General features: G+C 72.4%; 99 protein-coding genes (2 of these 99 only partly in view). 56 read left to right on the top strand and 43 right to left on the bottom strand.

What is annotated here, in order from left to right:
• The 3 genes from ABD331_RS10755 to ABD331_RS10745 form a co-directional block, all read left to right on the top strand.
• Positions 1–68 carry the end of an ABC transporter ATP-binding protein gene (locus ABD331_RS10755; protein ID WP_344473200.1) on the top strand. 775 nt of this gene lie to the left of the window's left edge, so 68 of the gene's 843 nt are visible here — the last part of the coding sequence; its start codon lies off the left edge, out of view; it ends in the stop codon at positions 66–68.
• 5 nt (positions 69–73) lie between these two features.
• Positions 74–1063 (top strand): aliphatic sulfonate ABC transporter substrate-binding protein, encoded by a 990-nt coding sequence (locus ABD331_RS10750; RefSeq protein WP_344473199.1) that lies wholly within the window; start codon positions 74–76, stop codon positions 1061–1063.
• Between the two features lie 371 nt (positions 1064–1434).
• On the top strand, positions 1435–2223 hold the full coding sequence (locus tag ABD331_RS10745; RefSeq protein ID WP_344473197.1) for an ABC transporter permease: 789 nt from the start codon (positions 1435–1437) through the stop codon (positions 2221–2223).
• Positions 2224–2499: 276 nt separating this feature from the next.
• Here ABD331_RS10745 and ssuE read toward each other — a convergent pair whose 3' ends face one another.
• The 4 genes from ssuE to ABD331_RS10725 all read right to left on the bottom strand — a co-directional run bounded on the left by ssuE (position 2500) and on the right by ABD331_RS10725 (position 6787).
• Positions 2500–3009 (bottom strand): NADPH-dependent FMN reductase, encoded by a 510-nt coding sequence (gene ssuE, locus ABD331_RS10740; protein ID WP_344473195.1) that lies wholly within the window; start codon positions 3007–3009, stop codon positions 2500–2502.
• Positions 3010–3025: 16 nt separating this feature from the next.
• Positions 3026–4240, bottom strand: a complete 1215-nt coding sequence (locus tag ABD331_RS10735; RefSeq protein ID WP_344473192.1) for an acyl-CoA dehydrogenase family protein — start codon at positions 4238–4240, stop codon at positions 3026–3028.
• A gap of 197 nt (positions 4241–4437) precedes the next feature.
• Positions 4438–5592, bottom strand: coding sequence for an LLM class flavin-dependent oxidoreductase (locus tag ABD331_RS10730; RefSeq protein ID WP_344473190.1), 1155 nt, complete (start codon positions 5590–5592; stop codon positions 4438–4440).
• Between the two features lie 16 nt (positions 5593–5608).
• The gene (locus ABD331_RS10725; protein ID WP_344473188.1) at positions 5609–6787 is read right to left on the bottom strand and encodes an SfnB family sulfur acquisition oxidoreductase; all 1179 of its coding nucleotides are present in this window, start codon (positions 6785–6787) and stop codon (positions 5609–5611) included.
• Between the two features lie 84 nt (positions 6788–6871).
• Between ABD331_RS10725 and ABD331_RS10720 the strand changes: the two genes are divergently transcribed.
• Genes ABD331_RS10720 through ABD331_RS10690 form a run of 7 tightly spaced genes read left to right on the top strand, consistent with a single transcriptional unit; the run spans position 6872 to position 16087 of the window.
• Entirely contained in the window at positions 6872–8485 is a 1614-nt protein-coding gene (locus ABD331_RS10720) for an ABC transporter substrate-binding protein (protein ID WP_344473186.1), read from the top strand.
• Positions 8486–8488: 3 nt separating this feature from the next.
• Positions 8489–10108: an ABC transporter substrate-binding protein gene (locus ABD331_RS10715; protein ID WP_344473184.1), complete on the top strand. Its 1620-nt coding sequence runs from the start codon at positions 8489–8491 to the stop codon at positions 10106–10108.
• Complete coding sequence (locus ABD331_RS10710; protein ID WP_344473182.1) at positions 10105–11037, top strand: ABC transporter permease; 933 nt, start codon at positions 10105–10107, stop codon at positions 11035–11037. The genes ABD331_RS10715 and ABD331_RS10710 overlap by 4 nt, the downstream gene beginning before the upstream one ends.
• Positions 11034–11837 carry an ABC transporter permease gene (locus ABD331_RS10705; RefSeq protein WP_344473180.1) on the top strand — a complete coding sequence of 268 codons (804 nt, stop codon included), beginning with the start codon at positions 11034–11036 and terminating at the stop codon, positions 11835–11837. Before ABD331_RS10710 ends, ABD331_RS10705 begins: the two co-directional genes overlap by 4 nt.
• Positions 11834–13513, top strand: a complete 1680-nt coding sequence (locus ABD331_RS10700; RefSeq protein ID WP_344473178.1) for a dipeptide ABC transporter ATP-binding protein — start codon at positions 11834–11836, stop codon at positions 13511–13513. Before ABD331_RS10705 ends, ABD331_RS10700 begins: the two co-directional genes overlap by 4 nt.
• 1 nt (position 13514) lies before the next feature.
• On the top strand, positions 13515–14693 hold the full coding sequence (locus ABD331_RS10695; RefSeq protein WP_344473176.1) for an SfnB family sulfur acquisition oxidoreductase: 1179 nt from the start codon (positions 13515–13517) through the stop codon (positions 14691–14693).
• Positions 14690–16087 carry an LLM class flavin-dependent oxidoreductase gene (locus tag ABD331_RS10690; protein WP_344473174.1) on the top strand — a complete coding sequence of 466 codons (1398 nt, stop codon included), beginning with the start codon at positions 14690–14692 and terminating at the stop codon, positions 16085–16087. The genes ABD331_RS10695 and ABD331_RS10690 overlap by 4 nt, the downstream gene beginning before the upstream one ends.
• Here ABD331_RS10690 and ABD331_RS10685 read toward each other — a convergent pair.
• From ABD331_RS10685 to metX, 3 genes are read right to left on the bottom strand one after another with little or no spacing between them, the layout of a single operon-like run.
• Complete coding sequence (locus ABD331_RS10685; RefSeq protein WP_344473171.1) at positions 16059–16541, bottom strand: CoA-binding protein; 483 nt, start codon at positions 16539–16541, stop codon at positions 16059–16061. The genes ABD331_RS10690 and ABD331_RS10685 overlap by 29 nt on opposite strands.
• The gene (locus tag ABD331_RS10680) at positions 16538–17860 is read right to left on the bottom strand and encodes an O-acetylhomoserine aminocarboxypropyltransferase/cysteine synthase family protein (RefSeq protein WP_344473169.1); all 1323 of its coding nucleotides are present in this window, start codon (positions 17858–17860) and stop codon (positions 16538–16540) included. The genes ABD331_RS10685 and ABD331_RS10680 overlap by 4 nt, the downstream gene beginning before the upstream one ends.
• On the bottom strand, positions 17857–19053 hold the full coding sequence (metX, locus tag ABD331_RS10675; RefSeq protein WP_344473167.1) for a homoserine O-acetyltransferase MetX: 1197 nt from the start codon (positions 19051–19053) through the stop codon (positions 17857–17859). Before metX ends, ABD331_RS10680 begins: the two co-directional genes overlap by 4 nt.
• Before the next feature lie 73 nt (positions 19054–19126).
• Between metX and ABD331_RS10670 the strand changes: the two genes are divergently transcribed.
• A complete protein-coding gene (locus ABD331_RS10670; RefSeq protein WP_344473165.1) occupies positions 19127–19675 on the top strand; it encodes an OsmC family protein in 549 nt (182 codons plus the stop codon).
• Positions 19676–19751: 76 nt separating this feature from the next.
• On the top strand, positions 19752–21041 hold the full coding sequence (locus ABD331_RS10665; RefSeq protein WP_344473404.1) for an NAD(P)-binding domain-containing protein: 1290 nt from the start codon (positions 19752–19754) through the stop codon (positions 21039–21041).
• Between the two features lie 6 nt (positions 21042–21047).
• Here the strand turns inward: ABD331_RS10665 and ABD331_RS10660 are convergent, their stop codons facing one another.
• The 4 genes from ABD331_RS10660 to ABD331_RS10645 all read right to left on the bottom strand — a co-directional run bounded on the left by ABD331_RS10660 (position 21048) and on the right by ABD331_RS10645 (position 27635).
• On the bottom strand, positions 21048–24230 hold the full coding sequence (locus tag ABD331_RS10660) for a DUF7824 domain-containing protein (RefSeq protein WP_344473163.1): 3183 nt from the start codon (positions 24228–24230) through the stop codon (positions 21048–21050).
• Positions 24227–25558, bottom strand: a complete 1332-nt coding sequence (locus tag ABD331_RS10655; protein ID WP_344473161.1) for an SWIM zinc finger family protein — start codon at positions 25556–25558, stop codon at positions 24227–24229. Before ABD331_RS10655 ends, ABD331_RS10660 begins: the two co-directional genes overlap by 4 nt.
• Before the next feature lie 39 nt (positions 25559–25597).
• Complete coding sequence (locus tag ABD331_RS10650; protein WP_344473159.1) at positions 25598–26485, bottom strand: alpha/beta fold hydrolase; 888 nt, start codon at positions 26483–26485, stop codon at positions 25598–25600.
• 130 nt (positions 26486–26615) lie between these two features.
• Positions 26616–27635, bottom strand: a complete 1020-nt coding sequence (locus ABD331_RS10645) for an NADP-dependent oxidoreductase (RefSeq protein WP_344473157.1) — start codon at positions 27633–27635, stop codon at positions 26616–26618.
• 99 nt (positions 27636–27734) lie between these two features.
• Here ABD331_RS10645 and ABD331_RS10640 point away from each other — a divergent pair, with 99 nt between their 5' ends.
• Positions 27735–28295 (top strand): TetR/AcrR family transcriptional regulator, encoded by a 561-nt coding sequence (locus ABD331_RS10640; protein ID WP_344473155.1) that lies wholly within the window; start codon positions 27735–27737, stop codon positions 28293–28295.
• Between the two features lie 58 nt (positions 28296–28353).
• Here the strand turns inward: ABD331_RS10640 and lanL are convergent, their stop codons facing one another.
• Both lanL and ABD331_RS10630 read right to left on the bottom strand, forming a co-directional pair.
• Positions 28354–31005 (bottom strand): class IV lanthionine synthetase LanL, encoded by a 2652-nt coding sequence (gene lanL, locus ABD331_RS10635; RefSeq protein WP_344473153.1) that lies wholly within the window; start codon positions 31003–31005, stop codon positions 28354–28356.
• A gap of 101 nt (positions 31006–31106) precedes the next feature.
• Positions 31107–31277: a hypothetical protein gene (locus tag ABD331_RS10630; protein WP_187414257.1), complete on the bottom strand. Its 171-nt coding sequence runs from the start codon at positions 31275–31277 to the stop codon at positions 31107–31109.
• A gap of 268 nt (positions 31278–31545) precedes the next feature.
• Between ABD331_RS10630 and ABD331_RS10625 the strand changes: the two genes are divergently transcribed.
• Both ABD331_RS10625 and ABD331_RS10620 read left to right on the top strand, forming a co-directional pair.
• A complete protein-coding gene (locus tag ABD331_RS10625; protein ID WP_344473150.1) occupies positions 31546–33471 on the top strand; it encodes an ABC transporter ATP-binding protein in 1926 nt (641 codons plus the stop codon).
• Positions 33468–34568, top strand: a complete 1101-nt coding sequence (locus ABD331_RS10620; protein ID WP_344473147.1) for a MauE/DoxX family redox-associated membrane protein — start codon at positions 33468–33470, stop codon at positions 34566–34568. Before ABD331_RS10625 ends, ABD331_RS10620 begins: the two co-directional genes overlap by 4 nt.
• On the opposite strand, the gene ABD331_RS10615 is transcribed toward ABD331_RS10620, so the two are convergent.
• Positions 34549–35196, bottom strand: a complete 648-nt coding sequence (locus ABD331_RS10615; RefSeq protein ID WP_344473144.1) for a dihydrofolate reductase family protein — start codon at positions 35194–35196, stop codon at positions 34549–34551. The two genes, ABD331_RS10620 and ABD331_RS10615, sit on opposite strands and share 20 nt — an antisense overlap.
• A gap of 105 nt (positions 35197–35301) precedes the next feature.
• On the opposite strand from ABD331_RS10615, the gene ABD331_RS10610 reads away from it, so the two are divergent.
• The 4 genes from ABD331_RS10610 (at position 35302) to ABD331_RS10595 (ending at position 39565) form a co-directional block, all read left to right on the top strand.
• Positions 35302–36210 carry a LysR family transcriptional regulator gene (locus ABD331_RS10610; protein WP_344473141.1) on the top strand — a complete coding sequence of 303 codons (909 nt, stop codon included), beginning with the start codon at positions 35302–35304 and terminating at the stop codon, positions 36208–36210.
• A gap of 65 nt (positions 36211–36275) precedes the next feature.
• Complete coding sequence (locus ABD331_RS10605; protein WP_344473139.1) at positions 36276–37169, top strand: Gfo/Idh/MocA family protein; 894 nt, start codon at positions 36276–36278, stop codon at positions 37167–37169.
• Positions 37170–37408: 239 nt separating this feature from the next.
• Positions 37409–38416, top strand: a complete 1008-nt coding sequence (locus ABD331_RS10600) for an NAD-dependent epimerase/dehydratase family protein (protein WP_344473137.1) — start codon at positions 37409–37411, stop codon at positions 38414–38416.
• A 93-nt stretch (positions 38417–38509) separates the two neighbouring features.
• On the top strand, positions 38510–39565 hold the full coding sequence (locus ABD331_RS10595) for a dihydrodipicolinate synthase family protein (protein WP_344473135.1): 1056 nt from the start codon (positions 38510–38512) through the stop codon (positions 39563–39565).
• Between the two features lie 217 nt (positions 39566–39782).
• On the opposite strand, the gene ABD331_RS10590 is transcribed toward ABD331_RS10595, so the two are convergent.
• Positions 39783–40988, bottom strand: coding sequence for a hypothetical protein (locus ABD331_RS10590; RefSeq protein WP_344473132.1), 1206 nt, complete (start codon positions 40986–40988; stop codon positions 39783–39785).
• Positions 40989–41056: 68 nt separating this feature from the next.
• Between ABD331_RS10590 and ABD331_RS10585 the strand changes: the two genes are divergently transcribed.
• From ABD331_RS10585 to ABD331_RS10565, 5 genes are all read left to right on the top strand, one after another.
• On the top strand, positions 41057–42277 hold the full coding sequence (locus tag ABD331_RS10585; RefSeq protein ID WP_344473130.1) for a DegT/DnrJ/EryC1/StrS family aminotransferase: 1221 nt from the start codon (positions 41057–41059) through the stop codon (positions 42275–42277).
• Between the two features lie 86 nt (positions 42278–42363).
• Complete coding sequence (locus ABD331_RS10580; protein ID WP_344473128.1) at positions 42364–43611, top strand: ABC transporter substrate-binding protein; 1248 nt, start codon at positions 42364–42366, stop codon at positions 43609–43611.
• Between the two features lie 56 nt (positions 43612–43667).
• On the top strand, positions 43668–44534 hold the full coding sequence (locus tag ABD331_RS10575; protein ID WP_344473125.1) for a carbohydrate ABC transporter permease: 867 nt from the start codon (positions 43668–43670) through the stop codon (positions 44532–44534).
• On the top strand, positions 44531–45394 hold the full coding sequence (locus tag ABD331_RS10570) for a carbohydrate ABC transporter permease (RefSeq protein ID WP_344473123.1): 864 nt from the start codon (positions 44531–44533) through the stop codon (positions 45392–45394). Before ABD331_RS10575 ends, ABD331_RS10570 begins: the two co-directional genes overlap by 4 nt.
• A gap of 102 nt (positions 45395–45496) precedes the next feature.
• Positions 45497–46390 (top strand): dihydrodipicolinate synthase family protein, encoded by an 894-nt coding sequence (locus tag ABD331_RS10565; protein ID WP_344473121.1) that lies wholly within the window; start codon positions 45497–45499, stop codon positions 46388–46390.
• A gap of 3 nt (positions 46391–46393) precedes the next feature.
• Here ABD331_RS10565 and ABD331_RS10560 read toward each other — a convergent pair whose 3' ends face one another.
• Genes ABD331_RS10560 through ABD331_RS10550 form a run of 3 tightly spaced genes read right to left on the bottom strand, consistent with a single transcriptional unit; the run spans position 46394 to position 49861 of the window.
• Positions 46394–48364 (bottom strand): ligand-binding sensor domain-containing protein, encoded by a 1971-nt coding sequence (locus tag ABD331_RS10560; protein ID WP_344473118.1) that lies wholly within the window; start codon positions 48362–48364, stop codon positions 46394–46396.
• A 46-nt stretch (positions 48365–48410) separates the two neighbouring features.
• On the bottom strand, positions 48411–49139 hold the full coding sequence (locus ABD331_RS10555) for an amidohydrolase family protein (RefSeq protein WP_344473115.1): 729 nt from the start codon (positions 49137–49139) through the stop codon (positions 48411–48413).
• Positions 49136–49861 (bottom strand): amidohydrolase family protein, encoded by a 726-nt coding sequence (locus tag ABD331_RS10550; RefSeq protein WP_344473112.1) that lies wholly within the window; start codon positions 49859–49861, stop codon positions 49136–49138. The genes ABD331_RS10555 and ABD331_RS10550 overlap by 4 nt, the downstream gene beginning before the upstream one ends.
• 82 nt (positions 49862–49943) lie before the next feature.
• Here ABD331_RS10550 and ABD331_RS10545 point away from each other — a divergent pair, with 82 nt between their 5' ends.
• Genes ABD331_RS10545 through ABD331_RS10530 form a run of 4 tightly spaced genes read left to right on the top strand, consistent with a single transcriptional unit; the run spans position 49944 to position 54545 of the window.
• A complete protein-coding gene (locus ABD331_RS10545; RefSeq protein ID WP_344473109.1) occupies positions 49944–51956 on the top strand; it encodes an outer membrane protein assembly factor BamB family protein in 2013 nt (670 codons plus the stop codon).
• Entirely contained in the window at positions 51956–52624 is a 669-nt protein-coding gene (locus tag ABD331_RS10540) for an amidohydrolase family protein (protein WP_344473106.1), read from the top strand. Before ABD331_RS10545 ends, ABD331_RS10540 begins: the two co-directional genes overlap by 1 nt.
• A complete protein-coding gene (locus ABD331_RS10535) occupies positions 52621–53379 on the top strand; it encodes an amidohydrolase family protein (RefSeq protein ID WP_344473103.1) in 759 nt (252 codons plus the stop codon). Before ABD331_RS10540 ends, ABD331_RS10535 begins: the two co-directional genes overlap by 4 nt.
• Positions 53376–54545, top strand: a complete 1170-nt coding sequence (locus tag ABD331_RS10530) for a DegT/DnrJ/EryC1/StrS family aminotransferase (protein WP_344473100.1) — start codon at positions 53376–53378, stop codon at positions 54543–54545. Before ABD331_RS10535 ends, ABD331_RS10530 begins: the two co-directional genes overlap by 4 nt.
• Here ABD331_RS10530 and ABD331_RS10525 read toward each other — a convergent pair whose 3' ends face one another.
• Positions 54546–54923: a YbaB/EbfC family nucleoid-associated protein gene (locus ABD331_RS10525; RefSeq protein WP_344473097.1), complete on the bottom strand. Its 378-nt coding sequence runs from the start codon at positions 54921–54923 to the stop codon at positions 54546–54548.
• 14 nt (positions 54924–54937) lie between these two features.
• Entirely contained in the window at positions 54938–55327 is a 390-nt protein-coding gene (locus ABD331_RS10520) for a YbaB/EbfC family nucleoid-associated protein (protein ID WP_344473094.1), read from the bottom strand.
• Positions 55328–55465: 138 nt separating this feature from the next.
• On the opposite strand from ABD331_RS10520, the gene ABD331_RS10515 reads away from it, so the two are divergent.
• Genes ABD331_RS10515 through ABD331_RS10505 form a run of 3 tightly spaced genes read left to right on the top strand, consistent with a single transcriptional unit; the run spans position 55466 to position 57590 of the window.
• The gene (locus tag ABD331_RS10515) at positions 55466–55783 is read left to right on the top strand and encodes a hypothetical protein (protein WP_344473091.1); all 318 of its coding nucleotides are present in this window, start codon (positions 55466–55468) and stop codon (positions 55781–55783) included.
• Positions 55774–56898, top strand: a complete 1125-nt coding sequence (locus tag ABD331_RS10510; protein WP_344473089.1) for a WXG100-like domain-containing protein — start codon at positions 55774–55776, stop codon at positions 56896–56898. The genes ABD331_RS10515 and ABD331_RS10510 overlap by 10 nt, the downstream gene beginning before the upstream one ends.
• 5 nt (positions 56899–56903) lie before the next feature.
• Complete coding sequence (locus ABD331_RS10505; protein ID WP_344473087.1) at positions 56904–57590, top strand: hypothetical protein; 687 nt, start codon at positions 56904–56906, stop codon at positions 57588–57590.
• A gap of 66 nt (positions 57591–57656) precedes the next feature.
• Here the strand turns inward: ABD331_RS10505 and ABD331_RS10500 are convergent, their stop codons facing one another.
• The 6 genes from ABD331_RS10500 to ABD331_RS10475 all read right to left on the bottom strand — a co-directional run bounded on the left by ABD331_RS10500 (position 57657) and on the right by ABD331_RS10475 (position 65840).
• Positions 57657–59963, bottom strand: a complete 2307-nt coding sequence (locus tag ABD331_RS10500; RefSeq protein ID WP_344473085.1) for a polysaccharide lyase 8 family protein — start codon at positions 59961–59963, stop codon at positions 57657–57659.
• Positions 59964–59968: 5 nt separating this feature from the next.
• Positions 59969–61780, bottom strand: coding sequence for an asparagine synthase (glutamine-hydrolyzing) (asnB, locus tag ABD331_RS10495; RefSeq protein ID WP_344473083.1), 1812 nt, complete (start codon positions 61778–61780; stop codon positions 59969–59971).
• Positions 61777–62976, bottom strand: coding sequence for an aminotransferase class I/II-fold pyridoxal phosphate-dependent enzyme (locus ABD331_RS10490; RefSeq protein ID WP_344473081.1), 1200 nt, complete (start codon positions 62974–62976; stop codon positions 61777–61779). The genes asnB and ABD331_RS10490 overlap by 4 nt, the downstream gene beginning before the upstream one ends.
• Before the next feature lie 84 nt (positions 62977–63060).
• On the bottom strand, positions 63061–63879 hold the full coding sequence (locus ABD331_RS10485) for a 2,3,4,5-tetrahydropyridine-2,6-dicarboxylate N-succinyltransferase (RefSeq protein ID WP_344473079.1): 819 nt from the start codon (positions 63877–63879) through the stop codon (positions 63061–63063).
• Positions 63880–63881: 2 nt separating this feature from the next.
• Positions 63882–65123: a diaminopimelate decarboxylase gene (locus ABD331_RS10480; RefSeq protein WP_344473078.1), complete on the bottom strand. Its 1242-nt coding sequence runs from the start codon at positions 65121–65123 to the stop codon at positions 63882–63884.
• Positions 65124–65144: 21 nt separating this feature from the next.
• A complete protein-coding gene (locus tag ABD331_RS10475) occupies positions 65145–65840 on the bottom strand; it encodes a class I SAM-dependent methyltransferase (protein ID WP_344473077.1) in 696 nt (231 codons plus the stop codon).
• 363 nt (positions 65841–66203) lie between these two features.
• Here ABD331_RS10475 and ABD331_RS10470 point away from each other — a divergent pair, with 363 nt between their 5' ends.
• The 14 genes from ABD331_RS10470 to ABD331_RS10405 are packed head-to-tail and all read left to right on the top strand — an operon-like array spanning position 66204 to position 79225.
• Positions 66204–67040, top strand: a complete 837-nt coding sequence (locus tag ABD331_RS10470; RefSeq protein ID WP_344473075.1) for a TauD/TfdA dioxygenase family protein — start codon at positions 66204–66206, stop codon at positions 67038–67040.
• Position 67041: 1 nt separating this feature from the next.
• Entirely contained in the window at positions 67042–68640 is a 1599-nt protein-coding gene (locus ABD331_RS10465) for a GMC family oxidoreductase (RefSeq protein ID WP_344473073.1), read from the top strand.
• On the top strand, positions 68637–70007 hold the full coding sequence (locus ABD331_RS10460) for a hypothetical protein (protein WP_344473071.1): 1371 nt from the start codon (positions 68637–68639) through the stop codon (positions 70005–70007). Before ABD331_RS10465 ends, ABD331_RS10460 begins: the two co-directional genes overlap by 4 nt.
• Complete coding sequence (locus ABD331_RS10455; RefSeq protein ID WP_344473069.1) at positions 69997–71499, top strand: AMP-binding protein; 1503 nt, start codon at positions 69997–69999, stop codon at positions 71497–71499. Before ABD331_RS10460 ends, ABD331_RS10455 begins: the two co-directional genes overlap by 11 nt.
• Positions 71496–71726 carry an acyl carrier protein gene (locus ABD331_RS10450; protein ID WP_187414249.1) on the top strand — a complete coding sequence of 77 codons (231 nt, stop codon included), beginning with the start codon at positions 71496–71498 and terminating at the stop codon, positions 71724–71726. Before ABD331_RS10455 ends, ABD331_RS10450 begins: the two co-directional genes overlap by 4 nt.
• Positions 71723–72646, top strand: coding sequence for an amidohydrolase family protein (locus ABD331_RS10445; protein ID WP_344473066.1), 924 nt, complete (start codon positions 71723–71725; stop codon positions 72644–72646). The genes ABD331_RS10450 and ABD331_RS10445 overlap by 4 nt, the downstream gene beginning before the upstream one ends.
• The gene (locus tag ABD331_RS10440) at positions 72643–73554 is read left to right on the top strand and encodes a chlorinating enzyme (RefSeq protein WP_344473064.1); all 912 of its coding nucleotides are present in this window, start codon (positions 72643–72645) and stop codon (positions 73552–73554) included. Before ABD331_RS10445 ends, ABD331_RS10440 begins: the two co-directional genes overlap by 4 nt.
• Positions 73547–73825, top strand: a complete 279-nt coding sequence (locus ABD331_RS10435) for a hypothetical protein (protein ID WP_344473062.1) — start codon at positions 73547–73549, stop codon at positions 73823–73825. The genes ABD331_RS10440 and ABD331_RS10435 overlap by 8 nt, the downstream gene beginning before the upstream one ends.
• Entirely contained in the window at positions 73826–74731 is a 906-nt protein-coding gene (locus tag ABD331_RS10430) for a beta-ketoacyl-[acyl-carrier-protein] synthase family protein (RefSeq protein ID WP_344473060.1), read from the top strand.
• Positions 74728–75183 carry a GNAT family N-acetyltransferase gene (locus ABD331_RS10425; RefSeq protein ID WP_344473059.1) on the top strand — a complete coding sequence of 152 codons (456 nt, stop codon included), beginning with the start codon at positions 74728–74730 and terminating at the stop codon, positions 75181–75183. The genes ABD331_RS10430 and ABD331_RS10425 overlap by 4 nt, the downstream gene beginning before the upstream one ends.
• Positions 75184–75187: 4 nt before the next feature.
• Entirely contained in the window at positions 75188–76126 is a 939-nt protein-coding gene (locus tag ABD331_RS10420) for a hypothetical protein (protein ID WP_344473057.1), read from the top strand.
• Positions 76126–76677, top strand: coding sequence for a cupin domain-containing protein (locus ABD331_RS10415; protein ID WP_344473055.1), 552 nt, complete (start codon positions 76126–76128; stop codon positions 76675–76677). The genes ABD331_RS10420 and ABD331_RS10415 overlap by 1 nt, the downstream gene beginning before the upstream one ends.
• Positions 76674–77945 (top strand): ATP-grasp domain-containing protein, encoded by a 1272-nt coding sequence (locus ABD331_RS10410; RefSeq protein ID WP_344473053.1) that lies wholly within the window; start codon positions 76674–76676, stop codon positions 77943–77945. The genes ABD331_RS10415 and ABD331_RS10410 overlap by 4 nt, the downstream gene beginning before the upstream one ends.
• Positions 77942–79225, top strand: coding sequence for an MFS transporter (locus tag ABD331_RS10405; protein WP_344473051.1), 1284 nt, complete (start codon positions 77942–77944; stop codon positions 79223–79225). The genes ABD331_RS10410 and ABD331_RS10405 overlap by 4 nt, the downstream gene beginning before the upstream one ends.
• 9 nt (positions 79226–79234) lie before the next feature.
• Here ABD331_RS10405 and ABD331_RS10400 read toward each other — a convergent pair whose 3' ends face one another.
• From ABD331_RS10400 to ABD331_RS10385, 4 genes are all read right to left on the bottom strand, one after another.
• A complete protein-coding gene (locus tag ABD331_RS10400; protein WP_344473049.1) occupies positions 79235–81880 on the bottom strand; it encodes a hypothetical protein in 2646 nt (881 codons plus the stop codon).
• A gap of 120 nt (positions 81881–82000) precedes the next feature.
• Positions 82001–83716 carry an ABC transporter ATP-binding protein gene (locus ABD331_RS10395; protein WP_344473047.1) on the bottom strand — a complete coding sequence of 572 codons (1716 nt, stop codon included), beginning with the start codon at positions 83714–83716 and terminating at the stop codon, positions 82001–82003.
• Complete coding sequence (locus tag ABD331_RS10390) at positions 83713–85419, bottom strand: ABC transporter ATP-binding protein (protein ID WP_344473045.1); 1707 nt, start codon at positions 85417–85419, stop codon at positions 83713–83715. The genes ABD331_RS10395 and ABD331_RS10390 overlap by 4 nt, the downstream gene beginning before the upstream one ends.
• Before the next feature lie 94 nt (positions 85420–85513).
• Positions 85514–86455 (bottom strand): alpha/beta hydrolase, encoded by a 942-nt coding sequence (locus ABD331_RS10385; protein ID WP_344473043.1) that lies wholly within the window; start codon positions 86453–86455, stop codon positions 85514–85516.
• A 72-nt stretch (positions 86456–86527) separates the two neighbouring features.
• On the opposite strand from ABD331_RS10385, the gene ABD331_RS10380 reads away from it, so the two are divergent.
• Positions 86528–87088: a TetR/AcrR family transcriptional regulator gene (locus ABD331_RS10380; protein WP_344473041.1), complete on the top strand. Its 561-nt coding sequence runs from the start codon at positions 86528–86530 to the stop codon at positions 87086–87088.
• Positions 87089–87154: 66 nt separating this feature from the next.
• On the opposite strand, the gene ABD331_RS10375 is transcribed toward ABD331_RS10380, so the two are convergent.
• Together ABD331_RS10375 and ABD331_RS10370 are read right to left on the bottom strand one after the other, a co-directional pair.
• The gene (locus ABD331_RS10375; protein WP_344473039.1) at positions 87155–87931 is read right to left on the bottom strand and encodes an NAD(P)-binding domain-containing protein; all 777 of its coding nucleotides are present in this window, start codon (positions 87929–87931) and stop codon (positions 87155–87157) included.
• 79 nt (positions 87932–88010) lie between these two features.
• Positions 88011–89537: an MFS transporter gene (locus ABD331_RS10370; RefSeq protein ID WP_344473037.1), complete on the bottom strand. Its 1527-nt coding sequence runs from the start codon at positions 89535–89537 to the stop codon at positions 88011–88013.
• A gap of 63 nt (positions 89538–89600) precedes the next feature.
• Here ABD331_RS10370 and ABD331_RS10365 point away from each other — a divergent pair, with 63 nt between their 5' ends.
• Complete coding sequence (locus ABD331_RS10365; protein WP_344473035.1) at positions 89601–90218, top strand: TetR/AcrR family transcriptional regulator; 618 nt, start codon at positions 89601–89603, stop codon at positions 90216–90218.
• On the opposite strand, the gene ABD331_RS10360 is transcribed toward ABD331_RS10365, so the two are convergent.
• Positions 90205–91917 carry a CocE/NonD family hydrolase gene (locus ABD331_RS10360; protein WP_344473033.1) on the bottom strand — a complete coding sequence of 571 codons (1713 nt, stop codon included), beginning with the start codon at positions 91915–91917 and terminating at the stop codon, positions 90205–90207. The two genes, ABD331_RS10365 and ABD331_RS10360, sit on opposite strands and share 14 nt — an antisense overlap.
• A gap of 67 nt (positions 91918–91984) precedes the next feature.
• Here ABD331_RS10360 and ABD331_RS10355 point away from each other — a divergent pair, with 67 nt between their 5' ends.
• Entirely contained in the window at positions 91985–92926 is a 942-nt protein-coding gene (locus ABD331_RS10355) for an MBL fold metallo-hydrolase (RefSeq protein ID WP_344473031.1), read from the top strand.
• Here ABD331_RS10355 and ABD331_RS10350 read toward each other — a convergent pair.
• The 7 genes from ABD331_RS10350 to ABD331_RS10320 all read right to left on the bottom strand — a co-directional run bounded on the left by ABD331_RS10350 (position 92880) and on the right by ABD331_RS10320 (position 98824).
• Entirely contained in the window at positions 92880–93281 is a 402-nt protein-coding gene (locus ABD331_RS10350) for an MFS transporter (RefSeq protein WP_344473029.1), read from the bottom strand. The genes ABD331_RS10355 and ABD331_RS10350 overlap by 47 nt on opposite strands.
• A gap of 51 nt (positions 93282–93332) precedes the next feature.
• On the bottom strand, positions 93333–93923 hold the full coding sequence (locus ABD331_RS10345; protein WP_344473027.1) for an MFS transporter: 591 nt from the start codon (positions 93921–93923) through the stop codon (positions 93333–93335).
• Positions 93924–93964: 41 nt separating this feature from the next.
• Positions 93965–94876: an alpha/beta hydrolase gene (locus tag ABD331_RS10340; protein ID WP_344473025.1), complete on the bottom strand. Its 912-nt coding sequence runs from the start codon at positions 94874–94876 to the stop codon at positions 93965–93967.
• An 11-nt stretch (positions 94877–94887) separates the two neighbouring features.
• A complete protein-coding gene (locus tag ABD331_RS10335; RefSeq protein ID WP_344473023.1) occupies positions 94888–96000 on the bottom strand; it encodes an FAD-dependent oxidoreductase in 1113 nt (370 codons plus the stop codon).
• A 31-nt stretch (positions 96001–96031) separates the two neighbouring features.
• Complete coding sequence (locus tag ABD331_RS10330) at positions 96032–96985, bottom strand: phosphotriesterase family protein (protein ID WP_344473021.1); 954 nt, start codon at positions 96983–96985, stop codon at positions 96032–96034.
• Positions 96986–96990: 5 nt separating this feature from the next.
• Positions 96991–97980, bottom strand: coding sequence for a phosphotriesterase family protein (locus ABD331_RS10325; protein ID WP_344473019.1), 990 nt, complete (start codon positions 97978–97980; stop codon positions 96991–96993).
• Positions 97981–98080: 100 nt separating this feature from the next.
• Positions 98081–98824, bottom strand: a complete 744-nt coding sequence (locus tag ABD331_RS10320) for a GntR family transcriptional regulator (protein WP_344473018.1) — start codon at positions 98822–98824, stop codon at positions 98081–98083.
• Between the two features lie 214 nt (positions 98825–99038).
• On the opposite strand from ABD331_RS10320, the gene ABD331_RS10315 reads away from it, so the two are divergent.
• From ABD331_RS10315 to ABD331_RS10285, 7 genes are all read left to right on the top strand, one after another.
• On the top strand, positions 99039–102341 hold the full coding sequence (locus tag ABD331_RS10315; protein ID WP_344473016.1) for a DUF4132 domain-containing protein: 3303 nt from the start codon (positions 99039–99041) through the stop codon (positions 102339–102341).
• Positions 102338–103417 (top strand): ATP-binding protein, encoded by a 1080-nt coding sequence (locus ABD331_RS10310; RefSeq protein ID WP_344473014.1) that lies wholly within the window; start codon positions 102338–102340, stop codon positions 103415–103417. Before ABD331_RS10315 ends, ABD331_RS10310 begins: the two co-directional genes overlap by 4 nt.
• A 3-nt stretch (positions 103418–103420) precedes the next feature.
• Positions 103421–105958, top strand: coding sequence for a DUF5682 family protein (locus ABD331_RS10305; protein WP_344473012.1), 2538 nt, complete (start codon positions 103421–103423; stop codon positions 105956–105958).
• Positions 105955–107073, top strand: a complete 1119-nt coding sequence (locus ABD331_RS10300; protein WP_344473010.1) for a VWA domain-containing protein — start codon at positions 105955–105957, stop codon at positions 107071–107073. The genes ABD331_RS10305 and ABD331_RS10300 overlap by 4 nt, the downstream gene beginning before the upstream one ends.
• Complete coding sequence (locus ABD331_RS10295) at positions 107070–109223, top strand: SWIM zinc finger family protein (RefSeq protein ID WP_344473009.1); 2154 nt, start codon at positions 107070–107072, stop codon at positions 109221–109223. Before ABD331_RS10300 ends, ABD331_RS10295 begins: the two co-directional genes overlap by 4 nt.
• Positions 109224–109347: 124 nt before the next feature.
• Positions 109348–109725, top strand: coding sequence for a hypothetical protein (locus ABD331_RS10290; RefSeq protein ID WP_344473007.1), 378 nt, complete (start codon positions 109348–109350; stop codon positions 109723–109725).
• Positions 109726–109769: 44 nt separating this feature from the next.
• Positions 109770–110942 (top strand): serine hydrolase domain-containing protein, encoded by a 1173-nt coding sequence (locus tag ABD331_RS10285; RefSeq protein ID WP_344473005.1) that lies wholly within the window; start codon positions 109770–109772, stop codon positions 110940–110942.
• A gap of 26 nt (positions 110943–110968) precedes the next feature.
• Here ABD331_RS10285 and ABD331_RS10280 read toward each other — a convergent pair whose 3' ends face one another.
• Positions 110969–111685, bottom strand: a complete 717-nt coding sequence (locus ABD331_RS10280) for a YqjF family protein (RefSeq protein ID WP_344473003.1) — start codon at positions 111683–111685, stop codon at positions 110969–110971.
• An 83-nt stretch (positions 111686–111768) separates the two neighbouring features.
• Between ABD331_RS10280 and ABD331_RS10275 the strand changes: the two genes are divergently transcribed.
• Positions 111769–113241, top strand: a complete 1473-nt coding sequence (locus tag ABD331_RS10275) for an aminotransferase class I/II-fold pyridoxal phosphate-dependent enzyme (protein WP_344473000.1) — start codon at positions 111769–111771, stop codon at positions 113239–113241.
• Here the strand turns inward: ABD331_RS10275 and ABD331_RS10270 are convergent.
• Both ABD331_RS10270 and clpX read right to left on the bottom strand, forming a co-directional pair.
• Positions 113238–114254 (bottom strand): Ppx/GppA phosphatase family protein, encoded by a 1017-nt coding sequence (locus ABD331_RS10270; RefSeq protein ID WP_344472998.1) that lies wholly within the window; start codon positions 114252–114254, stop codon positions 113238–113240. The two genes, ABD331_RS10275 and ABD331_RS10270, sit on opposite strands and share 4 nt — an antisense overlap.
• Positions 114251–115343, bottom strand: the 3' portion of a protein-coding gene (gene clpX / locus ABD331_RS10265; RefSeq protein ID WP_344472997.1) for an ATP-dependent Clp protease ATP-binding subunit ClpX. The gene runs 197 nt beyond the window's last position; only the last 1093 of its 1290 coding nucleotides appear in the window; the start codon falls outside the window, past its right edge; the stop codon is at positions 114251–114253. The genes ABD331_RS10270 and clpX overlap by 4 nt, the downstream gene beginning before the upstream one ends.

Here is a 115343-nt window from a genome sequence, read left to right as displayed (position 1 = left end):
TCCGCGCCGACCTGCTGGAGCGACTCGGCGTACCCAGGCCCGTCCCCGCACAAGAGGCAGCACCGTGACCAACATGACCCGCCGTCGTCTCCTGCTCACCACCGCCCTGGTCGCCACCCTGGCCACCGGCTGCGTACAGGGAGAAAGCGGCACCGCCACGCCCGCACCAGGGCAGTTGCGGCTCGACTACGCCTACTACAACCCGCTCAGCCTGGTCATCCGCAAACAGCACTGGCTGGAGGACGAGCTCAAGGACACCAAGGTCACCTGGGTCCTGTCCGCGGGCAGCAACAAGGCCAACGAGAACCTGCGCGCCGAGACCATCGACGTCGGCTCCACCGCCGGCGCCGCCGCACTCCAGGCCCGCGCCAACGGCACCCCCATCAAGACGGTCGGCATCTACACCAGACCCGAGTGGACGGCGCTCGTCGTCGCCAAGGGCTCGCCCGTCACCGAGGTCAAGCAGCTCAAGGGCAGGAAGGTCGCCGCGACCAAGGGCACCGACCCGTACTTCTTCCTGCTCCAGGCGCTGAAGGAGGCGGGGCTCAGCGGCTCGGACGTCGAGGTCGTCAACCTGCAGCACGCCGACGGCAGGACCGCCCTCGAACGCGGCGACGTCGACGCCTGGGCCGGGCTCGACCCGTTGATGGCGCAGAGCGAGGTGGACGCCGGGTCGAAGCTCGTCTACCGGAACCCGGCGTTCAACTCCTACGGCTTCCTCAACGCCCGCGAGGCCTTCCTCACCGAGCACCCGGACCTCGCACAGAAGGTGATCGACGCCTACGAGCGGGCCCGCGCCTGGGTCGCCGCCAACCCCGACGAGGCCGTGCAACTGCTGGCCGCCGAGGCCAAGCTCACGCCCGAGGTCGCCTCGGTGGTGCTGAAGGAGCGGACGGAGGCGAAGATCAGCCCGGTACCTGGGGCCGAGCAGCGTGCCGTGCTGGAGCGGATCCTGCCGACCCTCGTGGCGGAGAGCCAGGTGCGGTCGGAGGCGGAGGCGCGTACCGCGCTGGACACGCTGTTCGAGCCCCGCTTCGCGGAGAAGGCACAGGCGTCTTCGTGACCGAACACGCCGACCCCGGGCGGTCACGTGCGAGCGGGCGCCGGTCCTCGCGGCCGGGTGACGCCGAACGGCTTGGCGATGCTGAGCGGCCGGGCACCGGCGGGCGTTCGTCCATGCGTTCAGATGACGCCGGACGGCCGGGCGCCGACGGGCGTTCGTCTACGCGGCCAGGCGACGCCGGACGGCCGGGTGGCGGCGGGCGTTCGTCCACGCGGCCAGGCGACGCCGGACGGCCGGACACGGGCGGGCATTCGTCGTCGCGGCCGGGTGATATCGGGCGGCCGGGCACAGGTGGGCGTTCGTCGTCGCGGCCGGGCGATGCCGGACGGCCCGGTGCGGGACGGCCCGGCGCTGAGCGGGCTGGTGCTGGGGTGGCTGGTGTCGGTGGGCGGTGGGCGTCGCGGCCGGGGCGGGTCGCGGCTGGGCTGGTGGTGCCGCTGGTCGTGCTGGCCGCGTGGCAGGCCGCCGCCACCGCCGGTGTGTTCACCCCGGCGCAGCTTCCCGCGCCCTCGGCGGTCCTGGCGGCGGTGGCCGAGCTGGCGCGGCGCGGCGAGCTGTGGCAGCACGTCGCGATCAGCGGCCAGCGCGTCCTGCTGGGCTTCGCCGCCGGCGCGTCGGCGGGCGTGCTGCTGGGCGCGGCCGTCGGCCTGTATCCGCCGGTCAGGGCGTTGCTCGCGCCGAGCGTCGCCGCTCTGCGCGCGGTGCCGTCCCTGGCGTGGGTGCCGCTGCTGGTTCTCTGGCTGGGCATCGCCGAAGCCCCCAAGATCGTGCTGGTGGCGATCGGCGCGTTCTTCCCCGTCTACACCACGGTCGCCACCGCGCTCGCCCACGTGGACCAGCACCTGGTGGAGGCCGGTCGCGCGTACGGGCTGCGCGGCGTGGCCCTGCTCACCCGCATCCAGCTCCCGTACGCGGCGCCCGCCGTCCTGGCAGGGTTGCGGCTCGGCCTCGCCCAGGGCTGGCTGTTCCTGGTCGCGGCCGAGCTGATCGCCTCGTCCATGGGGCTGGGCTTCCTGCTGATCGACAGCCAGAACACCGGCAGGACGGACATCCTGCTGCTGTCGATCCTGCTGCTCGCCCTGCTGGGCAAGGCGGCGGACGCGCTGCTCGGCCTGCTGGCGAGAAACCTGTCCGGCCCCCTCGCCCACGACCCCGACTGACCGGCGTCCTGGCGGCCCGACTGCCCCACGGCCCGACTGACTCGCGTCCGGACAGCCCGGCTCTCCGACGCGGCCCGACTGCCGAGCGGCCCGGCAGTCTGACTGACGGGCGGCCAGACTGACGGGCGGCCTGAGTGAGGGGCGGCCTGGGCAATGGACGGCCTGAGTGACGGACAGCCTGGGCGATGGGCGGCCTGGGTGACGGGCGGCTCGACTGAAAGGCCGCCCAGCCGATCGGCGACCTGGCTGACGGCGGTTCGGCGGACGGTGGGGGTGTCAGGCGGCGGCGGTCAGGGGGACGGCGTTCACCTCGTCGGCCAGTGCGCGAAGCCGGGGCCGCAGTTCCTCGGCCAGCGGCGTGATCTGGGTGTCCAGCACGAACAACCCCCGGGTCACGTGCCGCGCGCCCAGCACGCTGAGCACCGGTCGCAACGCGTAGTCCACCGCGAGCAGGTGCGCCTGCGTGCCTCCGGTGGCGATGGGCACCACGGTCTTGCCGGCGAACGCCTTCTGCGGCAGCCCGTCGAGGAAGGCCTTGACCAGCCCTGTGTAGGCGGCCTTGTAGATGGGCGTGGCCAGGACGATCACGTCGGCCTCGGCCACGGAGCGTTCCGCGGCCACCAGGTCGGGATGGTCGACGTGGCCGAGCAGGAGCGGCTCGGCGGGCAGGTCGCGGAGGTGGAGGAGGGAGACGTCGCCGTCGAGGAGTTCGGCCACGTGGCCGAGGAGCCGTCCGGTGCGGGAGGTGGAGGAGGGGCTGCCCGAAATCAGGAGAACGCGGGTCATGACGGAGGATTTCCCTTCAGAACAGGCCGTTCAGCGGTGGCTGAGCGCCGGTGAGGCGGTAGGCGCCGACCACGGCGGCCTTCCAGGCGCGGGGGTTGTGGTTGGCGACGGTCCTGGCGTTGCGCCAGTGCCGGTCGAGGTTGTGGCGGCGCGACACCGCCGAGCCGCCGCCCACGTCGAACAGCAGCTCGGACGCCTTCAGCGCCGACTCGGCGGCGACGAACTGCGCCTGGGCCACCTCGACGGCCGCCTCCGTGAGTAGCTGTTGCTGTGGTCTCACCTCGTCGGCCGCGCCCGTGAGCAGGCCGGGCTCCAGGCCGGGCTCCAGACCGGGCTCCAGACCGGGCTCCAGGTCGGGCTCCGGAGCGGGCTCTGGGGCGCCGGCCCAGGCGCGGTCGATGGCGGCGGCGGCGTGCAGGACCGCGGACTCGGCCGCGTAGGCGCGGGCGGAGATCTCGCCGACGGCGTGCCGCACGTACGGGTCGTCCACGGACCGGGTGGCGTCGCTGTGCTGGATCGGGCGGGCACGCTCGCGGGTGAAGCGGACGGCGTCCGTGAGGGCGCTCCGCGCGATGCCGGCCAGTACGGCGGCCAGGTAGAGCTGCATGAACGCGCTGACGGGGGAGCGGTCGCCGATCCCCGAGCGATCGGCGACCTCCTCCGGCAGCACCTTGACGCCGTTCAGCCGGGTCGTGCCGCTGGCCGTGAGCCGCTGCCCGATGCCGTCGAAGTCGTCGAGCAGTTCCAGGCCCTCGCGGTCGCGCGGCAGGGTGAAGAACACCCGCTCGCCGGCGTCGTCCACGGCCGACGCGCTGACCCAGTCGGCGTACAGCGCGCCTGTGCTGTAGTACTTGCTGCCGTTCACGACGCCGTCGCGGTCGATGCGGGTGCGCACCTCGCCGTTGGCCGCGCCGATCTCCCAGCCGGCGTTGCCGAACACGTCCCCGGCCAGGAAGCGCGGGTACCAGCGTTCGCGGTCCTGCTCGGAGGCGGTGAGCAGGTGTTCGACCCGGCCGAAGCTGGGGCGGACGGCCTGGGCGATGTTGGAGTCGGCGGCGGCCAGGTCGATGAGGAAGCGGAACACGTCCGTCACGCTGGAGCCGCCTCCGCCGTGGGAGGCGGGGATGCGGAAGGTGAACAGGCCTGCGGTGGCCAGGGCGCGGATCTCGGCGTGCGGGAGCTCGCGGGCCAGCTCCCGTTCCCCGGCCCCGGCCGCCAGTTCGGGCAGCAACTTGGCGGCCCGCCGCCGCAGCTCCGCCAGCGTGCTCCCCGGACTCGCCTCGCTCCCCGGCCGCGGCGCACGGACTACACCACCTGTGCTGGTGGTGCTAGACGGGCTGCTGGCGCTGGTGCTGGCGATGCCGAAGGTAGTGCTGGGGGTGTTGAGAGGGCTGGCGGCGCTGGCTGGGCTCGCAGGGCGGGTGGTGCTCACTGCGCTCCCGCCGTGGCGAACGGAATCGAAGCGGGCTCAGGGGAAGCGGGCTCGGCGGGATGCCGCCACAACCCCCGCTCCCGAAGCAGCGGCAGCACCCCTTCCCCGAACCAGTACGCCTCCTCCAGATGCGGATACCCCGACAACACGAACTCGGTGAGCCCCAGCCGGTGGTACTCCTCGATGCGATCGGCGACCTCGGCGTGGCTGCCGACCAGCGCCGTGCCCGCCCCGCCGCGCACCAGCCCGACGCCCGCCCACAGGTTCGGGTAGATCTCCAGGTCGTCGCGCTTGCCGCCGTGCAGGGCGAGCATGCGCTTCTGTCCTTCGGACTCGCTGCGGTGCAGCCCGGCCTGGACCTTCTGCACGGTGGCCGGGTCGATGCCGTCGAGCAGCCGGTCGGCCTGCGCCCACGCCTGTGAGCTGGTGTCGCGGGTGATGACGTGCAGTCGGATGCCGTGCCTGAGGGTGCGGCCTTCGGCGGCGGCGAGCTCGTTGATCCAGGCGATCTTCCTGGCCACCGCGTCCGGCGGCTCGCCCCAGGTGAGGTAGGCGTCCACGTGCCGGGCGGCGACGCGGCCGGCGGCGGGGGAGGAGCCGCCGAAGTACACGTCGGGCACCGGGTCGGGCAGCCGGTTGAGGTGGGCGCCCTCGACCTGGAGGTGCTCGCCGTCCAGGGTGACGGTCTCGCCTCGCCACAGCGCCCGCACCACTTGCAGGAACTCGTCGGTACGCGCGTAGCGGGCGTCCTTGTCGAGGAAGTCGCCGTACGCGCGCTGCTCGTGGCTCTCGCCGCCGGTCACCACGTTCAGCAGCAGCCGCCCGCGCGAGTGCCACTGGAAGGTGGCGGCCATCTGCGCGGCCAGCGTGGGGGAGACCAGGCCGGGGCGGAAGGCGACGAGGAACTTGAGCCGTTCGGTGGTGTCGGCCAGCATCGCGGTGGTGAGCCAGGCGTCCTCGCACCAGGCGCCGGTGGGGGTGAGCGCGCCGACGAAGCCGACCTGTTCGGCGGCGTGCACGATCTGGCGCAGGTAGGGCAGGGTCGCGGGGCGGGCTCCTGAGGCCGCGCCCGCCGGGAGCCCGTGGCCGCCGCCCACGACGTCGCGGCTGTCGCCGTACGTGGGCAGGAACCAGTGGAACGTCAAGGTCATCGTCTCTCCCAGGAACTTAGAGCAGGCCGTGTCGCGGCGGGAAGCGGCCGTCGAGTACGTAGCGGCCGATGTGCTGGATCTTCCAGCGGGCCGGGTCGTGCAGGGTGTGGGTGCGGGCGTTGCGCCAGTGGCGGTGCAGGTTGAGCCCGTTGAGGCTGGATCGGGTGCCGCCCAGCTCGAAGATGGCGTTGCCCAGCTCCACGGCCACCGGGTCGGCGAAGGCCTTGGCGGCGGCCACGGCGATGGAGGCGGCGGCGGCCGTCTCGTCGGTGAGGTCGTGCCGGGCGGCGTCCACGGCGTGGGCGGCCCGGTCGAGCAGCGCTTCGGCGGCGCGCACCTGGACGGCCAGCTCGCCGGCCCGCTGGATGACGAGCGGGTCGTCGGCGGCGCGCTCCTGCCCGCTCTCGAACCACGGCCTGGCCTTGGTCCTGACGAACCGCAGCGCCTCCTCCAGCGCGCCGCCGGCGATGCCGACGTCGATGGCGGCGTGCAGGAGCTGGGCCCAGGCGCCGTGGAGCTGCGGCCCGGTGAAGGTGAGGTGGTGGGGGACGATCCGGTCCTCGGGGACGAACACGTTCTCCAGCGTCACGGTGCCGCTGGCGGTGGTGCGCTGGCCCATGCCGTCCCAGTCGTCGGTCACGGTCAGGCCGGGGGCGTCGCGGGGTACGTACGCGACGTGCAGCGTCCCGTCCTCGCGCCGGGCCAGCACCGGGATCCAGTGCGCGAACAGCGCGCCCGTGCTGTAGTGCTTGACGCCGTTCAGTTGGAAGCCGCCGTCGCAGGCGGTGAGTGAGGTCCGGTAGTCCTGGACGTGCCTGGTGCCCGCCTCGGACTGCGCGTTGCCGAAGCGCCTGCCGTCCAGCACCTCGCCGAAGAAGAACTTGCGCTGCACGTCCGTGCCCTGGCTGCGCAGGACGTTGACGTAGACGAAGTGGCTGTGCGGGATCTGCGCGAGGTTGGGGTCGGCCGCGGCCAGCAGCCGGAACACCTCGGCGAGGGTGGGTGCGCTCACGTCGGCGCCGCCGTACGCGCGTGGCACGGTGATGGCGAGCAGACCGCTGGCCGACAGCCGGTCGAGCTCGGGCTCCGGGAGGCGGCGGGCGGCGTCGCGGGCCGCCGCCTCGGCCGCGAACCCGGCGGCCAGCTCGCGCGCCGCCGCGAGCGCCTCGGCGTCGTCGGCGATCACGTAAGTCATGTTGTTTCGTCCGTTCTGCGTGTTACGTTATGGTTCACCGTAATCCCTGCAATGCAGGTAGGCAATACCTGTTTAAGGACCCCCATGCTCACCCGCTTCACCATGCTGCTCGTCACGGCCCTGCTGCTGGCCGGTTGCGGCGCCGACGCCGGGCCGGTAACGGCCGCCGGCGACACCGGCCCGAAGTCCGGAGGCACGCTCGTGCTCGGGGAGAACGCCGACGAGCCCACCTGCCTCGACCCCCACCAGCTCTCCACCACGAACACCACGGTCGTGGGCCGCCCGCTCTTCGACTCACTGCTGTGGCAGGACGCCGAGGGCGAGCTGAAGCCCTGGCTGGCCACCGCCTGGAAGGTCTCCGACGACGGCCTGACCTACACCTTCACCCTCCGCGACGGCGTGAAGTTCCACGACGGGTCGGTCTGGAACGCCGAGGCGCTGAAGCTCAACCTGGAGCACATGCGCGACCCGGCGACCAAGTCGCCGCTGGCCGCCTCGTACATCGCGCCGTACAAGGACGCGAAGGTCGTGGACGAGCGCACCCTCGAAGTGCGGCTGAGCTCGCCCTACTCGGCGTTCCTGAACGTGCTCGCGCAGTCGTACCTGGCCATGATCTCGCCCAAGCAGCTCAAGGACGACCCGGCGAGCACCTGTGAGCACCCGGTCGGCTCCGGCCCGTTCGTCCTCGACAAGTGGACCAAGGGCCAGAGCATCACCTACCGCAAGAACCCCGCCTACACGTGGGCGCCGACCGGCCGCTCAGGCCCCGCGTACCTGGACGGGCTGGAGATCCGCTTCCTGGCCGAGGACGCGACCCGCTACAACGCGCTGCTCGCCGGCGAGGTCAACGTGATCGACAACACCCCGCCGGCCAGCGTCGAGGACGTCAAGGCCAACCCCGACCTCGCCTTCACCACCATCGACCGGCCAGGACACCCGTTCTCGGTCTGGCTCAACACCGGCCGCGCCCCGTTCGGCGACCAGAAGGTGCGCCAGGCGCTCACCCTGGCCGTGGACCGCAAGGCGATCATCGACAGCGTCTCGTTCGGCCAGTGGGGCGTGGCCACGGGCTTCCTCACCCCCTCCACCCCCGACCACGCCGAGGGCGGCCAGATCTCCTACGACCCGGCCAGGGCGAACGCGCTGCTGGACGAGGCGGGCTGGACGCAGAAGGACAAGGATGGCATCCGGCTCAAGGACGGCAAGCGGCTGACCGCCGTCGCCCTCGACACGGGCGTCAACCCGCAGAACACGCAGATCCTGGTCCAGACCCAGGCCGCCGCCGCCAAGGCGGGCATCGAAATCAAGATCGAGAACGTGACGGCACAGGACTCCCAAGACCGCACCGGCAAGGGCGACTTCGACGTCTCCGTCGGCATCTGGACGACGAACACCGCCGACGTGCTCTGGATCCAGTACTCCTCGAAGAACATCACCACCCCCGAGCGGCGCGGCCAGAACACCACCAGGCTCGCCGACGACGACCTCGACAAGCTGCTCGAAGAGGCCAGGGCCAGCACGGACGCCGCCGAGCGGGCCGGCGTCTACGGCAAGGCGCAGGCCAGGCTGCTCGAACTCGCGCCCGCCGTCCCGTTCTACAACAGGCCCAGCCTGGTCTCCTCACAGAAGCGGGTGCACGGCCTGACCTGGGACTACGCCTACGGCGCGATCACCTTCCACGACGCATGGGTGAGCTGACACATGACCAAGACCCCCCTCGCCGTCCTCACGCTCGCGCTGCTGCTCACCGGCTGCGGCAGCGCGGCCGGAACCTCAGGCGGCACCACGAACACCCCGAAGTCCGGCGGCACCCTCATCCTGGGCGAGAACGGGCAGGAGCCGCCCTGCCTCGACCCGCACGGCAACGCCAGCTCCGACGGCCCGGTCAGCACCGTGCCGGTGGCCGACTCGCTGGTGTGGTTCGACGCGGACGGCAAGATCCAGCCGTGGCTCGCCGAGAGCTGGGAGATCTCCGGCGACGGCCTGACCTACACCTTCAAGCTCCGCCAGGGCGTGAAATTTCATGACGGGGCGGCCTGGAACGCCGAAGCCCTCAAGACCAACTTCGAGCACATGCGCGACCCGGCGACCAAGTCGCCGCTGGCCGCCTCGTACATCGCGCCCTACAAGGACGCGAAGATCATCGACGACCACACCCTTGAGGTGCACCTCAGCTCGCCGTACCGGCCCTTCCTCGCCATCCTCGCCCAGGGCTACCTCGGCATGATCTCGCCCAAGCAGATCAAGGAGTCGCCGCAGAGCATCTGCGAGCACCCGATCGGCTCGGGCCCGTTCGTCTTCGACAAGTGGACCAAAGGCCAGAGCATCACCTACCACCGCAACCCCGACTACAACTGGGGCCCGAAGAGCGCCAAGCACACCGGCCCCGCCTACCTGGAGAAGCTGGAGATCCGCTTCCTCGCCGAGGACGCGACCCGCTACAACGCGCTGGCCGCCGGCGAGGTGCACGCCATCGACTTCACCCCGCCGCAGAACGTCGAGGACGTCAAGGCCAACCCCGGCCTCGGCTTCCTCAGCGCGATCAGGCCGGGGCACCCGATGGCGTTCTGGCTGAACACCTCGCGGCCCCCGTTCGACGACGTCCGCGTACGCCGGGCGCTCTTGGCCGCCGTGGACCGTGACTCGATCATCAAGGGCATCTCCTTCGGCCAGTACCAGGTGGCGCAGGGCTTCGTCACCTCCTCCACGCCCGGCTACGCCCAGGGGCTGAGCGGCACCATCAAGCACGACGAGGCGCTGGCGAACAAGCTGCTGGACGAGGCGGGCTGGACGCAGAAGGACAAGGACGGCATCCGGCTCAAGGACGGCAAGCGGCTGACCGCGTACTTCCCGATCGCCGCGAACTTCCCCGCCCAGCGCATGCAGATCGCCGTCCAGACGCAGGCCGCCGCCAAGAAGATCGGCCTGGACATCCAGCTCCAGACGCCGCCCGAGCAGGAGCTCACCGACCGCTCCGTCAAGGGCGACTACGACCTCAGCTCCGGCCTGTGGGCCACCAACACGGCCGACGTGCTGTGGATCCAGTACTCCTCCAAGAACATCACCACCGCCGAGCGGCGCGGCCAGAACGTCGCCCGGCTGAAGGACGACCAGCTCGACGACCTCCTCGACGAGGCCAGGCGCACCGAGGACCCGGCGGAGCTGTACAACCAGGCGCAGGCCAGGCTGCTCGAACTCGTCCCCGCCATCCCCTTCTACGACGACCCGCGCCCGGTCGCCTACCAGAAGAAGGTCCGCGACCTGTCCTTCACGCCCGCCTACCCGTCGCCGTACTTCTACGACACCTGGCTGGACGAATGAAGACCCTGAGGTTCATCGGATGGCGCCTGCTGGCCGGGGTCGGCGTGCTGTGGGGTGCGGCGACCCTGACCTTCCTGGTGGTGCACTTCACCCCCGGCGACCCGGCCGAGGCCGTCGTCGGGGGTGAGGGCGCCGCCCCGACCCCGGAGGTGCTCGCCCAGGTCAGAGCCGAGTACGGGCTCGACCGCCCCTGGTACGAGCAGTACGCCGCCCACCTGTGGCGCATCGCGCACGGCGACTTCGGCACCTCCTACCGCCTGCACACCCCGGTCACCCGGGCCATCGGCGAGCAGGCCGCCGCCACCGTGGAGCTGGCCGTGGCCGCCGCCGTCACCGGGCTGGTGCTGGCGATCGCGGTCGCCCTGCTCACCGCCGGCCGCCGCTGGCGCGGCCTGGCCTCGGCGGTGGAGCTGGTCGCGGCCTCGACGCCGACGTTCTGGCTGGGCATCGTGCTGCTCACGGTCTTCTCCTTCGGCCTGCGGCTGTTCCCCTCCACCGGCGGGCAGGGCGTGGCGTCGCTGGTGCTGCCCGCGCTGTGCCTGGCGCTGCCGATCGCGGGCGTGCTCGGCCACGTGCTGCGCGAGGCGCTGGAGGAGGTGCTGGACGAGCCGTTCATCGTCAGCGCCCGCGCCCGCGGCCTGGGCGACACCGCGGTACGGCTGCGCCACGCGCTCAGGCACGCGCTGACCCCGCTGGTCACGATGACCGGCTTCTGGGTGGGCGCGCTGCTCGGCGGCGCCGTCGTCACCGAGACGCTCTTCACCCGCCAGGGCATCGGCCGGCTGCTCGTCTCGGCCGTCAACGCCAAGGACCTGCCGCTCGTGCTGGGCGTCGTGCTGCTGTCCGCCCTGGTCTACGTCCTGGTCAACCTGGTCGTGGACCTGCTCTACCTGGTCATCGACCCCCGTCTGAAGGAGGGCGCCGCGTGAACAGGATCGGCGTGTGGCTCGCCGCGGCCGTCCTGGCCGTGCTGGTCCTGGCCGCGCTGGCGCCGGGCCTGTTCACCGGCCAGGACCCGCTCGCCGTGGACAGCGGCGCCACCCTCCAGGCCCCCAGCGCCGCGCACCTGCTCGGCACCGACGAGAACGGCCGCGACGTGCTGGCCCGCGTCGTGCACGGCACGCGCGCCTCGCTGCTGCTCGGCTTCGGCGCGATCGCCGTCGCCCTGGTCGTCGGCGGGCTGCTCGGCCTGGCCGCCGGGCTGGGCAACCGGCTCGTCGAGAACGTCATCATGCGCCTGTCGGACGTCGGCATGGCCTTCCCCGAGCTGCTGCTGGCCCTGGTGGTGATCACCGTGGCGGGCGGCGGCACCGCCAACGCCATCCTGGCCATCGGCGTGGCCAACATCCCCTCCTACGCCCGCCTCGTCCGCGCCCAGACGCTGGCGATCCGCCGGTCGAGCTACGTCGAGGCGGCGTACGCGCTGGGGCTGCCGGGGGCGCGCGTGATCCTGCGCCACGTGCTGCCGAACGCCGTCAAACCGGTGCTCATCCTGGCCACCATCGGCGTCGGCACCGCCCTGGTGGCCGGCTCCGCGCTGAGCTTCCTCGGGCTCGGCACGCCGCCGCCGGAGCCCGAGTGGGGCTCCATGCTCTCCACCGCCCGCAACTTCATCTCGCGGGCCTGGTGGTACGGCGTCTTCCCCGGCCTGGCGATCACGCTGACGGTGATCAGCGTGACCGTGGTCGGCCGGGCGCTCAGATTGCGATCGGAAGGGAGGACCGGGTGAGCCTGGTCAAGGTGGACGACCTGCGTGTCGCCTTCGGCGCGACACCCGTCGTGCACGGAGTGTCGTTCGAGCTCGGAGCCGGGGAGTGCCTGGCCCTGGTGGGCGAGTCCGGCTCGGGCAAGAGCGTCACCGCCCGTACGCTGGTCGGCCTCACCGGCGGCGGCGCCCGCGTCGCCGCCGCCGAGCTGAGCTTCGACGGACAGGACCTGACCCGCCTGCGCGAGCGCGGCTGGCGGCGGCTGCGCGGCGGCCGGATCGGCTTCGTGCTCCAGGACGCCCTGGTCTCGCTGGACCCGCTGCGCAAGGTCGGCAAGGAGATCGAGGAGGTGCTGGCCGCCCACACCGGCCTGTCCGGCCCGGCCAGGAGGGCGCGAGTGGTGGAGCTGCTGGCGTCCGTGGGCGTGCCCGAGCCTGAGCTGCGCGCTGGGCAGCTTCCGCACGAGCTGTCGGGCGGGCTGCGGCAGCGCGCGTTGATCGCCGCCGCGCTGGCCGCCGGCCCTGAGCTGATCATCGCGGACGAGCCGACCACCGCGCTGGACGTCACCATTCAGGCGCAGGTGCTGGATCTGCTGGCCGGGATCAAGGCCGAGGGCAGGTCGCTGCTGGTGATCAGCCACGATCTGGCCGTGGTGGCGCGGCTGGCCGATCGGGTGGCGGTGATGAAGGACGGCGTGATCGTCGAGCAGGGGCCGACCGGGGAGGTGCTGACCCGCCCGGCGCACGAGTACACGCGGCGCCTGCTGCGGGCCATCCCGGCCGAGCACACCAAGGGCACCCGCCTGTCGGACACCCCCGAGCGCCGCCCCTCGGGCGACGCCGAGGCGCGGGCCGGGGCGCGGGTCTGGGCGAGCGGCGGGGCGCGGGCCGGGGCGAGCGGCGGGGCGCAGGCTGCATCGGGCGGCGGGGCGCGGGCCGGGGCGGGTGGCGAGGGGCAGGTCGTGTTGCGGGCCAGGGACGTCGGCAAGTCCTTCGGCGGCCGGGCCGCCGTGCAGGACGTCTCGTTCGAGCTGCGCGCCGCCGAGACGCTCGGCATCGTCGGCGAGTCCGGCTCGGGCAAGACCACCACGGCCAGGATCGCGCTCGGCCTCACCCCGCCCGACACCGGCGCCGTCGAGGTGCACGGCCGGCCATGGACGCGCGGCGACCGCGCGCAGCGCCGCGACGTGCAGGTCGTCTACCAGGACACCCTGGCCGCCTTCGACCCCCGCCACACCGTGGCGAAGGTGCTGGCCGAGGCGCTGGCCGTGGCCGGGGTGCCGCGCGAGCGCCGCCGCGACCGCTCCGTCGAGCTGCTCGAACTCGTCGGGCTGGGCTCCGAGCACCTGGCGCGCAGGCCGCTGAAGCTGTCGGGCGGGCAGCGGCAGCGGGTGGCGATCGCCCGCGCCCTCGCCCCCGAGCCGTCGGTGATCGTGTGCGACGAGCCGGTCTCGGCGCTCGACGTGTCGGTGCAGGCGCAGGTCCTCGACCTGCTGCAGGACGTGCAGCGGGAGACGGGCGTGGCCTATCTGTTCATCTCCCACGACCTGGGCGTGGTCCACCACCTGTGCGACCGGGTGCTGGTCATGAAGGACGGCAGCGTGGTCGAGGAGGGGCCGGTCGGGACGGTCTTCCGGGAGCCCGCGCACCCGTACACGAAGGAACTGGTGGCGGCGATCCCGAGACTGGCGGCGGCGTGACATGGCACATGTGATCAAGACCGACGACGAGGCGCTCGCGGTCGCCCGCGAGCTGGCCGCGGGCTTCGCGGCAGGGGCGGCCGGGCGCGACGCCGGGCGCGTGCTGCCGGTGGCGGAGATCGAGGCACTGGCGGACAGCGGGCTGCTCGGCATCACCGTCCCCGCCGGGCACGGCGGCGCCGGCGTGCGCACCGCCACGCTCGGCGCCGTCATCAGGGAGCTGTCGGCCGCCGACGGCAGCATCGGGCAGATCCCGCAGAACCACTTCTGGTACCTCGACTCGCTGCGCGAGCACGGCACCCCCGACCAGCAGGCGTTCTTCTACGCGGAGGCGCTCGCCGGGCGGCACCTCGGCAACGCCGCCGTGGACGGCCGCGGCCCCGGCGGCGAGCGGGAACGCGCCACCCTGCGCCCGCACGACGGCGGCTACCTCATCTCCGGCCGCAAGATCTACTCGACGGGGGCGCTGTTCGCCCACTGGATCCCGGTGACGGCCCTCGACGAGGAGTCGCACAGCGTCGCCTTCGTGCCGCGCGACGCGCCCGGCCTGACCGTCGTGGACGACTGGGACGGCTTCGGCCAGCGCACCACGGCCAGCGGCACCGTCCTGCTGGAGGACGTGTTCGTGCCCGCCGGCCGGGTCATGCCGGTCGGCCGCGCGGAGGTCAGCACGTTCCGCAGCTTCGGCCTGCTCATCCACGCCGCCATCGACACCGGCATCGCCGAGGGGGCGCTCGCCGACGCCGCCGCGTTCCTGCGCGGCTACACCAAGGGCGGCTGGCCGGGCGCCCAGGCGGAGAAGGTGGTCGAGGACCCGGTCGTCGTGCAGCACTTCGGCGAGCTGGCCGTGCTGACCAGGGCCGCCCGCGCCCTGCTGGAGAGCGCGGGCGACGCCGTGGACCGGGCCAGGTCGGCGCCGCCCGAGGAGTTCGCCGCGCTCGCGGCGGAGGCCGCCGTCGCGATGGCCGCCGCCCGCGCGCAGGCCGACCGGGCCGCCAACCGGGTCAGCGCCGAATGGTTCGAGCTGGCCGGGGCCTCCGCCGTACGCGAGCCGCTCGGCCTGGACCGGCACTGGCGCAACGCCCGCACCCACACCGTCCACGACCCGCGGCGCGCCAAGGTGCACGACGTCGGCAACTACCACCTCAACGGCATCGCCCCCAGGAGCTACCCGCGATGAGCAGCAGCGTCATCCACTTCAACCTGTTCGAGATGAACTGCGTGGGCCACATTCAGCACGGCCTGTGGACCCACCCGGCCAACAACCGCCACCGCTACACCGACCTGGAGTACTGGACGGACCTGGCCAGGCTGCTGGAGCGCGGCCTGTTCGACGCCGTCTTCCTGGCCGACGTCGTCGGCGCCTACGACCGCTACCGGGGCGGGCCCGACACGGCGATTCGCGAGGCCGTGCAGATCCCCGCCAACGACCCGCTGCTCGTGGTGCCCGCCATGGCCGCCGTGACGGAGCACCTGGGGTTCGCGGTGACGTTCTCGACCACGTACGAGCCGCCGTTCGCGCACGCCCGCCGCATGTCCACCCTCGACCACCTCACCAAGGGCCGCGTCGCCTGGAACGTCGTCACGTCCTACCTGCGCAGCGCCGCCCGCAACTTCGGCCTGGACGACGAGATCGAGCACGACCTGCGCTACGAGATCGCCGAGGAGTACCTGGAGGTGCTCTACAAGCTGTGGGAGGGGAGCTGGGAGGACGACGCCGTGGTCCGCGACCGCGAGCGGCACGTCTACACCGACCCGGCCAAGGTGCACGCCATCGACCACGTCGGCAAGCACTTCCGGGTGGCGGGCCCGCACCTGTCGGAGCCGTCGCCGCAGCGCACGCCGGTGCTCTACCAGGCGGGCAACTCCGACAGGGGCAAGGAGTTCGCGGCCAGGCACGCCGAGGCCGTCTTCACCGGGGCCGCCTCGCTGGAGGCGTTGCGCGACGACATCGCCGACACCCGCCGCCGCGCCGCCGCCTACGGCCGCGACCCCGCCCACATCACGTTCTTCCCGAGCGCGTCGGTGATCGTCGCGCGCACGCAGGAGGAGGCGGACGCCAAGGTCGCCGACCTGCAGCGGCACATCCGCCCCGAAGGCTTCCTGGCCCAGCGCGGCAGCGGCATCGACCTGGCCGCCTACGACCGCGCCGAGCTGATCGACGACCTCGTGGCCAGGGGCGGCGACTTCACCGAGCGCGCCGTGCGCCCGCTGGTCGGCCGCGGCCTGCGGGTGGGCGACGTGCTCGACTCCGTCGGCCGCATCGGGCAGGGCGGCCCGTTCTTCGTCGCCGGCACGCCAGGCCGGGTCGCGGACGAGATCGAGCGCTGGGCCGACGAGACCGGCGCGACCGGGTTCAACCTCATGCAGTACCTGTCGCCGGGCACCGCCGAGGACTTCATCGAGCTGGTCGTGCCCGAGCTGCAGCGCAGGGGCCGCTACCGCACCTCCTACGAGGAGACGACGCTGCGCGAGCGCCTTCTCGGGCCGGGCGTGCACCGGCTGCCCGGCAGCCATCCCGGCGCGGCGTACCGCCGGTTCCCGGCTACTGGAGCCCGGCGCGGACCGACGTGATGCGCCGGGTGTTGAAGCCGAGCCAGTGCATCCGGCCCACGTAACGCGCGTGCTCGACCTTGAGACAGCGGTCCATGACCACGGTCACGCCGCCGTCCTCGGCGATGCGCGCGCCCTCCTCGTTGATCACGCCGAACTGGCACCAGAGGGCTCCCGCGCCGATCGCGACCGCCTCCCGGGCGATCTCCGGCAGCGCGTCCGGCGCGCGGAAGACGTTCACCAGGTCCACCGGCTCGGGAATGTCGGCCAGGCTCGGGTAGCTGGTCTCCCCGAGGATCTCCTTCTCGCGGGGGTTCACGGGGATGACCCGGTAGCCGTGCCGCTTGAGGTAGTAGCCGACGAAGTGGCTGGCCCGCAGCTCGTTGCCGGACAGCCCCACGATCGCGATCGTCCTGGTGGAGTGGAGGACGCGCTGGATCGTCAGCGCGTCCTGGTAGCGGTCGAGTGCGGTCATGCCTTGGCCACCTCTCCGACGCGGGCGAAAGCCTGCTCCAGGTCCCAGATCAGATCCTCGACGGACTCGGTGCCGACCGACAGCCGCACCGTGCCGGGCGCGACTCCTGCCGCCGCCAGCTCGTCGTCGCCGAGCTGGCGGTGCGTCGTGCTGGCGGGGTGGATGACCAGGCTCTTGGCGTCACCGACGTTCGCCAGGTGGGACCAGAGCGTCAGCCCGCCGATCAGGCCCTGCCCGCCCTCCCGGCCGCCGGCGCAGTCGAAGGAGAACACCGCGCCGGCGCCGCGCGGCAGGTACTTGTCCACCAGCGGCCGGTAGCGGCTGTCCGCCAGGCCCGGGTAGGTCACGTGGGAGGCCAGCTCGTGCGACCGGAGGAACTCCGCGACCGCCAGCGCGTTGCCGACGTGCCGGTCCATGCGCAGCGACAGCGTCTCCAGCCCTTGCAGGAACAGGAACGCGTTGAACGGCGACAGCGCCGCGCCGAGGTCGCGCAGCGTCTCCGCGCGCAGCTTCATCAGGTAGCCGTACTCGCCGAACGTCTCGTGGAAGCGCAGCCCGTGGTAGGCGGGAGACGGGTCGGCGACCACCGGGAAACGCCCGTTCGACCAGTCGAACGTGCCCGCCTCCACCACGACGCCGCCGATGCTCGTGCCGTGGCCGCCGATGAACTTGGTCGCCGAGTGGACCACGATGTCGGCGCCCCACTCGATCGGGCGGCACAGGTACGGCGTCGCGAACGTGTTGTCCACGACCAGCGGGAGCCCGTGCTCGTGCGCGATGCCCGCCACGGTCTCGATGTCGAGCACGTTCCCCGCCGGGTTGCCGATCGTCTCGCCGAAGAACGCCTTCGTCTCCGGCCGCACCGCCTTGCGCCAGGCGTCCGGATCGTCGGGATCGACCCAGCTCAGCTCCACGTTCATCTTGCGCAGCAGGTGCTTGAGCTGGTTCACCGTGCCGCCGTACAGCGCCGAGGACGACACGACGTGGTCGCCCGGCTGCAGCAGCGTGAACAGCGCCGCCGCCTGCGCGGCGATGCCGCTGGCGAACGCCACCCCGCCCGCGCCGCCCTCCAGGTTCGCCACCCGCTCCTCGAACACCGCGACGGTCGGGTTCATGATGCGCGAGTACGTGTTGCCGTACTCCTGGAGGTTGAAGTACGCCGCCGCGGACTCCGGATCCTCGAAGACGTAGCTGGTCGTCTGGAAGATCGGCACCGCGCGGGCGCCCGTGTTCGGGTCGGGCCGTTGCCCGGCGTGCAGTTGCCGGGTCTCGAACCCGAACTCGCGGGCCTGTTCTGCACGGGGGAGCTGGTCGGTCACAAAAGCCTCTCTCTCAGGAACCGGCGGATGATCGGCGTCTGCCGCGCCTCTTCCAGCAGGAAACAGTCGTGGCCGTACGGCGCCTCGATCACCTGCAGCTCGACCGGCTTGCCCAGGCCGCGCAGCGCCTGCTCGATCTCCTGCGACGCCGACGGCGGATACAGCCAGTCGGAGCTGAACGCGATCAGCAGCGTGCGCGCCGAGACGCGGTCGAGCGCCCGCGCGAGCGACCCGCCGCCGTGCTGCCTGGCCAGGTCGAAGTACGTCAGCGCGCGCGAGGTGTAGAGGTAGGTGTTGGCGTCGAAGCGCTTGACGAAGGAGTCGGCCTGGTGGCGCAGGTAGCTCTCCACCTCGAACTCCGGCTCGGTGATCGTGTAGCGCAGGTCGTCGGAGAACTGCAGCCGCCGGCCGAACTTGTCCTCCAGCGCGGGCGCGGACAGGTAGGTGATGTGGCCGACCATCCGCCCGACGCCCATGCCGGCGTCGGGCGCGCGGCCCGTGCCGTAGTAGCGGCCGCCCTGCCAGTCCGGGTCGCGCAGGATCGAGTCGCGGGCGATCGCGTTCCAGGCCACGCCCTGCGGGTGCAGGGCGTGCGTGCTGGCGATCACCACGATGGAGTCGACCTGGTCGGGGAACAGGACCGCCCACTGCAGCGCCTGCATGCCGCCGAGCGAGCCGCCCGCCACCGCGGCGAGCCGGTCGACGCCCAGGACGTCGAGGAAGGCGCGCTGTGTGCGCACCATGTCGGCGACCGTGATCACGGGGAAGTCCGGCCCGTACGGCTCGCCCGTCGCGGGGTCGATCGACGAGGGGCCCGTCGTGCCCCGGCAGCCGCCGAGCAGGTTGGTGGAGACGACGAAGAAGCGGTCGGTGTCGAACGCCTTGCCGGGGCCGATCATCCCGTCCCACCAGCCGAGGTCTTTGCCGTGCCCTTCGGCCCCGAACCCGTCGCGGGTGCTCTCGCCCGAGGGTGTCTTGGACCGGCCGGCCGCGTGGGCGTCGCCGCTGAGCGCGTGGCACACCAGGATGACGTTGTCGCGCCGGGGCGACAGGGTGCCGTAGGTCTCGTACGCCACCCGGACGGGGTGCAGCTCCCGGCCGCAGTCGAGACGCACCGGCTCGGGCAGATCGAGATACCGGGTCTCAACTGTGCCGACACTGCTGGCCGCGACTTCGGTGGCTGGCTGCGACATAGGACTTATGGTAGCGGCCACGGAAGGTATATGGTCAAATACCTACCGGAAATGCAGGAGATGGGATCGCAGCATGACCACAGTCGCGAACGGTGTGAACGTACAGGCGCTGCTGGACGCGCGCGAGGTGCTGAAGGGCGCACCCGAGGCCGCCCAGTTCGTCTGGCGGGCCTCCTCCACCTGGCGCAACGGCGTGCACAGCACCACGACCGTCAAGGAGTTCTTCGGCCTCGGCGAGGAGCGCAGCCACAAGAGCGAGGCGGTGTTCGACGCCGACCACCCCGAGGTGTTCGCGGCCGAGGACAACGGGATCACGCCCATCGAGTACCTGCTCGTCGGCCTGGCGAGCTGCCTGACGGCCGGGGTGGCGTCCGTCGCGCAGAACCGCGGCATCCAGCTCCGCTCGGTCGAGGCGACCCTGGAGGGCAAGCACGACATCCGCGGCATCCTCGGCGCCGACGCCGACGTGCGCAACGGCTTCGAGGACATCAAGGTCACCTTCCACATCGACGCGGACGCCTCCAGGCAGGACATCGAGGCGCTGGTGGCACAGTCGCAGAAGCGCTCGGCCGTGTTCGACGCGCTGACGAACCCGACGAACGTCACCGTCGCCGTCGCCTGAGCCCGCAAGCCGGCCCGCAAGCCGAGTCCCCGAGCCGAGCCCCCGAGCCGAGCCCGGAGAAGCCGGGCCCCTCGACCTGAGCCTGGGAGGCCGAGTCATCACCGAGCACGTCACGACCGTCGTCATCGGCGCCGGGCACGCCGGTCTCGCCGCGAGCCACTTCCTGCGCGAATGCTCCATCGACCACGTCGTGATCGAGCGCGGCGAGGTGGCGAACTCCTGGCGCCGCGAGCGCTGGGACTCCTTCCGCCTGCTCACCCCCAACTGGCAGAGCCGCCTGCCGGGCCTGCCCTACACAGGCCCCGACCCCGACGGCTACATGACCGCGAAGGAAGTGACGCAGCTCATCGAGGGCTTCGCCACGCTCTCGCGGGCGCCCGTCAGGACCGGCACGGACGTCACCTCCGTACGAACCGCGGGCGACGGCTACCAGGTGACGACGAGCCGCGGCGAGATCCGCTGCCGGGCGGTGGTCATCGCGAGCGGCGCCTGCAACCGCCCGGTGGTGCCGCCGTTTAGCGAGGCGGTGCCGCCGTCCGTGGAGCAACTGACGCCGTTCGACTACCGCGAGCCCGGCAGGCTCCCCGACGGCGGCGTGCTGGTGGTGGGCGCGTCGGCGACCGGCGTGCAACTAGCGGCCGAGCTGCGCAGGTCGGGGCGGCCGGTCGTGCTGTCGGTGGGCGAGCACGTGCGGCTGCCCCGCACCTACCGCGGGCGTGACGTGCTGTGGTGGATGGACGCCTCCGGGGTGTGGGACCAGCGCCACGACGAGGTGGACGACCTCGCGCGGGCCCGGCGGCTGCCCTCGCCCCAGCTCGTCGGCACCCCCGAGCGCGCGACGCTCGACCTGAACGCGCTCACCGCGATGGGCGTCGAACCGGTGGGCCGGCTCGCGGCCGTGCGCGACGGGCGGGCCCTGTTCTCCGGCGGCCTGCGGAACGTGTTCTCGCTCGCGGACCTCAAGCTGGAACGCCTGCTGGACACCTTCGACGCCTGGGCGAGCACCCGCGACCTCGACGTCAGCTTCGGCCCCGACACCGGCACCGGCCCCGACCTTGGCCCGCCCGAACGCCTCGCGCCGACCCGGGTGCCCGAGTCGGCGCGGCTGCAGCTCGACCTGCGCGGCGGCGAGATCCGCACGATCGTGTGGGCCACCGGTTTCCGCCCCGACTACGGCTGGCTGCACGTGCCCGTGCTCGACGAGAAGGGACGGCTGCGCCACGACGGCGGCGTCGCGGACAGCCCCGGCCTGTACGCGCTGGGGCTGCCCCTGCTGCGGCGGCGCAGGTCCACGTTCATCCACGGCATCGAGCCGGACGCGCGCGAGGTGATCGACCACCTCGCCGGGTACCTGTCCGGACGATAACGCGGGTCAGGTCGCGGCCCCGGCGAGCTGGGCGTGCAGGCGCCCGCACTCGTGGACGAAGCGGTTCTTCCTGGTGCCGCGCGCGAACTCGGCGACGACCGGGAGCTCCCCGCGAGCGCCGGCCCAGCGCGCCACGTCGGCGGCGAAGGCGACGAGCGCGGTGTGGGTCACGGTGACGCGCTGCCCCTCGCCCGGCAACATCTCGGGCAGCAGGGCGCGCAGGATGCGCCACACCTCGCGGTGCCCGCCCGCGTCGGCCAGCTCGGTCAGCGCCTCGATGGCGGGGCGGGTCTCCTTCCAGGTGCGGCGCAGCACCAGCGCGAGCTGGCGGCCGATCGCCTCGGCGGGCAGGTCGCCCCGCGCCGCCATGTTCAGGATCAGCGGGACCATGCCGGGCACGCGGCCGGCCAGGAGGAAGGCGAGGATCACCCCGGTGGACTCGCCCATCGGGCCCTGGGCGATCTCCAGGCCGGTGAGCTCCGCCGGAGCCGACCAGGTGCCCCAGTGGTGGCGCAGCAGGAAGGGCAGGAAGTTGACGGCCACGACCTCGCGGTGCGAGGGCAGCATGGCGGGCCAGGCCCGCTGCGTGCCGCCGTACTCGTCGACCGTCCAGTCGAACGGCTCGCGCAGCAGCACCTCGTCGATCAGCCGGTGCCCGGTCGGGGCCGTCACCCGCAGCACGGGCTTCAGCCTGACCTCGGTGAAGTGCTCCGGCTCCGTGTCGCCGAACTCGACCATGGACGCGTTCACCATGTGACGCCACACCAGGCCGCACTCGGGGTCGGCCATGCCGCCGTCGGCCAGCCAGCGGGCGGCCGAGCGCGCCGCCTCCGAGTCGATCTTGGCGGCCCGGCCGGCCGCGTCCTCGTGACGGCCACGGGGCAGCCGCAGCAGCGCCTGCGCCAGGTCGGCGGGGAGCGGCTCCACGCCGGCGGCGGCGCAGGTCTCCAGCCGGTCGATCAGCACGTCCGGGTCGAGGTGGCCGCTCATCCAGGTCGGCGTGGCCAGCAGCACCGGCGGCAGCGTGTCGCCGCGCAGCGCCCCGGCCAGCTCCGCGTAGCGGTGCAGCAGGAAGTCGGTGGGCGGGGAGACGCTGTTGGGGTGCGGCATCCGGTTGCGCCGCCGCCACTCGTCGTGCTCCGGCAGCTCCTCGGGCAGGTAGGAACGCAGCCGGGCCGGGACGAACATGACGGTCACCTCCACCAGCGGCTCGTCAGGGCCCGGCGGGGGCACCGGCTGCCCCGCCCGCATCGCCGCGATCCTGACGGGGTCCACGCCCAGCTCCGCCAGGCGGTCCCAGGCGAGGTCGAGGACCAGGTCGGGCATGGCCTCTTCGGAGTCGTCGTACACGACGCCGGGCTTCGAACGCACCCGGGGCGGCTCGGGGGCGTCCCACATCTCCCTTTCCCGCGTCGGCGGCTCGAAGTCGTCAGGGGAGCCGTTCAGGTGGATCCGGCCGTGGGCGAAGGGGATCCGCTGGTCGCCATCGCGCGCCACCGCGCCCTGCGGTCCGTCGTCGGTGTTCCAGGTGATGAAGAAGACGCGCAGCGGGGTGTCGTCGTCCAGGTAGCGGCCGGGCCGGTAGGCGCCGCCGATCATGATCCGCCGCGGCGACCGCTCCGCGTCGGGCTCCTCGCCGCGGGTGAGGGGGCGCACCCGCACGGAGTGGCTCGCGTTGTCCCAGAACTTCTGCGGCCCCATCGGCGGCAGCTCCGGCACGGTGCCGGGGGTGACCAGCTCGGCGGCCAGCACCGACTGCCAATCGTCGGGCGAGGTGTGCGTCTCGCTGGAGCGCCAGTAACCCTGGTCTTGTTCGACGTGCGGCTTGAGCTTGCGGCGCAGCTTCGTCCGGTCCTCGGCGATCCCGGCGACGAACGCGGCCAGCCAGCGCTCCTGGCCGATCCAGCGCTCGTGGTAGTCGGGGAAGATCGACGGCTCGGGGAAGCGCCGCGGCTCCGGCAGCTCGGGCAGCGGCGGGAACTCCTTGTCCGCCGGCGCCTCCTCCACCGGGATCTCCCCGCCGAACCGCCCGGCCAGCTTCGCGCCCAGATCGGCGGGCAGGTGGGGGACGCCGTCGCGGATGGCCTCGGCGTGGCCGGCGAACAGGCCCGAGTGCTTCATGGTCAGCTCGACCGCGCGGTTGCGCACGTCGAAGGACTTGTGCGCGTACGCGGTGGTCAGCGCGGCCACGAAGTCGCCGGCCGCCTCGGGCGTGGCCCGGATCGCCTGGTCGAGCCAGCGCAGGCCGGTGGCGGCGAGCTTGGCCTCGTCGCGGAAGGTGAGCGCGTCCACCGCTTCGACCAGGTCGGCGTGGTCGAGCGGCATCGCCTCGCGCACCTGCGCCGCCGCGAGCTCGGCGACCGTGCCCGGCGCCGACGGCAGCAACCGCAGGTAGTCACGCAGGCGGGGAGCGGACTCGGCGGGCGTGGGGTCGAGCAGCGTGTGCAGCCGGACGAAGAAGCGCAGGTCCTGCGGCTCACCGCCACGCAGGAAACGGCTCACGCACCCGTCGAGCACCTGCTCTCTCGGCAGCGCGCGGGCGGCGGCGGCCAGCCAGCGGGTCGGCCGGGGCTCCAGCCGCTCCTCACGCAGGGCGCGGCCGGCGCCGTCAGCGGTGAAGATCCGGGGCAGCAGGACGGGGGTCAGCGGGTCGCCGGGCACCGTCGGCGCGGTCAGCCAGGCGGCCACCAGCGGGTCGTGGTCAGGAGGCGCGGCGCCGGACTCGCGCAGCAGCGCCACGGCCAGCGGCGCGATGCGGTCGGCCGGCCGGCGCACCCGCTGCGCCAGCCGCACCGCGACCTCGCGGCGCCACTCCAAGGGGCGGGAAGCCGCCACCTTGCACACCCGGGCGACGTCCGGGTCCCTGGCCCAGCGGCGGTTGACGTCGCGGCTGGTCATCCAGCTCACGGCCGCCGCAGGGCCGGAGACGACCCCGACGCCGGTCAGCAGCAGCGCGCCGGCCACCTCGTCGAGCAGCTCGCCGACCTCCCAGGAGGCCAGCTCCTCGAAGTCGTCGGGATGCTCGGCGCGCACCTGCTCGGTGCGGGCCCTGCGCAGCTCCTTGACCAGGCCGGGCAGCCGCTCGCCCAGCTCGGCGCGCTCCTCGTCGGTGAGCGCGGTCAGCCGGTCGGCCAGACGGTGGACCTGGTTGCGGACGATCAGGTCGCGGATCTCCGTCCAGGCGGTCATCGGGAGACCTCCACGGCGGCGCGGGCGACGATCCGGGCGGCCAGCACGTGCTTGCACGGCCCCCGGGAGCCGCGATGGTCCCACCACCACTCGCAGGTGCAGGACCCGTCGGCCAGCGAGACCCGGCGCGCGCCGCCCGAGGTGCGGACGGTGGCGGCGTCCTCGCCGTCGAGCTGGACGGCGCCCGCCTCGACGAGCTTGCGCGCCTTGGCCAGCCGCGGGTTGAGCAGCACCACGTTGTCCTTGTCGTAGGGCAGCTCGCGGTGGAAGTGGGCGGCCTCCGACAGGTCGTAGCCGACCCGGCCGGCGACGCCGAGCTGCGTCAGCGCGGCCCGCACCCGGTCGGCGGGGATGCCCGCGCGGTCGGCCAGCAAGCCGATCTCGATCTCGGGCTCGAAGTTGAGCAGCATGCCCACCACGTCGGCGTCGTTCTCGGCCTCGTCGGTGGACAGGTCGTCGAGCACCGCGCCCTCGCCGGAGAAGCCGCGCCAGCGTTCGGGCGAGAGGGTGAGCGTGTAACGCATGCCGGGCAGCTCCAGCTCCCACGCGCTGGAGGCGGCGTCGGCGGGGCCGTACATCCTGAGGGACTTCGCGAAGCGCAGCAGCGGCAGGAGCGTGCCGAGCCGGTTGGGGCCGGCGAGCTGGACCGCGCCCGGCACCCGCCGGTCGTGGACCTTCAGCTCACGGCCCGACTGCGCCACGTACACCGTGCCCTTCCTGGGCAGCCCGCGCAGGAACCGCACCGCCGCCATGCCGGTCAGCTCGCCGCGCTGGTCCATGCCGGAGGCGATGACCTGCACCTCGGCGAAGCCGCGTAACCAGCGCTCGGGCAGCGGCACCTTCTTCTCCACCACCGCGCCGTCCATCGTGGTGACGACCAGCTCGTCGAGGCCCACCCCCAGGTGCAGCGGGTCGCGCGGGCCGATGCGCGCCAGCGCCTCCCTGAGCGGGGCGTTCACGTCGACGTTGGTGGTGCCCCGGTCGAACACCTCGCCGTCGAGCGCGCCGCCGAGCAGGTCGAGCCGGGCGTACACGCCGCCGCAGGCCGAGAACGACTCGAACCGCAGCCGGTCTCCGTTGCACGTCACGACCGGGTCGCGTACCCAGCCGGGCCTTGCCTGCGGCTGGTGGTAGCGGGCCAGCGCCACGTCGGCGACGCCGAGCAGGCTGGCCGCGGCGGGGGCCGCCTGCGTCACCACGCCGCTGAAGAACCGGGGGGCCAGAGCGGGGCCGGACAGGGCACGGCCGCCGGAGGTCGCCAGGCCGAGGCGACCGTCCACGAGGGAGGAGGGCGCGGCGTACGTGTACGCCTGCGTCGCTGAAGTCATGGCCGGGACGATAGATCTCTCCACCGACAATCCGGGGGGTCACGCTGGGCGGGCGGCCTCCGCGGCGACGCGTTCGACGGCCTTGACGACGACCTCGGGCTGGTCGAGGTAGATGTAGTGCTCGCTGCCCGCGGCCGTGCTCAGCTTGCTGCGGCCGGACAGCGCCAGCCAGTCGCGCTGGCCCGCCGACCACGCCTTCTCCAGGAGCGGCCCGTACTCGGGCAGGGCCGCGAGGTACTGCTTGCCGTGCTGCAGCACCTCCACAGGGATCTGCCCGGCCGAGCGGACCTCGCCGTCGGTGATGACCAGCTTCTCCGGGTTCTGACCCTGGAAGACGGCCAGGTTCTGGGCGCGCAGCTCGGCCGCCGGGCCCTTGGCGGACTCGGGGATCGCCTTCTTGATGTCGGCGACCATCGTGGACGGGGTGGCGTCCATCAGCACCAGCCCCTTGACGCGGTCCTGATGGCCGGGGGCGTACCTGGCGGCGATCAGGCCGCCCAGCGAGTGACCGGCCAGGACGACCGGGGCGTCACCGGCGACCCGGTCGAGCACCCCGGTCAGGATCTTCCCGGTACTGGCGAAGTCCTGCGGGCCTTCCGGCTGGTCGCTGGCGCCCGCGCCGAGCCGGTCGTAGGAGCAGACCCGGTGCTCGGCGCTCAGCGTCTTCTGCAGGGCGGCCAGCTTGTCCAGCCCGTCGCCGCCGCCGTGCATCAGGACGACGACCGGCTCGCCCTCCTGCTGCTCGCCCGCGCAGGACACGTTCACCGACCGGCCCGCGACCTCGATCTTCTCGGTGCCGGAGATGGGGGTCGTGGTGGGGAAGGGGTCCCAGCTCTCCATCGCGTCGCCGTCGCAGCCGGTGACGGCCGCGCCGAGCACGGTGCAGCACAGAGCGGTCACGACGGACGTCTTGAAGGTGCGGAGCATGGGGTCCTCCAGTGAGGGGATTCGGGCGCCAGGGGGGTTCCGTGGTCGCGTCGTAACGCTACGGATCGGGCGGTCCGAGATCGTCCCCGTACGGTGGACATTCGGCGGTAGCTCCTGCGAGGGACAGACGTCAGCTCCCGAGGACTCCTGGTCCCCGGCCGGCCGTGAGCACGATCTTGCCCTGGAGGTGGCCGCGAGCGGCCCGTTCGTGCGCCTGCCGGGCCCGCGCGAGCGGGAACGTGCTGTCGATGGCGACCCGGACCGTGCCCGCGTCGAGCAGCCGTCCGAGCTGCGCGAGCTGCGGGCCGTTCGAGCGCACCTGCGTGGCCGAGGTCGTGACGCCCAGCTTCGCGACCTCCTCGGGGTCGAACTCGGCCAGGAACACCGGGTACAGCGCGCCGCCGCGCCTGAGCGTGCGCAGGAAACGGCTGCTGCCGGGGCCGCCGACGGTGTCGAGGACGAGATCGACGTCGTGCGCCAGCTCCTCGGGGGCGCTCGTGGTGTAGTCGATGAACTCGTCGGCGCCCAGCTCACGCAGGAACGACTCGTGCCCGCCCGACGCCACGGCGATGACGTGCGCGCCCTTCCACTTCGCCAGTTGCAGCCCGAGATGCCCCACGCCGCCCGCCGCGCCGTTGACCAGCACCGTCATCCCGGCGGTCAGCGGCATCGGGCGATGCCGCGTCTCCTGGAACGGGGACGGGTGGTCGTGCCCCAGCTCGATCAGGAACTGCCACGCGGTCAGCCCCGCCATGGCGGACGCCGCGGCGTGCACGTGATCGAGGGCGGCGGGCTTGTGGGCGAGGTCGGACGCGGGCGCGGTGACGTACTCGGCGTAGGCGCTGCCCGCCAGGCCGGGGAAGCGGAGCAGGCCGAACACCTCGTCGCCGGGGCGGAACCCGGTCACGTCGGGGGCGACGGCCTCGACGACGCCCGACACGTCCGTGCCAGGGATCAGGGGCAGGCTCAGTGGCGGCCTCAGGTGGGGAGGGACGCCGGGCAGGCCCTCGCGCACGTACCAGTCGGGGGGATTGACGCCGACAGCGTGGACGCGGACGAGCACCTCGCCCGGCTTCGGCTCCGGGACCGGCACCTCCTCGTGACGCAGCACTTCAGGGCCGCCGAACTCGTGCAGCCTGATCGCCTTCATGGCAGTTCCCCGTTCGGGTCGATGGGGTGGGATATGCTTAAGCGAAGCAGTGCTCCGATTATGTGGAGCACTGCTCCGGATGTCAAGGCAGGTATCTCCATGCGGGCTGACGCCAAGAAGAACTATGACCAGCTACTCGTGGTCGCCGCCGCCGTCGTGACCGAGCAGGGCGCCGACGCTTCGCTACGCGACATCGCCCGCCGGGCCGGCGTCGGGCTCGCCACGCTGTACCGGCACTTCCCGACGCGCGAAGCCCTGCTGGAGACGCTGCTGCGGGCCGGGTTCGACGAGCTGACAGCGAAGGCGGCCGAGCTGGAGACGTCCAGCTCGGCCGAGGACGCCCTCGTCACCTGGCTGCGGGACTGCGTCGGCTGCGCGCACTCGTACCGGGGCGTCACCGAGCACATGATGGCCGCCATCGACGACCCCGAGTCGGCGCTGCACGCCTCGTGCGTCACCATGCGGGCGGCCGGGACGCGGCTGCTCAGGCGGGCTCAGGACGCGGGGGTGGCGCGTGGCGACATCGACGGAGGGGATCTGTTCGCGCTGGTGGGGGCGCTCGCCTGGCTCAACGACCAGCCTTCGCTGGCGCCGCGCGCGGATCACCTCTTCGGGGTGATCGCCGGGACGATACTGAACGGCCGAGCGGGCGGCGCCTGAGCGAGCGGCGCCTGAGCGAGCGGCGCGTGAGCGAGCAGCGCGTCTGGAGGAGCGGCGTTCAGACGAGGGGGGTAGCCGTCCACAGGCGCGGGCCGGTGCGGCGGTCGAGGCGGCGCAGGAACGACAGCACGCCCGCCGCACCCGTGCCCCACGTGTAACCGGCCTTGTCCAGGTCGTTCCCCGGAAAGACGGGGCTCTCGAACGCGCCGCCCGCCCGCAGCAGCGTCAGCTCGGCGATCTCCTCCGCACCCCGCCAGTAGGCGGCGTCGCCGGTCATCAGGGCCAGGTCCACGAGCGATTCGCCGATCCCCGCCAGCCCGCAGCACTGCGAGACCACCCAGGCGCCAGGCGCGAGCGCCAGGCAGGCGCGCGCGCCCCGCTCGGCCAGATCCAGGTGACGGTCCTCGCCGAAGACCTGGGCGGCGTGGGCGAGCGTCGTCACGATGCCCGCCATGCCCTGGCACCAGGACGCCCCCATCGGGCGCGCGTCGGGCCCGGCCAGCTCGCCCAGCAGCGACTCCGCCGTCACGGCCAGCGCGGCGACCTCCCGCGCGGCTGCCTCCCGGGCCGGGCCGTCGCCGGTGGCCTCGTGGTAGGAGAGCAGGAAGTCGGCGCAACCGGCCGCGCCGTGCGCGTAGGCGGCGTCCACGGCCACGCCGGTGCCGGGCTGGGCGGGGGCGATCGCGTCCTCGGACGTGGTGACCTCGCCGGCGATCAGCCTCCTGGCGCACTCGGCGGCGACGGCGAGGTGGCGGGGGTCCTGGTCGAGCACCGCGAGCGCCAGATGCCCACTGCCGATCCCGGCGACACCGTGTGCCTGGTCGGCGCGCTGGTCACCGCTCAGCTCGAAGGGCGCCGGCTCCGGCAGCCCGGACAGGGCGGTGGCCAGGAACACATCCGTGCCGGTGCGGCCGAAGTAGAGGCCGGGTGGCAGGACTGCGGTCGGCATGACGCGGGCCGTCCAGCGGGCCAGGTCGAGGGCGACGTCCCTGCTCTCGGGGTGGTGCAGCAGCTCCATGCCCAGACCGGCCGACCCGGCGTAGACGTTGGTCACCGGCGGGCCGGTGCGGCGGGCGTCGTCAGGGACCTGCATGAGGCTCTCGGCGAAGCGCGTGCACTCCCGTACGGTGTGCCGCATCACCCGCGACAACAGCTCACCGGTGTACCGGACGGACACCGCCGACGACCGGGAACGGCCGGTGGGCCGGTCGGCGTTCGGGCCGGCGAGATGCCCGGCGCGCAGGTCGGGGGCGGTGGCCGGGCGGCTGGCGAGGCGTCCGGCGCCCAGGTCGGCGGTGGCCGGGTGGCTGGTGAGGTGCCCGGCGCGCAGGTCGGCGGCTGCGGTGGTGCGCGTGGCAGGGTCCAGGCTCATCAGCCGTGGAACCAGCCCCACGACCCCCGTTGTGACGCCGGGGAAGAGGCGGTCGAGGATCAGGAGGGTGCGTTCGGCGTTGGCGGCCGGGTCCGGGTCGATCATGAGGGGGTTCATGCCGGCGCAGGCGAAGAAGAGCGTGGCACCCAGCGAGAAGTAGTCGTCGGCGGGCTCGGAGTCGCGGCCGGTGTGCTGGTCGGGGACGCTGTAGCCGCGGGTCCAGCCCGGGAGTTGCAGGCCGTCGTACCTGCTGTTGCCGAAGTCGATCAGGGTGCAGGAGCCGTCGTCGCCGAGGACGACGTTCTTGGGGGAGAGGTCGCGGACCACGACGCCGCGCTCGTGCACCGCGTCCAGCACCGACAGCAGCCGGGCGGCGAGCGCGCCGAGGTCGCGGGCGCCGCCGCCGTCGGTGAACAGGCCGTTCTCGCCGACGTAGCGGTTGAGGTCGAGGCTGCCCGCGTCCGTCATGACGAGGAACTCGTCCTCGCCGTGGCGGAAGTGGTCGAGCGGTGCAGGGACGCCTGCCAGGCCGCGTAGTGCGCCGAGTACGCGCAGCTCGTTGCGCAGGTACATGCGCAGGTCCCAGCCCTCGGTGTTCTCGCCGACGTAGGCGCGGGCCTCCTTGACGATGACGGGGCGGCCGTCGGGGGCGGTGGCGCGGTAGACGTTGCCGCGCGGGCCGCGCACGACTCCCGAGGTGACCTGGTAGCGGTTGCCGATCAGCCGGGCAGGCCGATCACCGGTGACTTCCCCACTGAGGACTTCCACGGGTGGGCGGAACGGGTCGGTGGCCCAGGGCGGGCAGGAGAACTCCGGGCCTGCGGCGCCGGGCAGGCGTTCCCCGTCAGGCCCCACCACGACCAGCTCGAAGTCCCCGTTCTCATCCACGCGATACTGCGGCGCGAACGGCGCGTACCTGTAGTAGACGGGAGCATCGGAACGCACCCGCCGATCACTGACGATGCGCGGCGCCGCCATCCCGGCCAGCGCGTCCGCGAGGGCCTGCCCGAGCGCGACCACCCGATCCTGGGCCGGGTACGCGGTGATGGCCTTGCCGACCGCCCCCGCGTCGAGGTCACCGGAGTTCAGCTCCCTGAGCGTCTCGGGCGACCGCGCGACCTTGAAGTCGCAGCCGTGCTCCAGCAGCACCGGCAGCGCGCGGGCGAGCGTCTCCGCGAGCGTGCCGGGACGCGCCGACACGTGGATCTTCCACCCCTGCGCGGGTGTGCCGCCGGCGGGGTCGTGCACGCTGATCCAGGTCTCGTCCTGGTGAACGTCGCGGCCGTGCGCGGCGGCGAATTCGGCCAGGACGTCCGGCACATTGACAACGGCGGACACGCTCATAATTCCTCACCCCGGATGCATGAAATACGGCCATTTTTCGACATGGCGAACGTGCGGTTCCGCATTACGCGGATCCGCACGCCGTTACCGAGGGATCACACGATGGACGGGCAGCAGGGGAAGCTGCTGCACACCGTCCGCTTGCAGGTGTTGACGCAGGCCTGAGGCCCGTGCAGGAGCTTGGTCAGCTCACCGTCGAAGTCGACGTCGAGGTCCTCGAACTCCAGCACACCGGCGTCGCGGGGCTCCAGAGCCAGTACCGACATGAGGTCTCCTTCCCTGACCGCTGTGAGCGGTCGTCGATGGATACGGGCCCGGCACGCGCACCTGGTAGGTGCCGTTACCAGTGCCCTGACCGTCACCCACAATGAGAGTTACGGCCAAACGGAGGCATTATGAGCATGGCTGCGCTGATATGTCCATAAGCATGCAGCAATGAATGATCACGGTCCGAATTGTGTTTGCGGCGGACCTTTACAGCCCTGGAAGGCTGACCTAGATTGACAGGATGATCTGCCCTAATTCGTATGCGGCATGAGATTTTGGGGAAAACCGCGCCGTAAATCCAGCGGCTCGCCGATCGGGGATCGGTCGGGGCTGGCGGCGGCGTACTGGGAGAGCCGGGACGAGGAGCTGCTGACCGCGAGCCTCGGCAAGATCGCCCGCCGCCTGCCGTTCCTGATCGCCTCCGCGCTGCGGCTGGCGTGGCAGGCCGCCCCCTTCGACACGGCGGTCGCGCTGGCGGGCAACGTCCTGGCGGGCGTGTTCACCGTCTACGGGCTGGTGGCGACCTCGGACGTGCTCGCCTCGCTGTTCGCCGGCGGCCCCACGCCCGAGCGGGTGCGCGCCGCGCTGCCGTCCCTGGCGCTCGTGGCCGTCGCGACGGGGCTGCGCGGCGCGCTGCTCGCCGCCGCCGGTTGGGCGCAGGCCCGGCTCAAACCGCAGGTCGAACGGCTCGCGGAGACCCGGCTGTTCGAGCTGACCACGCAGGTGGAGCTGGCTGCCTTCGACGACGACGACTTCCACAACGCGATGCTGCGCGCCCGCGACAGCGGGGTGCCCGACACGGCGACGGTCGTGGAGACCACCATCTCCGCGCTGACCGGAGCGGTCGGCGTGGTCGCGGCGACGGCCGCGCTGGGGTTCCTGCATCCGGTGCTCATGCCGCTGCTGCTGGTCACCGCCGTGCCCGCGGGCTGGGCGGCGATCCGTACCGCGAGGCTCGGCTATCAGGCCTTCTACCGGCTGTCGGCCGCGCGGCGGCGCAAGTTCATGCTCTCCGACCTGATGGCCGAGCGGCAGCCCGCCGCCGAGGTGCGCACGTTCGCGCTGCGCGACTTCCTGCTCGGCGAGTACGCCAAGGTGGCGGACCTGGAGCAGGACGTCCAGCTCGACGTCGCGCGCCGCCGTACCGTGGTGAAGGCCGGCGGCGACGCGCTGACCGGCGCGGCCACCCTCGCCGTCTACGGCGCGCTGGCCGCGCTGCTGGCCGCCGGCGTCATCCCGCTCGCCGTCGCCGGCACCGCCGTCCTCGCGCTCAGAACCGGGCAGTCCTCGCTCGCCGGGCTCGTCCAGACCCTCAACCGCCTGTACGAGGCGGGCCTGTACTTCGGCGACTACCTGGCCTTCCGTGAGCACGCCGAGACCCGCACGCCGCCCGCGCCCGCCCTCACCCCCTCGGGCCTCGCCCTTCTGGCCGCCGACGGGGTGAGCTTCGCCTACCCCGGCGCCGACCGGCCCGCGCTGCGCGACGTGAGCGTGACCGTCGCGCGCGGCGAGGTCATCGCGCTGGTCGGCGAGAACGGCTCCGGCAAGACCACGCTGGCCAAGCTGCTGGCGGGGCTGTACCGGCCGCAGTCCGGCACGATCCGCTGGGACGGCCGCGAACTGGCCGACCTCGACCTGCGCCGGATGGTCTCGGTGATCGCCCAGGACCACACCCGCTGGCCGCTGACCGTCCGTGAGAACATCCTCATGGGACGCCCCCTGGAAGAGGAGCGGCTGGCCGAGGCCGCCGCCGCGGCGGGCACGGACGAGGTCGTCTCCACACTTCCGCTCGGCTACGACGCGCTGCTCGACCGCCGGTTCCGGGGCGGCCACGACCTGTCCGGCGGGCAGTGGCAGCGGGTCGCGGTGGCGCGGGGCTTCTACCACGACGCCGAGCTGGTGATCTTCGACGAGCCGACCTCCGCCCTGGACGCCCGCGCCGAGCACGCCCTGTTCGAGCGCATCCGGCGGCACGCCGACGGGCGGGCCGTGGTGCTGATCACGCATCGGCTCGCCAGCGTGCGTTACGCCGATCGGATCTACGTGCTGGATCGGGGGCGGGTGGCTGAGCAGGGGACGCACGCGGAGCTGATGGCGCGTGACGGGCTTTATGCCGACTTGTACGGGCTGCAGGCCGCCGCCTACCAGTACGACGGCGGGACGGTGGCCCGGGCCGAGGAGGCGGTGCGGTGAGCGCGGACGGGATGGCGACCGTCTGCGCTGGTGTGGTGACTGCGGATGGGGTGGCGGCCGTCTGCGCTGGTGCGGTGAGTGCGGACGGCGTGGCGACGGTCTGCGCCGCCGCGTCCCTGGGGCTGGTCGCGGTGCTGCTCGCCGCCGCGCTCAGCAAGGTCAGGGACGTGCGCGCCTTCGCCCGCGACATCGCCGGATACCGCCTGCTGCCCGGCCGCCTCACCACGGCCGCCGCCCCTGCCGTGATCGCGGCGGAGGTCGTCGCGGCCGTGCTGCTCGCCGTCCCGGGAACGCGGCGGTGGGGCGGGGTGCTGGCCGCGCTGCTGTTCGTCGCGTTCCTGACCGCGATCGGCTCGGCGCTCGCCCGCCGCCTCGACGTTCCGTGCGGCTGTTTCGGTGGTGCGGCGGATCGGGTGAGCGTGCGCACGCTGGCTCGCACGGGGCTGCTGCTGGTTCTCGCCGTCATGGCGGTGGTCGCGGGGGGCGTGCCGTTCGAGCCCGTGCAGCTGCTGCCGGCGCCGCTGCTCGTGGCGGTGGCGTTGCTGGCGCCTGCGCTCCTGCCCGCCAGGTCCTCTGCTGTGGACGTTCCGCCGGGGCCGCGTGCGGGCGATCACTTCATCCTGTCCGGCCGCCCCGCCGCGGCCCGCCCGGCGTCGGCCGCATCCGGCCATCCCGCCGAAATCCGCCCGGCGTCGGCCGCATCCGGCCATCCCGCCGAAATCCGCCCGGCATCGGCCGCATCCGGCCGTCCCGACGAGCGCGGCCCAGAGCCGGTTCTGTACGCGCTGATCTCGCCCGCCTGCCGGTTGTGCACCGGCGTACTCCCGGCCCTGGTCGAGGCCGCGCGGCAGGTGAATGTGGTGCTCGTGACCGCCGCCGACGCGGAGGAGGCCCGCCGCTACCTGGCCGGGCACGGGGTGAAGCTGCCGCTCGTCGTCGCCCCGGACGTCTTCGAGGCCAACGACATCCCGTGGCCGCCCTACGCGGTGGTCGTCGGGCGGGACGGGCGCGTCCTGGCGGCGGGCGGCGTTCCCACTCCCGCCGACGTGGCCTCCCTGGTCACGCGTGCGCGTGCGATCACCGGCGCTTCGCCGTGAACGTCAGGTGCGTGACGCCGGAGGGCGTCGAGACCGCCTCGATGTCGTACGCCTCCTCCAGCGACTCCAGCCCGTCCCACAACCGGACACCCCGCCCCAGCAGGATCGGGACCTGCACCACGTGCATGTGATCGACGAGCCCTTCGGCGAGGAAGTCGCGGATCATCGAGGGGCCGCCGCCCAGCCGCACGTCCTGGCCGCCGGCCGCCTTGCGGGCCGCTTCGAGCGCCTCGGTGGGGGTGGCGTTCAGGAAGTGGAACGTGGTGCCGCCCTCCATCTCGATCGACGGCCGGGGCCGGTGGGTGAGCACGAAGACGGGGGTGTGGAACGGCGGGTTGGCGCCCCACGCGCCCTTGTAGTCGAGGTCGTCCTGCCAGCCGGGAGGCCCGAACTTGCCCGCGCCCATGATCTCGGCGCCGATCCCGGGGCCGTGCATGGCGGCGAACGTGTGGTCGGCGCCGCCGCTGCCGCCACGGCGGCCACCCATCTCGTACCAGAACCGGGTGGCGAACATCCATTCGTGCAGGCGTTCTCCTGCGTGGCCGAACGGGGCGTCGGCGGCCTGGCCGGCGCCGGTGGCGAAGCCGTCGAGGGAGATCGAGAAGTTGTGCACGCGTACATCGGACATCGGGGTGCTCCTTGTCAGGTGGGCTTTCCGCACCCCAGCATCGACCCAGCGCATATATGACGTCTAATGCCGAAATTTCGGCAGTGGCATCGATATCGTCGATGAATGCTGAACCTGGTTCATCTCAAGGTTCTGGCCGCCGTGGCGCGGCACGGGTCCGTCACCGAAGCGGCGAAAGAGCTGCACTACTCGCAGTCGTCCGTCAGCCACCACCTCGCCCGTCTGGAGGCGGCCACGGGCGCCAGGCTCGTGCAGCGCGTCGGGCGCGGGATCCGGCTGACCCCGGAGGGGCGGCTGCTGTCCCTGCGGGCCACCGAGATCATGGGGCGGGTGGACGCGGCCACCAACGAACTGGCGGCACAGGTCGGCCTGCGGACCGGGCGGGTGCGGCTGGCGGCCAACGCGTCGGTGCTGAGCACGATCGTGCCCGAGGCGGCCGTGGCGCTGGCCCGTACCAACCCCGGGCTGGAACTGGTCCTGATCGACCGGCACCCCGCCGAGGCGCTGCAGATGCTGCGGGACGGAGAGATCGACGTCGCGCTCGTCTTCCAGCACGCCGACACGCCGTTCGAGGGGGAGGAGGGGTTCCGCCTCGTGCACCTGCGCGACGACCCGATCCACCTCGTGAGCCAGAGGGCCGGTGACAGCCTCGCCGGGCATCGCGACTCCCCCTGGATCGGTGGTTGCCGGCGGTGCCAGGAGGAGCTGATCACCGTGTGCGGGCGGGCGGGCTTCACCCCGCGCATCGCGTCGCTCAGCGATGACATGGTGGTCGTGCAGGCGCTCGTCGCCGCGGGCAAGGGCGTCACCACGCTGCCGGGGCTGGCGCTCCAGGCGCACCGCCGTCCCGACGTCCACACCACCGAGCTCGTCGGCTTCTCCCGCCGGATCCACGCCGCCACCTACGGCGAGCCACCCGACCCGCCCGCCGTCGCCGCCGTCCTGACCGCCCTCGTCGAAACGGCCGCACTCCGAGGCGCCGCCGCCGCTCGTCGGGACGGCAAGACGCGTTGAGGACGGCGCCGGTCCATGATGGCTACGCTTCGGCGCAGTCATTGCCGGACTCGGAAGGACAATCCGTGCGCATCGCACTCGCAGGGCTCGCCACCAGCCACCCCTACACCGACGCCCGCACCCTGTCCCGCCACGCCGAGCTCGTGGTGTGGGAGCAGGACCAGGAACGGCTCGCCCGCTTCACCGCCGAGCACCCCCAGGCGAAGGTGGCGGCCGGCCTGGCGGAGGTGCTGGCGGGGCAGCTCGACGGGGTGGTGCTGACCGTCCCCAACCCGCAGGTCCCGCAGGCGCTGGCCGAGGTGCTGAAGACCGGGCTGCCCTGTTTCGTGAACAAGCCCGCCGCCGCCAGCCGGGCGCAGCTCGACCAGCTCGACCGGCTGCCGATCCACGACCGCGTCCTGTCCGGCTCGGTGCTGAGGTTCGCTCCCTCCTTCGCCGGTACGCGGGTCGAGCGGGACGAGGTGCTGGCGGTGCGGGCGACCGTCCGGCACGACGTGGGCCTGTGGGCGGACGGCTACAACGCCTGGCAGGACACGCCGGGGGAGGGCGGCGGCACGATGGTCACCATGGGCATCCACGGTGTGGAGCTGCTGGTGGCGCTGCTCGGGCCGGACGTGCGGCTGGTGGGCGCGGCGGGGGCGCGGCGGCACTACACGACGCTCCGCTCTGAGGACACCGGCGTCATGGCGTTGCGCTGGGACGACGGCATCACCGGCAGCGTCGAGATCCTCGGCGTGTCCGAGTCGGAGTCGTACAGCGTGACGCTGCACAAGCGGGACGGCAGCGAGACGATCGTGATCGAGGGCGGGGACGATCCGGTCCGGGGGCTCGGGTACGAGGGGACGATCGAGGCGTTCCTCGCGATGGTCGGCGGGGCGCCCAGCCCGGTGCCGTGGGCCGAGACCAGGGCCGTCCTCGACGTGCTGGTCCGCGCACGCGAGGACTTCCCGACGACCTGAGAACCGGGCGCGCGGCTCGCCCGCCCGAGCGCCCGCGCGGCTCGCCCGCCCGCCCGGCCGCGCGGCTCGCGCGTCTGAGGTCCCGCGCGGGTTGTGCGCCTGGGCTCCCGCGCGGCTTGCGCCTGAGGAGCAGCGTGGTTCGCGCGCCTGAGGACCAGCACCCCGGCATACCGGCCGTTGACAGCCGGAGCTTCGCGCGGTTACGGTCTGGACCGTAAATCGAATGTGGAGGAGACCGCGTGCGGACGACAGCGGAACTCGAGGAGCGGCTGGCACGGCCGACCCCCGGGCTCGTCGACGATCTGGGCAAGCTCGACGGCGACATCATGATCCTGGGCGCCGGCGGCAAGCTCGGCCCGAGCCTCGTACGCCTGGCGCTGAACGCCACCGCCGGCGACAGGCGGATCATCGCGGTGTCCCGCTTCTCCGAGCCGGGCCTGGCCCAGGCGCTCCAGGACGAGGGCGCCACGGTGGTCGCGGCCGACGTCGCCGACGAGCAGGCCCTGCGCGAGCTGCCGGACGCGCCCAACGTGGTGTTCCTGGTCGGCGCCAAGTTCGGCACCAGCGGGCGGGCGCACGCCGCCTGGTTCACCAACACCTACCTGCCGGGACGCGTCGCAGAACGGTTCGCGGGAAGCAGGATCGCCGCGCTGTCCACCGGGAACGTCTACCCCCTGGTCCCCGTCACCAGCGGCGGCAGCACCGAGGGCTCGCCCACCGGGCCCGTCGGCGACTACGCGATGAGCTGCCTCGGCAGGGAGCGCGTGCTGACGTACTTCGCCGAGCGGAACGACACCCCCGTCTCGCTGCTCCGCCTCAACTACGCGGTCGAGCTGCGTTACGGCGTGCTGGTCGACCTCGCCCAGAAGGTGCTCGCGGCCGAGCCGATCGACCTGGCGACGGGCCAGGTGAACGTGGTCTGGCAGGGGTACGCCAACGAGGTCGCGCTGCGGTCGCTGCTGCTCGCCGACGTGCCGCCGTACGTGCTCAACGTCACCGGGCCCGAGCTGATCTCGGTGCGGCAGGCGGCGCTGGCGCTCGGCGAGGCGCTTGGAAAGGAGCCGGTGTTCACCGGCGAGGAGGCGCCGACGGCGCTGCTGTCGAACGCCTCCCGCTGCCACCGCCTGTTCGGCTATCCCGAGCTGACCCCCGCCGAGCTGATCGAGCACACGGCGCGGTGGGTCGCGGACGGGGGGCCGCTGCTGGGCAAGCCCACCAAGTTCGAACGCCGCGACGGGCGTTTCTGACGCACGTGCCCGCTCTCACACGACACGCACGCACGTGTCCACGGCACATGGCAGGCGTGCATGCTCACTTCACATGGCAAAGGGGGACCTCACGTGCTCGGCACGGCTTCTGAGGCGCAGACGTCCGTACGTGACCTGTTCAGGCGAGGTCTGGTGATCCCGGCGCACCCGCTGGCCCTGACCGAGGACAGGAAGCTGGACGAGCGCCGCCAGCGCGCACTGACGCGCTACTACGTCGAGGCCGGCGCCGGCGGGCTGGCGGTGGGCGTGCACACCACGCAGTTCGCCATCCACGGCACCGGCCTGCTCGCGCCCGTGCTGGAGCTGGCGGCGGGCACGGCCAGGGAGTCCGACCGCGAGGTGGTGCTGGTGGCCGGCGCGACCGGGCCGACCGAGCAGGCGGTCGCGGAGGCGGAGCTGGCGCGGTCGCTCGGGTATCACATGGTGCTGCTCAGCCCGTACCGGGAGTTCGGCGAGGACGAGCTGATCGCGCGGGCCAGGGCCGTGGGGGAGGTGCTGCCCGTGATCGGGTTCTACCTGCAGCCCGCGGTGGGCGGGCGGCCCTTGTCGCGTGACTTCTGGACGCGGCTGGCGAGCATCGAGTCCGTGGTGGGCGTCAAGGTGGCGCCGTTCGACCGGTATCGCACGCTGGACGTGCTGCACGGCGTCGTACGGGCGGGGCGGGCCGGCGAGATCGCGCTCTACACCGGCAACGACGATCACATCCTGGCCGATCTCGTCACCTCGCACCGGGTGGTCGTGGACGGGCGGCAGGTGGAGGTGGAGTTCGTGGGCGGGCTGCTCGGCCAGTGGGCGGTCTGGGTGCGGCGGGCGGTGGAGCTGCTGGAGGAGGCCACGCTGGCGCGGTCGGGCGACGACGCCGCCGTACGCCGGCTGCTGGGGCTGGACGGGCACCTCACCGACGCCAACGCGGCCATCTTCGACTCGGCGAACGGCTTTCGCGGGTGCATCCCCGGCATCCACGAGGTGCTGCGCCGCCAGGGGCTGCTCGCGGGGCGCTGGTGCCTGGACCCGGAGGAGGACCTGTCGCCGGGGCAGCTCGCCGAGATCGACCGCGTCTGGGCCGCCTACCCGTGGCTGCGCGACGACGACTTCGTCGCACAGGGCCTGGACCGATGGCTCGCCTGAACACGGCGCCCCACGCCGCCGTCTGCGGCCCTGGGTCGCGGACCGGCCCGGGTGTGGAGCGGCGCGGGCGGCGGTTGGCTGCTTCGGGCGTGAAGTCGCGCGGGTGGCGGTTGCCTGGTGCGGGTGTGAAGTGGCGCGGGCGGCGGGTGGCCGGTGCGGGTGTGAAGTGGCGCCGGTGGCGGTTGGCTGGTGTGGACGTGGGGTGGCAGGCCGCCCGTTACAGGGTGAGGCGGTAGAGGGTGAGGGGACGGCCGCTGGATCCGCTGGTCAGGTTGCCGGTGCGTTCGGCCAGCCCGGCCAGCTCCAGCCGGTGCAGCATGCGCCGGGCGGTGCGCTGCTGGACGGCGAGCCGCTCGGCGATCTCGCGGGTGGTGAGCGCCTCGCCGCCGGCCGCGTCCCGGGCCTCGAGCAGCTTCTCCAGGGTCGGGACCGACAACCCGACGCGGCGCGCGATGAGCGGCAGGTTCTGCTCGCCGGACGGTGCGCTGATTACCGACTCCAGCACGATGTCGGTGTCGGCGCGCAGTGACAGGACGGCGGCCACGTTCCCGATGCGCCTGGCCCTGGCCAGGGCGCGGCGGGCCAGGCTCTCGGCTTCGGCGGCGCTGCGCCCGAGCCCGAAGCCCACCCGCGCCACGCTGCTGTGATTGGCCAGCCGCGCCAGCATGGGCAGCCCCGTGAAGCCGCCGGTGGCCTCGTAGAGCGGGCCGCGGGTGGTCACCAGCAGGTGCTTGCCGCCGCGGAACCCGGCGAGCGTGCCCGCCAGCGCGCCGGCCTCGCGCAGCAGGCCCTCCTCGCTGTCCACCTCGACCAGGCCGAGCGCGATCTGGGCGTCCTCCTGGGCCTGGCCCTCGGCGGTGAGCAGGAGCTGGCGCAGCGCCGCGCGCACCGAGTGCTCGGACGGCGCCAGCCGCAGCACCTGCATCTCGCCGCGCAGCGCCTCGTGCACGGAGCTGAGGCAGGTGATCACGGGGTGGTCGGAGGAGCGGCGGTGAAAGGCGATGATCTTCTTGGACGTGGTCTCCGGCCGGTAGCCGAGCGTGCGCAGCTCGCCGGTGGGCAGCCCGGCCTCGTCGAAGGTGGCGGTGACGTCGGCGGGCGAGATGGTGTCGATGGACAGGCGCGTGATGTCCTGGCCTTCGTGCTGGAGCCGCACCAGGGCGCTCAGCAGCGTCGCGCCGGAGTAGTCGACGAACACGGCGGGGCGGGTGAGCACGTCGGCGCCGCGTGCCAGCATGTACGGCACGATGCCGGTGAACAGCCAGCCCTCGACGGACCCTGCGTGGGCCTCGACGACGGCGGGCGCCTGCGACTCGTGGTCGTAGTCGAGCCGCAGCGCGCTCACGCCGGGCTGCTCCTCGCAGGTGGCGGCGACGTCGTCGACCAGGTCGTGCGGGCCGATGACTCCGATGACGAACCCCACCCGCGTCTCCTTCCCCTTCTTTACGGTCTAGACCGAAAGGCTATCCGGTGACCCTGCACTTTCCCAACATGGCCGAACCCGCGGGCCGCACCCTCGGCGACGAGGAGGTGGCCGCGCTGGAGCGGGTCATCCGCTCCGGCATGCTCAACTCCGTGTGGGGGGCCGAGGCGCGGGCGCTGGAACGCGAGGTGGCGGAGCTGTACGGCTCCCGCCACGCGATCGCGTGCGCGTCCGGCACGGCGGCCCTCCACCTGTCGGTCGTGGCGGCGGCGCCGGATCCCGGTGACGAGATCATCACGACGCCGATCACGGACTTCGGGACCGTGGCCCCCATCTTGGCGCAGAACGCGGTTCCTGTCTTCGCCGACGTGGACCCGTCCGACGGCAACCTCGACCCGGACGCCGTGGCCGCGCTCATCGGGCCGCGCACCCGCGCGATCATGGTCGTGCATCTGTTCGGCGCGCCCGCCAAGGTCGGCGAGCTGCGCCGGCTGGCCGACCGGCACGGGCTGGCGCTCATCGAGGACTGCGCGCAGGCGTGGCTGACCGAGCTGCCGGACGGCCGGTACGCGGGCACGGCCGGGCACGTCGGCACCCTGAGCCTGCAGCAGTGGAAGCACATCACGTGCGGTGACGGCGGGCTGGCGCTCACCGATGACGACGAGCTGGCCAGGCGGATGCGGCTGTTCGCGGACAAGGGGTGGGACCGGGCGGCGGGGCGTTCGCACGAGAGCCTGGGGCTGAACTACCGGATGACCGAGTTGCAGGCGGCGGTGGCGCGCGCCCAGCTCGCGAAGCTGCCGGAGGTCGTCGCGTCGAGGCGTCGAACGGCGGGCCAGCTCATCGAGGGCTTGCGAGGGCTGGGGCTGGGCGACGCCGAGACCGAACCCAAGACGGGCGGCCCCAAGATGGGTGGGCTCCAGGCGTGCGAGCTGGAGGCGGGCGGGGTCAGGATCGGGTTGCCGCGGCCTGACGGGCACGCCTGGTGGCTGTTCCCGCTCGTCCTGCCCGAAGGCGACGCCCCTGGGCTGGCCGCCCACCTGTCCGCCGCCGGAATTCCGGCAAGGGCCGGTTATCTCAAGGAGCCCCTCAACCAGGCCCCCCTCTGGGACGCCCCCGTCTACGGCTCCTCCCGCTACCCCCTGGAGGACTACCGCCCCGCCCCATGCCCGGAGGCCGAACGCCTGGTCGCCACCACGCTCCTGACCATCGACTGGAACGAGCACTACACGTCCGAGCACGTCAAGGTCATCACGGAGGCGGTCGCCGGCTACCTCGGCCGACCGTAGTTACGTTCATGTATCAAGCATTGACCGGACCACCCTCGATCACTAGGTTTCGGTCAGGACCGGTATTCAGGAAAGGAACGCCGCCGATGAGAAACATTGCGGCAGCCGGCATCGCGGTCGCCCTCAGCGTCGCGGTCGGCGGGTGCGGTTCCGGTGGCTCGGGCTCGGACAAGAGCGCGGTGACTCTCTGGATGTACCCCGTGATCTCGGACCAGGCCAAGAACAAGGCCTTCTGGGACAAGGTCGAGAAGGACTTCGAGGCCAAGAACCCGGCGATCGACGTCACGGTCGACCAGCAGCCCTGGGAGGGCCGCCAGGAGAAGATCACCACGGCGCTGGCGTCCAGGAAGGGCTTCGACCTGGTCGTACTCGGCCCGGACCAGATCCCCCAGTACGCCGAGCAGGGCACGCTGGAGGCCGTGGACGACGTGATCGCGGCCGACAAGGCCGGCTACCTGCCCAACGCCCTCACCGCACTGACCGTGAACGGCAAGCTCTACGGCGTGCCGATCTACCAGACGATCACCGCCCCCATCTACAACAAGAAGCTCTTCGCCGACGCGGGCGTCACCAAGGTGCCCGAGACGCTGGCCGAGCTGAAGGAGGCGGCACCCAAGCTGGCCGCCAAGAAGGTCGCGGTGCTCGACTACCCCGGCAAGCCGGAGGTCTCGCTCAACCAGAGCTTCTACCCCATCCTGTGGGCCAACGGCGGCTCGGTGTTCTCGCCCGACGGCAAGAGCGTGACGATCAACAGCCAGGAGGGCATCGCCAGCCTGCAGTTCCTGCTGGACCTCAAGGCGGTCGGCGGCCTGCCGGAGAACGCCGCCAGCAAGGGCAACGACATCGAGGGCGGCCCGCTGGCCGGCGGCAAGACCGCCATGTACCACGCGGCCACCGCGCTGAACGCCGACCAGCTCGGCGCCGCCATCGGCGCGGAGAACGTCGGCGTCGGCCTGCCGCTGGAGGGCGCCAAGCGGGTCGCGTTCGGCATCCCCGGCGGCCTGGTCATGGCCAAGCACTCGGAGAACAAGGACGCGGCCAGGAAGCTCGCCGCCTACATCGCCTCGCCGGAGGTCGCCGGGACGCTGGCCAAGGAGTCCGGCTTCTTCTCCGCGCGCACCGACGTGACGATCCCCGAGCAGTCGGCCACGTCCAAGGAGTTCGCCAAGTCGCTGCAGTACGCCTTCCCCGGCGACACCCACCCCAAGGCCCGCCAGGTCATGGCGATGGTCGCGGCCCACGTCCAGGCGGCGCTGATCGGCGAGGAGGACGCCAAGACTGCACTCGACGCCGCCGCCAAGGAGGGCAACGACCTGCTGGCCAGCGGTGGCTGACCCGACCCGGGCCTCCTCCCGGGGAGGCCCGTCCTCTTCGAAAGGTGTGAGAGCCGGTGCGCCAACGGCTGCGTGATCCGGTCACGGGACTGCTGTTCGTCCTCCCGGTGCTGGTGCTGTTCCTGATCTTCAAGATCTTCCCCACGCTCGGGGCGGCGGGCATGAGCCTGACGAACTGGAACATCGGCGGCGAGTGGAGCTTCATCGGCGCCGACAACTACGCGCGGCTCGTGAACGACCCGAACTTCTGGTCCAGCCTGCGAGCCACGCTGGCCTACACCGTCATCTACGTGCCGCTCGTGATGGCCGTCTCGCTCGGCACCGCCCTGCTCCTCAACTCGATCGTGTTCATGCGCGGGCTGTTCCGCGGCATCCTCTTCCTGCCGTACGTGACCAGCTTCGTGTTCGCCGGCCTCATCTGGCGCTGGATCTACGAGTTCGACGGCCTGATCAACGGCGTGCTGGCCAAGCTGGACCTGGGGCCCGTCGGCTTCATGGAACGGGCGGAGCTGGTGCTGCCCGCGCTGGCCGTCGTCTCCTGCTGGAAGGGCTTCGGCTACTCCATGCTGATCCTGCTGGCGGGGCTGAAGGCCATCCCCGGCTCCTACCTGGAGGCGGCCAGGGTGGACGGGGCCGGCCCGTGGCAGCGCTTCCGCAGCATCACCCTGCCGCTGCTCAAGCCGGCCATCTTCTTCGTGCTGGTGATCGAGACGATCGCCTCGTTCCAGGTCTTCGACACCATCTACGTGATGACCGGCGGCGGCCCCGCCAAGGCCAGCTACACCCTCATCTACGGCATCTTCGAACGCGGCTTCCGCTTCTGGGAGTTCGGCTACGCGGCGACCTGGGGGATGGTGCTGTTCGCCATCGTGCTGGTCGTCTCGCTGATCCAACGCCGGTTCGTCGGCAAGGAGAACACATGACGTTGACGGCCACGCGCCCCGCCGCCGTCCGCGACCGGCAGGCCGCCCCGCCGCGCCGCCGCGGCCGGCGGTGGCCGCTCTACACGCTGCTCACGGTCATGTCGCTGCTGACGCTCGGGCCGTTCGCCGCGATGGTCGTGGTGGCGCTGTCGCCGCGCGGCGAGCCGACCGTGCCGGCGCAGTGGCCCGGCTCGCTCACCTTCGACAACATCATGCAGGTGCTGAGAGCGTCGGGGTTCGCCGAGTGGACGCTCAACTCGCTGATCTACTCGGTCGTCTCCGTGGTGATCATCCTGCTCACCGCGTCGATGGCCGGCTACGCGTTCGCCAAGAAGCGCTTCCCCGGGCGCGACGCCATGTTGTGGACGTTCCTGGCCACCATGATGGTGCCGTTCCAGGCCACGCTCATCCCGCTGTACGTGCTCGTCTCCGACCTCGACGGCGTGGACACGTTCTGGGGCCTGATCGTGCCGACGCTGGCGAACTCGCAGGCGGTCTTCCTGATGCGCCAGTTCATCCTGGGGCTGCCGGACGAGCTGTTCGACGCCGCCAAGGTGGACGGGGCCTCCGAGCTGCGCGTCTACTGGACGATCGTGGTGCCGCTGACCAAGCCGATCCTGGCCACGCTCGGCGTGTTCGTCTTCCTGTGGCACTGGAACGACTTCCTGTGGCCGCTGGTGATCTCGCAGAGCGACGCCACGCGGACGCTGACCGTCGGGCTCACCGTGCTGAAGACGGAGGAACTGCAGTGGTCGATGCTGATGTCGTCGGCGGCCGTGTCGGCGGTGCCGTGCCTGGTGGTGTTCTTCGTGTTGCAGCGGTACCTGGTCAACAGCATCGCGATGACCGGCCTGAAGTGACCGGCTGACCTGGACGGCCCTACGCTTGTCGCCCGGAAGTCCGGTGAAGGGCCGGTGAAGGGCCGGTGAGGGGCCGGTGAGGGGCCGGTGAGGGGAGCGATGATGAGCACGCCGATCGACGCGCGGGCCGCCGGGTTGCGTGATCGCCTGCGCGGGAGCCTGGCCGCCGCCGCGCTGACGCCGATGGGCCCGGACGGGGCAGTGGATCTGGACGTCGCGGAGTCGTACTTCCGGCGGCTGGTCGCCTCGGGCGCGGACGCGCTGGCCGTCCTCGCGCACACCGGGCGCGGGCCCTTCCTGTCCGCGCAGGTGCGGGCGGGGGTGATCACCCGCGCCCGCCGCGCGGGCGTCCCGGTCATCGTGGGCGTCGGCGGCGCCCGTCCCGAGCAGGGGTCCAACGCGGTCGAGGACGCGCGGACGGCGGCCGAGCTGGGTGCCGACGCGGTGCTGGTGTTCCCCGAGCCGGGCGACCGCGTGGCGCTGCACGAGGCGGTGTGGTCGGCCGCCGGCCTGCCGATGATCGCGTTCGATCTCTACACGAACCCCTGCCCACCCGACACCCTCCACAGAATCCTGAGCCTGCCCGGCGTGGCCGGGCTCAAGACGGCGCTGCTGTCGGACGCGATGGCCTGCCAGGAGACGATCGCCCTGACCCGCGACGCGGACAGGCTGGCCATCACCGGCGAGGACCGCATGTTCGCCGCCTCGCTCCTGTGGGGCGCGCAGGCGGCGCTGGTGGGCGTGGCGGCGGCGTCGGTGGGGACGACGGCGGCCGTGATGCGCGCCTACGAGGGCGACGACCTGCGTGGTTTCGAGAAGGCCGCCGCCCGCCTGGACCGGCTGGCGGCGGCCACGTTCACCGCTCCGATGGAGGGCTACGTCCAGCGCATGGCCTGGCTCGCCGCCGCGGAGGGGCTTGTCCCCGAGGAGCACGCCCACGACCCCTACGGCCCCGCACTGCCGGACGGCGAGCGCGCCAGGGTGCTGGCCGCGTAGCCGTCAGAGGGCCACGCGGATCAGGTTGCGTCCCTTGAGCGCGTAGAGCGCCCTGCGGGACGGGTCGATGTTGATCCGGGAGCCGCCGCCGAACCAGTCGCTGGCCAGCCCCGTCACGAGCTTGGTCGCGGTGAGCTTGACCAGGTCGATCTCGTAGACGGCGTCCTCGTCGCCGGTGTAGGCGTGGCGTCCGGCGAGCACCAGGTCGCCGCCCCGGTCGCAGACCTTCAGCGTGCGCGTGACCTTGCGCCGCGGCAGGTCGTACTCGAACAGCACGCCCGCGTCGGTGATCCCGTACAGGGCGAGCGCGGTGTGCTTGAGGCTCGTGACGGCCTTCGCGCCGGCGACCGGCTCGATCTCCCACTTCACCGTACGGGTGCGCAGGTCGAACGCCGCCAGCCGGGCCGTGGACGTCACCGGCGGCGCCCCGAGGCCCTCCTGCGTGCTGGTGCCCAGGTAGACGGTGCCCAGCCGGGCGGTCAGCGAGAACACCGTCTGGCGTTCGACGACCGGCCGGTAGGTGTCCACCCGGCCGGTCCTCGGGTCGTAGACGTCGAGCGCGCCGTTCTGGTGCCCCGGCTCCGGCTGGGTGGACATCACGATCAGCCCGGTCAGCTTGTCGTGGACCAGGTCCTTGGGCCGGTCCTGGCTGTGGCCGGTGCGGAAGAGCAGCTTCGCCTCGGGGTCGCCGGCGCGGTGCGAGTAGAGGGCGGCCTGGGTGTAGACGCCGAGGTAGGTGGTGCCTCCGGCGGTCATGATGGTCTTGGGCTCGCCAGGGATGGGCAGCCGGGTGACCTCGCCGGTGGCCAGGTCGTGCAGGTCGCAGCCGCCCTTGCCGCCGACGTAGACGCGCTCGCCGTCGCAGTGCACGGACATGGGCTCCTCGGGGGCCGCTCTGAACCCCTTCTGGACGTGGCTGACGTAGCCGAGGTCGCCGGTGGCCGGGTCGTAGACGAAGATGCCCGGCTCCTGAACCCCGTAGACCCGGCCGCCGTGCTCCAGGATGCGGACGGTCTGCGCCTCCGGGAACGGCACCCCGAGCACCTCGTACGCGCCGGTCGCGATCTGATAGCGGTAGAGGGTGCCGGAGGGACGCCCGGCGAAGTAGACCCAGCCGTCGTGAATCAGCACCGAGACGATGTACTTCTCGCCCGGGGCGGTGGCCTTGACCACCTTGTACGCGGCCGGGTCCGCCTTGTCCAGCACGAGCAGCTCCGCCAGCGAGTTCATGCCGCCCGCCACGTGCGTGTCGCTGATCGACATGCTCGACACCCAGTCGCGGTCGGCCACCTCGGCGGGCAGCAGGTCGCGCTTCTCGCCGGTCCGCCGGTCGATGGCGACGAGGTGGGCGTTGGTGCCGACGCCCGCGTAGACGTGGGTGTCGTCGGCCTGGATGCTGCGCACGTACGCCTCGCCGGGGGCGGGCTCGCCCAGATCGCGGGTGGCGCCGGTGGCGGGGTCGTACTCCAGGACGCGGCCGGGCTGGGAGGTGCCCAGGTAGACCTTGCCGTCGGGGGAGGCGGCCATGGTCCAGATGTAGTCGTCGGAGTACTGGGCGAGCAGGGTGGTGGCGCCGGTGAGGGTGTCGATCTTGTAGAGGTCGGAGCGGGTGTGGGTGCCGACGTAGACGTCGGTGCCGACCTTGCACATCGCCCAGATGCCCACGCCGGTGGGGATGTCGAAGTGCGCCGTGACCTTGTCCTGGGCCAGGTCCCAGGCGCCCACGACGTTGGGTGACAGGCCGCGCGAGCCGAGGTAGAGCACGTCGCCGACGAACTCGGCGTTGCCCAGGGGGCTGGCCACGCTGGCCGGGCCGAGGTCGGTGATCGTGCCTTTCGGCTCCCTGCCAGTCGTGAGCGCGGAGGCGGCCTGTGCGGTGGTGACCTGTGCGGTGGCGGCTTGTGCGGAGGTGGCCGGGAGGGTGACGGTTCCTGCGGAGATGGCTGCGGCTTGGAGGAAACTGCGGCGGTTCATAAGGCTGTGATCACTCCTCGGGAAGGTGGCCGCACGCTATAACGGACTAGGCCGTAATGTCCAGATCGAAAAGCCGCACCGCGTTCCGCCACGCGACCAGTTCGGCCGTCTCCTCGTCCAGGCCCGCCGCCGCCACCGCGCCGAACGCCGAGGCCGGATCGATCAGCGTCGAGTCGGTCCCGAACAGCAGCCGCGTGCGGTCCACTCCCGCCGCCACCTGCGCGATCCGGCCGGCGGGCGCGTGCGAGTAGCACGGTTCGAGGTAGAGGCGGTCGCACGCGCCGGCCGCCTCGATCGCGTGGGCGTGGCCGTCGGCGCCCATGTGCCCGGCGATGACCCGCAGGCCCGGCGTGTCCAGGCAGACCTGGGCCAGGTCCAGCACCGTGGCGCCCCACGTGTGGACGAGCGCGGGCACCCCGGCCGCCGCGACCATGGCCAGCGCCTCGCGCGTCTGAGGCGAGGAGACGGGCGAGCGGGTGTAGTCGGTGTGGATCTTGACGCCGACGAACCTGCCGGTGGGCAGGTACGCGCGCAGGTCCCGTTCGGCCTCCGCCTGCCTGCGGGGGTTGACGGTGACGTAGCCGAGGTGGCGGTCCTGCCGCTCCAGCCAGGCGGCCAGGGCCCGGTTGCCCGCCGGGGCGTCGTAGATCACCGCCTCGGTGGCGGAGACGATCGCCAGGTCGATGCCGAACCTGTCCATGGTGCTCACGTTCGCCCTGGCCACGTCCATGGTGAAGAACCACGGGCCCCAGTGCGCGTGCACGTCGATGATCATCCGAGCAGCCTCCTCGCGTTGCCGCCCGCCACGGCGGCGATCTCCTCGGGCTTCAGTCCGCTGGTCGCCAGCCGCAGCAGCGGGACGACCGGCTCGTAGTGGGGGGTGCGGGAGCCGTACAGGAGCCGGTCTGCAGGTACGGTCTCCAGCGCGTCGGGGGAGTTCAGCAGGCGGGTCGAGGTGTGGAAGCCGGGCTCGTCGGCGGCCACCACGAGGAAGTCGCCCAGGTGGTAGAAGTGCGTGTCGAGGAAGACCACCGTGGCGTCCAGGCCGGAGAACGGCTGCCAGAAGCGCCGCACGTCACCGCCGGTCAGCACGACGAGGCCGAGCCGCGCCGCCGCCCTGGCTACGTGGCGGACCGACGGGAAGCCCGCCTCCACGCCCTGCTCGTCCGGGAAGAGCCTGACCGCCCTGACGCCCAGCCCGGCCAGCCGGTCCAGCTCGCGTACGGCGCCGATGGGGTCGCGCAGGTCCACGGCCCCGACCGGGACCGCCGGCGGCTCCAGCGCCAGGATCTCGTCGTTCCCTGAGCGCACGTCGAACAGCGCGGCACGCAGGGACGCGACCGCGCCCGCCCTGATGCCGTGCGCGGCCAGCGTGCCCAGCACCGAGCGGGGCGTGCCGGGCGGGCCGTCCCGGTCGGGGTAGGCGCCGACCAGGACGTCCACGTCGAGGCTCACCTCAAGGTCACCGATCAGTCTGTTCGCGTCGAACGCCGTCACAACCGCCTCCATTGACTTATCAAGCTCAGCACATTACGGTCTGGGCCAAAATTGGGCAACACGCTCACGTGGAGGTGCGGCTGTGCCGCGTAGATCCCTCGCAGTCCTCGCGGCCCTGACCGCCGGGCTGCTCCTGCCGCTGACACCGGCCCAGGCAGCCACCCCCGGCCAGGCGGCTGCCCCGAACAGTGCGGCCTCGTGTGCCGAGCCACGGGTGGAGACGTTCGGAGAGGCGTCGATGACCGGCGCCATCGTGGGCGCCACCGTCCACGAGGGCAAGGCGTACGTCGTCACGCGCGGCCAGAAACCGCCCGTCCTGGCCGAGATCGACCTGAGCACCCGCAAGGTCGTCAGGAGCGTGCGGCTGCCCGACGGCCCCGCCACCGGCGAGCCGGAGGGCGGCTGGGCCACGGCGGTGTCGGGCGGCAAGATCTACGTCGGCACCTACCCCGTCCCCGACCTCTACCGCTTCGACCCGGCCACCGGCGAGGTGGCGCACCTGGCCTCGTTCGGCAAGAACGGCGGCTACATCTGGACGCTGGCCGCCGCCCCCGACGGCACGCTCTACGCGGGCACCTACCCCGACGGCCGGGTCAGGGAGTACGACCCCGGCACCGGCGCGGTGCGCGACTTCGGCGTGCTGGCCGCCGGCGAGCGGTACGTCAGGGCGGTCGCAGCCGACGACGTGAACGTCTACGCGGGCCTGCTCGACAAGGGCAAGCTCGTCGCGATCAACCGGGCGACCGGCGCCGTCACCGAGCTGGCCCAGGGCGCGACCGGCATCGGCGTGGTCGCCGAGCACGGCGACCGGGTGTTCGCGACGAGCGGCGCGACCCTCATCGACGTGCGCAAGGACGGCACCGACGACCGGCGCGTCCCGCTCGGCGGCAGCAGCTTCGACGCGCTGACCGTGGCCGCAGACGGCACCCTCTACGCCACCTCGCGCCCCGACGGCGCCGTCTACCGCTACCGCACCGGCGACAGCGCGCCCGCCAAGGTCGCCGAGCCGCCGTCGCCGGACGACGAGACCCGCCGCATCGCGCTGACCGGCGACGGCACGCTGGCCGGCTTCTCCGGCAGCGGCGGCATGTGGTCGCTGGACCTCGGCACCGGGCAGTCGCAGTTCACCGACCTGATCGAGGCAGGGCTGCCGGCCGGCGCGGAACGCCCTCAGAGCATGTTGCTGGTGCCCGGCCGCGCCGTCTACGTGGGCGGCCACTTCTTCATGGACGTGCGCGACCTGCGCACCGGCGAGCAGCGCCGCTTCCGCGTCCCCGGCGAGCCCAAGGACCTCGTACGGCGCGGGAACAAGATCTACGCCGCCATCTACCCCAGCGGGAACATCATCTCCATCGACCTGCGCACCGACGAGGTCCGCAGCCTCGGCTACCTCGGCCAGGGCCAGCAGCGCCCCTGGGACCTCGAGTACGACCCGGTGCGCGACAAGCTGCTGGTCGCCTCCGCCCCGCTCGGCGCCGAGCTGGAGGGCGCCCTGTCGATCGTGGACCCCGACACCGGCCGGATCGACGTCTACAAGGGCGTCATCCCCGGGCAGAGCCTGATGAGCCTGTCGCTGGACGCCCGCAAGGGCGTCGTCTACCTCGGCGGCGACGTGCTCGGCGGCGGCGGCACCCCGCCGGTGCACGCCTCGGCGTCCGTCGCGGCGTTCGACCTGCGCAGCCGTACGGTGCTGTGGCAGGTGGACCCGGTGGCCGGTCACCGCACCTTCCAGGACATCAAGGTGCACGGCGGCCTGCTGTACGGCGTCTACAAGCGCAACTCCGGCGCCTGGATCGCCCTCGACCTGGCCACCAGAACCGTCAAGTACCAGGGCACCCTGTCCGGGTACGGCGAGCTGACCACGCACCGGGGCAGGGTGTTCGTCAGCACGTTCTTCGGCGGCGGCAACGCCTACGAGCTGAGCGACCACACCACGCACCTGGCCACCGGCCTGGGCGACGACTGGTACACCAACCCGCAGCTCCACTTCGAGCCCGGCTCGTGGAAGGCGTGGGCGCTGAGCGGCAGGCACCTGGCCAGGATCGACCTCGATCCGCGCTGCCCGCTGCTGACCGTCACCCCGCCGCAGGCCTGATGCCGTACACCGTCGTGGACGCCCACCGGCTCATCGGCCCCGTGCCCTTCGACGCCCTGCCGGAGGACCCGAGGCCGGACATGGACCGGCTGGGCGTCCAGCGCGCCTACGTCACCCACACCCTCAGCCTCTACTCCGACGTCCGCGCCGGGAACGAGGCGCTGCTCGAACTCGGCGACCCCCGGCTCGTCCCGGTGCCCGTGCTGCTGCCCGAGACGTTCGAGCCCGTCCCGGACTGGGACGTGCCCATGGTCAGGCTCTGCCCGGACAGGCACCGCTTCGAGCTGACCGGGCCGACCGCCCTGCGCTGGCTGGAGGCGCTCGGCCGGATCGTGGCCGTCGACCTCGACGAGACCTCACCCGCCCAGCTGCTCGCCCTCGCCCGCGAGCTGCCCGAGCAGCGCGTCCTGCTGCTCAACCCCGGCTACCGGCGGCTGCGCGCCATCGCCGAGCTGATGGCCGCCATGCCGAACCTGTGGCTGGAGATCGGCACCGTCAACACCCAGCGCGGCGTCGAGTGGCTGGCCGGGCACTTCGGGGCCGGGCGGCTGGTGTTCGGCACCGGCGCGCCCGTCATGGACGACTGCGGGCCCCGCTTCCTGCTCGACCACCTCGACCTGCCGGAGGACGACATCGCCCTGATCGCCTCGGGAGGCGGCCTGCTGTGATCCTCGACGCGCACGGCCACCTCGGGCCGTGGCCCGGCTTCCTCATCCCCGACCAGTCGGCCGACGGCATGGTCACCCTCATGGACCGCATCGGCGTTGACGCCATCGGCATCAGCCACCTGCTCGCCGTCGGCCCGAGCGCCGAGGAGGGCAACCGGCTCGCCTTCGCCGCCGCCGAGCGGCACCCCGGCAGGTTCGGGGTGTGGCAGGTCTACAACCCGCACCAGCGCAACCGGCTCACCCGCGAGGGCGTCTGGGGCGTCAAGCTCCACCCGGACGTGCACCAGTGCGCGCTCGACGACCGCCGCTACGACCCCGTCTGGGAGCTGGGGCTGCCCGTGCTCGCCCACGGCCAGACGGACTCGCCGTGGAGCGACCCCGCGCGGTTCGTCACCGTGGCCCGCCGTCATCCGCGCGTGCCGCTGCTGCTCGGGCACGCCGGACTCTGGCCGTACGGGTTCGCGCGCGCCGCCGAGCTCGTACGGGAGCATCCGAGCGTGTACCTGGAGATCTGCGGGTCCAAGATGACCGGGCGGTGGATCGCCAGGCTGGCCGGGCTGGCCGGCGCCGACCGGGTGGTCTACGGCTCCGACGCCTGCTTCCTCGACCTGCGGGTAGGCTTCGGGCGCGTCGCCCTCGCCCCGCTCTCCGACGCCGACCGGGCCCTCATCCAGGGCGGCAACCTCGCCCGCATCCTCGGCGCGGCCCGTTCCTCGCCTCCGGAAGGACCTCTGCTGGAAGGACCCGTCCCATGACGCTCGCCATCGACGGCGGCAGCCCCGTGCGCACCGCCCCCTGGCCGTCGTGGCCGCCCCCGCTGGACGACGCCCAGCGCGAACTCGTCACCGCCGTCCTGGAGAGCGGCCGATGGGGCGCCACCCAGGGCGGCTCGGCCTGCGCGGACCTGGTCGCCGCGTTCGCCCGCCGCTCCGGCGTCGAGCACGGCGTCGCCGTCGGCAACGCCACCCTCGGGCTGTTCGCCGCGCTGCGCGGCCTCGGCGTCGGTCCGGGCGACGAGGTGATCGTCCCGGCGTACACGTTCGTCGCCACCGCCACCGCCGTCCTGCTCACCGGCGCGACCCCCGTCATCGTGGACGTCGACGCCACCGACCTGCACCTGTCACCGGCCGCAGTCGAGGCGGCGCTCACCCCCCGCACCACCGCGATCGTCCCGGTGCACCTGGCGGGCAGCCCCGCCGACATGGACCCGTTGAACGCGATCGCGGCCCGGCACGGCCTGACCGTAGTCGAGGACGCGGCCCAGGCGCACGGCGCCGCCTACCGGGGCCGGCCGGTCGGCGGGCTGGGCGACGCCGGGGTCTACAGCTTCCAGTCCAGCAAGGCGATGACGGCGGGGGAGGGCGGCCTGGTCGTCTGCCGGTCCAGGGAGGTCCACGAGGCCGTCTGGTCGGTCTGCAACGTGGGACGCGCGCTCGACGGCGCCTGGTACGGCCACCCGCACGTCGGCTGGAACCTGCGCCTGACCGAGATCCAGGCCGCCCTCCTGCTGCCCTGGCTGGACCGGCTCGACGACGAGATCGACCGCAGGAACGCCTTCGCCGCCGCCGCGGAGCGCGAGCTGGCCGGCCACGACCTGGTGACGGTGGTCCCGCAGCCGCCCGGCACCACGCGCGACTCGCGCCACCTGCTCATGCTGCGCGTCCACGCTCCCTTCGACCGCTCGTTCCTGCTGGCGGCCATGGCGGCGGAAGGGGTGCCCCTCGACGGCGGCTACCCGCCGCTCGGCACGATGAGCGCGCTGACGGAGGCGGGCGTCCGCACGGAGCCCTGCCCGTCGGCGGAGGCGGCGGCCCGCGAGGTGGTCTGGGTCCGCCAGGCCATGCTCATGGACGACTGCGGCGGCGCGGCCCACCTCGCCGAGGCCCTGACCAAGGTCCTCCACGGGGTGGGCCGTAGGTGATCAGGTCCAGTTGGCCAGCAGGCGCTCGAACTGCTCGCTCGCCTCCACCGGATCGAAGTCCGGCATGGCCGCGCGCATCAGCTCGTGCGTCTGCCGCTGCGCGTCCGCGCACGCCGCCCGCACCGCGCTCAGCGTCTCCTCCGACAGCTCCCGGCTCCCCATGCGCGTCACGCGCGGGCCGTAGCTGACGCCGAGGACCCGGCCGTTCACGTCCGCGGTGGCCTTGACCTGGCCCTGCGCCGCTTCGCCCGACCCCACGATCTGGTCGAGGTCCGGCTGCGCCGTCTCCAGCCAGGCCAGCAACCGCTCACCCTGGCGGGTCAGCTCGTCGATGCGCTGGTCGCTGATGTCGGCGGGGTCGAACTGCTGGCCGTGCACCCTTACCTCCGAGCCTATTGAAGAAGATCGCGGGCGACCTGCTCGACCCGCCCGCGCACGAACGTCTCGTCGAGCGGCTGGGGCAGGGCGGCGGCGCTCTCCGCCGCGTCCGCGATCTCCTGCGCCTTGCGTGCCGCGTCCTCCTGGGCCGCCCGGAGCACGGCGGCGACCTCGCGGGCGAGCGCCGACTCCCCGAGCCGCATCGCCCGCGGGTCGATGTGCAGCCGGGTGAGACCGCCCTCGCCGTCGGCGGCGGCCTCGATCAGCCCGTCCTTGCTCGCCGCCACGCCCTCCACCTGACGGATCGCGTCCTGGGCCGCCCGCAGGTCGCGCATGACCTGCTGACCCTGGGCGAAGTAGTCGAGGAGGTACTCCTCGTCGTGGTCGGGCGTGGGTGGCCGCATGTCGGACCTCCGGTTGTCAGGAGAGCGGACGGCCACCCAGTCTAGACAGATCTTTTCGCGATCTTGACAGGGAGATTTCCCTCTCATGAATGACAAACCTGGTCATGAGACCGTTCTGTGACGATAAGGTGCATCGGCATGACGGGACTTGAGATCGCCTTGGGGGCGGCGGGGCAGCAGGCCGGCCGCATCAGCACCCATGGGGAGGACTATCGCGCCGCGCTGGCACCGCTCGAAGCCCGCGGCGACGGCGTGTCCTCGTTCGGGGATGACGGTCTGTTCTCCATGTTCACCAGCATGTACGCCGAGTGCCGCGCGGTGTCGATGGCCGCGCTCTCCGGGCTGTCCACCGCGATCACCGACACGGGCGACAGCCTGCGGGCCGTGGTCGCGAACACCCGCGACAGCGAGGCCGCGACCACCCAGTACGTCGAGAACGCCGGCGCATGGCAGTAGTGCTCCCCCCGGCGGCGGCCGGGATGATGCAGCTCCTCGGCCCCTGGCCGAACATCGACGAGGACGACGTCAGGGCCGAGGGCAACGCCGCGCGGACCGCCCAGGCCGTGTCGGCCCCGGCGGCGGGCGGCGCCGACGCGGCGGTGCGCGGCGCGCAGCAGGTCTACCGTGGCGACTCCGCCGCCATGATGGAGAGCACCTGGAACAAGACGGGCGCCCAGGGCGGCCACGTCGCCCAGGCGAACCAGGCCATGCGGGTGATGCCCGCGGCCCTGGACGGCACCGCCTCCGTCGTGTCGGCGGTGAAGGTCGCGGCGGGCACGCAGGCGGTGTTCACCGCGGTCGGCGTGGCCAAGGCGCTGGCGTTCGGCGGGGCGGTCGGGGCGACCGTCGCCACGGCCCGGGTGATGGCGTCGCGCCAGGCGGTCAGGAAGATCCTGCGCGAGGGCAGCGAGGGCACCGGCAAGGTGATCGCGCCCATCGTGCGCCGCAAGGTGACCGAGCCGATGCGCCGCATCCTGGACGACCTGCGCCGCCCGGGCGGCACCGGCGGGCCGCGCCTGGCCACGGCCGGCGGGCGCGGAAGCGTGCCCGTGCGGACGTCCGGCCTGCGCAACCCGTCGGGGCCCCGGTCCGTCGAGGACGGCATCGCCCGGATGGGCCGCAGGAACAACCGGGACAACAACCGAGGCAACGGGCGCGGCAGGGGCGGCAGCGGCGGGAGCAGCCGCGGCGGCGGAGGCTTCTTCTCCCGCAACTCCAACCAGGGCTCGCGCCACGACGGCAGGATCCACGGCGACCCGCCCACCAGCGCCAAGGGCATGAGCGAGGCGGAGGCGAAGAAAGCCGAAGAGATGTTGAAGAAGAGCATCAAGGCGCGCAAGGCTGAGGAGAACAGGAAGGGGTACGAGGTCGGGCACGCCGAGCGGATCAGAAGGGAAGAAAAGGCTCTCAAGGACCTCCAGGACAGCATCCGGCGGCGGCAGTACGACTCCACGCCCGACACCTCGTCGTCCAGCGGAGGCTCGTACAACAGCGGCAGCTCACAGGCCTCCGCCGACCGCTATCCCACCGACGCCGAGTGGGAACAGCAGAAGAAGAACAGGAGGTGGTAGGGCCGATGCCGACACAAGCGGGCGAGGAGCTGATCGACCGCATCCTCGCGCACCCGGGCGACGGCGACCTCGTGGGCCCCGCGGCCAACGACCTGCTGAGCGAGCTGTACGCGGGCTTCCCCGTCGAGAACCTCACCCGGCTGCTGCACAGCGGCGACGACCGGATCCTGCCGACGGCGACCTGGCTGCTGTCCGAGATCCCCGGGATGGCCGCGCCGCTGATCGGCGAGGTGCCCGCCCTCCTGGCCAGCCCGATCCGCGGCGTGCGCTACGACGCGATCGAGGTGGTGCTGGAGAACGCCGGCGAGCGGGACGGGCCCGTCATCGCCCAGGTCATCGGCCTGAGCCACGACCCCGAGAGCGCCGTCCGCTGGAAGGTGCTCGAGTTCCTGACCGAGGCGTCGATCGAGCAGTTGCAGGCGGGGGCGGCGAGCCTGCCCCCCGGGCAGCTCAAGGAGCTGACCGAGTGGCTGATCCTGCAGGACGGGGAGGATCCCGATCTGCCCGGCGTGGTCATCCGGCTCGAAGAGGGTGACCCGGTGACGCGGATGTTCGCCACGGCCGCCGCCGCGAGCCTGTCCAGCGAGGGCGACGTGAACCTCCTGATGCACGCGGTCATGGTCGAGGAAGAGGAGATCCGCGCGTTCGCCCAGGAGCGGCTGAGCGAGCTGCGCGGCGACGACTCCGCCTAGGGCGCCCGTCGGCGACGGCGCAGGCGGTGGTTCCGATGCCTGGTGGCGACGGCGCAGGTGGTGGTTTCAGATGGCCACCACCGCCGTGCGGGTGTGCCCACGGCTGCCGCCCACCTCCACCTTGATCGCCCGCTTGGCCCTGCGCACGCCGCGGTCCTTCTCCTTGACCGACTTCACCGGCCAGGGCAGCGTGATCTTCACCTCGTCGGCCGTCCTGGACGGGTCGGACACCGCGAGCCGTACGCGCCGGTCGTCCCTGCGGGCCAGCAGCGTGCACGGGCCGTCGGCGGCGAGCGTCCCGTGCGGGGTCTCCACCCGCCCCGCCCGCCAGAAGACGGCGGCGAGCAGGTCGCCACGCGAGATGGCCTGCACCGTTCCTGAGTTGGCCAGAATCCTGACCCGCAGCCCGTACGCGGCGGTCTGCGCGGCGCAGGCGTCGGGCAGCACGGCGTAGGCGTAGCGCGCCTGGCGCGGATCGACGCCGTGGTCGAGCACGATCGTCGTGTAGTGCCTGGTCACTGGGGTGTCGTCGCCGCCGGTGGTGGCGCCCTTGTCGATGTCCGACCAGCGGCCGGTGCGCTCCTTGCGGATCACCTGCGCGGCGGGCCCGTCGAGCAGCACGTAGCCGGCCACGCCTGGCAGGTGGATCCAGCGGTCGCCCCGGGCCAGCGGGGGATGGCCGTCGTGGGTGTTGCGGTTCTCCACGACGGTCTCGACGCGGCGGCCGTCGGAGGCGGTGATGCCGGCGCCGAGGGCGATCACCGCGTCGTCGAGCAGGAACCACGCCTTCTTGGCCCGCAGGGAGGAGCCGTCCGCGATCAGCCGCATGGCGGCCACGCCGTACTCGCCGTCCAGGGCCGTGCCGCCCGCCCACGGGGTGGGCGGCAGGCGGCGGTGCCCGTGCTGGAGGTTGGCGCGCTTGCGCACGTCCACCGTGGTGCCCGGCAGCCGGTACGGGTCGATCGTCGGCCACAGGTCGTCGTTCCAGTGGGTGAGGTCGCCCGTGTAGAGGTAGGTCATGCCGTCGCCGGTGTACCAGCCGTGCAGGTTCTCCCTGTTCATCGCCTCGGCCGCGCCGGTGCGCCGCGAGCTCATCGCGATCGCGCAGGCCCAGGTGGGGCGGCGGTGCACGACCCGGTCCATGTCGGCGAAGACGTAGGTGCCCGTCGTGCGCGGGCCGACCGGCACCGACGGGTCGTCCAGCAGGGCCCTGGCCTTGGCGATGCTCGACAGCGGCGCGACCGTGTCGTACGGGACGGCCGTGTTGCGGGTGAGCCAGCCCTTCACCAGCGGACGCCAGCGCTTCGCGTGGCGCTCCGGCGCGGCCTCCAGCAGGTTGAGCATGGCCTCGACCGTCTTCTGCCCCGAGTGGTGGTCGCGGTGGCCCTGGCGGGAGATGGACCGGCCGCGCACGCAGTCCATCATCAGCCCGTCGAAGACGAACGGCACGAACGAGCGGTCCACGATGTCGTAGACCTCGCCGACGTCGCTGATCTCCCACGGCGAGCGGGCGAGCATGGCGATCAGCCTGGCGACGCTCTCCAGGTAGTCGACGCCGTAGCTGCCGTTGTAGGGATAGACGTCGTGCTGGATGAACGACCCGTCACGGTAGAAGCCGTCGCCCGGCCCCCTGGTCGGGCGCAGCAGGTCGGACACCGCGTTCCTGGCCCGCTTGAGCAGGCGGGCGTCGTGGGTGAGCAGGCCGCGCATCGCCACCGCCATGGCCTTGCCCGCCCGGTTCGCGCCGGTCTCGACGACGCCGGGGTGGCTGACGCGCCGCTCCGGGTCGGGGCACCAGCGGCGCAGCGGGCGCAGCCAGCGTTTGAGCCCGTCCTTGGGCAGGCCGTCGTAGAGCAGGGCGCAGGTGTCGGTGAGCGAGCGGGGGACGCCGATCTCCCACCAGTACCAGTTGCTGCCGCGCGGGTCGAAGCCCTCGTGGTAGGCGTGCTCGTACAGGAAGTCCAGCGCCCCTGCCGCGACCTCGGCCACCTGCCTGTCGCCGTGCATGGCGGTGCCCGGCGTGGCCCAGCCCAGCGCCAGCGTGCGCATCCGGTTGTAGGCGCGGTTGAAGTTGCCGGTGCGCGGGTCGTCGAGCGGCAGGTCGGGCCAGAGGCTCGGGCGGCCGGCGGTGGGCTTCAGCTTGCGCAGCACCGCGTTGGCCGACCCCTCGATCGCCTGCGTCTGGTCGGTGTAGGCGGTGTTGTACTCCCCACCGGCCAGCAGGCGCACCCACCGCTCACGCGCGGCGTCGAACGCAGCGGCCCCGACTTCCGTAGCGTCGGTCGCGGCGGCTGGTCTTTCGCAGAGAGCAAGCCCGGCCACGGCCGCGGCACCCAGCAGAGCGGAACGCCGACTCGGGGGGTTGATCACCATACATATTAGGATATGGACACCCGATAATCGCGCACCCACGCGTTCAGCTCGACCAGGTTCACCAGCAACTGGGCGCCGCTCGACCCGCCGGGCAACTGCGCCCGCAGCTCGCCCGCGCCGATCCGCTTCAGCAGGTCGTTGAGGCGCGGCGCGTCGAACATGGCCCGCAGCGGCGACTCGCTCGCGTTCACGATCCACGTCGCCTCACGCACCAGCGCCTGATCGTGCGCGGGGTTCTGGACGTGCGGGTACGCGCTCTTGCGCCGATTCAGCGTGGACGGCGGCAGAATCGCCGCCATCGCCTCCTTGAGCAGGCTCTTCAGCCCGCCCCCGCACTTCATCGACCAGGGCACGTTCCACACGTACTGCACGAGCCGGTGATCGCAGAACGGCAGCCGCACGTGCAGCCCCTGCGCCGCGCTCATCCGCTCCTTGCGGTCCAGCACGACCGCCAGCGGCCCCGCCATCCCGAGATACAGCACCTCGCGCATCCGCGCGTCCAGCCCCCGCTCGCCCGGCAGGCGCGGCACCTCGCTCATGAGCTGCGCGTAGCGGGCCTTCTCGTCGCCGTCCCGCGCCAGCTCCGGCACCAGGTAGTCGGCGAGTCTCGGCCCGTCGCCGAGCCACGGGAAGCCGTCGCGCCCGACCAGCTCGCTCTTGAACAGGTACGGGTACCCGCCGAAGAACTCGTCCGCCGCCTCCCCGGACAGCGCCACCCTCGTGTCCTGCCGCATCCGCTGGAACAGCAGGTACATCGACGCGTCGAACTGCCCCCACCCGGGCAGGTCACGGGCGCGGCGGGTCGCCGGGATCGCCGCGAGCAGGTCCGGCATCGTCGCCGTCAGCGTGGTGTGCCTGCTGCCCATGAACCGGGCCGCCGCCGCGGCGTACGGCGCGTCCACGTCAGGGCGCAGCTCGGTCGGCGCGAAGTGCTCCTCGTCGCTGTCGAACTCCACGCAGTACGTGTCGAGCGGGTGCGGCAGCAGCCGCGCCGCCAGCGCCGCCACCGACGTCGAGTCCACGCCGCCGGACAACATCGCCCCGCACGGCCCCGAGGCGGGCAACTGGCCGGCCACCGCGTCGTCGAACAGCTCCCGCACGCGCTCGGCGGTCCTGGCGGCCGTGTGCTCGTGCGGCTCGCTCGTCAGCCGCCAGTACGCCCGCGAGACCGGGCTTCGGCCGGGGGCGTAGGTGACGACGTGCGCGGGCTTGACCTCGCGCAGCCCGGCCAGCGGCGTCTCACCGGCGAGGGTGAGGCGCGGCTGCAGCACCATCGTCATCAGCGACTGGTCGAGGCGCGGGGTGAACAGCGGGTTCGCCATGATGCCGCGGGGGAGTGAGGCGAACAGGATTCCGCCCGGGTAGGCGTGGTAGTAGAGCGGCTTCAGTCCGAGGTGGTCGCGGGCCAGCAGCAGCCGCCGCTGCCGCCCGTCCCAGACGGCCAGCGCGAACGCGCCGGTCAGGTGGGTGACGAAGGCCGCGCCGTGCGTCAGGTAGGCGTGCAGCAGCACGTCGGTGTCGGTCGCGGCGGGCGACAGGCCGAGTGAGCGGCGGACGGCGGCCAGGTTGTAGATCGCGCCGTCGTAGGCGAGCGCGACGCCGTCCCCCTCCGGCGCGGGGAACACCGCCGGCTGCTGGCCCTCGGCTGTGCCGGGGAGGGCGAGGTGGCGGTGGCCCAGGGCCGCGTGCCTGGTGAGGTGCAGCGCGCCGCCGTCGGGGCCGCGGTCCGCCATCGTGTCCGTCATCGTGCGTACGACGTCCGCGTGCTTCGTGAGGTCGCGTTCGTGGTCGATCCATCCGACGAGACCGCCGCTCATCCGGTCAGCTCCCATGCAGTCGTAGTGAGCGCCCGCCGCACCCGGGTCAGCGCCTCGCGGGTGCGGTCCTGCGCCTGGACGAGGGCGATGCGCAGGTGCCCGGCGCCGGGATTGACTCCCGGACCGGTGGCGGCGGTGGCGTCGCGGCCGATGGGTGCGCCGAGGTAGCGGCCCGGCATTGTCATGACCGCCTCCTCGCGCCACAGCCGCCGCGCCGCCGCCTCGTCGTCCGGCACCGGCAGCCACAGGAAGAACCCCGCCTCGGCCCGCCGGTAGCCGGGCAGGTCGCCGAGCAGCTCGTCCGCCACGTCCCAGTTCGCGCGCACGGCCGCACGCAGGCGGGCCACGTGCGCGTCGTCCGCCCACAGCCGGGCCGCCACCGCGCACACCGGCTCCGCCGTCGAGACCCCGCAGGCCCGGTTGTGACCGGCGTACGCCGCCACGCTCGCCGGGTCCCCGATCACGAACCCGGACCGCAGCCCCGGCATCCCCGACCGTTTGGACAGGCTGTGCAGCACCAGGAACCGTCCGGCCTCACTCGCGATCCCGGACGCCAGGAACCCGCCGCCCGCGGGCGCGCCGTGGACGAGGTCGATGTAGCACTCGTCCACGACGAGCAGCGCCCCGGCCTCCCGCGCCGCCGCGGCGATCTCCCGCAGCCGTTCAGGCGGGTGCGTCTCGCCGCGCGGGTTGCCCGGCGAGCAGAGGACTACCGCGCCGACGTCCCGCCGTCCCGCCACGGTGGCGGCCAGCTCCTCCGCGTGCGCGTAGAAGACGGCCCGCCCGCCGGACGTCTCCGTCGCCGCGTGGTAGGTGGGATAGAACGGGTTGGGCAGCACCACGGCGGGTGCGAGCGCGGTGACGGACAGGGCGATGGCGGCGGCGACGGCCTGCTTGGTGCCGGGGGACGGCTCGATCGCCAGGGACCCGTCCCGGACGGCGACGGCCACGTGGCCGCCGAAGCGCCGGGTGAGCCAGCCCGTGTAGGCGGCGCGCAGCTCGGGGGTGCCGCCGAGCGGCGGGTAGCGGGTCCAGCCCGCCACGTCGCCGAGGAGCCGGCCGTCCACCGGAGGCGTGACCAGGCGGGCCTCGCCGAGGTGCAGCGGGATGGGGGTGAGGGCGGCGGGCACGGGCACGTTCACCAGGAGGGCGCGCAGCCGCTCGAACGCGCTCGGCATCGGTCGCAGAAGTGTCATGAGAGGTGAGGGGTCGGTCGGTCGCGGAAGTGTCATGGGAGGTGAGGGGTCGGTCGCAGAAGTGTCATGAGAGGTGTGGAGGGGTCAGTCGCGGACGAGGTCGTTCAGTGCTGTCTTGCCGCGGGTGCGGTCGTCGGCGTGCTTGACGATGACCGCGGCGTACACCGAAATTTCGGGATTCGTGGGGTCGGTGCGCGCGCCCGGGACCACCACCGCGTTCTCGGGCACCTCGCCATAGGTCACCTTGCCCGTGGCGCGATCGACGATGGGCGTGGACCTGCCGAGGAACACCCCCATGCCGATCACGGCGCCCCGCCGCACCACCACCCCCTCGGCGATCTCGGAGCGCGCGCCGACGAAGACGTCGTCCTCGACGATGACGGGCTGCTCGCCCAGGGGTTCCAGGACGCCGCCGATGCCGGCGCCGCCGGAGATGTGGCAGCGCGCCCCGATCTGGGCGCAGGAGCCGACGGTGGCCCAGGTGTCGATCATCGTGCCGGGCCCGATGTGGGCGCCGACGTTGACGAAGCACGGCATCAGCACGACCCCGGGCGCCACGTACGCGCCGAGGCGGACGACGCCGCCCGCCACCACCCGCAGGCGGGCGTCGCGGAAGGTCGGCTCGTCCCAGCTCTCGAACTTGAGCGCGATCTTGTCGAAGCTCTTCGGCCGCCGCGGGCCGCCCGCGCCCACCTCGTTCTGGTTGATCAGGAACGACAGCAGGATGAGCTTCTTGACGAATGTGTCGACCACCCACTCCGTCCCCTGCGGCCTGGCGGCGCGCAGCTCGCCGCGGTCGAGAGCCGCGAGCCCGGCGGCGACGTGCGGCGCCAGCGCCGCCAGGTCACCGCCGGACAGCGACTCCCGCCGCTCGAAGGCGGCCTCGACCAGATCTCTGTTCACGTTCACGCTCCTGTTCGAGCCAGCGCTTCCCAGCGGACGGTCGCCGTGTAGTCGTCGTAGGTCTCGGCACGCCGGATCTCCACCACGTCGCCGCCGTCGGTGAGCATCAGCTCGGCGGGCCGCAGGCGGCCGTTGTAGGTGAAGCCCATGGCGTGGCCGTGGGCGCCGGTGTCGTGGACGATCGCGAGGTCGCCGTCGCGTGGCTCGGGCAGCTCGCGGTCGATGGCGAACTTGTCGAGGTTCTCGCAGAGCGCGCCGACGACGTCGAACCTGCCCAGCGGTCTCCCCTTGGCGTAGGGGAGCGAGATGTGGTGGTAGGCGCCGTACAGGGCGGGCCGCATCAGCGACGACATCGACGCGTCCAGCCCGGCGATCTCGTGGCCCTTGCGGCAGCGGTTGATGACGCGGCTGACGAGCACGCCGTGCGGGCCGGTCACGTACCGGCCGATCTCGGTCAGGATACGCGGCCCGCCGGCGCCGAAGTACTCCTCCTTGGCGGCGATGATCTCCTCCGCGTACGCGGTGAAGTCGATGGGTTTGTCGTCCTCCCTGTACGGGATGCCGAGGCCGCCGCCGACGTTCACGTACGCCAGCTCGATCCCGGCCTCGTCGGCGATCCGCGCGCCGGTCCTGATGACGTCGGCAGCGGCCCGCGCGGCCCGGCCGGTGTCGAGCTCGTTGGCGAGCGTCATGCCGTGGATGCCGAACCGCCGCGCGCCCCGCGCGACGGCGTCGGCGTACGCGCCGGCGAGCTCGTGCACGGGCACCCCGAACTTGCTGTGCGCCGCGCTGCCCATGAGCGCGCAACCGGCCGTCAGGCCGCTGGGTGAGATGCGGAAGGCGACGGTCTCCGGAAGCTCGTCGACCTTCTTCAGGAAAGATCTGTCGTCGAAAGTTATCAACGCCCCCGCGGCGCGGGCGAGCCGGTATTCGGACAGCGCGGTGTTGTTGGAGGTGAATACGATGTCGCCGGCCTGCGCGCCGACCGCCCGGGCGAGCCGCACTTCGACCGCCGAGGAGCAGTCGAAACCACTGCCTGCGGCCCGCAGCAGCGCCAGGACATTCGGGTTCGGCAACGCCTTCACCGCGAAATACTGCCGGTACGCGGCGTTGCCGAATGCGCGGACCATGGCCTCGTGGGTGGCCACGATGCCGCGCGCGTCGTAGATGTGGAAGGGGGTGTCGTAACTCGCGACGAGGTCGGGGAGCAGCGGCAGCAGCCGCTCGGCGAATTCAGCCGACATCGGCACGGCGGGATCCGATCGTCATGGCACGAGGGCGACGCAGATGGTTCGGTTACGCATTCCGCTGACCGGCCGCTGGTACGGGAAATAATAGCTTTCCAGCGGCTCGAACCCGAAAGAAATCAGGCCCTTGTGCAGATAGTCCTTGGCGATGAACCAGAATCCGTCCACGTGCTCGTGCATCGCGAAGTCGGCCTTGCCGTCGCGGGGCGCGTCGTTGGACAGGACCAGGTGCGAGCCCGACGGCAGGTGCAGGTCGCGTAGTTTGCCGAGGGCGGGGTCGAGCCCCGTCGTCGCGTCGAAGAGGTGGCCGAGCAGCCCGTCGGCGTAGACGGCCGACACGTCGGCGGCGTCGGCCGGCGCCAGCTCGAAGAAGTCGGCGGTACGCGCGTCGACGCCCTTCTTCCTGGTCAGCTCGACGGCTTCGGCGTTGCAGTCGATGGCTCGCACGTCCCTGCCGAGCCCGGCGAGGTCGCCTTCGACGAAGCCGTTGCCGCAGCCGAGCGACAGCACGGCCGCGTCGGGAGCGGTCAGCATGAGGATCTTCAGGACGATGTGCGAACGGTATTCGGGAACGTAGGTCGACGGTGTGATGGAGTCGTTGAACGCGCCCCCGCTCTCCCATATGTCATAGATGCTCTGCGACGCAGAGCCGACGGGGCGGGGCAGGCAATAATAGTCGTGAATGCGCGCCAGCTCCGGTTTGGATTGCGGCACTCTTCCCTCCCTGGTTCGAGCGGTGTCGAGGCCGTGCCCGGTACGGCGGATATCTCGCCATTGTTTTTCTGCGGCCATCGAACACGAGGCTGCAGCGTAACACGCGGCCGGCGGAAGGCGGAAGGCCGCTTTTTTAGTGGTCCGGTCAAGATCCAAAAATTGTTTAATCCGGAGGTGTGCGATGTTCGTAACATGTTAACTGCCTGCTCGGGGCGGGTGTCCGGGTTTTTGTCACGACACTTACCAGGGCCGTTTGTCGGGCCGTTTCCGGCGCAGGAAGTGGCCCTTCCTTCCTTGCGCCGCGCTCCGGCGACGTCGTATGCTCCCGCCATTGCCGCTACGGGCTCATGTGAGGTTCCGGCTATGCTCGAACTGATTCCCATCACGGAATGTATTGGCACTGAAGTTCGCGGCCTCGACGTCACCGGTTATATTTCCGACCAGGATTTCGAGCGCATCTATCAGGCGTGGATCGACCGGACCATTCTGTTGATCCGCGGCCAGGAAATGACTCCGGCCGAACAGGTGAAGTTCACCCGCAGATTCGGCGAGGTGGTCACCTACACGCGGTCCCAGTTCAACGCCGACGAGTTCCCCGAGATCCTCGTCCTGTCGAACCTGACCCGCGACGGCAAGCCGATCGGCTCGGCGTACAGCGGGCGGGTGTGGCACAGCGACGGCGCGTACCTCAGCGACCCGCCGGCGGGATCCATGTTGTACGCCCGCGAGGTGCCGCCCGTCGGCGGCGACACGTGGTACGGCAACATGTACGCCGCCTACGACGCGCTGCCGGACCACGTCAAGGACCGGATCGCCGATCTCAAGGTCATCATCAGCCGGGTGCAGTCCCGGCCCTACAACTACCCGGACCGGCCGCCGCCCACCGAGCGGGAACGCCTGGAGTGGGTGGACGTCGCGCACCCGATCGTGAAGGTGCACGACGTCAGCGGGCGCAAGGCCCTCTACGTCGGCGGCAACGTGCCCTGGCGGATCGAGGGACTGCCCGAGGACGAGAGCCGGCCGCTCATCACGTTCCTCCAGGAGTTCGCCACGATGCCGCGCTTCACCTACCGGCACCGCTGGCGGGCCGGCGACATCGTGCTGTGGGACAACCGCAGCGCCATGCACATGGCCACCCCCTACGACCACGTCAACCACCGGCGCCTGATGCACCGGACCACCCTCGCGGCGGTCCTCTAGGATGCGGGCCGACTACATCATCGTGGGGGCCGGCGCGGCGGGGTGCGTGCTCGCGTCGCGGCTGTCGGAGGACCCCGGCGCCCGGGTGCTCCTGCTGGAGTCGGGGTCGCGGCGGCGCAGCCCGCTGCTGACGATCCCGGCCGCCGAGACCATCCTCATGGGCAACCCCGCCTACGACTGGTGCTTCGAGACCGACGCCGACCCGACGATCGGCGACCGCAGCCTGCGCATCCCGCGCGGCCGGCTGCTCGGCGGGTCCAACCAGATCAACGGCATGATCTTCGTGCGCGGCCAGCGCGAGGACTACGACGAGTGGGAGCGCCTCGGCAATCCCGGCTGGTCGTGGGCCGGCGTGCTGCCGTACTTCAAGAGCCTGGAGAGCACGGCGATCGCCGGGCCCAGCCGGGGGCGGGACGGGCTGATCCGCGTCGGCCTGCCGCGCGAGCGCGACGAGCTGTGCGAGGCGTTCCTGCTGGCCGCGCAGAAGACCGGCTACCGCGAGAACCCCGACTACAACTCAGGCGACCAGGAGGGCTTCGGCTACTACCAGGTCAACCACGACCGCGGGCGCCGCTCGTCCGTCGCCGGGACGTACCTGCGCCGCGCGCTGCGCCGGCCCAACCTGACCGTGCTCACCGACGCGCACGTCACCGGGCTGCGGTTCGACGGCACGCGCTGCGTCGGCGTGCGATTCCGGCACCGGGGCCGCTCCTGGCAGGCCGGCTGCGCGCGCGAGGTGATCGTCAGCGCGGGAGCCGTCCAGTCGCCGCAGCTCCTCGAACTGTCGGGGATCGGCTCCGCCGACGTGCTCGCCGCCGCCGGGATCCCGGTCGTGCACCACCTGCCCGGCGTCGGCGAGAACTTCCGCGACCACTACGCGACCCGGCTGCGCTGGCGGGTGCGCCGCCCCATCACCTTCAACGAGCGCTCGCGCGGGCTGCGGCTGGCCGGCGAGATCGCGACGTACCTGACGCGCCGGCGCGGGCTGCTCAGCCTGCCCATCGCGCTCGGGCACGGGTTCGTCCGCTCGTCCGACGCCGAGCCGCGGCCGGACCTGCAGTTCCACTTCGCCCCCGCCAGCTACGGCGCGGGCGCGACCCGGCGGCTCGACACCTCACCCGGCATGACCCTCGGCGTCTACCCGCTGCGGCCCGAGTCGGCCGGGTCCATCCACATCCGCTCCGCCGACCCTGCGGCGCCGCCCGCGATCCGGCCGCGCTTCCTCGACTCGGAGGCCGACCGCGCGCGGCTGGTCGCCGGGATGCGCATCGCGCGCCGCGTCGTCGGGGATCCCGCGCTCGACCCGTACCGGGCCTACGAGCTGATCCCCGGCAAGGACGTCAGGACCGACGAGGAACTGGTCGCCTACGCGCGGGAGAACGGCGACACCTCCTACCACCCGGTGGGAACGTGCCGGATGGGCGACGACCCGATGGCGGTCGTCGACCACCGGCTGCGCGTGCACGGCCTGTCCGGCCTGCGCGTGATCGACGCCTCGGTGATGCCGACCATGGTCTCGGGCAACACGAACGCCGCGAGCATGATGATCGGCGAGAAAGGCGCAGCGCTCGTGATCGCCGATTCCCTGGAGAAAGCATGAGGTTCGACTACGCACGCAACCGGGCCGCCGTCGGGACCTTCCGCGACCGGCGCAGCGCCTTCTGGCCGCCGTCCGGCGGCTACCAACTGGCCTGCCTCGACCTCGCGGCCGAGACGCCCGACCTCGGCGGCGGCCTGCTCGCCGGGCTGGCCACGCTGAAGTCGGCCGTGGACGCCGAGTGGCACCACGCCAAGGACGCGGCGGCGGCGCCCGCGGGCAGGCCGGGCGCGCCCGCGCCGGAGGGCGCGCGGCGCTTCCACACGCCGGCGCTGGTCGCCTCCGCCATGCGGGACGTCGCCAAGCACCTGCCCCGCGACGCCGACCGGCGCGCGCTGCGGCTGCGCGCCGACGCCGTCGAGCACGGCTACCCGGTCCAGGCCCTGCGCGAGCTGGCGGAGCTGCGCGAGGACGTGACGCTCGTCGCCGGACACATCGGCACCTGGTCGGGCAAGGACCCCGGCGGGCTGCCCACCGCGTTCGCCTGCCGACGCGACGACGCCGGGCAGGAGTTCGTGGCCGCGGCGCTCGCCGAGCGGGACCGCGTCGAGCCGTACCTGCGCTCGCTCATGGTGGACCTGCGGCTCGGCGACCTGCCGGCATTCGCCGCGACCCGGCTGTTCTTCATGGCCGGCGAGGGCAATCTGCATCCCAAGCACATCGCGTACTTCCTGCCGGAGGACGAAGGGGTCAAGGAGTCGCCGTACAAGAAGACCTACTACTTCCGCAACACCCACAGGGCCGTCCTCGACGCGGTGTCCGCGCCGCTGTCCGCCCGGTACGTGCGGGTGGGCGACGGGTTCGACCCGGCGGCCGATCGCTTCGCGGGCATCCCGGTGCTGGGCGTGCTCAGCCACGAGTTCGGCCACTTCGTGCACCGGCCCGCGACCGACTTCGACCCGCTGTGGCGGGACGACCACTGGATCGTGGGGGTGCTCCAGGAGACGGCCGCCGACGTGTTCGGCGTGCTCGTCCTGGCCGAGGTGTGGGCCGCGCGGCTCGGGATCGACAAGGCGGACGTGGTCGCGTACTACCTGGCCGAATGCCTGCGCTACGTGGACCGCGGCCTCGGCACGTTCCCCGACAGCGACGGCATGTTCCTGCAACTGTCCTACCTGACCAGGCTCGGCGCGCTCACGCCCGAGGGGCCCGTGCTCACCGGCGAGCCCGACGTGGTGATCGCCGGGCTGCGGTCGCTGGCCCGCGTGCTGGCCGAGGTGCTGCTGCTGCCCGACCCCGCGCCCGCGCTCGCCTTCCACGCCGCCTACGGCCCGGCCGACCCCGGGCCCCTCGCCCCGCTGGTCGAGGAGCTGCGCCACCGGCCCATGCAGTCCGTCGAGTACGTGCAGGAACACCTCCATGTTCGTTGACTCCCTGGTGGACAGGCTCGCCGAGCACCCCGGGCAGCGGATGCGCTTCCTGTCGAGGGACGGCGGCACGCTGGTCAAGACGTACGCCGAGATCCACGACGACGCCGTCAAGCTCATGGGCGAGCTGCGCGACAGCGGGCTCGGCGCGGGCGACCTGGTCGGCGTGCTCGGCCCGAACTCCTACGAGTGGATCCTGGCCGACCTCGCGCTGCTCGCCCTCGGCTGCGTGCCCGTCGCCATCCCGGCGGAGAACCGCTCCGGCGCGGCTCAGATCGGCGGGCTGGTGGGCGCGTACCGGCTGGCCGCGCTGCTGCTCACCCAGCCGCTCCCGGACGGCGCCGCGCCGCCCCCGGCCACCGCGGTCCTCACGGACCGGCCGGTCAAGCTGGATCCGGTGCGGCACGCCGACGCCCCGGTGCTGCCGCCCGGCGTGCGCACCATCGCGTTCTCCTCGGGGACCGCCGGGACGCAGAAGGGCCTGCTGCTCACCGACGACGGCATCGCCAACACCGTCGAGCTGTCGGCCCGCGCGTGGCAGGTCACGACGGACGACGACCTCGCGATCGTGATGCCGTACTCCAACTTCCAGCAGCGCTACCTCACCTACCTGGCCATCTGGACGGGCTGCGCCGCCACCGTGGTGCCGCCGGAGATCATGTTCCAGGCGTTCAAGGCCGTCGAGCCGACGATCATCCTGGGCCCGCCGTCCTTCTTCGAGCTGCTCCACAACCGGGTGATGGCCGCCGACCCGGCCGACCGCGTCGAGAAGGGCCGCGGCTGGCTGTCGATGTACGGGTCGCGGGTGCGGCTCATGTACACCGGGTCCGCGCCCGTCCCGCCGGCCATGGTCGCCCTGTTCCACGAGCTGGGCGCGCCGCTGTACGAGCTGTACGGCAGCACCGAGATCGGCTGGATCGCCATGAACGTGCCCGGCAGGGCCAGGGCCGGCACCGCCGGGCCGCCCGTGGACGGCATCGCCGTGGAGCTGGGCGACGACGGCGAGGTGATCGTGCGCGCCGACCGGCCGCAGGTCGTCGGCTACGTGTACGAGGGCGTCGAGACGCAGGACGCCGTCTTCCTGCCCGACGGCAGGATCGCCACCGGCGACCTCGGCGTCATGGAGGACGGGTTCCTGCGGCTGACCGGCCGCAAGAAGAACGTGATCATCACCAGGAGTGGGGTGAAGATCAACCCGGCCGAGCTGGAGGCCGGCATCGAGCGGGCCCTGCCCGGCGTGCGCGCCATGGTCGCCCTGCCGGACGGCGCCGCGCTGCTCGCCTGCGTCGTCTGGACCGAGGACCTGGGCCGGGCGGCCGAGGCCGAGGAGGCCGTCCAGCGGCTCAACGCCGGCCACGAGCCCTCGCACCGCATCGCGACGACCATCGTCCGGCCGATGGCGGAGCTGACCGTGGAGAGCGGCCTGCTGACCAGGAACTTCAAGATCGACCGAGGCGCGGTGACCCGCGCCGTGTGGAGGAGTGGCGACAGGTGACCGAGGAGGCGCTCTGCCAGATCATCGCCAGCGTCCTGCCCGGCAGGGACGTGGCGCCGTCCATGAGTCTCAGGAACGACCTCGGCGTCGACTCGATCGGGCTCATGAGCATCGTGTTCGTGCTGGAGGAGCAGACCGGCATCGACGCCATGGGACACATCCAGAAGTTCATCGAGGCCGAGTACGTGCACGACCTCGTCGGCATCTGCCTGGGGGCGAACTCATGACGATCATCGACTTCCACTGCCACGTCGCGGCCGAGATGTGCTTCCCGCCGTCGTTCCGCGACGGCGTCATCGACAACATGGCCGCCGCCATGCGGGCGCGCGGCCTGCCCGCGACCAAGGAGCGGCTGCGCCGCATGCACGACGCGACCCTCCAGGACCCGCTCTGCGACCAGCTCGTCAAGGAGATGGACGACGCGGGCATCGACGTGGCCGTGCTGCTGCTGCCCGACTTCACCTACACGCTCAAGGACGGCACGCACTCCATCGAGGAGATCATCGACCACCACAAGCTCGTGGTGGACCGGCACCCCGGCCGCTTCCGTGTCCTCGTCGGCGTGGACCCGCGCTGGGGCGCCGACGGGATCACGCTGTTCGAGCGGGCCATCGTCGACTACGGCTTCGACGGCATGAAGCTCTACCCGCCGTGCGGCTACCGCCTCGACGACAAGGCGCTCTACCCGTTCTACGAGATCTGCGCGCAACGCCGGCTGCCGGTGCTGTCGCACATCGGCGCCACCTCCCCGGCGCTCGACTTCGAGATCGCGCTGCCCATCTACGTGGATCGGCCCGCGCGCGACTTCCCAGGCGTGGACTTCGTGCTCGCGCACGGCAGCGTCCACTACCCCGACGAGTGCGCGATGCTCTGCAACAACCGGCCGAACGTCTACATCGACGCCAGCGGCTACGAGGCGCCCGACGGCGTGGCCGGGCTCAACCGGTTCTTCCGCCGCAACATCAACCACAAGGTGCTGTTCGGCACCGACTGGCCGATCTTCCGGCTGCAGGGCAAGCAGACCAACTTCGTGGAACGGCTCACGGCGGAAGGGGCCTTCCCGGCCGAGATGCCGCAGGCCGACCGCGAGCTTTTCATGTGGAAGAACGCACAACGGCTCCTCGACAAGAAGGGCACAGGCGAATGACCTCATTGACCGACGGCCTCACCGCCGAGCAGATCCAGTTCTTCAAGGACAACGGCTACGTTGGCCCCTTCGATCTCTACGAGCCCGGCGAGGCTCAGCAGATCTGGAGCAAGGCCATGATCGAGATGGCGCTGTCGAAGAACAAGCCGCACAACTCGACGATCATCAACTACGACCGGCACCTCGACTGCGACACCCTCTCCGAGCACATCTCGCGGCCGGAGATCGTCAACAAGCTGCGCTCGCTCCTCGGCGAGGACATCATCTGCTGGAAGTCCAACATCTTCCAGAAGCCGCCCGGCAGCGCGGGCACCGGCTGGCACCAGGTGGAGAAGTACATCGTCGGCGAGACCACCACCGCCGCCACGCCGTCGCTCAGCTTCGCCTACGACCGCGACGACGACGAGGTGCTCCAGGACGTCAGCGTCTGGACCGCCTTCTCCCCGGCCAGGCGCGAGAACGGCTGCCTGCGCTTCATCCGCGGCAGCCAGAAACGCTGGTTCTACGACGAGGCCAAGCGGCTCACCAAGAACCCGGAACGCAAGACCGACTTCTTCGGCTACGACTACTCCGAGCTGCAGCTCGACCCCGACTGGGACCCGGAGAAGGACGACGTCGTGGAGATGGAGATGGAGCCGGGGCAGTTCGTGCTGTTCGTCGAGAAGTGCGTGCACGGCTCGCTGCCCAACGTCAGCGACCAGACCCGGCTCGGCTACGCCTCCCGCTACGTCATCCCGCAGACCAAGGTGTACGAGCACGTGGACCGGCTGGTCGAGTTCGGCGACGAGATCAGCCTCGACTACCACGGCTGCGTCCTGGTCTCCGGCGAGGACAAGTACGGCTACAACCGCATCTACACCGAGAACCTCAACGGCTTCGCCTTCAAGCGGGTGGCCGCCGATGCCTGACCTCGACGACCGGCTGAGGAACTTCGTCGACTTCCTCGGCACCCAGCCGATGGCGCCCCCGCTCACCTACGACGACGTCGCGCCCGGCATGTCGCGCGCCGAGCTCGGGATCAGCTCGCTCAACATCCTCATCCTGGTCAACAGCTACATCGAGGAGAAGGCCAGCGGGAAGATCGCGCTGCGCCCCGAGTGGGTGCCGCTGCTCGACGACGTGGACGGCATTTTGAAGGTGCTCGACGAGATCGACGCGTGCGCGCCGGCCGAGGTCTGAGTGAGCGGCATCTCGTCCTTCGCGTACGTGGCCGGCGACGTCGAGGGCCGGCCTGAGGACATTCCCGGCTTCGACGACCTGTGGCGCGCGGTGTCGCCGGACACCGCGTTCTCCGCGATGGGCACCGGCACGTACCGGAAGATGACCGGGCCGCTCGTGCCGTACGTCGCCGACTGCGTGGCCAAGGTGCTGAGCGCGCACGGGGTCAGGCCCGCCGAGGTGGACCGCCTCGTGCTCGCCACCTCCGACGGCGCGCTCGGCCTGCTCGGCAGGGACGTCGCCGTCGAGGTCATGCGCGCCGCCGGGCTGACCGCGTGCGTGCCCGCCGTCGTGTCGCTCCAGCAGTGCTGCAGCTCCATCGAGGCCCTGCGGTACGGCTGGGACCTGGCCGCCGCCGGCGCGCGGAACGTCGTCCTGGTGGCGCTGGACCGCACCCCGGACGACCGCGACCGGGTGAAGTCCTTCGCGCTGTTCGGCGACGCCGTGGCCGGCTGCCTGATCAGCCGCGACCACGGCGGCCTCACCCTCGCCGGCACCGGGCTGGCCGCCGACTTCTCCGGCATGGTCGGGCAGGACACGTTCGCGTCCAGGCAGGCCGTCGCCCGCGCCGCGCTCGACCGGGCGTACGGGCAGGCGGGCCGCGCGCCCGCAGACGTCACGAAGATCTTCACCTCCAGCCTGTACACGCCCATCGCCGGCTTCAACGCGATGGCCGCCGGGCAGGCCCGCGGGCTGCTGCACTTCCAGGAGCCGATGACCAGGTACGGGCACTGCGGCAATGCCGACTGGCTGATCAATCTGATGGACTACACCGACAAGACAGGCCTGGAGCGGGGCGCGCTCTACCTGGCGCAGGCCTCCGCCCCCGGCTTCTTCGCGTGCGCACTACTGGAGGCGAGTACATGAAGATCGTGGTCGACGACCTGCGCGGGCCGGAGATCGCCGCGTTCCTGGAGGAGCACCTGGAGGAGATGCGCGCCATCACCCCGCCGGGCAGCGTCTACGCGCTCGACCTCGACGCGCTGCGCGTCCCCGAGGTCACGTTCTGGTCGGTCTACGACGGCGACCAGCTCGTCGGCTGCGGCGCGATCAAGCGCATCGAAGGCACGCACGGCGAGATCAAGTCCATGCGCACCGCCTACGAGCGGCGCCGCGACGGCATCGCCGCCCAGCTCCTCACCCACATGCTGGCGGAGGCCAAGGCCATGGGCCTGACCCGGCTCAGCCTGGAGACCGGCTCGACCGAGCACTTCGCGCGGGCCAGGAACCTGTACGAGAAGTTCGGCTTCGAGCCCTGCGGCCCGTTCGCCGGCTACGGCCCCGACCCGCACAGCGCCTTCATGACCAGGGCGATCTGACGCCATGAAGGACGACGTCTACGGCTACGACCAGCAGTTGTACGACCGGTCGTTCCTCAACTGCTACCAGCGGCAGGCCATGGTCATGCTCGCCGAGCGGGTGCCCGACCTGCCGCTGGCCTTCTCCCCCTGCCTGGTCGCCGGCGACGACATCGCCGACCAGGTCATCCGCATCGGCCGCCCGAAGTACGACTTCCAGAGCGCCCTCCTCGACCCCGACAACCTCGCCCGCGTCGGCGTCGCCAGGCAGTACCTGCCGTTCGACACCTACGCGCAAGCACGCGACCTCATCGCCGACACCGTCCGCCGCGCCGGGTACGTCATCCTGTTCGTGGACGTCTACTACCTGCCGCACACCCCCGAATACCGCACCGACCACGTCGTGCACACCATCACGCTCACCTCCTACGCGGACGGGAACTGGTCGATACTCGACGACAACCGGGCGAGCGTGCTGTGCCGGTACGCCTACCCCGAGGACGTCATCGCCGCCGCCTACGACAACGGCAAGCTGCGGCACGTGAGCTGGTTCCCGGCCGGGCCGTACGACGTGCAGGCCGCCGTGACCGGCTCCGCGGCGGCGTTCACGGAGGTGCTGCGCGCCCACGACGACACGTACGCGCTGCTGGACGGGGTGGCCGACCTCCTGGCCACCCCGTGGATCGCCCCCGCCCGCACCATCGCCCTGCTCTACGACGCCTTCTCCGTCTACGAGGGGTCGCGGGCCTGCCTGCGCGCGTTCGCGGCGCGGCAACCCGCGTACGCGGACGCCGAGCCCGCGCTCGCCGACCTCGTCGGGCGGTGCAGGGACATCAGGAACCAGTTGATGATCGGCAAGGCCCTCGGCCAGGTGGACGCCGTCCGCGTGGCCGCCGCCTGCGCGGACCTGCGCGCGGCGGAGGAGGGCACGCTCAAGCTGCTGCGCGAACGAGGAGGAATCTGATGGCCATCGACCCACGCCTCGTCGTGACCGGGTTCCGCCCGGACGGCGCGGCGGTCGTCGTCGGCGACACGCTCGTCACGCCGATCACCGCCCGCGCGCTGCCCGGCCAGGAGATGTACCTGATGTGGGGCAGCCCCGACGGCGGCGCGACCGTCGGCCCCAAGGCGGCCCCGCCGGTCACGCTGCCGTTCTTCGCGGGCGCCGGCGGGACCCGGCTCCTGCTCGTCCGCTTCCCTCCCGCCTCGTCGGTGCCGCCGCCCTCTACCGAGGAGGAGCGGGCCGAGATCGACGCCGAGGTCGAGGAGCGGCTGCCGGGCCTGATGGACGTCTTCGAGCCGGGCGACACCTCGGGCATGCACACCACCGACACCCTCGACTACGGCATCTGCCTCGAAGGCGAGCTGTGGCTGGAGCTCGACTCCGGCGACGAGGTGCGGCTCACGCCCGGCGCGTGCGTCGTCCAGCAGGGCACCCGGCACGCCTGGCACAACCGCGCCGCGACGCCCGCGCTGATGGCGTTCGTCGGCATCGGCGCCGAGCGGGCGTCGTGAGGCGGCTCGTGGTCGTGGCTACTGGGCCGCGCCTGTACCGGGAGTTCATGCTGCGTCAGATCGGCGAGCGTTACGAGGTGCACCTCGTCATCGGCAGGCCGGTCGAGTGGGAGGCGCCGTACATCGCCTCCGCCACCGTCGTCCCCGGCATGACGACCGGCGGCATCGTCGCCGCCGTCCGCGAGGTCGTCGGGCGGGTGGCCGCCGACGGGGTGATGACCTGGGCCGAGGACCACGTGGTGGACGCCGCGCTCGCCGCCGCGGCCGTCGGCCTGCCTGGCGCGGGCCCGGATGCGGCCCGCGCCTGCCGCGACAAGCACGCCACCCGCGCCGCGCTCGCCGCCCACTTCGCCGACCAGCAGGTCACGCGCTCCACGCACGCCGCCGGACAGTACGGCGTGCCTCAGCCGCAGTCCGTGCTGGTCGGGGACGTGGCCGAGGCGCGTGCCGTCGCCGACAAGTTCGGCTACCCGGTCGTCGTCAAGCCCAGGGCGGGGGTCGCCAGCCAGGCCGTCGCGCTGGTCCGCGACGGCGACGAGCTGGCCGACCACTTCGCTCCCGCGCACCGCCTCCCCGCCGCCGGCCTGCCGTCCGCCGACCGTTTCGTCCTGATCGAGGAGTACCTGACGGGGCCGGAGGTCGCCGTGGACTGCGTCGTACAGGACGGGCGGGTCACGCCCGTCTTCGTCTCCCACAAGGAGATGGGCTACGCGCCGTACTTCGAGGAGACCGGCCACTGGACGAACGCGGACGACCCGCTGCTCGGCGACCCCGCGATCGTCGCCTTCCTCGACCAGGTCCACGCGGCCATCGGCTACTCGACCGGGGCCACGCACACCGAGTTCAAGCTCACCGGCGAGGGGCCGAAGCTGATCGAGATCAACGGGCGGCTCGGCGGCGACCTGCTGTCGTACCTGTGCCACTGCGCCTCCGGCGTGGACCCCGGCCTGGCCCTCGCCGCGGTGTCGTGCGGCGACGCGCCCGATCTGACGCGGACGCGGGCGCTGTGCTCGGGCATCAGGTTCGCCTACCCGCCGTGGCACGAGACCCGGATCGAGGAGATCGCCTTCTCCGCTTCCGAGCTGCCGCCGGAGGCCGATCTCGCCGTTCCGCTCGTCGGGCCGGGTGAGGTCGTCCTGCTGCCGCACAAGGACCTCATGGAGGGGCGGGTCGCGTTCGCCACCGCCACGGCGGCCGGTCGCGAGGAGGTGTCCGCCGCGCTCGACCGATCGCTGGCGGCGTTACGCTGCGCCTGGAGCCCCGCATGACGGCCCCGTCAGACGAGGGAACACCCACCGACGGCGCTCCTGCTTCCCCCGACACGACGCCTGCCAACGGGACGCCCGCCGACGAGGCTCCCGCCGGGGTGCTGCGCACGCTGCGCGAGCTGCCGCGCTCGGCGATCGTCCTCCTGTTCGGCATCGCGCTCAACCGCATGGGCAGCTTCGTCGCCCTCTTCCTCGTCCTCTACCTGACCGGCATCGGCTACAGCCCGGCACAGGCGGGCCTCGTCCTCACCGGCTTCGGCGCCGGCTCCATCGTCGGGACGTTCGTCAGCGGCAGCGCGACGGGCCGGTTCGGCGCCCGCACGGTGATCATCTGGTCGATGCTGCTGTGCAGCGTCGCCACCGCCGCGCTCGCCGCCGTCACGGCGATCGTCCCGCTCCTGGCCATCAGCTCCGTCGCGGGCGCGCTCGGCCAGATGTACCGCCCGGCCGCCTCCACCATGCTCGCCGAGCTGACCCCGCCGCAGCGGCTCGTGATGGCCTCGGCCGCCAGCCGCTTCGGCCTCAACCTCGGCGCCGCCATCGGCCCGCTGCTCGGCGTGTGGCTCGCCGCCGCGTACTCCTACCAGGTGGTCTTCGTCGTCAACGCCGTCGTCAGCCTGCTCTTCGCCGTCGTCGTGCTGCTCGTCATCCCGCCCGCCCCCCGCCACCGCCCCACGGAGGACGCCCCGGCCGCCGAGGACACCGCCCGCTACCGCGACCTCCTGCGCGACCGCCGGTTCCTGCTCTTCCTCGCCGGCATGTTCATCACCGCGGTCGCCGAGGTCCAGTACCAGTCGACGCTCCCGCTCGAAGTGCAGCAACGCGGCTACCCGACCGCACTCTACGGCGCCGTCGTGGCCCTCAACGGCGCGCTCGTCATCTTCGTCGAGCTGCCCCTGACCACGCTCATCCAGCGCTTCTCCATGCGCGCCACCGTCGCCGCCGGCTGCCTCCTCCTCGGCGTCGGCCTCGGCCTGTTCGGCCTGCCCTTCGGCCCGTGGATCTTCGTCGTGGGCGCCGTCGTCTGGACCCTCGGCGAGATCATCAGCGCCCCGTCCATCGGCGCCTACCCGGCCCTGGCCGCCCCGACCCCCGCCCTGCGCAGCCGCTACATCGGCGCGCTGTCCACCTGCCAGACGGCGGGCTGGGCGGTCGGGCCGAGCATCGGGACGGCGTTGTTCCAGTACGTGGGGGGTGCGGTGTGGGTCATGTGCGCGGGGCTCGGGGTGCTCGCCTGCCTGGGGATGCGGGCGGGCGTCCGGGATCCCGTCGTGCGTTGATCAGAGAGTTCACGAAGGGGCCTTCGCCTCCTGCGCCCCTTCGCAGACGACCATGGTGTTCTCGACATGACAGACGTCCACCCGCTCGAGCCGCTCGCGTGGGACCGCCCGCATGAGCCACAGTCTCCGGTTCTGCGCGTCATGCGGCTCCTTGCCCATCGGAAAGGTGATCGCGCCGGTAGCGCCGGCGACTTCGAGGCCACGCAGGTTGTCCTGCACTCCGGCGCTGACGTCCATGCCGTCCGTATAGCCGCGGATCCAGTCGAAGGCGGTGGTGACGGCGAGCGCCGCGTCGTGGGTCAGCATGACATGGTCGGCAGGCAGTGGCACGGGTGGCGGATGGCCCTCGTGCGTGCTCTTCTTACGTTCGGTCTCGACCTGCTTCATGATCTCGCGGACGACACTCTCGTGGTTGTTCGCGACCGGGGCGCTCTCGTCCGTACGGGGATCGCTGAGCGAGATGAACCGCACATCCATGTTGTGTCCCTGCGGGTTGCGCTTCGTCTCCGTGGCCACCATGCTCGTCACATCGTCAGAGGACAGCACAGGCACATTTCGCTTCGCACAGTGAGTCCGCCACGCGTCGTCCAGCACCGGGAACAGTGCGGCGCGGCCCGTGTAGAACAGGGCTCCGTATTCCCGGCACGCTTGTTCGACCATGTACCGCAGATCTTTGTCGTCGGTGTAGACGTATCTCCGGTAGAGGTTCGCTGGATAGATCTTCGCGAACTCGTCTGCCATGTCCTCGCTGTAGATCTCCAGCTCATCTCGTTGCTGCAGAATCGCCACCTTGGGGTTCTCGGGCAGCTTGCCCTCCTGCAACGGCAGGCCCGTTTTCAGCCAATGGACCGCGACTCTGGCCTGGTGTGAGTTGAGTGCCGCCATCCGGTAGAAATACGGGCACATCTTGCCGCCGAGCGGGCGCAGCCGATCAGCGCCCGCGGAGGTCGTGACCGCCGGCAGTTGCGCCCCGCACAAGATCTCCAACGCTGTTCGCACCTCGGTGCGGCTCCAGCCGAGGCCGACCACGGCCGCGATGGAACGATCCCAGGCCGCGCGCTTGACGATCGCATCGGCGGCCATGCGGGCGTTCGTGAAATCCTGCCCCGGATTGGCGAACTCGACCTGCACCTTCCAGTCGCTCTGCTGCTTGTTGGTCTCGAGCTGCCTGGCGTAGAGCCCGGTCAGCTCCGCGGCTGTGCCGACCAGGCTGTGACCGGGATCCTGCTCCCCGGAGCGGGTGAGCTGCCCGAAGTAGATGATGCGGTAGATCTTGGCGTCCGCAGGGATGAAGTCGTTCTGATCGGTGATGAGGCGCAGGATCGGCGCGAGCGTGGAGTCGTAATTGACGGTGGCGCTACTCAGGCCGATGCATTCGCCGTTCATCGAGGACAGACCTGACCCACACGGGCGCAGCACCCACCACCCGCCTCCGCCGAGCGGCAGCAGAATGGTCGTCGCGACCAGCAGCCAGTATCCGACGGGACGAAATCGCCGGAGGGCGCGCCGCTTGACCTGCGGCACGTCCGTGAACTTCTCGTAGGCCGCGCTCCGGTCCATGACCAGGTAAGGGCAGGGCGACACCCGTTGTGCGGAGTCCTGCCAGTCGGCATGGGCCCGGAGCAGGTCAGGGCCCGCCGGGTTCACCCGGGCCGCGGACGGATGGTCGTCGCCGCACAGGCCCGCGGGCCAGACGTCCGCCTCGGCGACGACGAGCAGCGGCACCTTCCGTCCTGTGTCCGTGAGCACCCGATGCATGACCTTGAGGAAATTCGTCCGCTCGGCGTCACGGCCGATGTCGCCGAGCCGGAGAACGGCGTAGCCGCCCCTGCCCCACCCCGGCCAGGGCGCCTTGCGGCGGTAGGCGAGGCGCAGATCCTCGAGGAAGGCGAACATGAGCAGCCGCTCGATGACGGCGTCGTCCTCCTGCTCCGCCACCCTGCGCAGGTAGGCGGGCAGTGCTTCGCGCTCGCCGCGCCGCACATACGGCTCCGTGCAGAACCAGCGATGCCGGTACGTGCCACTGGACCAGAAGCGGGCCATCGCCAGGGCGGCCAGTACCGCGCCGACGAAGGAACTCGCGAGGATGAACACGTTGGCCGCGCCGGCGGTCTCCAGCCACTTCGTGAGCAGCACCGTGACAATCGCCGCCACGATGGACGGGCCGCCCAGGAATCGCACGAAATATTCGAAACGGCCGCCGAACGATCGCAGGGGGGCGCGTCGGCGCCGCCATTCTCGCAGGCGTTCTTCGTAGACCGCGTCCCGGGACCTTTGCGAGCCGCTGCCGGCCTGGTCGCCCCGGTTCTCTTCGGGTGGTTGTTCTCGCTCCTCATGGATTCGCAGCGCGAACAGAATGATCTGGGTGAGCGGAAATCGCGGCGCCGGCAACCAGGAACCCGGCACTCGGGCGCCCAGATCCCCCGTCCCCCCGGCCGCGCGGTCGATGAGTGTCCGGAAGGTCGTCTGGCGCCCGTGGTCGTGGCTCACGTCCGCGTTCGGCACCTCACCGGCGACCGCACCGGCGAAGATGGAGGCCTGCGCCTCGCGGTGCGGGCCGGTGAAGATGACCGCAGGAACGAACGTGCTTCTCTTCCAGACCGCCGATCGGCGGACCATTTTTATGGCCAGGGATCGAATCGGAGAAGCGCTCACTTTTGACTCCCGTGACCTTGACGAGAACGAATCCCGACCACGGTAAGTCGTCGCGGCCAGGCGTGAGAGACAAATGCTGGAACGCGCATTTCTTTATCTCAGCCGGTCGCCGCGCAATACCTATGCATTCCCTGCCGGTGCCATGGAAATATCCCAAAAAGCGGCGTAGCGCCCGCCCCGGTGGAGCAGCTCGTCATGCGTGCCCTCCTCCACGATCCGCCCCCCGTCCAGAAAGGCGATGCGATCGGCGCCGCGCACGGTCCGCAGCCGATGCGCCACCATCACCACGGTCCGCCCCGCCATCAACCGCTCGATCCCCTCGTGCACGGCCGCCTCGTTCACCGGATCGAGCGCCGAGGTCACCTCGTCCAGCAGCACGACGGGCGCGTCCTTGAGCAGGGCGCGGGCGATGGAGACGCGCTGGCGCTCGCCGCCCGACAGCAGGGCGCCGCCTTCGCCGACGGGGGTGGCCCAGCCGTCCGGGAGGCGTTCGATGACCTCGTCCAGGCGGGCCGCGGTCGCCGCCGCGCGGACCTCGGCGTCGGTGGCGCCGGGGCGGCCGAGGCGGAGGTTGTCCTCGATGGTGCCGTCGAAGAGGTAGACGTCCTGGAAGACGATGGCGATCCGGGACATCAGCTCCCGCGTGTCGATGTCGCGGACGTCGGTGCCGCCGATGCGGACGGCGCCGGCGTCCACGTCGTGGAAGCGGGCCAGGAGTTGCAGGAGGGTGCTCTTGCCCGCGCCCGACGGGCCGACCACGGCGAGGCGCCTGCCTTCCGGGATGGTCAGGGACAGGTTGTCGACCACCGTGTGGTCGCCGTGGCGAAAGGTGACGGCGTCGAATCGCAGGTCGTGGGTGGCCGGGGTGATCGGTGAGCGGGGTTCGGGCAGGGGCGGGGTGCTGAGGAGGTCGTCGAGTTTGGCGAGTTCGGCGCGGGCGCCGCGGAGCTGGCCGCCGATGTCGCCCAGGGAGAGGAGCGGGTCCGCGCAGCGGGTGGCCAGGACGAGGGAGGCCAGCAGCTCGGCCGGGCCGATGCCGCCGCCGAGTGCCAGGTTGGCGCCGAGGACGAGGAGCGCGGTGAAGAGGGCCTGCACGGTGAGGGAGAGGCCGAGGACGCCCGGCAGCGCCGACAGCGCGGAACGGCGGGAGGCGCGCTGGAGCTCGCGCAGCGAGTCGTCGAGCAGGCCGAAGCGCTCGGCGGTGCGGCCGCCCGCCCGCAGCACCGGCTGGGCCTGGAGGTACTCGATGACCCGGCCGGCGGCGCGCTGGTCTCGGTGGTGGCGTTCGGCGTCGGCGGCGGCCGTCGCGCGGCCCGTCCAGAGCTGGACGGCCGCCACGACCGGCACGGCGAGCAGCGCCGCGAGCCCGAGCTGCCAGGTGACGGCGAGCATCACGGCGACGATGGTCAGCGGGGTGACGGCGGCGGAGATGTACGGCGCCAGCACGTGCGCGAGCACGCTCACCGCCTGCAGCACGCCCCTGCTCGCCAGGAGCGACACCTCGCCGACGCGGCCGGGCCCGTACCAGCCGATCGGCAGGCGGGCCAGGTGGTCGCCGAGCCGGTGGTACGTGCCGCGCAGCAACGTCGTCCCGACGCGGAAACCGGACAGGTCACTGGCGTAGCGGAGCGCGGCGTAGCCCGCGACCGCCGCGCCGAACGCGATCAGCCACGGGCGGGCGGCTCCCGGATCGCCGCCGAACAGCGCTCGCAGCACGGGCACCAGCAGGGCGTACGACAGGCCCTCGACGACCGCGGTCGCCGTCATCAGGGCCACGGTGCGGCGCACCGGACGCGCGTACCGGTGTCCCAGGACGCGCAGCAGCATGCGGATCATCGGGGCTCGTCTCCTCGGTGGGTCTGCCAGAACGCGGCGAACCGGCCGTTCCCGCTCAGCAGCTCGGCGGGCGTGCCGCGCTCGACGACGGCGCCGTCGTCCAGCATCACGACGCTGTCGGCGTCGGCGATCGTCTCCAGGCGGTGCGCGATGACCACGATCGTGCGGTCGCCGCGCAGCGTGGCCAGCGCCTGCCGGACGGCCTGCTCGGTCTGCGGGTCGGCGAACGCGGTGGCCTCGTCCAGCACCAGCACGGGGGTGTCGGCGAGCAGCGCGCGGGCGATGGCGACGCGTTGCGCCTCGCCGCGCGACAGCTCGGCCTCCTCGCCGAGCACCGTGTCGTAGCCGCGCGGCAGCCGCAGGATCCGGTCGTGGACGCCTGCCAGCCGGGCGGCGCGGACCACCCGGTCGTGGTTCGCCTGCGGGACGGCCAGCGCGATGTTGTCGGCGACGGAGGCGCGCAGCAGGCGGATGTCCTGGAAGACGAAGGAGACCGTCCGGTAGAGCTCCCGGCTGCCGAGGTCGCGCAGATCGACGCCGCCCAGGGTGATCGAGCCGTGCGTCGGGTCGAAGAACCGCGGCAGGAGCTGGACCAGCGTGGACTTGCCGCTGCCCGACGGGCCGACGATCGCGGTGACCGTGCCGGGCTCGAAGGCCAGGTCGATGCCGCGCAGCACCTCGCGGCCCGCGTCGTACCCGAAGCGCACGTCCCGCAGCTCCACCCGGTGGCCGCGCGCCGCGACCGGGCGGGCGGGCTCCGGCAGCGGCTCCACCGCCAGGACGTCCCTGATCCGGCCGGCCGCGCGCCAGGCCGCCGTCAGGTCGTCGAACCCGTGCCCCAGCGCCGCCACCGGCGCGGTCAGCCCCAGGCCCAGCAGCAGGAAGGGCAGCAGGTCGGCGGGCGCCAGGCCGCCGCCCGCGATCAGCGCCGCGCCGCCGGCCAGCACCACCAGCAGCACGAACGGCGGCGCCAGCGCCGTCTGCATCCCCGCGGCGATCGGCGCCAGCCCGCGCGCCCACCGCAGGAACGTGCCGGCGAACTCGTCGGTGGCCGTCAGGAACCTCCGGTGCGTACGCCCGGCGCCGCCGAACGCCTTCACCACCGCGATGCCCTGCACGAACTCCACCGCCGAGTCGGCGATCCGCCCCATGGCCGCGTCGAACTCCCGCTGCTCCCGCTCCCTGGCCGGGGTCATCATCAGCGGGACCAGCGCCACCGCCATCAGCACCGGGATCAACGTGATCAGCGTCAGCCGCCAGTCCACGGTGAACAGGTAGACCAGCGACACCAGCGGCACCACGAACGCCGAGACCAGCTCGCCCGGCGTGTGCGCGATGAACGGGTGCACGGCGCTCACGTCCTCGCCGACCACCTTGGCCAGCTCGCCCGTGCCGCGCCGGGAGAACCAGCCGATCGGGACGCGGCCCAGGTGCTCGGCCAGCCGCCGGCGGAAGGCGAGCTGCACCTGGCCGTCGAGCAGGTGCCCGATCCCCGACGACGCCGTGGTGAACGCCAGCCGGACCAGCAGGCCCGCCACGCCGGCCAGCACCACGGACCAGACGTGGGCGGGGTCGGCCGGGGCGGGGGACAGCAGCGTCCGGCCCAGCTCGGCCACCGCCAGCAGCGGCGCCAGGCCCGCCACTGCGCCGATCACCTGAAGGAGCACCAGGGCGGCGAAACCGCCTGTGTGCGGGCGCAACAACCCCGCGACGCTCTGAACGCGCCCGTGCGCTGAGGGACTCCCGGGCGTTGGGCGGCTTCCGTGCGCTGGGGGAGCCTCGGAGGGGGCGGCGGGCTCAGGCACCGAGGTGCTCCCGGAGGAAGGCGAGGATCTCCGCCCGCGCGGGCGTCGCCTGCGGCGCCATGCCCGGCATGCTGAGGAACGCGTGCCCCGCCTCCGGGTACTCGCTGAGCCGCGCGGGCGTCCCGGCCGCCTGGAGCCGCTCGGCGTAGCGGCGGCCGTGGTCGGCGAGCGGGTCGTGGGTCGGCACCACCACGAGCGCCGGGGCCAGCCCGCCCAGGTCGTCGGCGTACAGCGGGGACAACGCGCGGGCGTCGCCGCCCTCGGGGACGGCCACGCGCTGGAAGAAGCGCAACTGCGGCAGGGTGAGGGTGGGCGTCTGCGAGAACCGGGCCGTCGAGTCGTACGTCAGAGCCGTCGAGGTCACGTCCACGGCGGGGTTGACCAGCACCTGCGCCCGCAGAGGCAGGCCCTCCCGCCTGGCCCTGACGGCGGCCAGCGCGCTGATCAGCCCGCCGCAGCTCTCGCCGAAGAGGGCGACGCGGGACGGATCGACGCCCCACGTCTCGGCGTGCTCGACCACGTGGCGGAGCACGTCCCAGCCGTCGTCGGCGGCTGCAGGCAGCGGCGTCTCCCAGTCGAGCAGGCGGTGCTCGACCGAGACGACGAGCGCCGGCAGGTGGGCGGCGAGGTGGCTGTTGACCCAGTCGCTCTGCGCGGCCGTCCCGACCCACCCGCCGCCGTGCACGTGGATCACGAGGGGGAGGGGGCCTGCGGCGGAGGGCCGGTACACGCGAACGGGAACCTCACGGCCGGGGAGTGCCGCCTTCTGCCAGCCGATCGTGGCGCCGGGGTCGGGCTCCCCGGTGATCACCCGTGCCGCGGCGGACGCCCGGACGCGGTTCTCGGCGTCCCGGAAGGCGGTCAGTTCCTCGGTGGTCACGGTGGACGACCAGTCCGGCTCCGCCGGGCGTCCCATCGCGGTGATGTCGGTCATGCGCTCCTCCAAGGGGATTCCGCTACCTGAGGTTTCGAAACTAACGGTAGCGCAATTCGGTATCGTGTGAGAATGAGTTCGACCACACCCGCGAGCCGCCCGCCCGGCCGCCCGCGATCCGGCGTCAACGACACGGTCTTCGCCGCGACGCTGAGCACGGTCCAGGAGCTGGGTTACGCGCGGGCCACGGTGGAGCGCATCGCCGCCGCGGCGGGCATCGCGAAGACGACGATCTACCGGCGCTGGCCGACGAAGGGCGCGCTGATCGTGGACGTCCTGCTCGACGCGTTCGGCCCGGTGCCGCTGGAGGGTGACAGTCGGGCCGAGATGATGTCCTCGATCATCCGGTGGAGCGCGGGCAAGATCGGGGAGCCCGGGGTGGGGGACGCGTTCGCGGGCGTGTTCAGCGACGCCGTCAGCGATCCCGACCTGCGCGAGATCCTCGCGTCCCGCTTCCAGGATCCCTACCGGATCGCGCTCCAGGAGGCGCTCGACGAGCCGGAGCAGCGGGTGCTGTTCTTCATCGACGTCGTCGTGGGGACCCTGCTGCACCGGATGGGCATGACCGGCGAGCCGATGGTGGACGAGGACGTGGACGCGCTGGTGGAGTTGGTCCTGCCGCATTTCCGGTGAGAAGTTCCGGCTGGTACGACGGGTGGCCGGCCCTGAGGTGGTCCGCCAGGACGGCTTGGGCGGCGGTTACTTCAGGTCTGCGAGAAGGGCGTCGAGGGTCGCGCGCAGGGAGTCGGAGCCGGCCTGGTCGAACCAGGTGGTGCGGACGCGCTCGTTGAGCCCCTTGGGGGTCTCGTGGTCGGCCGCGAGCTGCTCCAAGGAGCGGCTCTCGTCGCCCAGGCTGCGGCCCACGCCTTCGAAGAGGCCGCGCACGTAACGGTCGGCGTCGGCGGCGGACATGCCGTGCCCGGCGGCCCACGACGAGAGCGTGGCGAGGTAGGCGTAGTGCGTGCTCAGCGTGGCGGTCAGGGCGGAGAAGACGTTGAAGGCCGCCTCGTCGGCGACGGGCAGCGCCCCTCCCAGCGTGGCGAAGAGCGCGTCCACCACCGGATGCGACGGGCAGGTCACCGTGACCGAGCGGCGCTCGCGGACGGCGGGCAGCGGGATGGCCCGCACCACCGGCGCGCCGGTGCCGAGCGTGCGGCGCACGTCGTCGTTGGCGACGCCGCCCATCACGTTGACCACGATCTTGTCGTCGTCCACCCGCAGGCCGGCCAGCGCCTCGTGCCGGTCGTGGGGGCGCACGGCGATGATCACCAGGTCGGAGTTGTCGATCACGTCCTGGTTGCCGGCGCACACCCGCACGCTCTCGTAGCGTTCGGCCAGCTCGGCGGCCACGCGGGCGCCCCGGGGCGAGAGGAATACCTGAGGGGCCTCGCCGTCGCCCTCGCACAGGCCGGTCACGATGGCCCGGCCGATCTCGCCCACTCCGACGATGCCGATGCGCACTGCTGCTACCTCCACGTGAACAGGCAAGACGGGCGAACGCGAGCCTATCGGCGACTTCCCGGTCGGCTGCGCACGGGTGCAGGCGAGCCCCCACTCACCTGCGGGCTGGAGCCTCACGTTTCCGGCGCGGCCGGTGCCCGGTGACCTCGTGTCCGGCGTCCGGGCGCAGCGTCGTCATCAGCAGCGCGCCCACCAGCGCGACCGCCCCCGACAGCCAGAAGGCCACGGCGAAGTCGCCCTGGGTGAGCGGCGTGGCGGCCGGGCCGTGCGCGACCTGGAGGACGATCGCGGCGGCGGCCACCCCCAGCGCCATGGAGATCTGCTGCATCATGCTGAAGAACATCGAGGCCGAGGCCCGGTCTCCGGGCCCGATGTCGGCGAACGACAGCGTGTTGATCCCGGTGAACTCGATCGACCTGGTCACCCCCGCGACGAAGGCCACCGCCGACACCACGACGAACCCCGTACGCGCGTCCAGCAGCCCGAAGGCCGCGATGGACAGCGCCACCCCCACCCCGTTGCCGATCAGCACCGTGCGGAAGCCGAGCCGCCGCAGCAGCGGCGTGGTGATCGCCTTGACGACCAGGTTGCCCAGGAAGTACACGAGCACGATCTGACCGGCCTCCAGCGGTGTCAGCCGCCACGCCTCCTGCAGCATGAGCGGCAGCAGGAACGGCGTCGCGCTGATGGCCAGCCGGATGAGGTTCCCGGCGTGCAGGGTGGAGGCCGCGAACGTGGGCACCCGCAGCGGCGTCAGCTCGATCAGCGGATGGGCGGCCCGGCGGAACCATCGGACGGCGGCCACGCCCACCAGCGTGCCGACGGCGAGCAGGGCGAGGTCCAGGCCGACGGCCGACGGGTGGGCCAGCTCGGACAGGCCGTAGATGGTGAGGCTGAGCGCGCTGATGATGAGGACCGTTCCCGTGCGGTCCAGCGGCCTGCGCGCCGCCTCGCGCACGCCGGGGACGAAGGCCAGCACGAGCGCGGTGCCGATGAGCGCGAGCGGCGCGTTCAGCAGGAAGATCCACTGCCAGCCGTACCAGGTGGTCAGCGCGCCGCCGACGACGGGGGCGATGACGGGCGCGATCAGGCCGGGCCAGGTGATCAGCGCCGTCGCGCGCAGCAGGTCCTCCTTGCCGGCGTTCCTCAGCACGATGATGCGGCCGACCGGCATCATCAGGGCGCCGCCGACGCCCTGCACGACGCGGGCCAGCACGAACTGCCACAGCTCGGTGCAGGCCGCGCAGCCGACCGAGGCCAGGCCGAACACCACGATCGCGGTCGCGAACACCCGCTTGGCGCCGTACCGGTCGGACAGCCAGCCGCCGAGCGGGATGAAGGCGGCGCCCGCGACGACGTACGCGGTGATGCCGATGTTCACGCTGACGGCGTCCACGCCGAACGTCCGCGCCATCTGGGGGAGGGACGTGTTGATGATCGTGGTGTCGAGGTTCTGCATGAACCACGCCACGGCCACGATCAGCGCGACCCGCCGGGGAGCGGCCGTTGCGGGCGGGGAGTCGTGGGGGACGCGCGTCATGTTCTCTCCGGGGGTGCCGGTCGGCGCGGGCCTCGGGCGGGGGTCGAGGGCGGCCGGCCGGCTCTGGTGCTCGGGGAACATGGTCACATACCTGTGCGAAACCACCCCACGGTGGGGCCGGACCGGCCGCGATAAGGTACGCGCGTGAGTCTCGAGCCTGGACGGAGAACGGGGGACGACGGGGCGACCCGGCGGCGCGGCGCCCGGCTGGAGGACGCGCTCCTCGACGCCGCCTGGGACGTCCTGCTGGAGCACGGCTACCTCGGCTTCACCTACGAGGCGGTCGCCGCCCGCGCCGGCACCAGCCGCCCCGTCCTCTACCGTCGCTGGCCGCGCCGCGAGGACCTGCTGCTGGCCACGCTCACCAGGTACTGGCGGCCGATCGCGATCCCCGACACCGGCAGCCTGCGCGGCGACGCGATCGGCTTCCTGCGCAACGCCGACGCCGACCGCGCGGGCATGATCACGCTGATGAGCGTGCAGCTCGTGGACTACTTCCAGGACACCGGCACGAGCCTCGGCGAGCTGCGCGACACCCTCCTGCCGCCCGGCCACCCGACCGCCTTCGAGACCATCGTGGCCCGCGCGGTCGGGCGCGGCGAGCTGCCGGACGTGCCGCGCCCGGCCCGCGTCCTGAACCTGCCGCTCGACCTGCTGCGGCACGACATGTTCATGACGATGCGCGCGGTGCCGGACGAGGCGATCGCGCAGATCGTGGACGAGGTGTGGCTGCCGCTGCTCGGGGTGCCTAGGCCGTCGTGAACGGCAGCACGAGCCGTGACCGGTGGGCGGCGTCGCGGTAGACCTTGTGGCTGGTCGCGCGGCCGGACGGCAGGTGCATGGCCTCGGGCGGCAGCAGGGAGTTGTGCGTGTCGGCCAGTGGCTCGTCACAGGACAGCTCCACCTCCAGGCGGTGCCCCGGCCGGAAGGAGTTGGCGAAGGGGTAGAGCCGCACCACGTACTCCTCGATCACGCCAGGCTCGACGGGGACGGCGCGGGTGTGCGGGTGGTACGGGTCGCCCTCGGTGGTGCGCTCGTCCAGCTCGCGGTGGGAGGCCTTGAGGTAGCCGGTGGTGACGAGCTGGCGCCCGCCGTCGGGGGCGGTGTCCCAGAGGCGGAGGATGAGGTTCGTGTCGTCGGTGTCGATCTCCACGAACAGGTGCGCGGCGCCGGTGCCGGCCATCCCGGTCTCCTCGGCGAACGGCTCGGTGGCCCAGGTCAGCGTCTCGACCTGGTCCGTCACCGTCAGCGGCGCCTGGTAGAAGCCGTCGGGGGCGGCGTACTCGGGGCCGAGCGGCTCGGGATCGGCGGAGAGCCTGCGGCGGGGGCGCAGGTAGAGCGGCCGGTGCTCGACCCCGTCCAGCGGCCACCGCGGCGACGTGACCCACTTGCGGGAGCCCTCGACGAAGACCTTGACGGCAGGCTCGTCCATCACGCCGGTGTCGATGCCCTTGAGCCAGTGGTCGTACCACCGGAACATGTCGTCGTGGACCTCGTGGAACGGGCGTTCCTGCATGGGCGGGTAGGGGAGGAGGTCGAGCTTCCTGGGGCCCCTGAGCGCCTTGAACAGCTCGATGCTGCCGTCCACGGTCCAGCCCCGGCCCCAGTTGATCTGCACGTAGACGGGGATGTCGATGTTGGGGGCGAGCGTGATGGGGTTGCGCTCCTCGTAGTACTCGCCGTCCAGCTCGTTGAGGATGATGTCGTACCAGAGCTCGCGGTTCTTCGGGTAGTGCAGGATGTGGGCCAGGTTCGGCCAGCGGGCGACGTCGGGGTCGGCGAGCCGCGCCTCGACGCGCGCGGCCAGCTCCTCGGGGGAGAGCTGCGCCTGCATCCTGGACCTGATGTCGGCGACGGCGATGCCGGAGTCGCCGCCGCGGCCCTCCCGCGCGGCGCGGGGCATGAACCAGAGGATGCCGCCGTGGTAGGAGGTCTCGTAGAAGTCGTAGTGGCCGCCGCTGCAGAAGATCGCCTTCAGGTGGGGCGGGCGCTCGGCCGCGGCCAGCACCTGCATGGAGGCGAAGTACGACACGCCGACCATGCCGACGTTGCCGTCGCACCAGGGCTGCTCGGCGACCCACTCGATGAGGTCGTAGGCGTCCTGGCCGAGCGGCGTGCCGCCGGCGTTGTAGTTGCCCACCATGACGCCGCCCGAGGCGCCGGAGCCGCGCAGGTCGGCGATGACGTGGACGTAGTCCTCGCCGACGATGCGGGCGATGTCGCCGGCCTCCAGGCAGCCGTCCCACAGCGGGCTGGGGCGGCGCTGCGGCGGCAGCATGAGCGACTGGGCCTGCAGCTCCTTGCCGTACGGGCTCATGGCGACGAGCGCGGGCCGCGGCTTGTCCTCCGGCCCGTGGTAGACGTCGAGCGCGAGGGTGACGCCGTCGCGCATCGGGGCCCCGAGATCCTTGCGGATGGTGATCTTCTGCCCACCCGCGTCCCAGGTCTTCAGATCGGCCATGAGTGTGCGGCTCCCTTCGCCTGACTTATGCATATTATTATATTAAACGGTCGAAGGAGAGGCAGCGATGGCGCACGACGTTGACATCCACCCGCTGGTGTCGCCCTGGGGACGCTTCGGTCTCTACAGCTACTTCATCGACGCCCCCGAGCCGGCCGTCGTCGACACGGGCATCGCCGGCTCGCCCGCCGGCGGCATGGCCCCCGAGCTGGAGAGGCTGGGCCGCCGCGTCGAGGACGTGCGCTGGATCCTGCTCACCCACGGCCACATCGACCACCTCGGCGGCGCGCACGCCCTGTGGGAGCTCACCGGCCGGCGCGCCGAGATCGTGATCCACGAGGCCGACGCGCACCTGCTGCGCGCCCGGCAGGCCCACGTGGACCAGTACGTCAGCGTGCGGCAGCAGTACCTCGACGACCCCCAAGGCGTACGGAAGCAGACCGAGGCGGCCGGCGCGGTGATCTCCGGTGAGCTGGAGCCGACCGTGCCGCTGCGCGGCGGCGAGACGCTGCCGCTGGGCGGCGGCGTCACCGTCTCCGTGCACCACGTGCCCGGCCACACCGCCGGATCCGTCGCCTACGCCGTGGACGGCCGGAGCGCCGTCTTCGTCGGCGACGCCGTGCAGATCCACGGCGCCGCCAACGGCTTCCCCGGGTACGAGGACCCGGACGCCTACCGGGCGAGCCTGCTCCGCCTCCGCGACGAGATCCGTCCTGACTCCCTGTACCTGGGCCACCCGTACCGGGGCGCGGACGGGGTCGCCTACGACGTCGTGCTCGACCGCGAAGGAGCGGAGCGGGCCCTGACGGAGAGCCTGGACATCGAGGCCCGCATCGGCGAGGTCACCGGCCGCTACCTGCGCGGGGGCTTGAGGCGCAGCGACTCGGTGTACTCGCCGTTCGCCCCGGTCGCCGAGGAGCTCGGCTACCAGGGCGACCCCCGGCTGGAGCCGTCGCCGTTCTTCACGACGCTCCACGGCTATCTGCGACGGCGGGAAGCGGCTCGCTGACCTCCTGACCGGGCGTCGCGGCGGCGCGTACGAACCAGAAGGCGAGCGCCGCGATGACGCCCGGCACCGCGAACGAGACGAAGTTCAGCTCGGCGGGCAGGCTCAGCGAGAGCAGGATCCCGCCGTACGTCGGCCCGACGATCGCGCCCACCCGCCCCACGGCGGAGGCCAGGCCGATGCCCGTCGCCCGCATCGAGGGCCGGTAGTACTGCGAGACGAAGGAGTAGGCGATGTTCTGCGAGCCCGTCGTGCACGCGCCGGCCACGAAGACCAGGACCGCCAGGACGGCGAAGCCGTTCGCGAAGCCGAGCAGGCTGAGGGCGACGGCCGAGCCGACGAACATGGGGATGAGCACCCGCTTGGCGCCCGTTGATCATCAGCAGGCACATGAAGAAGGCGACGCCGATCATGATCGTGGCCAGCGCGCGGCGGTTCCTGAACAGCTCGGCCAGGGGAAGGCCGCCGGGGCTCTGCCGCGCGTCCACCTCCAGCACCGCGCCGGGAGCGATCGCGGCGTCGGGGTTGACGCGGGCCAGGAGCGCGCGCAGCTCGTCCGTCCGTCCCTTGGCCAGCAGCACCGCGGGCGACTCGCGAAGTGGCGCACCATGAACGGCAGGAACGGGACCGGCAGGATCGCCACCCAGTAGAGGCTGCGCCAGCCCAGGCCGGGCAGCATGAGCAGGGCCAGGGCGGGTGCCAGGATGCCGCCGATGCCCACGCCGCCGACGAAGCGGAACAGGGAGAAGGAGACGGGCCCCGTCGCGAACGCGCACAGGAACATGAACACACTGAACAGGAACACGCTCACCACGAGCACGTTCCGCCTGCCGAACCGGTCGGCCAGGACGCCGAAGCAGATGGCGCCCAGCATCATCCCGAAGAACCCGTAGCTGCCGATGAGCCCGCCCTCGACGGGCGACAGGCTCCACTCGCGCATCAGGTGAAAGCGGTTGAACCTGCTCTCACCCACGACCTTCTCGACGTCGACCGATGACATGACGCTCTCCTTGAGCGGGCGGTGGGGGGAAGGAGAGAAGCTCAGCGCCGGTTCAGGAACTCGCCCGCGTCGCGGAAGGCCTGGTAGTACTCAGGGATCCACGCGAAGTTGACGACGAAGCCGTGATTGGCGCCCGCGTAGCGGCGGACCGTCGCGGGCACGCCCGCTTCCCTGAGCTTCTGGCCGTAGAGCTCGCCCTCGTCGCGCAGCGGGTCGTACTCCGCCGTGACGACGAGGGCAGCGGGCAGGCCGGTGAGGTCCTGCCGCTTGACGGGGGAGACGAGCGGGTCCGACGGGTCGGCGCCGCTGTCGAGGTAGAAGGAGTTGTACGGCTTCAGCGCCACCGTCTCCAGGCCGTAGCCCTCGGCGTTGTCCCGGAGCGAGGCGTAGCGGCCGGTGTCGAAGTCGAGATCGACGGAGGGGTAGAAGAGGATCTGGTGCGTGATGCGGCCGAAGCCGTCGTCGTGCGCCAGCGCGGCCACGGCGGCGGCGAAGTTGCCGCCCGAGCTGTCACCGGCGACCGCCAGGTTCCCGCCGTCCCACTGGAGCCGGTCGCCGTTCTCAGCCGCCCAGCGGACCACCGCGTAGCAGTCCTGGAGACCGGCCGGGTAGGCGGCCTCCGGGGCCAGGCGGTAGCCGACGGAGACGACCCGGTGCCCGGTCTCCTTGGCCAGCGACCGCGCCACGCCGTCATGGGTGTCGAGACCGCCGGAGAAGAACGCGCCGCCGTGGAAGTACACGAGCAGCCCGTACGACTCGGCCGCCACCGGCGTGTAGATCCGCACCGGCACGCCCGCCGCGGTCGTGTCCTCGACCGCGTGCAGCGGCAGGCGGTCCTCAGGCGCGGGGACGTGCGCCTGCTCGGCGGCGCGCGCCGCCACCGGGTCGGGCCTCGTGCCGTCGGCGGGCGGCAGCGTGGCGAGGATCTTGGCGATGTCGGGATGCACAGTCATGGTTCACGCAATCACTTGATCGAGGACTTCTCCGGGAACGCGGTGTCCACCGAGTCCGCCTGCCAGGACTCCCGGGAGATGCGCTGCAGCGCATCCGTGTCGGGCTTGCGCCTGGCCTGGTAGAGGGCCAGCGCGTCCTTGACGGAACCGGCCTCGCGCAGGGCGCCGGCGAGCCCGCCGGCGTCCTGGATGGCCTGGTTGGCGCCCTGGCCCTGGTGGTGCAGCATCGCGTGGGCGGCGTCGCCCAGCAGCGTGACGGAGTCGGAGTGCCACCGCTCGACCGGGTCGATGTCGAACACGGCGCGGCTCGTCACCGTGTCCATGTCCAGGTCGCGGGTGATGTTCACGAGCCGCTCGTCGAAGCCGTCCATCAGCGCCAGCAGGTCGTCCTTGGTCACTTGCGGCGCCCAGGAGTCGTCGGCGGACAGCGCGGTGATGTCGAAGGACACCTGGCCGCGGTGGCGCAGCGGCAGGAAGTAGACCATCGTGCCGCGCTCGTTCATGTAGAGGCGCAGGTTGTCGTCCACGCACAATCCGTACGTGGCGGCGTCGGAGATCACCGCACGGTACGCGTGCGCCCCCGCGAACACCGGCTCGTCGTCGCTGAACAGTTGCTTGCGCACCACGGAGCGGATGCCGTCAGCGCCGATCACCAGGTCGGCCGTCACCTGCTTGCCATCGGCGAAGGTGAGCGTGGCGCGGTCGCCCCGGTCCTCGATGCCGGTCATCTTGTGGCAGATGTGCACCATGCCCTCGGGCAGCAGCTTCAGCAGGGTGTCGATGAAGTCGCCGCGGTGGATGAACCGGGTCTTGTTCACCTGGGCGTAGTCGCCGGCCTTCGGCCAGTCCTCGCGCTGGATGACCTCGCCGGTGGCGGTGAGGATCTCGAAGTAGTCGCTCGGGGAGCTGACGGCCGCGATCGCGTCGAAGATCTCCAGCTCGCGGAACAGCTCGATGGTGGGCGGGCGCAGGCCGATGCCGGCGCCGACCTGCCGGATGGCGCTGGCCTGCTCGTAGACGCTGACCTTGGCGCCGAGCCGCCCGAGTGCCACCGCCGCCACCGCGCCGCCGTACCCTCCGCCGACGATGGCGATGTCCAGGTCCTTCAGGTCTGAGGTCTGCATGATCGTCTTCCTTGAACGGGGCGCATGGGGTTCAGTTCTGGATCGTCAGGAAATCGGCGGGGTTGTGGACAAGCAGCCTGGTGATCGTCGCCTCGTCCAGCCCGGCGTCGCGCAGGTCGGGGATGAGCTCCTCGAACAGGTAGTTGACCGTGTGGCCCTTGACGCCCGGCCAGCCCAGCGGGCTGCAGTTGGCGTCGGCCGAGACCAGCGCCTGGTCCAGGAAGCCCTTGCCGAGGAAGCCGAGGAGGTGCGCCAGCCGCTCGCGCCGGGGGCGCGCCCAGAACGGCGGGTCCTCCAGCTCGGTCTCGTAGCCGAAGGTGTCGAACCCGATCCGGCCGCCGCGGCCGGCGAGCCAGGTGTCGGGCGTGTTCGGCGCGTTCAGGCCGTCGTCGGCGTGCCCGAACAGCACCCGGTGCAGCGGCAGCCCCTCCTCCTCGAAGACGGCGACCGCGGGCTCGGCGTCGATGGCCAGGTGGGTGAGGATCGGCACCCCGGTGCTGACGGCGGCGCGGGCGGCGGCCCGGTAGATGCGCAGGTCCAGGTCGGTCATCCGGCCGCCGCGGCTCACCCCAACCTTGATCACGCCGGCCCGGCTGCCGGTGCCGCCGATGCCCACGGTGATCTCGTGCACGAACTGCCTGGTCAGGTAGTCGACGCCGGCCCGTTCGAAGAACGGCAGCGCCGTGTCGCCGCCGACGAAGCCGGTGCAGGCCACGATATGCACCCCGGTCTTGGCCGACAGCGACTTGTAGTAGTCGACGTCGCGGCCGTTGCAGATGCCGGTCACGTCCACGAACGTGCCGCCGCCGTACTCGTGGAAGCGGCGCAGCTTCGGCACGGTCTCGGCGTAGCGCTCCTCGGGCGTCTTCCACCACCGGGTGTCCAGCTCCGAGCCGGGCATGCCGTAGCCGACGTGCTCGTGCACGGCCACGACGCCGAGCTCCTCCGGGGCGACGGGGCCCAGCACGGTGTTCACCTTCGACATGATCGTCAGCCCTCTCGCCGCGGGGTCAGCAGGTTGCGCGGGTTGTCCACGAGGACGCGCCGGGCGTCCTCGGCGCCGAGCCCCAGCGACGTCGCCAGGGGGACGAACGCCGTGGAGACGTGGCTGTAGGGCAGGTCGCAGGCCGGCAGGCCCTTGGCCACGCCGATCGAGTTGCACGACAGCAGCACCTGGCCGGCGTGCCCGGCGCGGACCAGGTCGAGCAGCAGGCCGGCGCGCTCGCGGTCGGTGACGTGGGCGTCGTCGTCGTTCAGGCCGACGTGGTCGAGCGCGACGTACGCGCCGAGGCGGGCGACCTCCAGATGCGCGCCGGCGGCGACCGCGTCCGCGCGGTCGAGCCCGCCGACCACGACGCGGTCCGCCGGGAGCCGCTCGTCCAGGACGACCTGGAGGTCGTGCGCCGCGTCGTGGCCGTAGCGCAGCGAGAGCGGGACGCCGGTGGCCAGCGCCGCGCGGGCCGCGCCGCGCAGCAGGCTCTCGTCGGTCGCCGTCATGCCCGCGCGGGTCGCGGCGGTGGCCACCAGGCCGGCCGGGGCCCGCCGCTCCACCCGGGGGACCACCATGCCGTCGGTGATCTCCTGGGTGAACAGGCCGGCGAACTTCTCGGCCGGCCACGGCGTCGGCGGGTTGGTCTGCGGGGTCAGGAAGTAGCCGCCGAGCAGCTCCTCGGGGCCCATGCCTGTGGAGGCGACGATGTGCACGCCGGTCGAGCGTGACAGCGCCTCGTACAGCGGCAGGTCCCTGCCGTGGAACATGCCGGTGCTGTCGACGATCGTCCCGCCGCCGTGGGCGCGGAAGTCGGTCAGCTTCGCGGCGAGCGTCGCGAAGATCTCGGAACGGTCCATCGTGATGTCGTAGCCGTGCTCGGCGCCCGGCAGCACGGACAGCAGGGCCTCGTGGACCGCGACGACCCCCAACTGGTCGGCCGGGACGGGCCCGAGGACGGTGTTGACGGCTGGTTCGCCCGTCTTTGGCATGTGCATTGGCTCCTCGCCGGCCTGGTTTCTGGCAGGTTAATATATTGTAATACCAAAGTCAACGGTCAGAAGGCGGCCTGTTTCACGGTATAACCGCAGGTCAGCCGCTGGTGACGAACCGGTACTTGAACTGCTCGGCCTGGTGCACCGCCGACCGCCAGCCCGCCGGCAGGCCACCCGTCGTGAAGAAGACCGTCTCGATGACGAGCAGGGGGCTCCCCTCACGCACCCCGAGAGCCGCCGCGTGGGCGGCGGTCGCGGCCGTCGCCCACGCCTCGTGCTCCGCCCGGTCGAGCGTGATCCCGAAGTCGCGCTTCAGCAGCTCGAACGCCGAGCCCTCGTCCTCCAGCTCCGCCGCCGTGGGCGCGAAGTCCTCGGGGGCGCGGATGTAGACGTCGGCCTCGACCAGCGGCTCGTTCTCGACCGAGATCAACCGGGTGAAGTGCAGGAGCCGCTCGTGCGCCCCCGTGCCGAGACGGTGCCGGATCCGGGCGGGCGGCTCCGCCCGCTCGATGCCGGACACGGTGGAGGCGGGGTGCAGGCCCGTGTCGTAGAGGTACTGGTAGAGCGCGCCCGGCCGCACGTCGGCCGGGCGGTGCACCCGGGTGCCCGGCACCGGGAAGGTGCCCTTGCCCTGCTTCCTGTAGACGTACCCCTCGTTCGCCAGCTCCTTCAGCGCCTGGCGGATGGGGGCCCTGCTCACCTCGAACCGGCTGAGCAACTGCTCCTCGGTCATCGGCCGCTGGGGGTCGGCGGCTCCGCCGGCGATCTCCTTGCGCAGGATGTCCTTGATCTGCCGATAAAGAGGGACCCCCGATGAAAGGTCGAGTTCGCTGTTCGGCATCGGTGTTCGGGCCCTCCGTGTCGCTGGTCGTGTCGCTGGTCGCCGGGGTACGTCTGCAGGAAGTCAAGCACACCGGCGCAAACCCGAACGGGACACTCGGCGCGGCAGCCCGGCGTTCTCAGAACGTCGGGTCGGCCGCCTCGCCCCGTCACTTTGTCGGTCGGGCCCGCCATACTCGCCGCTGTTGATCACGAGGCGATGGAGGTGTGCCCGCATGACCGCGAATCAGACCCTGACCAGGGACGGCGGCGAACCGGCGACGTTACGCGACGGGACGGCCGGGGACGAGGACCGGCTGAGGATGCCGGCCTCCTGGCTGCGCGCCCTGCACCCGCGGCGCGGCGGGGCGAAGGTCACGGTGAAACGGCCCGACGCCGGCGCGCCCGAGGCGCTCGCCGCGAAGCTGGCCGGGCGCCGGCAGGCGGTGCTCGACTCGCTGCCGCGGTGGCGCGACCAGGAGCTGGCCGCCGCCGGCGCGGCGTACCTGTCGGGAGAGCCCGCCGCCACGCCGCTGGGCGCCGCTGTGGTGGCCGTGCTCCTGTCATGGCAGGACACGACGCAGGCGCCGCTGTTCGCCGAAGCCTGGCTGGCCGGACGGGGCCTGGAGTTCGCCGCGGTGGCCGTGGCGGAGCTCGCCGCGCTCGACGGCGACGTCGTCCAGGACCTCTGGGACGTGCGGCGGCTGGCCGCCGGTGAGTACCCCCGTACCTGGAACACCTGGTACCGCAGAGAGCTCGTCCAGCGGGTCAGAGCCGCGCTCGCCGTCGCATCGGACGCCGAGTACGCGCAGGTCGTCGCGGCACTCGCGGCGACCAGGGAGGGCGGCCCGCACCAGCGGGTGGCGGCCTCCTACCTGGCGCCGACCGAGACCGCCTGGGTCACGGCCGACTGCGCCGAGGCGAGCAGCGTCAATCCGAACCTGTCCAACGACCTGCTCCCCGCGATCAGCACGCCGGAGCAGGCGGCGCTCATCGTGGACCACCTCTACCCCTACTGGACGCTGCACTCCCTCGCCCTGCCCGCCACGCTCGTGGACGGCATGGGCGCCGAGGCCGCGCTCCCGGTGCTGGCCGGATGGATCGGCAAGAGCTACGACGCCGGCAGCGAACGGCGGCTGCTGAGCATGCTCGCCGAGCTGCCGGGCGACGAGGCGATGCGGACGCTGCTCGACCGGATCGATGAGAAGTACGCCCAGCCTGCCTTCATGAGCGCGGCTGCTCGCTACCCGCGCCGGGCGATGCGGCTGCTGGCCGCCTCCACCGGCAAGCCCGCGGACCTGCTGCTGCGCGCGCACGTCCTGGCCCACCCCGACCTGGTGCCCGAGGTCGTCGCGAACGTCGGCGAGGCCGCCGCCGAACGGATCCGCAAGATCGCCGACGCTCTGCCCGTCGCCGCCGCCCCGCCGGAGGCGCTGCCCCAGGTGCTGGTCAGCCCGCCCTGGACGCGTTCGCGCAAGGCCCGCAAGCCGGTCGTGGTGAGCGGCCTGACGTGCGCCGACGAGCCTGCCGTGGTGTGGGCGCCGGGCGAGCGCGACAACTGGCTGGCCAAGAACGACCATTGGGGCCAGATCTACAACCAGACCTGGGAGCAGATCGCCGAGCGCGCCGCCACTGACGGCACACACCGTCAGTACTACTGGTCAGGCGAAGTCGCCCTGTTCGTCGCCGGGCCCGAGAAGCTGGCCGCACCGCTGCTCGACACGTGGCGCTCGACCGACGCGTGGGGGGTCGCCGACTGGCTGCCCCGGATCGCCGCCAGGTTCGAGCTGGCGGCACTGCCCCTGGTGGTGGATTTCGCCCGGCGCGGCCCCGCCTCGGCCGCCGCGACGCTGCTCCCGTTCACCTCCCCGGAGATCGCCGCGCTGATGGCCGACTGGCTGTCCCGGCTGAAGTCGGTACGCGCCACCGCGCTGGCGTGGCTGACCCGCCACCCCGAGACCGCAGCCAGGGCGCTGATCCCGCCGGCCCTGGGCAAGGCGGGTGCGGCCAGGCGGCAGGCCGAGCAGGCGCTGACCGCGCTGAGCGCGAGCGGCGCGCGTGACGTGGTGCTGCGGGCCGCCGCCGGGTACGGCCCCGACGCCGAGGCCGCGATCGGCGCCCTGCTCGCGGCCGACCCGCTCGACGCGCTGCCCGCCAGGATGCCCGCCGTGCCCGACTGGGCGGACGCCGCGATCCTCACGCCGATCAACCTGCGCGGCGACGCGGGCGCGCTGCCGCCCGAGGCGGTCCGGCACCTGATGACGATGCTGGCGATCTCCAAGCCCGGCCACGCCTACCCCGGCCTCGCCCAGGTCAAGGAGGCCTGCGACGCCCGCAGCCTGGCGGAGTTCGCCTGGACGCTGTTCCAGCGCTGGCAGGCGGCCGGCTACCCGTCCAAGGAGAGCTGGGTGATGGACGCGCTCGGCCTGCTCGGCGACGACGAGACCGTCCGCAGGCTCACCCCGCTGATCAGGGCCTGGCCCGGCGAGGGCGGGCACTCCCGTGCGGTCGCCGGCCTCGACCTGCTGGCGGGCATCGGCTCCGAGGTCGCGCTGATGCATCTGCACGGCATCGCCGAGAAGGTCAAGTTCAGCGGGCTCAAGAGCCGGGCCAAGCAGAAGATGGCCGAGGTGGCCGCCGAGCTGAACCTGACGCCGGTGGAGCTGGCCGACCGGCTGGTGCCCACCTTCGGGCTGTCCGCCGACGGCAGCATGACCCTCGACTACGGGCGCAGGCAGTTCGTCGTCGGCTTCGACGAGCAGCTCAAGCCGTACGTGGCCGACGCCGCAGGCAAGCGGCTGAAGAACCTGCCCAAGCCGGGTGCCAACGACGACCCTGAGCTGGCGCCCGCCGCCCACCAGCGCTTCGCCGGGCTGAAGAAGGACGTGCGCGCCGTGGCGTCCGACAACATCCGCCGCCTGGAGCAGGCCATGGTGAGCCGCCGCCGCTGGAGCGCTGCCGACTTCGGGCGGCTGCTCGTCGGCCACCCGCTGCTCTGGCACATCGTCCGGCGGCTCGTGTGGGGCGTCTACGACTCGTCCGGGCAGCTCGCGGGCGCCCTGCGGGTGGCCGAGGACCGCAGCTTCGCCGACGTCGAGGACGACCCGCTGACGCTGCCCGAGGACGCCGTCGTCGGCGTGGTCCACCCGCTGGAGCTGGGGGACGACCTGGCCGCCTGGGCCGAGGTGTTCGCCGACTACGAGATCCTGCAGCCGTTCCCGCAGCTCGGACGGGAGACGTACGCGCCGGACCCGGCGCTGACCGCCGAGATCGAGGCCGCCAAGATCCCCACGGGGGCGGTGATCGGCCTGGAACGGCGCGGCTGGCGGCGGGGCGAGCCGCAGGACGCCGGCATCCAGGGCTGGATCGAGCGGGACCTGCCCGACGGCCGGATCTTCACCATCCACCTCGATCCGGGCATCGCGATCGGCTACCTCGACTTCGCCGACGAGCAGAGCCTGGTCGACGCCTCCGTCGAAGGCCTCGACCCGATCACCGCGTCCGAGATCCTCCGGGACCTGCTGGAGATCGCCCGATGAACGAGCACGCGCAGCGGCCCCCGGCCGAGATCCGCTACGCCGGCGAGCTGGCCAGGCTGCGGGAGGACGACACCGACGCCCGCCCGCCCGGCTGGGCGCTGAGCCTGCGCGCCGCCCGCCGCTTCGCGCTCGGCGACGAGAAGCTCGGCATCAGCCGCAAGTTCGTCGGCGACCCCTCGCTGATCGACAGGTCCCTGGTGTCGCTGGCCACCAACCGCGGGCTGATGCTGGTGGGCGAGCCAGGCACGGCCAAGTCGCTGCTGTCGGAGCTGCTGGCCGCGGCCGTCAGCGGCACCTCCACGCTGACCATCCAGGGCGGGGCCGCCACCACCGAGGACCAGATCAAGTACTCGTGGAACTACGCGCTGCTCGTCGCGGAAGGCCCCTCCACCCGGTCGCTCGTCGCCGCCCCACTGCTGCGCGGCATGGCCGAGGGCAAGGTGGTGCGCTTCGAGGAGATCACCCGGTGCCCGCTGGAGGTGCAGGACTGCCTGCTGTCGCCGCTGTCGGACCGGGTGCTCGCCGTGCCGGAGCTGAGCGGGCCCGAGTCGATGGTGTTCGCCCAGGAGGGGTTCACCGTCATCGCCACCGCCAACACCCGCGACCGCGGCGTCAACGAGATGAGCGCCGCACTCAAGCGCCGCTTCAACTTCGAGACCGTCTTCCCGATCGCCGACTTCCAGACCGAGCTGGCGCTGGTCGAGGCCGAGGCCACCGCGCTGCTCAAACGCTCGGGCGTCGAGGCGCCGCCACGTCGCGACGTACTGGAGGTCCTGGTAACCGCCTTCCGCGAGCTGCGCGAAGGACAGACCGCGCGCGGCGACGCCACCGACCGGCTCTCGGGCGTGATGAGCACCGCCGAGGCCGTCTCCGTCGCGCACGCCGTCGGGCTGCGCGGCTGGTTCCTGCGCGGCGAGCCCGGCACCGCCGCCGACCTCGTCTCCTGCCTGGCCGGCACCGCCGCCAAGGACAACGCCGAAGACCTGGCGAAGCTGCGCAGATACCTGGAACAGCGGCGGCGGCACGGCGCCCAGTGGCAGGCCCTGTACGAGGCCCGACACCTGCTGCCGGGCTGAGCCATGGCGGTCACGTACATCGGTGTGCGGCACCACAGCCCGGCCTGCGCCCGGCTCGTCGCCGACACCATCGCCTCCCTCCGGCCCGCGTACGTGCTCGTCGAGGGCCCGTCCGACATGAACGACCGGATGGACGAGCTGCTGCTCGGCCACGAGCTGCCCATCGCCGTCTACACCGGCTACCGCGACCCGCTCCGCCGCCACGGCTCGTGGACTCCGCTGTGCGAGTACTCCCCGGAGTGGACGGCGCTGACCGCCGGCCGGGACGTCGGCGCCGAGCTGCGCTTCATCGACCTGCCCGCCTGGCATCCCGCTCTCGCCGACGTCCACAACCGGTACGCCGACGCAGAGGCCCGCTACGGGGAGGTGGTCGCGCGGCTGTGCCGCACCTTCTCGGTGGACAACGTGGACGCGCTGTGGGACCACCTCTTCGAGATCGAACCGGCCGATGGGCTGGCCGAGCGGCTGGCCGCCTACTTCGACCTGGTGCGGGGCGACACCGAGACGGGGGCTGAGGATGCGGCGCGGGAGGCGTACATGGCGCGCTGGATCCGCGCCGCCGCCGCCTTCGCGGGCGAGCGGGCGGTGGTCGTGGTCACGGGCGGCTTCCACCGGCCCGCACTGATCCGGCTGGCGGGGCAGGGCGACACGCGCTCACCCGAGGCGCCCGGCGACGTGGACTGGCCGGAGGCGCCGAGTGCGTCCGGCGGCGTGTGCTGGCCGGAGACGCCCAGCCTGACCGGCGGCGTGGACTGGCCGGAGGTGCCGAGCCCGCCCGGGGACGCGGCCGTCGGGAGTTACCTGGTGCCGTACTCGTTCCGGCGGCTGGACGCGTTCGACGGCTACCAGTCGGGCATGCCGTCGCCGGGCTACTACCAGCGCCTGTGGGAGTCCGGCCCCGCCGAGGCGGCCCGCGGGCTCACCGAGGCGGTCACCGCCAGGCTGCGCGCCCGCCGCCAGCAGGTGTCCACCGCGGACCTGATCGCCGCCAGGACCACCGCCGACGGCATCGCCCTGATGCGCGGCCACCGGCATCCGGCCCGCGTGGACGTCCTGGACGGCCTGGCGAGCGCGCTGGTCAGCGAGGCCATCGAGACCCCGCTGCCCTGGGCGTCCCGCGGCCCGCTGCCGCCCGGCAGCCACCCGGTGATCGTGGAGATGATCGCGGCGCTCAGCGGCGACCGGGTGGGCCGCCTGCATCCCTCGACCCCGCTCCCGCCGCTGGTCCACGCGGTGCTCGCCGTGCTGGGCGAGCCCGGCGAGGAACGGCTCGACCTGACCAACGACACCGGCCGCGAGCGCAGCCGCCTGCTGCACCGGCTGCGGATCCTGCGCATCCCCGGCGTGGAACGCACCTCGGGACCCCGCCCGGCAGGCCCGGCCGAGCTGGTCGAACAGTGGGTGCTGACCGAGACGGAGGACCGGCTGCCCGCCCTCATCGAGGCCGGCGGGTACGGCGTCGACCCGCAGGAGGCCGCGGCCGCCGCCCTGGCGGAACGCGTCACGGGCGCGGACCTGGACGAGCTGGCCGACGTCCTGTTCGACGCGGCGCTGTGCGGCATCGGCGAGCTGGCCGGACGGGTGCTGGACGACCTGGCGCGGGCCGTCGGCGCGGCGGCCGACCTGGGGCCGCTCGGCCGCACCCTCACCGTCGCCCTGGCGATGTGGCGTCACGACGAGCTCTTCCGCACCAGCGGCAGCGCCACCCTGGGCACGGTCGTCCGGGCGGCCACCTCGAGGGTGCTCTGGCTGGCGGAAGGCGTGCGTGGCGGCCCGGCGCCGGCCGACCTGCCGCGCGTCAACGCCATGATCGCGGTCCGCGACGCGCTCCGGCACGCGGGCCCGTCGCTCGGCCTGGACACGCCGCTGGCCCTCGGCGTCGCCGACCGGCTCGCCGCCTGCCCGGACGCCCCACCCGACCTGCGCGGCGCCTCCCTGGGCCTGGCCTGGTCCCTACGCGGCTCGGCCCCCGACACGCCGCCCGGCACCCCGCCCGGCACGCCACCTGGCTCGGCGTCCGGCACGGCGCCCGGCGATCTCTCGGCGGCGCCCGGCGCGGTGACTGGTGCGGTGCCCGGCGACCTTGCCCGGACGCCCGGCGTGGTGCCAGGGACGGCGGGCGGCGATCTCGCGACGGTATCGGGCGTGGTGCCTGGCGTTGCGGGTGGTGAGCTTGGGAGGGCGGTGCGGGGCGCGTTCGTGCCCGCAACGGCAGGAGACTGGCTGGCCGGGCTGTTCGCGCTCGCCCGCGAGGAGGTGCTGCACACCCCGGGCATGCTGGAGCTGCTGGACGAGCTGGTCGGGGGGCTGACGGACGACGACTTCCTGGTGGCGCTGCCCGCGCTACGCCAGGCGTTCGGCTTCTTCCCGCCCCGCGAGCGGCACCTCATCGCCACCCGCCTGGTCGAGCGGCGCGCAGCGGGCGCGTCCGGATGGGACCTGATGCGGCTGGAGGCGGCCCCGGAGCTGGTGGCCGCCGGGATGGCACTGGACGAGCGGGTGGACACGGCACTGCGCCGGGAGGGACTGATCACACCATGACCGACCCCACTCTCGAACGGTGGCGGCTGCTGCTCGGCGAGCCCGGCGGCGCCTGCCTCGGCGGCGCGCCGCTCGGCGCGCGGGCCGCCGCCCGCGACGCGGCCGTCGACTGGCTCTACGGCCGCGACGAGGACCTGCGCAGGCGCGGCGTGCGCCAGGCGGGCAGCGGCCCCTCGGCGCTGACCACCTTCGACTGGCTGGACGACATCGCCAGGCTCTTCCCCAAGGAGACCGTGGAGCGGCTGCAACGCGACGCCGTCGAGCGTTACGAGATCCACGACGTGGTGACCGACCCCGCCGTGCTGGCGCGCATCGAGCCGAACGCCGCCCTGCTCAAGGCCGTGCTGCGGACCAAGCACCTGATGAACCCGCAGGTGCTGCGGCTGGCCAGGCGGATCGTGGAGCAGGTGGTGCGCGAGCTGATGGACAAGCTCGCCACCGACGTGCGCACCGCGTTCACCGGCACCAAGGTACGGCGGTCCGGCCGGCTGCGGCTGGCCCGCAACTTCGACGTGGTCAGGACGTTGCGCGCCAACCTCGGCCGCTACCAGCCGGACACGGGCAAGGTGGTGATCGAGACGCCGTACTTCTTCTCCCGCACCCGCCGCCACCTGGAGCAGTGGCAGGTGATCCTGCTGGTCGACCAGTCCGGTTCGATGGTCGAGTCGGTGATCCACTCGGCGGTGACGGCGGCCTGCCTGTGGGGGCTGCCCGGGGTGCGCACCCACCTGGTGGCCTTCGACACCGAGGTGGTGGACCTGACGGCCGACGTGGACGATCCCGTGGAGCTGCTGATGAAGGTCCAGCTCGGCGGCGGCACCGACATCGCCCGCGCGGCGGCGTACGGCGCGGGGCTGGTGGACCAGCCACGGCGGGCGATCGTCGTGCTGATCTCCGACTTCTACGAGGGCGGCGATCCAGGACGGCTGGTGCGCGTCGTGCGCGAGCTGGTCGGGCAGGGCAGCAAGGTGCTCGGGCTGGCGGCGCTCGACGAGCAGGCCAACCCCGCCTTCGACCGGAAGCTGGGGCAGCGGCTGGCCGACGCGGGGGCGTACGTGGGGGCGATGACGCCGGGTGAGCTGGCGTCGTTCGTGGCGGAGCACGTGGGCCGATGAGGACGGATCTGCTCGGGCTCACCACCGACTCCCTTGCCGCGCTCACCAACCGGGGGCTGGTGAAGCGGGCCGGTAAGGAGGCGGTGCCGGAGTTGCGCACCGATGGGGACGGCACCGTGCACGGCGACTTTCCCGGCGGGCCGGCCACCAGCCTGCCTGCCGGGGGGCTGGATGTGGCGAGCTGCACCTGTGGCGCCGTCGGAGTGTGCAGGCACGTCATCGCGGTCATCCTCGCCTACCAGCGCCTGTCGCTCGGTGCCGAGGCTGAGGCTGATGCGGCGGTCTCGCCGGGGACGGCACAGGAGACCGCTTCCGGGATTGCGCAAGGGGCCGCTTCCGAAGCTGCGCAGGAGATCACGCAGGAGGCAGTGCCCAGGGCGGCGTCGGGAGCCGTGCCAGGAGCCGTGCCGGGGGCCGTGCCGGGGGCCGTGCCGGGGGCCGTGCCGGGGGCCGTGCCGGGGGCCGTGCCGAGGGCCGTGCCCGGGGTTGCGTCGGTGCAGCCGCTTTGGTCGCCCGGCCAGGTGACCGACGAGCAGCTGACCGCCAGGATCGGCACCCGCCTGATGGCCGCCGCTCGCCGCGCGGAACGCGCCGGATACACCGCCCGCATCCGCCGCCCGACAGCCACCGACCCTGTGCCGCAGGTGGAGCTGGCCACCGCGACGGTCCGTTTCCTGATCCCCGGCGACCTGGGCTTCGTGCACACCGACAGCGTCGCGGGAAGCCACGACGACGTCATCGCGCTGGCGGTGTGGGCGTTCCGGACGGCCGACGAGCTGCATCCGGGCGTACCAGACGTGCGGGTGGACGTCGGGGGAGAGGCGGAGGAGGGTGCGGGGTCGGGGCTGGAGCGGGCGCTGGGGCTGGCGGGCACGGTGCTGCGCGAGGGCGCGGCGCAGCTGGGCCACGGCCTGGACGCCACCATCGCCGACGTGCGACGTCACCTGGACGGGGCGGGGCTGCGCTGGCCGCTGCTGGCCGTCGGCGACCTGGCGGAGCAGCTCGCCGCCTACCGCGACCGCGCCGCCCACTACCGTCCTGAACAGCTCGCGAGCCACCTGGCAGAGCTGCACGCCAGGCACCGGGCGGTGACGCGGCCGGACGCCACGCTGCGCAGCAGCGTGCTCGGCACCGCGGAGGCCGCGGAGACGCCGCTGCGCAGGGCCAGGCTGGAGAGCCTCGGCTGCCGGGTCCGCGGCCTGGGCGGGCAGCGGTTCGCCGAGGTGTACCTGGCCCACGCCGACAACGCGATGGTGCTGGTCCTGCGCCGCCGGTGGGACGGCGACGACGACGGGGCGGCGCTGGCGCGGCGGCGGATCGCCACGTCCACGCTGGGCGCGCTGGCCACGGGCAACCTGGTGACGGAGTCCGCCGTCCGCAGCGCGAGCCGTACGGTGCGGCTGGCCACCGGGCGGGTCGCCAGGACCACGGTCAGCCCGTCGCGGGGCGACTGGGGCGAGCTGCCCGCGCCGCTGGTGGTGACCGACTACGCCGCCCTGGGCCGCGAGCTCGACGCCCTGCCGCTGCGTCCCGTCCGGCCGCGCGTGGAGGCGGAGCTGGTGCGGGTGCTCGCGATCGCGCAGGTCGAGGCCATCTGGTACGCCCCCGGCGACCAGCGCCTGGACGCCGTGATCGTCGACCGGGCGGGCAACCCGGCGGTCGTCAGGGCCGTTCACAGCGCCGCCGCTCCTGGGCGGCTCGACGCGCTGGCGGCCGTGCTGGCCGGTGAGGAGGGCGAGCCGCGGTTCGTCAGCGGCGTGGTGGGGCGCAGCGCGGGGGATCTCGTGGTCGAGCCGCTCGGGCTGGCGGCCGGGGACCGCGTGATCGTGCCCGACCTGCGGCCCGGCGGCGGGAGCGGCAGTCTCGGGCTCGCCCCGGAGGAGCGGCCGGACCCGCTGGCCGCGGTCCTGGTGGACACGCGGGGGCTGCTGGCCGAGGCCGCCCATCACGGCCTGGCACACCTGCCGCCGACCTACGGCGAACGGCTCGACGCCGTCGCCCGGCGGTTGACCGTGCTCGGCCTGCGCCGGGTCGCACAGGCGGTCACGGCGTTCGCGGCAGCCCGGGGGAACGGCTCGGAGGAGGAGGTGGTGGAGCGGGCGTGGGTCGGCGCGTACCTGCGGCTGGAGGTCGCTCTGGACCTGCATTGAGAGCTAGGGTTGCCAACATCGTCTCTGATGGAGACAATGTTTACGGCGCCTCGCAGGAAGAGGCGCCGGGCGTGGTAGTACTGGAGATCCGCGAAGGAGGCAGGAAGGGCGAGCAGGTGCACTCATGACCGAGCGCTATCTCGGCGTCCTCGGCATGGCCGAGGCCCTCGGGGTGACCCGGCACGCGGTGCACAAGTGGCGCACGCGCCACCCGAGCGGCAGCGAGCATCCGTTCCCCGAGCCGGACGTCGAGGTGGACGGGGCCCCGGGCTGGCGGGCCGACCGGGTGGAGGAGATCGTGCGGTGGCGGGAGAGCCTGCCGGGCCGCGGCGCCGGCGGCGGACGCCCCACCGCCGCGCGGCAGGAGTACCTCAAGGCGGCGATGGCGCGCGGCCTGGACCGGGAGGAGGCGCTGCGCGCGCTGGCGACGTTCCAGGCGGAGTTCCCCGAGATGAGCGAGCCCGAGCTGTGCGCCTGGCTCGTCGAGAAGTTCCGCCGCTGATTCCTTCCCTCGCGGGACACATCATGGACAAGAGGCGATGACGCATGCACGGAAACGGCCCGGCGGTGGAGGGCGAGACGGCCGAGGGGTTCGAGGAGGTACGCGAGGCGTTCGCGGCCAACCTGGCCTCCGGCGAGGAGATCGGCGCGGCGGTGGGCGTCTACCTGCACGGCAGGAAGGTCGTCGACCTGTGGGGCGGCATCGCCGACCCCGAGACCGGCCGCCCCTGGGAGCGCGACACCCTGCAAGTCGTCTACTCCACCACCAAGGCGGTGACGGCGGCGTGCGCGCTGCTGCTGGCCCAGCGCGGCGAGCTGGATCTGGACGCGCCCGTGGCCCGCTACTGGCCCGAGTTCGCGGCGGGCGGCAAGGAGCGCATCCCCGTACGGTGGCTGCTCACCCACCAGGCCGGCCTGCCCGCCCTCGACGACCCGATCACCCCGGCCGACGCCGTCGCCGGTGAGCCCGTGGTGCGGGCGCTGGAGGCGCAGCGGCCGTTCTGGGAGCCGGGCACGGAGCACGGCTACCACGCGTTGACCTACGGGTGGCTCGTCGGCGAGGTGGTCCGCCGGGTCTGCGGCCGGTCGATCGGCACGTTCCTCGCCGAGGAGATCGCCGCGCCGCTCGGCCTGGACCTGTGGATCGGGCTGCCCGAACGGGAGCACCACCGGGTCAGCCGCATCGTCGCCGACCAGGCCACTTTCGACGCCTCCGCCCTGGACGCCGTCCCCGAGCCCATGCGGGACGTGCTGGCCGCCTACACCGACCCGGCGTCGCTGACCATGCGCGCGATGACGCTCGTCAAGCCGCCGCTGGATCACAACGATCCCGTGGAGCAGTCCGCCGAGATGCCCGCCACCAACGGCATCTGCACGGCGCGCTCCCTGGCCGCCTTCTACGCCGCCCTCATCGGGCACCGCATCCTCACGCCCGCCGCCCTGGCCGCGGCGACCGCGGAGCAGGTGTCGGGGATCGACCGCATCCTGCGCGTGCCCGTACGGATCGGCACCGGCTTCGGCCTGCCCACCCCGGAGGCGTTCTGGTACTCGCCCACGGCCTTCGGGTTCGGCGGTTTCGGCGGCTCGATCGGGTTCGCCGACCCGGACAGCGGGCTCGCGTTCGGCTACGTGATGAACCGCCTCAGGGAAGGCGTCCCCGACCTGCGGGCGGCACGCCTGTACGACGCGGTCGTGCGGGCGATGAAAGCGCGGGCCTGAGGCCGGTCCCCACAGTCCGCAGGCCGTCACCACCGCCACCTGCTCACCCGAGCCCGCACCCCCGGCGACGCGTGCAGGACCGGCTGCCCCCGCGGCGCGGGCAGCCCCGCCGCCTGCACCAGGCTCTGGTCCAGCCCGTCGAGGTGGGCGTGGTGCAGCGGCCACGGCGGATGCTCCACCAGGGCGGTCGCCAGCCGCCCCGCCACTACGCTGAACAGCCGGAACCGGGCGGTCAGGAAGTGCGCCAGCTCGTCGCGCTCCCGCTCCAGCAGCGGCACCCCGGCCTCCACGTCGGCGTCGCACCGCGCGCCGACGGGGCCGGGCAGGCGGCGGTGGCATCGGTACCGGGTGTGGCCGTCGCGGACGTCCACCGACATGCCGGACCAGTGGTAGGGCAGCCAGAAGCCGCCGCGCCCGCCGAGCGCGGCGGCTAGGCGCGCCGCGTCCAGGGAGAAGAACCAGATCCCGGTGCGCCCGCGGGCGTCGCGCACGTACGTCCGCAGGTTCGTCTCGGGAAAGGTGGACATCCACGGCAGCGCGGGAACGCCGGGCACCCGCACGTCCCGCATGAGGAAGCAGGCGAGCCCGACCCACGCCGCCCCGTCGAACGGCTCGACCCGGAGCTGCGGCGGGAGCAGCGCCTGGACCTGCTCGGGCCGGTAACGCCAGTGGATGAACGTCATGCGCTCCCACTGCTGGTACATCACGGGCCAGGCGACGCGGGGAGAGGACGGTGCTCGCACCCCCGCTTCCTGCCCGCCCCCCGGCAGGTGCAATCCGCCGGGTTGTCCGTTTCCGTGCTCGGCGACAGGGCAAGGGCGGGCTCATGGATCATTCTCAGGCGCCGATCTTGCAGGCCTTGCAGGACTACCACGACAGCGGGCAGCTGCCCTTCACCCCGCCCGGCCACAAGCAGGCCAGAGGCGTCGATCCGCGGGTCGCCGCGGTGCTCGGCGAGGCGGTGTTCCGTTCTGACGTGCTCTCGGTGGGCGGCCTGGACGACAGGTCGGGCTCGGGAAAGTTCCTGGAGCAGGCGGAGCAGCTCATGGCGGACGCCGTGGGCGCGTCGCAGACGTTCTTCTCCACCTGCGGCAGCAGCCTGTCGGTGAAGGCGTCCATGCTGTCGGTGGCGGGGCCGGACGAGAAGCTGCTGATCGGCCGGGACGCGCACAAGTCGGTGGTGGCGGGGCTCGTGCTGTCCGGGATCTGCCCGGTGTGGGTGGAGCCGCAGTGGGACGAGAACCTGCACCTGGCCCATCCGCCGTCGCCCGAGGCGTTCGCCGCGGCCTTCGCCGAGCACCCCGACGCCAAGGGCGCCCTCGTCGTGACGCCGACCCCGTACGGAACCTGCACCGACCTGGCCGCGCTCGCGCGGGTCTGCCACGAGCACGGCAAGCCGCTCATCGTGGACGAGGCGTGGGGCGCGCACCTGCCCTTCCACCCCGATCTGCCCGCCTGGGCCATGGACGCGGGCGCGGACGTCTGCGTCACCAGCATCCACAAGATGGGCTCAGGGCTGGAGCAGAGCTCCGTCTTCCACCTCCAGGGCGACCTGATCGCGCCCGAGCTGCTCAAGGAGCGGGCCGACCTGTTCAGCACCACCAGCCCGTCGGTGCTGGTGTACGCCGCGCTGGACGGCTGGCGCCGCCAGATGGTGCAGCACGGTCACACCATCTACGACCGCACCCTGCAACTGGCCAAGTCCGTGCGGTCGGGCGTCGAGGCGATCGGCGGCCTGCACGTGTACGGCCGCGACGACCTCTGCGGCCCGGGGCTGGCCTCCGACGCCGACCCGCTGCAGCTCATGGTGGACGTGAGCGGCCTCGGCACGGGCGGCTACCAGGCCGCCGACCGGCTGCGCGAGCGGCACCGGATCAACGTGGGCCTGGCCGACCACCGCAGGGTCGGCGTCCAGCTCACCCACGCCGACGACGAGCACACCACGGGACGCCTGCTGGAGGCGCTGCGCGACCTCGCCGGGCACGCCGGCGAGCTGCCGCCGCCGCCCGGCCTGCGCGTCCCGTCGCCTGCCGGGCTGCGGCTGGAGCAGGCCATGACGCCCAGGGACGCGTTCTTCGGCCCGGCCGAGCACGTGCCGTGGGAGCGGGCGGCGGGCCGGGTCGTGGCCGAGCTGCTCACGCCGTACCCGCCGGGGATCCCGGCCGCGCTGCCGGGGGAGCGGCTGAACGGGGAGGTGCTGGAGTACCTGCACGACGGGCTGGCCGGGGGCATGGTGGTCCCGGACGCGGCCGATGCCTCGCTGGAGACCGTGCGGGTGGTGGCTGAGGACCAGCCTTAGGCGCTGGCGTCGCGGATCGCGTACAGGTGGCGGGCGTGCCCGGCCGGGTGGTGCAGCCGGTCCAGCAGGATGCCCTCGCGCAGCGCCCACGGGCAGATGCGCATCGCCTCCAGCTCCAGGGCGGCCATGGTGGCGTCGGCGACGATGGCTCCGGCGAGGATCTGCCGGGCGCGGGCGGCCGAGACGCCGGGGAGCTGCGCCCGCTCCGCCGGGGTCCTCTCGCCCAGCAGCTCGATGGCCTCGCGCAGGTCGGCGCGGCGCAGCTCGCGTACGACGTGCGGGCCCGCCTTGGCCTTGGGCGCCCCGCACAGGCGGGCGAGCTGGGCGAACGTCCTGGAGGTGGCGACCGCGGTGGCCTGGCCCGCGCGGTGCCTGGCGGCGATCTCGCCGACGCGCTTGGCGAGCACGGACTCCACGTGCTCGCGTAACGACCGGCGGTGCCGCTTCTTGACCCGCTCGGGGTCCGGCAGCCGGTGGCGGGTCAGCCGCCCGGCCCCCAGGGGGAGGCAGAGCGCCAGGTCGGGGGTCTCGCCGTCGCCGTAGGCCAGCTCCATGGATCCGCCGCCGATGTCGGCCAGCAGGATCGGCCCGGCCGACCAGCCGAACCAGTGGCGCACGGCCAGGAAGGTCAGCCTGGCCTCCTGCTCCGCGTCCATGTAGCCGACGCGCACGCCCGAGGCGGCCTGGATCTCCGTGAGGATCGCGTCGCGGTTGGCGGCGTCCCGGATGGCGGCGGTAACGTACGGGACCAGCTCGTGCACCCGGTGGCGCGCCGCGACGTCGGCGGCCTCGCTGACGGCCTCGGTCAGCCGGTCGATCGCCGCCCGCCCGATGACGCCGTCCCCGCCGATGGCCTCGGCTAAGCGAAGCCGGCGTTTGAGCGTGGCCACCGGTCGCGGCGGATGGCCCGCCGTGAGGTCGGCGATGCGGAGGTGGGCGGTGGTGGAGCCGATGTCGAGCACGCCGAGTCGCATGGTCAGCCGGTACCCGCCATCGTGGGTGACAATCTTCAAGCGGACTGCTCGCGCGGGCCGCGCTTCCTGGCCATGGCGGCGCGGCCGAGGGGGATCAGGCTCGGGTTGACGTTCTGCAGGACCGTGTCCTCGGTGATCAGCACGTGGGTCACGTCGGTGCGGCCTGGCACGTCGTACATGACGGGCAGCAGCACCTCCTCCATGATGGCCCGCAGGCCGCGCGCCCCGGTGCCGCGCAGCAGCGCCAGCTCCGCGATCACCTCCAGCGCGTCGCGGGTGAAGTCGAGCCGCACGCCGTCGAGCTCGAACAGCCGCGCGTACTGCTTGACCAGCGCGTTGCGCGGCTCGGTGAGTATCTGGACGAGGGCGTCGCCGCCGAGGTCGTGCACCGTGGTGACGACCGGCAGCCGCCCCACGAACTCCGGGATCATCCCGTACCTGACCAGGTCCCCGGGCATGAGCGCGGCCAGCGAGTCCGTGTGGCCGTGCTGCTCGCCCGCCGGGCGCAGCACCGAGTCGAAGCCCGTCCTGCGGTGCCCGACCCGCTGCTCGATGAGCTGGTCGAGGCCCGCGAAGGCGCCGCCGCAGATGAACAGCACGTTGGTGGTGTCGATCTGGATCAGCTCCTGCTGCGGATGCTTGCGCCCGCCCTGCGGCGGCACCGACGCCGTGGTGCCCTCCAGGATGCGCAGCAGCGCCTGCTGGACGCCCTCGCCCGACACGTCCCTGGTGATGGACGGGTTCTCGCTCTTGCGGGCGATCTTGTCGATCTCGTCGATGTAGACGATGCCGGTCTCGGCCTTGCGCACGTCGTGGCCGGCCGCCTGGATGAGCTTGAGCAGGATGTTCTCGACGTCCTCGCCCACGTAGCCGGCCTCTGTCAGCGCTGTCGCGTCGGCGATGGCGAACGGCAGGTCCAGCAGCTTCGCCAGCGTCTGCGCCAGCAGCGTCTTGCCCGACCCCGAGGGGCCGAGCAGCAGGATGTTGGACTTGGAGATCTCGACGTCGCCGGCCCGCCGGCCCGCGCCGCCGGCGAAGATGCGCTTGTAGTGGTTGTAGACCGTGACCGACAGCGTCTTCTTGGCGTTGTCCTGCCCGACGACGTGCGCGTCGAGGAAGGCGTAGATC

Origin of the sequence: Nonomuraea monospora, assembly GCF_039531895.1 — a bacterium.
GTDB lineage: Bacteria > Actinomycetota > Actinomycetes > Streptosporangiales > Streptosporangiaceae > Nonomuraea > Nonomuraea monospora.
The sequence above is the reverse complement of the archived record's forward strand: the minus strand, read 5'-3'. Positions and strand labels throughout refer to the sequence as shown.

Excerpts from the sequence above, each read along its gene's own strand:
- asnB (WP_344473083.1), bottom strand. The coding sequence starts at position 61,780 with ATGAGCGGCGGTCTCGTCGGATGGATCGACCACGAACGCGACCTCACG.
- ABD331_RS10385 (WP_344473043.1), bottom strand. The coding sequence starts at position 86,455 with ATGACCGACATCACCGCGATGGGACGCCCGGCGGAGCCGGACTGGTCG.
- ABD331_RS10520 (WP_344473094.1), bottom strand. The coding sequence starts at position 55,327 with ATGCGGCCACCCACGCCCGACCACGACGAGGAGTACCTCCTCGACTAC.
- ABD331_RS10335 (WP_344473023.1), bottom strand. The coding sequence starts at position 96,000 with ATGCAGACCTCAGACCTGAAGGACCTGGACATCGCCATCGTCGGCGGA.
- ABD331_RS10275 (WP_344473000.1), top strand. The coding sequence starts at position 111,769 with ATGGATCATTCTCAGGCGCCGATCTTGCAGGCCTTGCAGGACTACCAC.
- ABD331_RS10580 (WP_344473128.1), top strand. The coding sequence starts at position 42,364 with ATGAGAAACATTGCGGCAGCCGGCATCGCGGTCGCCCTCAGCGTCGCG.
- ABD331_RS10440 (WP_344473064.1), top strand. The coding sequence starts at position 72,643 with ATGACCTCATTGACCGACGGCCTCACCGCCGAGCAGATCCAGTTCTTC.
- ABD331_RS10510 (WP_344473089.1), top strand. The coding sequence starts at position 55,774 with ATGGCAGTAGTGCTCCCCCCGGCGGCGGCCGGGATGATGCAGCTCCTC.
- ABD331_RS10380 (WP_344473041.1), top strand. The coding sequence starts at position 86,528 with ATGAGTTCGACCACACCCGCGAGCCGCCCGCCCGGCCGCCCGCGATCC.
- ABD331_RS10655 (WP_344473161.1), bottom strand. The coding sequence starts at position 25,558 with ATGACTTCAGCGACGCAGGCGTACACGTACGCCGCGCCCTCCTCCCTC.
- ABD331_RS10670 (WP_344473165.1), top strand. The coding sequence starts at position 19,127 with ATGACCACAGTCGCGAACGGTGTGAACGTACAGGCGCTGCTGGACGCG.
- ABD331_RS10625 (WP_344473150.1), top strand. The coding sequence starts at position 31,546 with ATGAGATTTTGGGGAAAACCGCGCCGTAAATCCAGCGGCTCGCCGATC.
- ABD331_RS10285 (WP_344473005.1), top strand. The coding sequence starts at position 109,770 with ATGCACGGAAACGGCCCGGCGGTGGAGGGCGAGACGGCCGAGGGGTTC.
- ABD331_RS10560 (WP_344473118.1), bottom strand. The coding sequence starts at position 48,364 with ATGAACCGCCGCAGTTTCCTCCAAGCCGCAGCCATCTCCGCAGGAACC.
- ABD331_RS10505 (WP_344473087.1), top strand. The coding sequence starts at position 56,904 with ATGCCGACACAAGCGGGCGAGGAGCTGATCGACCGCATCCTCGCGCAC.
- ABD331_RS10425 (WP_344473059.1), top strand. The coding sequence starts at position 74,728 with ATGAAGATCGTGGTCGACGACCTGCGCGGGCCGGAGATCGCCGCGTTC.
- ABD331_RS10395 (WP_344473047.1), bottom strand. The coding sequence starts at position 83,716 with ATGATCCGCATGCTGCTGCGCGTCCTGGGACACCGGTACGCGCGTCCG.
- ABD331_RS10470 (WP_344473075.1), top strand. The coding sequence starts at position 66,204 with ATGCTCGAACTGATTCCCATCACGGAATGTATTGGCACTGAAGTTCGC.
- ABD331_RS10660 (WP_344473163.1), bottom strand. The coding sequence starts at position 24,230 with ATGACCGCCTGGACGGAGATCCGCGACCTGATCGTCCGCAACCAGGTC.
- ssuE (WP_344473195.1), bottom strand. The coding sequence starts at position 3,009 with ATGACCCGCGTTCTCCTGATTTCGGGCAGCCCCTCCTCCACCTCCCGC.
- ABD331_RS10315 (WP_344473016.1), top strand. The coding sequence starts at position 99,039 with ATGACCGCGAATCAGACCCTGACCAGGGACGGCGGCGAACCGGCGACG.
- ABD331_RS10305 (WP_344473012.1), top strand. The coding sequence starts at position 103,421 with ATGGCGGTCACGTACATCGGTGTGCGGCACCACAGCCCGGCCTGCGCC.
- ABD331_RS10540 (WP_344473106.1), top strand. The coding sequence starts at position 51,956 with ATGCCGTACACCGTCGTGGACGCCCACCGGCTCATCGGCCCCGTGCCC.
- ABD331_RS10320 (WP_344473018.1), bottom strand. The coding sequence starts at position 98,824 with ATGCCGAACAGCGAACTCGACCTTTCATCGGGGGTCCCTCTTTATCGG.
- ABD331_RS10445 (WP_344473066.1), top strand. The coding sequence starts at position 71,723 with ATGACGATCATCGACTTCCACTGCCACGTCGCGGCCGAGATGTGCTTC.
- ABD331_RS10345 (WP_344473027.1), bottom strand. The coding sequence starts at position 93,923 with ATGTCATCGGTCGACGTCGAGAAGGTCGTGGGTGAGAGCAGGTTCAAC.
- ABD331_RS10325 (WP_344473019.1), bottom strand. The coding sequence starts at position 97,980 with ATGCCAAAGACGGGCGAACCAGCCGTCAACACCGTCCTCGGGCCCGTC.
- ABD331_RS10565 (WP_344473121.1), top strand. The coding sequence starts at position 45,497 with ATGAGCACGCCGATCGACGCGCGGGCCGCCGGGTTGCGTGATCGCCTG.
- ABD331_RS10290 (WP_344473007.1), top strand. The coding sequence starts at position 109,348 with ATGACCGAGCGCTATCTCGGCGTCCTCGGCATGGCCGAGGCCCTCGGG.
- ABD331_RS10555 (WP_344473115.1), bottom strand. The coding sequence starts at position 49,139 with ATGATCATCGACGTGCACGCGCACTGGGGCCCGTGGTTCTTCACCATG.
- ABD331_RS10720 (WP_344473186.1), top strand. The coding sequence starts at position 6,872 with ATGCTCACCCGCTTCACCATGCTGCTCGTCACGGCCCTGCTGCTGGCC.
- metX (WP_344473167.1), bottom strand. The coding sequence starts at position 19,053 with ATGTCGCAGCCAGCCACCGAAGTCGCGGCCAGCAGTGTCGGCACAGTT.
- ABD331_RS10300 (WP_344473010.1), top strand. The coding sequence starts at position 105,955 with ATGACCGACCCCACTCTCGAACGGTGGCGGCTGCTGCTCGGCGAGCCC.
- ABD331_RS10610 (WP_344473141.1), top strand. The coding sequence starts at position 35,302 with ATGCTGAACCTGGTTCATCTCAAGGTTCTGGCCGCCGTGGCGCGGCAC.
- ABD331_RS10515 (WP_344473091.1), top strand. The coding sequence starts at position 55,466 with ATGACGGGACTTGAGATCGCCTTGGGGGCGGCGGGGCAGCAGGCCGGC.
- ABD331_RS10615 (WP_344473144.1), bottom strand. The coding sequence starts at position 35,196 with ATGTCCGATGTACGCGTGCACAACTTCTCGATCTCCCTCGACGGCTTC.
- ABD331_RS10715 (WP_344473184.1), top strand. The coding sequence starts at position 8,489 with ATGACCAAGACCCCCCTCGCCGTCCTCACGCTCGCGCTGCTGCTCACC.
- ABD331_RS10710 (WP_344473182.1), top strand. The coding sequence starts at position 10,105 with ATGAAGACCCTGAGGTTCATCGGATGGCGCCTGCTGGCCGGGGTCGGC.
- ABD331_RS10730 (WP_344473190.1), bottom strand. The coding sequence starts at position 5,592 with ATGACCTTGACGTTCCACTGGTTCCTGCCCACGTACGGCGACAGCCGC.
- ABD331_RS10530 (WP_344473100.1), top strand. The coding sequence starts at position 53,376 with ATGACGCTCGCCATCGACGGCGGCAGCCCCGTGCGCACCGCCCCCTGG.
- ABD331_RS10490 (WP_344473081.1), bottom strand. The coding sequence starts at position 62,976 with ATGACACTTCTGCGACCGATGCCGAGCGCGTTCGAGCGGCTGCGCGCC.
- ABD331_RS10340 (WP_344473025.1), bottom strand. The coding sequence starts at position 94,876 with ATGACTGTGCATCCCGACATCGCCAAGATCCTCGCCACGCTGCCGCCC.
- ABD331_RS10455 (WP_344473069.1), top strand. The coding sequence starts at position 69,997 with ATGTTCGTTGACTCCCTGGTGGACAGGCTCGCCGAGCACCCCGGGCAG.
- ABD331_RS10645 (WP_344473157.1), bottom strand. The coding sequence starts at position 27,635 with ATGAAGGCGATCAGGCTGCACGAGTTCGGCGGCCCTGAAGTGCTGCGT.
- ABD331_RS10690 (WP_344473174.1), top strand. The coding sequence starts at position 14,690 with ATGAGCAGCAGCGTCATCCACTTCAACCTGTTCGAGATGAACTGCGTG.
- ABD331_RS10570 (WP_344473123.1), top strand. The coding sequence starts at position 44,531 with ATGACGTTGACGGCCACGCGCCCCGCCGCCGTCCGCGACCGGCAGGCC.
- ABD331_RS10650 (WP_344473159.1), bottom strand. The coding sequence starts at position 26,485 with ATGCTCCGCACCTTCAAGACGTCCGTCGTGACCGCTCTGTGCTGCACC.
- ABD331_RS10750 (WP_344473199.1), top strand. The coding sequence starts at position 74 with ATGACCCGCCGTCGTCTCCTGCTCACCACCGCCCTGGTCGCCACCCTG.
- ABD331_RS10435 (WP_344473062.1), top strand. The coding sequence starts at position 73,547 with ATGCCTGACCTCGACGACCGGCTGAGGAACTTCGTCGACTTCCTCGGC.
- ABD331_RS10725 (WP_344473188.1), bottom strand. The coding sequence starts at position 6,787 with ATGACTTACGTGATCGCCGACGACGCCGAGGCGCTCGCGGCGGCGCGC.
- ABD331_RS10355 (WP_344473031.1), top strand. The coding sequence starts at position 91,985 with ATGGCGCACGACGTTGACATCCACCCGCTGGTGTCGCCCTGGGGACGC.
- ABD331_RS10360 (WP_344473033.1), bottom strand. The coding sequence starts at position 91,917 with ATGGCCGATCTGAAGACCTGGGACGCGGGTGGGCAGAAGATCACCATC.
- ABD331_RS10420 (WP_344473057.1), top strand. The coding sequence starts at position 75,188 with ATGAAGGACGACGTCTACGGCTACGACCAGCAGTTGTACGACCGGTCG.
- ABD331_RS10500 (WP_344473085.1), bottom strand. The coding sequence starts at position 59,963 with ATGGTGATCAACCCCCCGAGTCGGCGTTCCGCTCTGCTGGGTGCCGCG.
- ABD331_RS10370 (WP_344473037.1), bottom strand. The coding sequence starts at position 89,537 with ATGTTCCCCGAGCACCAGAGCCGGCCGGCCGCCCTCGACCCCCGCCCG.
- ABD331_RS10630 (WP_187414257.1), bottom strand. The coding sequence starts at position 31,277 with ATGTCGGTACTGGCTCTGGAGCCCCGCGACGCCGGTGTGCTGGAGTTC.
- ABD331_RS10295 (WP_344473009.1), top strand. The coding sequence starts at position 107,070 with ATGAGGACGGATCTGCTCGGGCTCACCACCGACTCCCTTGCCGCGCTC.
- ABD331_RS10310 (WP_344473014.1), top strand. The coding sequence starts at position 102,338 with ATGAACGAGCACGCGCAGCGGCCCCCGGCCGAGATCCGCTACGCCGGC.
- ABD331_RS10415 (WP_344473055.1), top strand. The coding sequence starts at position 76,126 with ATGGCCATCGACCCACGCCTCGTCGTGACCGGGTTCCGCCCGGACGGC.
- ABD331_RS10465 (WP_344473073.1), top strand. The coding sequence starts at position 67,042 with ATGCGGGCCGACTACATCATCGTGGGGGCCGGCGCGGCGGGGTGCGTG.
- ABD331_RS10330 (WP_344473021.1), bottom strand. The coding sequence starts at position 96,985 with ATGTCGAAGGTGAACACCGTGCTGGGCCCCGTCGCCCCGGAGGAGCTC.
- ABD331_RS10480 (WP_344473078.1), bottom strand. The coding sequence starts at position 65,123 with ATGTCGGCTGAATTCGCCGAGCGGCTGCTGCCGCTGCTCCCCGACCTC.
- ABD331_RS10685 (WP_344473171.1), bottom strand. The coding sequence starts at position 16,541 with ATGACCGCACTCGACCGCTACCAGGACGCGCTGACGATCCAGCGCGTC.
- ABD331_RS10640 (WP_344473155.1), top strand. The coding sequence starts at position 27,735 with ATGCGGGCTGACGCCAAGAAGAACTATGACCAGCTACTCGTGGTCGCC.
- ABD331_RS10695 (WP_344473176.1), top strand. The coding sequence starts at position 13,515 with ATGGCACATGTGATCAAGACCGACGACGAGGCGCTCGCGGTCGCCCGC.
- ABD331_RS10460 (WP_344473071.1), top strand. The coding sequence starts at position 68,637 with ATGAGGTTCGACTACGCACGCAACCGGGCCGCCGTCGGGACCTTCCGC.
- ABD331_RS10405 (WP_344473051.1), top strand. The coding sequence starts at position 77,942 with ATGACGGCCCCGTCAGACGAGGGAACACCCACCGACGGCGCTCCTGCT.
- ABD331_RS10585 (WP_344473130.1), top strand. The coding sequence starts at position 41,057 with ATGGCCGAACCCGCGGGCCGCACCCTCGGCGACGAGGAGGTGGCCGCG.